This window comes from Angustibacter sp. McL0619 (assembly GCF_049994355.1).
Classification (GTDB): domain Bacteria; phylum Actinomycetota; class Actinomycetes; order Actinomycetales; family Angustibacteraceae; genus Angustibacter.
Genome location: NZ_CP188257.1, coordinates 4,533,167 through 4,645,648 on the forward strand (window position 1 = coordinate 4,533,167; position 112,482 = coordinate 4,645,648).

Consider the following 112,482-nt stretch of genomic DNA (forward strand, 5'->3'; position numbering starts at 1 on the left):
TCCGCGCTACGGCCTGACCGTGGTCGGCCCACCGATCCCAGACGACGAGCCGGCGAGCTGACCCCGGTCGACGTCGCTCAGCAGGTGAGCCCGTCCTTGGGCACCGTGCCGCGCAGCAGGTAGCCGTCGACGGCCTTGTCCACGCAGCGGCTGCCGCGCATGTAGGCCGTGTGACCGTCGCCCTTGTGCGTGATCAGGTGCCCGTCCGCCAGCTGCGCGGCCAGCCCCTGCGCCCACGGGTACGGCGTCGCCGGGTCGCGGGTGGTGCCGACGACCACGATCGGCGGGCTGCCCGCCGCGGTGATCTTGTGCGGCTTGCCGCTGCCCTTGACCGGCCAGAACGAGCAAGGCAGCGCGCTCCAGGCGAGGAAGCGCCCCCAGGTCGGCGCGGCGTTCTCGAAGGTCGACAGCTCGGACTTCACCTCGGCCACGCCGCCGTCGTCCGGCCGGTCCAGGCAGTTGACGGCGTAGATGACGGAGTTCTGGTTCGTGTCGTAGGTGCCCCGGGCGCTGCGGTCGGCGTAGACGTCGGCCAGCCTCATCAGGCCGGACCCGTCACCCCCGAACGCCTTGTCCAGTGCCTGGCGCAGCGTCGGCCAGAAACCCGGGTCGTACATGGCGAGCGCGATGCCCAGGCTGCCCCAGCCCTCGGTCAGCGGGCGGTCGGCCTCACCGGAGGGCAACGGGTGCTCGTCCAGCGACGCGAGCAGCCCCTGCAGCCGGCGCATCCCGCCGTCCACCGTCGAGCCCAACGGGCAGCCGGACGACGAGACGCAGTCCGCGACGAACGAGCGGGTCGCCTGCTCGAAGCCCTTGGCCTGCCCGAGGTCGATCTGCTCGGACGTCAGCGACGGGTCGATCGCGCCGTCCAGCACCATCCGACCGATGTTCTGCGGGAACAGGTCGGCATAGCTGGCGCCGAGGAACGTGCCGTACGACTTGCCCAGATAGGACAACCGCTTGTCGCCGAGCGCCGCGCGGAGCACGTCCATGTCGCGGGCGGCACTGACCGTGTCGACGTGGCCGACGAGTGCTGGGTCCGCCTGCTCGCAACCGTTGCCCAGCAGTTTGGCCAGCTGCACTGTTGTGGCGACCTCGGCGGCGGTGTCCGGTGTCGGGTCGGCACCGAGCATCGTGTCGGTCTGCTTGTCCGACAGGCAGTCCAGCGGGTCGGACGCCGCGACGCCGCGCGGGTCGAAGCCCACCACGTCGTAGCTGCGCCGGGTCGCGTTGCTGATCACGGACGTCGCCGACCGCGCATAGCTCACCCCGGATGCCCCCGGGCCGCCCGGGTTGATCAGCAGCGAACCGATGCGCTGCTTGGGCTTGCCCGCCGGCAGCCTGATCACCGACAGCCCGATCGTCGGGCCGTCCGGCTTGTCGTAGTCGACCGGCACGGTGAGCTCGGTGCACTCGAAGCCGTCGCGGCAGTCCTTCCAGGACAGCTTCTGGTCGTAAAAGGTCGCCAGCCGGTCCGGGACCGGAGCAGTGGTCACGGACGGCGCGTTCGGGCTGCCGGCGGCCGGCGCGTCGTCCCCACTGGTGCACGCGGAGACCAGCGACAGCGCCAGCGCGGCAGCCACGATGGCGCTAGCCATTGGGCCCCGGGACAGTCCCCTCATGCGTCGGCCCGCAGCTGCAGCGTCATCGCCTCGAGTGCCAGCAGCGGCGTGGAGTTGGTGGTGCCGATGCGCTCGCGGGTCTCGCGGATCGCGTCCATGCAACGCACTGTCTTCGCTGGCGAGAGCTGGCCCGCCAGCCGCTCCACGTCGGGACGGATCTCGGCGTTGATCAGCTCAGCCTCCGGGTCGGCGTGCAGGAGGAGCACATCGCGGTACAGGGACAGGAGATCGAGCAACGAGCGATCGACCATGTCCCCGAGGAATCGGGTCGCTCGGCGCTTCTGGTGCTTTGTCAGCGCGGTGAGCTGAGTTCGCACGTGCGGCGGCTGGGTGCGGGACGAGGGGTCGGCGCCCAGGGCGCGCAGCAGGTCGGCGCGCTCGGCCTCGTCCCGCTCGGCGGTACCCGCCTCAGCCTCCTCCTTCGCGGTTTCGAGCAGTGCCGCCGCGTGCATGACGGCCTCGCCCACGCCGTGCACCTTCAGCGGGACGGCGAGCACCTCGCGGCGCCGGATGCGCGCCTGCTCGTCCGTGGCCAGCCGGCGGGCCATCCCGATGTGGCTCTGCGCGGCCCGCGCGGCGAACGCGGCCATCTGTGGGTCGACCCCGTCGCGGCGCACCAGCAGGTCAGCGACCGCCTGCGGCGGCGGGGTGCGCAGGCCCACGTGCCGACAGCGGCTGCGGATCGTGACCAGGACGTCGTCCGCGCTCGGCGCGCACAGCAGCCAGACGGTGCGCGCGGTCGGCTCCTCGATCGCCTTGAGCATGGCGTTGCCGGAGTAGTCGTTCAATCGGTCGGCGTCCTCGACCAGGATCACCCGCCACCGCCCGACAGACGGCCGACGTTGGGCCAGCGGCAGCAGCTCGAGCGCCTGCTTGCGGCTGATGATCACGCCCTCGGTGCGCAGTGTGGTGACGTCGGCGTGGCTGCCGGTGAGCACCGTGTGGCAGGAGTGGCACGTCCCGCAGCCGGCCTCGTCCTCGTCGCAGAGCAGCGCCGCGGCGAAGGCGCGGGCGGCGACCGACCGGCCCGAACCCGGCGGCCCGGTGAACAGCCAGGCGTGGGTCATGCCGGCACCGTCACCGCGGGCGGAGCGCACCGCGCGGCGCAGCAGCTCGACCGTGGGCTGCTGACCGACCACTTCGTCCCAGACGCTCACCGCTGCTCGCGCTCGCCGAGGTCGAAGATCTCGTCCTCCAGCGCCGGGGGTTCGCCGGGTGCGACCGTCGGCTGGACCAGGGTGTCGTCCGCTCGATGGTGCCGGCCGCGATGGGTCGCCTCACGAGCCGCCTGACGGGTCGCCTCGCGCGCGGCCTCGTCCGCCTCCCGGGCGGCCCGATCCCGGGCGGCCGCGGCCGCGCGGGCCTCCAGCTCGGCCTGCTCTGCGGCGGCGCGCTCGGCGGCCGCCTTGGCCGCGGCGGCCTGCTCTGCCGCCGCCTGCACCTTCGCCTCCAGCTCGGCCTGCTCGCGGGCGGCGCGTCGCGCCTGCTCCTCGGCCCGGCGCCGCGCCTGGCGCTCGGCCAGCACCTGCTCCTCCACCTGGGCGTGGTGCTCACGCTGGCGCTGGGCAGCCTGCCGGGCCTGCTCGTCGGCGGCCTCGCGCACCTCGCGGGCGGCCCGCTCGATCGTGGACTCTGGCAGCACCGGGGCGAGGCGCTGGACCACCCGGCGGTGGATCTCTTGCGGGCCGAGGGCGGCGTCGACGACGAGGTACCGGGACGGCGCGCGCTGGGCCAGGGCGAGGAAGCGCTCGCGCACCCGGGCGTGGAAGTCGTCCGGCTCCTGCTCCAGCCGGTCGTGCTCGTCCGCCCGGCGGGATCGCCCGGTGTCCGGCTCGACGTCCAGCACGATGGTCAGGTCGGGCACCAGGCCCTCGGTGGCCCAGCGTGACAGCTGCGCCACCTCGGCAGTGCCGAGGTCTCGCCCAGTGCCCTGGTAGGCGATCGAGGAGTCCGCGAAACGGTCGGTGACCACGATCTCGCCCCGGTAGAGCGCCGGCCGCACGACGGTCTCGACGTGGTGCGCCCGGTCGGCGGCGAACAGCAGCGCCTCGGCCCGCGGCGACAGGTCACCCCCGTGCAGCAGGACGTCGCGCATCTTCGCACCGGCATCGGTCGCGCCGGGCTCGCGGGTCAGCAGCGGAGTATGGCCGTGCTCGCCCAGCCACTCGCCCAGCAAACGGACCTGGGTGGACTTGCCAGCACCGTCGCCACCCTCGAAGGCCACGAACCTCCCGGGGTACGGCGAGCGCCGGGCCGGCGGGTCGTGCAGCTGGCGCTGGCTGATCGCGAGTGCGAGGTCGGCGACCAGCGAGACGCCCTTGCGGTCGTCCATCTGCCGGTAGGACACGTAGCCGATCGCGATCGCGCCCAGCCCGGCCAGCAGGAACGTGGCCATCACGCCGGTGTAGGTCAGGGCGACGTCGTCGTTGATGTGCACGGTGGTCGGCAGGTGCAGCACCCTGGAGAGCGTGGCGGCGACGATCGGCCCCAGCGCCAGCACCGAGATCAGCACCACCCGCACCATCGACTGCACGAAGGCGAAAGTGCGCCCGCGCACGTCGTCGCCGACCTCGAGGCCTAGCAACGTGTAGCCGGTGACCCAGGCCGCGCCGGCGCAGCTGCCCAGGCCGACGGTGAAGAAGACGGCGAGCGCCATGTTCGGGATCGAGGAGAGCAGGATGAGCCAGACCCCGGCGGCTGCGATCGACAGGCCGAACAGCCGTCGCCGGGAGAACTCGGACAGCAGCCGGGGCGCGATCCACATGCCCAGCGCCATGCCGAGGAAGACCGCGGCGAACAGCGTGCCGTAGCCCGGCGAGCCTGCCCCGAGGGCGCTGACGAAGGCCGGCGCGAGACCGATCACGAAACCGCCGGCTGCGAACGCGCCCAGCATGCCCAGCACGAGACCGCGGACCAGCGGGGTGCGGCCGATGTACTGCCAGCCCTCGACCGCCGTGCGCAGGATCGACTCCTGCTTGGCGGCGCGGTTGGTGCTCTGGGGAAACTCCAGCCGCCAGATCACCAGCGCCGAGACCAGGAAGGTCAGCGCGTTGACGTAGAGCGCGAGATAGGTCGGGTTGCCCTCGAGGTGGCTCCACACGCCGTCCAGCACACCGCTGGCCAGCGTCAGGCCGGAGAACAGCAGCGCGGCCACCGGCGCCGATCCGTAGGTGACGACGAGGCTGAGCTGGTTCGCCGCCTCGAGCCGCTTGCGGGGCACCAGGTTCGGCACCGTGGCGTCCTTGGCAGGCATCCAGAACAGGCCGACGATCTCGACCAGCACGGTCGCGACGTACAGCCACCACAGCGTGCCGATCAGCGGGATCGTGCAGAACAGCACGAAGCGCAGGACGTCCCCGTAGACCAGGACCCAGCGACGCGGCAGCCGGTCGGCCACCACGCCGGCCAGCGGACCGAACAGCACGGCCGGCGCGAGCCGGAGCACGAACACCCCGGACACGGCGAGCAGCTTGCCGGACGACGTCTGCGCCAGCGTCGCCGCCAGCGCCGTGGTGGCCAGCAGCCCGAGCCAGTCGCCCAGGCTGGACAGCCCCAGCGCGAGCCACAGCCGGCGGAACGGGGTGATGGCCAGCACCGCACGGATGTCGTGGTCGGGCGCCTCGGGGACGGCTGGAGGCAGCCCGACGTCCGATGCCTCGGGCGGCCCGGGCAGGCTCGCGCTCATGTCAGCCACGCGGGAAGCCTACGTGAGTCCGGCGACAGACCCGTTCGCCCGCTCAGCTCTTCTTCGCGGTGATCTTCTTCGCGGCGGTCTTCTTGGCCGCCGTCTTCTTGGCCGTGGTCTTCTTCGCGGTGGTCTTCTTCGCCGTGCGCTTCTTGGCCGGGCCGCGGGCCCGCTTGTCGGCGAGCAGCTCGGCGGCCCGCTCCTGGGTGATGGTCTCGGGGTCGTCGTCCTTGCGCAGCGTCGCGTTGACCTCACCGTCAGTGACGTATGGCCCGAAGCGACCGTCCTTCACCAGCACCTGCTTGCCGGACACCGGGTCATCGCCCAGCTCGCGCAGCGGAGCGGACGCCGACTGGCCGCGCCCCCGCTTGGGCTGCGCGTAGACCGCGAGCGCCTCGTCCAGCGTGATGTCGAACAGCTGCGCCTCGCTGGTCAGCGAGCGCGAGTCCGCGCCCTTCTTCAGGTACGGACCGTAGCGACCGTTCTGTGCGGTGATCTCGTCGCCCGTCTCGGGGTCGTTCCCCACGATCCGCGGCAGCGACAGCAGGCGCAGCGCGTCCTCGAGCGTGACCGACTCCGGTGACATGTCCTTGAACAGGCTGGCGGTGCGGGCCTTCGCCCGAGCGGCCTTCTTCGCCGTCTTCTTGGCGGCCTTCTTCTTGGGCTTGGCGGCGGGTTCTTCGTCACCCTCGCCCTCGACCACCTCGGCGCTCACCTCGCCGGGCGGGTCGGCGGCCGGGGCGTCGTCCGGGATCAGCTCGGTGACGTATGGGCCGTAGCGGCCGGCCTTGACCACGATGTCCCGGCCGGTGGCCGGGTCCTCGCCGAGCACCCGGCCGTCGTCCCCGCTCATCGTGAGCAGCTCACGGGCCTTCTCGACGCTCAGCTCGTCCGGCGCCACGTCGTCCGGCACGGTGGCCCGCTGCGGCTCGCCGTCCGGCCCGGTCACCTCGACGTACGGGCCATAGCGCCCGACCCGAAGCACGACGCCCTCGCCCAGCGGCACGGTGCTGATCTCCCGGGCGTCGATCTCGTCGAGGTCTCCGGCCAGGTCCTTGAGGCCCTCGAGCGCGGTGTCGGCGTCCCCGAAGTAGAACCGGTGCAGCCACCGCGAGCGCTCTTCCTGACCGTCGGCGATCTTGTCCAGATCGCCTTCCATCGCTGCGGTGAAGTCGTAGTCGACGAGCCGGCCGAAGTGCTCCTCCATCAGCCGGGTAACCGCGAAGGCCACCCAGTGCGGCACCAGCGCCGAACCACGCGACCACACGTAGCCTCGGTCCAGGATCGTTGAGATCGTCGAGGCGTACGTCGAGGGCCGGCCGATGCCGCGCTCCTCGAGCGCCTTGACCAGGCTGGCCTCGGTGTACCGCGGCGGCGGGCTCGTCTCGTGGCCCGAGACCTCCAGCTCACGGGTCGAGACGCCGTCGCCGACGGCGAGCTGCGGCAGCCGGCGCTCGGCGTCCGCGCCGTCGCCGTCCCCGCGGACCTCGTCGCGGCCCTCCTCGTACGCGGCCAGGAAGCCCCGGAAGGTGATCACCGTGCCGCTCGCGCTGAACTCGGCGTCCTGCCCGTCGGACGCCGTCGCCGCCAGCCGCACCGACGCGGTCGACCCACGGGCGTCGGCCATCTGGCTCGCGACGGTGCGCTTCCAGATCAGCTCGTAGAGCCGGAAGTCGTCGCCGCGCAGTCGCCCGGAGACCTGCGCCGGCGTGCGGAAGCGGTCGCCGGCCGGGCGGATCGCCTCGTGCGCCTCCTGCGCGTTCTTCGACTTGCTGGCGTAGAGCCGAGGCTTGTCCGGCACGTACTGCGGGCCGTACAGCTCGGCGGCCTGGCTGCGGGCGGCGGACAGCGCCTCGTTCGACAGCACCGTCGAGTCGGTACGCATGTAGGTGATGAAACCGTTCTCGTACAACGACTGCGCGACGCGCATCGCGTGTCGGGACGAGAAGCGCAGCTTGCGGCTCGCCTCCTGCTGCAGCGTCGAGGTGGTGAACGGCGCGGCCGGACGTCGGGTGTACGGCTTCTCCTCGACGCTGCGCACCGAGGCGTCGGCCTCGCGCAGGCCGTGGGCCAGCTCGGTGACAGCCGTCTCGTCCAGGTGGACGACGGTGCGTCCCGTCGTGCTCTGGCGCAGCTGCCCGAGATCGTCGAAGTCCTTGCCGGTGGCCACCCGGGCGCCGTCCACCGAGGTTAGGCGTGCGGTGAACGCGGTGCCGTCGTCCGCGGCAAAGGTGCCCAGCAGGTCCCAGTACGACGCCGAACGGAACGCCATCCGCTCGCGCTCTCGCTCGACCACCATCCGGGTCGCGACGGACTGCACGCGGCCGGCCGAGAGCCCCTGGCGGATCTTGCGCCAGAGCACCGGCGAGACCTCGTAGCCGTAGAGCCGGTCGAGGATGCGGCGAGTCTCCTGCGCGTCGACGAGCCGGTCGTCGATGTCGCGGGTCGACTCGAGTGCGCGCTGCAGCGCCTCGCGGGTGATCTCGTGGAAGACCATGCGCTTGACCGGGACCTTCGGCTGCAAGGCCTCGAGCAGGTGCCAGGCGATCGCCTCGCCCTCGCGGTCCTCATCTGTGGCCAGGTAGAGCTCGTCGGCGTCCTTGAGCAGCCGCTTCAGCTCGGCGACCTTCTTGCGCTTGTCGTTGTCGACCACGTAGTAGGGCTCGAAGCCGTTCTCCAAGTCGACGGCGAACTTGCCGAACGGACCCTTCTTCATCTCCGCTGGCAGCTCGGACGGCTGGGGCAGGTCGCGGATATGACCCACGCTCGCCTCGACGTCGTACCCCTCGCCCAGGTACCCGGCGATGGTCTTGGCCTTCGCGGGGGACTCGACGATCACGAGCCGACGGCGACTGCTGGACGACGTGGCCACGCTTCTCCCTTGCTGGCGGATCGACCGGTAGGTGCGCCACCCACCGGGCACGACGGTAACGCCGCGACACCGAGAGTATGCAATCGGTGTCCACAACGGGGGCGAAGGTGATCTTGGAACCCGCCGCTGACCTGGGGTGCTTGTCCAGGCTTCGTGCCACTTCTCGAGGGTCGTACGCCTGCATAGGCAGGCGTCGGCCTACTTAACGTGATCAACTACGGGACGCGCAGCAGGAGGTCGGCGACCAGGTGCCGGACGTCGGGCAGCAGCCTGGCCCGCAGGTCGGCCTCGGGCTCGTCCAGCAACTGCGCCAGGGCCGCCACGATCTGCCCGACGGACAGCTCGCCGTCGCACGCACCGACCAGCCCGGCCAGCGCGGTGTCCGCTCGGACCACCCGCCCCAGACCGCCGCCCTGACGCAGCAGGATCACCTGGGGGTCGCCCGCCCCCGGCAGGCCGTGCCGTTCCTCGGTGAGGTCACCGGCGACGACCAGCCGGGCGCCCAGCAGCTCGGCGTCGTCGGTCCGGCGAAGCCAGCTCTCGGCGTCCAGGACGTCCCGGACGACGTCGCCCATCGGCCCGTGCACCGGTCCGCGCAGCTCCTCCAGCCGCTGCCAGCTCGGCTTGGCGCGACGCAAGGTGACCACGCCGAAGCCGATCGACTCGACCTGCCTGGCCGCGAAGTCGTCCAGCCAGCCTGTCAGCAGCGCGTCGTGCGCCGCGGTGCCGGGCAGGTGGCCGCCGTCCCGGGCCCAGGTCTGCGCGTACTCGGCCGGGTCCTGCACCTCACGCTGCACCACCCACGCCTGGACGTCGGGCGGCAGCCAGGAGGCGACGCGGTCGCGCCAGTCGATCCCGGCCACGTGCTCCCAGTTGCCCAGCAGCTGCGCGACGCCACCGGGAGCGAGCAGGTCCGCGACCCCGCTCACCAGTCGGCGCACCACCTCGTCACCGGCCAGGCCGCCGTCCCGGTACTCGTAGACCGGAAGCCCGGCCACTCGCGGGGTGATCACGAACGGCGGGTTGCTCACCACGAGGTCGTAGCGGTGCCGGTCGGCGGGCGAGGACACCGGCTCGAGCAGGCTGCCGTGGCGCAGCTCCAGCCGGCGACCGGCGAACGCCCCCGGCGCGCTCGCGTTCAGCCGCGCGTTGAAGGCGGCGAAGTCCAGCGCCCGTTGCGAGACGTCGGTCGCCACCACGGACGCCGCGTGCCGGGCTGCGTGGAACGCCTGCACGCCGCAGCCGGTGCCCAGGTCGAGGGCCGTCCGGACCCGTGTGCGGATCGTCCACTGGGCCAGGGTGAGCGAGGCACCGCCGACGCCGAGCACGTGGTCCTCCGGCAGCGGCCCACCGACCGCTGCCTCGCCGAGGTCGCACGCCAGCCACCACTGCGCGTCGTCCGCGGCGTACGGGCGCAGGTCCACGAGCGCACGGGCCATCGCGCCGGAGCCGTCGGCGGGTCCGGCGTCGTCCACCTCCACCAGCCCGGCGCGGACGGCGCCCTCGTGCGTCGTGCGAGGCAGCGCGGCGTCCAGGTCGGTGACGTCCACCGGTTCGGCGAGCAGGAACAGCCGGGTCAGCACGGCAATCGGGTCTCGCCGGCCGGCTAGCGCGCGGCGGGCCGGCAGCGGCTGCTCGCGGTGCAGCGCGGCGGCGGCCACCGGGCCGAGCGCCTCCTCGACGGCCGCCACCGTGAACGGGGCGAGGTCCGCGGCCAGGTGCGGGGCGAACGCGTCCTCGAGCCGAGGCGGCGCACTCATGCGCCGGTCTGCGCGGAGGCCTTGCAACGGGCGCGGTAGCTGCGGGTCTTCGCCTTGTTGCCGCAGCCCCACTCGCACCAGGTACGCGAACGGTTCTTGCTGGCGTCGAAGAAGGACCAGCCGCAGTCGTCCGCGCTGCACACCTTCAGCCGCCGCCAGGACCCGTCCACGACGGCGGAGTTGACCGCCACGAGCAGCTCGGACAGCGCCCCCGGGACGCCGTCCAGCACCGGCAGCAGGCCGGGGCGAGGCCCCTCGCCGGGGACGTCGGTGCCGCCGAGCCGCAGCGGCAGGCGGGCGGCGACGTCGTCCAGGGCGGTGAAGTCGCCGGTGCCGTCGTGGTTCGCGGTGAAGGCCGCCTGGAGCGCCTCGCGCAGCGTGCGGGCCACCGCCAGGTCGTCCTCGCTGGCCCGCGCCGGCTTGGGGGGCAAGCCGTGCTCGCGTAGCCACCCGACCAGCTCTTCGGGCGTGGTCAGGTCGTCGGTGACCAGCTCGAGGTCGATCGTGTTCGCGTAGGCGATCAGGAGGTCGACGTGGCGTGGCAGGGGCGCGTTCTCCATAGCGACACCATCATAAGGCTTTTGGGGGTTGCGCGTCTTGCGACACCGGCATAACCTCTTTACAGGTGTTGAGGAGGTTTGAGATGACCAGCTTCATCGCAGCGGTGGCCATGCAGCATCTGGCTGACATGCAGCAGCTCCAGCACGACCTGGGCAGGCGCAAAGACAGCACGCCCCCCGGTCGGCGAGCGACCGAGGGGCGTGCCAGGCGTGCTGCTCAGCGGGTGACCGCGGGCTCCTCGTCCGCCACGTCGTCCGCCACGTCAGGCTCGTCCGCGGCAGCGGCCTCGCCGTCCCGCGCGTCGTCGCCCTCGGCGGTCAGGCCGGCCTGACCGTCGTCGCGGTTCGCGGCGCCGTCGTCGTCCACTCCGGCCACACCCTCGTCGGAGTCGGTGGCGTCGTCACCGAAGGCGATGTCGCGGCGCTTGCTGATCGCCACCATCACGATGATGATCAGCGCGGCCGCACCGGCGATGCCGTAGCGCAGGGCGCTGTTCGCGTCCTTGCCGATGCTCAGCTGCACGATGGCCGGCGCGATCAGCACCGCGACCAGGTTCATCACCTTGATCAGCGGGTTGATCGCCGGGCCGGCGGTGTCCTTGAACGGGTCGCCGACGGTGTCGCCGATCACGACGGCCGCGTGCGGCTCGGAGCCCTTGCCGCCGTAGTGGCCGTCCTCCACGATTTTCTTGGCGTTGTCCCACGAGCCGCCGCTGTTGGCCAGCATGACGGCCATCAGGACGCCCGCGCCGATCGCACCGGCCAGGTAGCCGGCCAGCGGACCGACACCCAGGCCGAAGCCGACCGCGATCGGAGCCATCGCGGCGAGCAGACCAGGGGTCGCGAGCTCGCGCAGCGAGTCGCGGGTGCAGATGTCCACGACCCGGCCGTACTCCGGACGCTCAGTGCCGGCCATGATCCCCGGGTGCTCGCGGAACTGGCGACGCACCTCGAACACGATGGCACCGGCGGCGCGGGTGACCGCGTTGATCGCCAGGCCGGAGAACATGAAGACGACCGAGGCGCCCAGGATCAGGCCGACCAGCGTGGACGGCGTGACGATCTCGTAGTTGAACGAGGCGACGACAGCGGCCTTGATCGGGCCGGTGATGCCCACCTCGGCGGCGTCGCGGGCGACGTTCACCGCGTCGGTGTAGGAGCCGAACAGGGCCGTGGCCGCGAGCACCGCGGTGGCGATCGCGATGCCCTTGGTGATGGCCTTGGTGGTGTTGCCCACCGCGTCCAGCTCGGTGAGGATCTTCGCGCCCTCGCCGTCCACGTCGCCGGACATCTCCGCGATGCCCTGCGCGTTGTCGCTGACCGGGCCGAAGGTGTCCATTGCGACGATGACGCCGACGGTGGTGAGCAGGCCACAGCCGGCCAGGGCGATCAGGAACAGCGACAGGATCACCGTGCTGCCGCCCAGCACGAAGGCCAGGTAGACCGCGCCCGCGATGATCACCGCGGTGTAGACGGCCGACTCCAGGCCGACCCCGAACCCGGCCAGCACGACGGTCGCCGCACCAGTCAGGGAGGTGCGCGCGACGTCCTTGGTCGGACGGTCCTCGGTGCCGGTGAAGTAGCCGGTCAGCCACAGGATGATGCCGGCCAGCGCGATGCCGAGCGCGACGGCGAAGGTGGCCACCAGCCGCGGGTCGCCGCTGAGCGCGAGGACCTTCGGGTCGGCGTTGGTCAGCTCGGCGAAGCTCGACGGCAGGAAGTAGAAGGCGGCACCGGCGCAGAGCACCGCGGAGACTGCCGCCGAGATGTAGAAGCCGCGGTTGATCGCGGTCAGGCCGCTTTCGCCGCCGCGGGGCTTGACGATGAACACGCCGAGCACCGCGGTGAGCGCCCCCAGTGCGGGCACGATCAGCGGGAACACCAGGCCGAGGTCGCCGAAGGCGGCCTTGCCCAGGATCAGCGCGGCAACCAGCGTGACGGCGTACGACTCGAACAGGTCCGCCGCCATGCCGGCGCAGTCACCCACGTTGTCGCCGACGTTGTCGGCGATGGTCGCGGCGTTGCGCGGGTCGTCCTCGGGGATGCCCTGCTCGACCTTGCCGACCAGGTCGGCGCCGACGTCCGCCGCCTTGGTGAAGATGCCGCCGCCGACGCGCATGAACATCGCGAGCAGCGCCGCGCCGAAGCCGAAGCCCTCGAGCACCTTGGGTGCGTCGCCCTTGTAGATCAGGACGACGATGGAGGCGCCCAGCAGGCCGAGGCCGACTGTGGACATTCCGACGGTGCCGCCGGTGCGGAAGGCGACCCGCATGCCGCCGTCCCGGTCGCCGTGCCGGGCCGCCTCGGCGACTCGCACGTTGGCCCGCACAGCCAGCGACATGCCCAGGTAGCCGATGGACGCCGAGAACAGGGCGCCCAGGATGAAGAAGCCGGAGCGCCCGTACCGGACGCTGCTCGAGTCGGCCGGTAGGGCGAGCAGCAGGAAGAACACGATCACCACGAAGCCGGCGAGGGTCTTGAACTGGCGCGCCAGATAGGCGGACGCCCCCTCTTGCACGGCCCGGCCGATCTCCTGCATCTTCTCGGTGCCCTCACCTGCCGCCAGCACCTGCCGGCGGAACGCGACGGCCGTCACGAGTGACAGCAGTCCGATGACGGCAACGATGATGACGTAGGTCTGGTTGGCACCCGAGATCGTGGCACCGACAGCGGCCTGGCTCAGCCCGCGCATTCGCGTCCTCCTAGACGTGGCGGACGTCCCCTCGGCTGGTCCAGCAGGGCACGCGTCAGTGGCGCACCGACCGGGAGGACGTTCGTAGCGGACTGTATCTGGGCATGCCATCCCGTGGAAGCAATACCGGGTCGCGGATCTGCAACAAAGGACCGTCGAGCCGGGTCAGGGCAGCCAGGACAGCCTGAGCACCGAGACGCCGTCGTGGTCCTCGATGGCGACCTCGTCGGTCAGTCCGGCGAGGACGGCCCACGGCAGGTCCTCACCTGCGGAGCCGGCGGACGACGGGGCCGGCCACACCCGGGACACCAGCCCTGGCCCGCGGTCGTCGAGCTCGACCGTCAGCGTGCCGTCAGGGCCGGCGGCGCGCAGCGCGAGTGTGCACGCCTCACCCACGCCCTGGCGCACGGATTCGAGCAGGCTCTCCGGCCAGCCGCCCCGCCTCGCCACGGTTACCGCGACCAGCCGGGCGGTGCGGACGTGCGCCGGCAACGCCCGAAACGTCAGGCGGACCGTCCCCTGATCAGCCCCCACCGGCGAGATCAGGAGTCTGCGTCGACCGGCTTGGCCGCCAGCGCCTCGTCCACCGAGTCGTGGATGGCGAAGACCTTGGTGAGCCCGGTGATCCGGAACACCTTGAGCACCCGCTCCTGTGAGCACACCAGGTGCAGGGACCCGCCCTGGGTGCGCACTCGCTTCAGGCCCCCGACCAGCACGCCCAGCCCCGTGGAGTCCAGGAACTCGACCCCCTGCATGTCCACGACCAGGTGGTGATGCCCACCTGCGACCAGCGTGTTGAGCTGGTCCCGCAGGGCCGGGGCGCTGTAGACGTCGATCTCGCCACTGACCTCGACGATCATGCGTCCACCCTGTTCGCGGGTGCCCACCGACAGATCCACAGTTCCTCCATTGCCCCTGGTCACTGCGCGCCATCTAACCACTGCGGGGCGCTACCGAGAACCGCTGAGCGGCTGAAGGTCGCCAGGTGGACAACTCGCCACCCATCCGGCGCAGCCGCCGTCGGTGCCTAGCGGGAGCATGACGACATGGTGCGACCGACGACTCCTGCGGCGAACGCGCTGGACGTCGTGTGGGCCCGCGGCCGGCGCGACGACCGGGTGCGGCACGTGCACCGGGTCGAGCGCCGGGAGGCCGTGCCCGCCGAGTGGCCGACCTGGGCGGACCCGCTGGTCGTCGCCGCGTTCGCCCAGCACGGCGTGCACGGGCTCTGGCAGCACCAGGCCGAGGCCGCCGAGCTCGTGCACGCCGGCCGGCACACGGTGGTGGCCACCGGGACGGCGAGCGGCAAGTCCCTCGCCTACCTGGTGCCGGGCCTGACCACCGTGCTGGCAGACGCCGGACGCGGGCTCGCGGTGCGCCGCCCCACGGTGCTCTACCTGTCCCCCACCAAGGCGCTGGCGGCCGACCAGCTGGCCCGGATCGACGCACTGTCGATCCCCGGCGTGCGGGCTGCCACGTACGACGGCGACACCTCGCCGGACGAGCGGCGATGGGTGCGCGAGCACGCGTCGTTCGTGCTCAGCAACCCGGACCTGCTGCACCACTCGATGCTGCCCGGCCACGAGCGCTGGGCACGGTTCCTGCGCGGGCTCGAGCTGGTGGTCGTCGACGAATGCCACCACTACCGCGGTGTCTTCGGCTCGCACGTCGCCGCAGTGCTGCGTCGGCTGCGCCGGGTGGCCGCGAGGTACGGCGCGGAGCCGACGTTCGTGCTCGCGTCGGCGACGGTCTCGTCGCCGGCCGAGCACGCCGGCCGCCTCACCGGGCTGCCGGTTACCGGGGTGACCCGCGACGGGTCGCCGCGGGGCAGCACGGACATCGTGCTGTGGGAGCCGCCCCTGGTGCCCGGCGGCGGCGAGCACGATGCGCCGACCCGGCGCAGCGCGGCCGCGGAGGCCGCAGACCTGCTGACCGACCTGACCACCGCCGGGGTCCGCTCGCTCGCCTTCGTCCGCTCCCGTCGCGGCGTCGAGCAGGTGGCGGCGACGGCCCGACGGCTGCTCTGGGAGGTCGACCCGGAGCTCGTCGACCGGGTCGCCGCCTATCGAGGCGGGTATCTGCCGGAGGAGCGGCGAGACCTGGAGGCCGCGCTGCGGTCGGGACGGCTGCTCGGGCTCGCCGCGACCAACGCGCTCGAACTGGGGGTGGACATCGCCGGACTGGATGCGGTGGTGATCGCCGGCTGGCCAGGACGCCGGACGTCGATGTGGCAGCAAGTCGGGCGGGCCGGCCGTGAGGGCCAGGACGCGCTGGGCGTGCTGATCGCCGCCGACGACCCGCTGGACACCTACCTGGTGGAGCACCCGGACGCGGTCTTCGGGCCACCGATGGAGGCAACCGTGCTCGACCCGGACAACCCGTACGTGCTGGCGCCGCACCTGGCCGCCGCCGCGGCGGAACTGCCCGTCACCGAGGAGGACCTCGCACTGTTCGGCCCTGGAACCCGCGAGCTCCTGGACGTGCTGGTGGACCGCGGGGTGCTGCGCCGCCGTCCCACCGGGTGGTTCTGGCCGCGACAGGACCGGGCCGCGGCGCTGGCCGACCTGCGGGGCACCGGGGGTGGAACCGTCCGGGTGGTCGAGGAGGAGACGGGCCGGGTGCTGGGCACCGTCGACGTTGCCGCCGCGGATCGGACCGTGCACGCCGGCGCCGTCTACGTGCACCAGGGAGACACGTTCGTGGTGCGCCGCCTCGACCTCGACCAGCACCTCGCGCTGGTGGAACGGCTCGCACCGCCGTGGACGACGCACGCGCGGTCCGTCACGGACATCCGGCTGCTCGACACCCTGCGCTCCCGGCGGTGGGGCGAGATCGAGGTGTCGTTCGGATCGGTGCGGGTGACCACCCAGGTCGTGTCGTTCCTGCGCCGACGACAGATCAGCGGCGAGGTGCTCGGCGAGGAGCCGCTCGACCTGCCGCAGCGGGAGCTGGTGACCAAGGCGGTCTGGTGGCAGACGACACCGCAGGTGCTGGAGCGTTGGGACGTCCCCGCGGCCGACCTGCCCGGTGCTCTGCATGCGGCCGAGCACGCCGCCATCGGACTGCTCCCGCTGCTGGCCACCTGCGACCGCTGGGACGTCGGCGGAGTCTCCACCGCCCTGCACCCGGACACCGGGATGCCGACCGTGGTGGTGCACGACGGTCATCCCGGTGGTGCGGGCTTCGCTGAGCGTGGCTACGCCGTGATGCGCCAGTGGGTGCAGGCGACCCACGATGCGGTGCGCAGCTGCGGCTGTGCCTCGGGCTGCCCGTCGTGCGTGCAGTCCCCCAAGTGCGGCAACGGAAACGAACCGCTCGACAAAGCGGGGGCATTGCGGGTGCTTGCGATGCTGATCGACTCGGCGGACGACTGATCGCACGCCCGCCGCCGACAACGGGCCGACCCGCACTCGTCGCACTACCCTCGTCGAGGCAGGTCGAATGCACCGTGCCGACCACTCTCGGAGGAAACCATGCTCGCGCTCGGCATCATCCTTCTGGTCATCGCTGCTGCCATCGCGGTCGGCGTGGCGACGACCGGCACGTCCCAGGAGATCGTGTTCAACTCCACGGTCGGCGACGTCAGCACGCGGCCCGTGTGGGTGTTCTGCGCCGGGGCGCTCGCGATGCTGCTCGCGCTGTTCGGGCTCGCGTTGCTCCGCCGTGGCACCCGCCGCCGGGTGGAGCGGCGCCGCGAGATCAGGCGGCTGCGCAGGGTCGAGCAGGAGCACGTCAGCGGTCCGGTGCCAGTCACCAGCGACGCCCGCGCCGCCGAGGAACCGGACCGCCTGCTGGTGCGCGAGAGCCGCGAGTCCGTCGCCCCGGACGAACGACCGGCAGCGGACGAACGACCGGCAGCGGACGAGCGACCGACGGCGGACGAGCGGGCCACCGAGTCCGTCGGGCCGCCCGCCTCCGCCGTGGCGGACGAGTCGGCTCGTCACCGCGAGCCCTGATCAGGTGGCCCGGCCAGCGCCGTGGCTCTGGCCACCCCGAGCCGCGCGGCACCACCGGATGCTCGCACCGTCACCCAGACCTGCACCCGATCACCGGACAGGTCGCAACCCACCAGCGCTGCCCGGTTGGCCGCCGCAACCCGTTGTGCGGCAGCACATGCAGCTCGCGATCCGGTCGATGACGCCGCCCCGCTGGCCGTCAGCGCACTGAGGTCGGCGACCGCCTGCGCTCGGTGCCGGGCCAGCACCGCGGCCCCGACCGCCCCGACCGCGATCGCGAGCACCAGCGAGAGCAGGGCAGCCGCGAGGACGAGCACCGTGGCGCTACCGACCTCGCCAGGCCGCTCAGGCTCGCTCACCGCTTGCGCCCGCGCCGTGAGGCTGGGACCTACCCCGAGCAGGCGGATCGACCGGCTCACCTGCACCCGAACCTGCGCGCCCCTGCTGATCGAGACGACCGCGGACGGGGCGGCGGCAGCATCGCGAGCGATCTGCTGGACCCTCGCCTCGTCGTCGCCTCGCGCCGCGGCCCGGGCACCGCCCCGGGCCGCGTCCACGCAGGCCAGCTGCCCGAGCACGGCCTGCCCGACCGCGATCACCGACGTCATCGCCAACACCACGGCGGGCATCACGACCGCCAGCTCGGCGGTGGCGGTCCCTCGATCCGAGCTCTGCTCAGCCACCAAGGGACAGCGCCCGCTCGATGATGGCCAGCAGCATGGAACGCACCGCCGACCCGCGCAAGATCGTCACCAGCAGCGCCGCGAACCCGCAGGCGGCGAGGGTGCCGATCGCGTACTCCGCTGTGGTCATCCCGCCGTCGCGGGCTCGGGACAGCATCGGGCGAAACCTGCGGACCACAGCCATTCGCATGGAGCCTCCAGCTCGAACCATTGCGGCACAACGGTTGTGTCGCAGACGCAACTCTCCCCACTGCCCGACCTGAAACCGAGGGGCGGAGACGGACTTGTGGACGGTGTGACTTGCCGGCGCACCTGTGGACGAATCCAGCAGGCGTCGTCCACACTCCCCGCTCACCTCAGCCCCAGCGCGGCGGCCGCCAGTCCGAGCACGACCGGTGCGACACCGAGCAGCACGAACGCGGGAAGGACGGTGAGCCCCAGCGGCACGACCAGCCGGACCCCCAGCCGGCCGGCGTCCACCTGAGCCTGCCGACGCCGCCGAGCCCGCTCGTCGCGCGCGGCGCCGCGCAGCAGCACGCCGGCCGAGGCACCCGTGCGGTCGGCCAGATCGAGCGCCTGCGTCAGGGGCAGCCAGCGCTGCGGCACGGCCGGCGAACGCGACCCCACCGCCGACCGCCCTAGTGCGTGCAGCACGAGCCCGGCCTCCGAGCCCGCGCCGCCGGCCGCAGACAGCGCGGCGTGCACCGCCGATGACGTGGCCAGCCCAGCGTCCAGGGCGGCGCAGACCAGCTCGAGCACGACCGGGATCGGGAGGTCGCCATCGTCAACCTCGATCGGCGGCTCTCGCAATGCGGACGCCGCCGAAGCGCGCCCCTGACGCGGCCAAGACCGATACGCCGCGCGACCGACCTCGGGCCAGCACAGCACCCCTGCCAGCGCACACGAAGCAGCCGCGAGCAACGGCCCTGCCAGCAGGCTCACCGCCCGCGCCCGACCCGTCGGACCAGGTGCGCCATCCACCAGCGGCCCAACCCGAGCAGCAGCAGACCGGCCAACGCGCAGACCCGACCAGGGCCGGTGGTCGTCAGCACCCGCACCGGGTCCGCGCCGATCAGCTGTCCGAGCAGCACCGCCCCGACCGGCAGCACCATGAGCAGTCGGACCGTCGCCCGCGGACCGGCGAGCGCCGCCTCCACGTCGGCGGCGAGTGCACTCTCGTCCCGCAGGGCGCCGGCGACCCCGTCCAGCACGTCGGACAGCGGTGCTCCCGTGCGCTCGGCGAGACGCCAGCCGGCGGCCGCCGCACGGGCCGCCGGCAGCTGCCGCCCCGCGGCGACGAGCCAGCCGCTGGGATCCGCCACGTCCCCGGCCGGCCCGAGGCCGAGCACGTCCACGGCGGCGCGCCAGGCCGCCGTCGGCGAGGCGCCTGCGCGCACCTGCACGGACACCATCTCGACCAGGGTGAGCAGCAGGTCGGCGTCGAGAACGAGGCGAGCGCTGCTCGGCGGCGGCACGGACCGCGGGCCCGAAGGCAGCACCGGCCGCGGCCGGCCGGGCCAGCCGAGCGCCCCGGCGCCGGCCAGCAGGCTCGCCAGCGCCGTCAGGCCACCGGACGTCACGAGAGCGTCAGCCGGTCGGCCAGCGCGGCCCAGCCGGGCCCACGCGTTCCCGGGGCCCGTGCATCGGTCGGGTCTGCCAGCAGAGCGGGTAGCACCCGCACCAGCTCGCCGTCGGTGGCGACCACCCCGATCTGCACCAGCCGCCGCAGCGGACCCGTGCGCCGCAGGTGCAGGACGACCTGGATCGCGCCGGCCATCTGTGAGTGCACGGCGGCGCGGTCCAGCCCAGCCAGCGAACCCAGCGCCTCGAACCTCGCCGGCACCTCGTGGGCTGCGTTCGCGTGCACCGTGCCGCAGCCGCCTTCGTGGCCCGTGTTGAGGGCGGTGAGCAGCTCGCGGACCTCGGCGCCGCGGACCTCACCGACGACGATGCGGTCCGGCCGCATGCGCAGCGCCTGACGCACCAGGTCGGTCAGGGTGACCGCCCCGCGACCCTCCACGTTCGCCGTCCGGGCTTCGAGCCGCACGACGTGCGGATGCTCTATACGCACCTCAGCACAGTCCTCGACCAGGACGATGCGTTCGTGCGCGGGCACCAGCGCCAACAACGCGCCCAGCACGGTCGTCTTGCCTGCTCCGGTGCCACCGGACACCACGAACGCGAGACGAGCGGCGACCAGACGTTCCAGCACCTGCGCCCACCCGGATGGCACGGCGCCCAGCCGGTCCAGGTCGGCCAGGGCCAAGGCTCGGCGGCTCGGCACGCGCAGACAGATGTGCGTGCCGCCAGCCACCAGCGGCGGCAGCACCACGTGCAGCCGGACACCACCAGCGAGCCGCGCGTCCACGAACGGGGCTGCGTCATCCAGGCGGCGTCCGGCCGCTGCGGCCAGGCGCGCGGCCAGCGCGCGAAGTTCGCTCTCGCCGCCGACGTCCACCCGGACCCGCTCGACCCCTCCGCCTCGGTCCACCCACACGCTGCCCGGCCCGTTGACCAGCACGTCCGTCACCTCGGGGTCGGCCAGCAACGACTCCAGGGGGCCGGCGCCGTGCAGCTCGGCGTGCAGCGTGTCGACCGCCGCGAGCAGGCTCTCGTGCCCCAGCACCACCCCCGCCTCGCGCGCGGCCGCAGCGACCACGTCGGCGGTGACCGCGTCCGGCCCGCTCAGCCCGGCCCGCAGTCGGGCGAGCACGGCAGGGTCCACCTCCCTCATCGGCGGGTGGTCATGCCGCTGGCCGCCGGACGATCTCGGCCGGCGAGGACCGGTCCGCGGCTGCCCCGCTCGCGGCAAGGCACTGCTCGGCCGCTCTGCGCAACGGGCTGCGCCGCCGCGCACCCGGCAGGTCGCCACGATCGCTGCCGACCCGGCTGTCGTCGCGCAGGACGGTCGCGACAGGCAGGTCGAGAGCATCCGAGACCCGACGAGCGCTCAGTCGATCCGAGGGGCCACGCCGGACGACGACCGTCGCGCGGTGCGCGTACGGCCCGAGCGCGTGCCTGAGCTGGCAGGCTGCGACCAGGGCGCGCAGCCGTGCCGGCACGACCAGCACCAGCTCGTCCACGCGTTGCAGCGCGCACTCGGTGGTCGCGTCGAGCGTGCGTGGCAGGTCGATGACCACCAGCTCGTGCCCCCGGCAGGCCGCATCCAGCACACAGTCGATCGCGCTCGGCGAGACGTCCACCGGGTCACCCCGGCCCCAGGCGAGCACCGCCAGCGGGCCTGCCTGTGGCAGCGAGCCGTGCAGGCTGCCCGCTGGCAGCCGGCCGCGGGCAGCTGCCAGATCGGGCCAGCGAAGCCCGGGGACGTCGTCCAGGCCGAGCGCGAAGTCCAGCCCACCGCCGAGCGGGTCCAGGTCGACCAAGGCCGTCCCGTGCCCGCGGTCCGCTCCGACCACCGCCAGCGCGGCCGCGAACAGGGACGCCCCGGCACCACCGCACCCGCCCAGGACACCGAGCACCCGCGCCCGCGCGGGTGGCTCGGCGGTGCGCGCGAGACGTTGCACGAGCCACTCCCGAGCCATCGGCAGGACGGCGACCTGGTCCGCGCCGAGGGCCACCGCGTGCCGCCACGCGGCATCGGCTCGGCCGCCAGGCGAGTCAGGGAGCCCGGACAGGGCACTCGACCCGTGCTCGGGAGCCAGGTCGACCACGATGACATCGGGGCGGCGCCCGCCGCCCCGGCGGGCCAGTGCCCTGGCCCGGTCGGCACCGACCAGGAGCAGCTGCCCGGGCCAGCGCGCAGTCTCGACCACAGCGCGGTGCACGACCAGTTCGACCCCGGCGGCAGCGGCGAGCCGTTGCACCTCTGCGACGAGCGCGTCGTCCGCAGTCAGCAGCACCACCGAACGGTCCGCTGCCGCCGCGGTCTCCACCTGGGTCATGCCGCCTCCTGAGGCTCGTCTGGTCCTCGACGAGACTCGCGGCGCCAGCTGCCGGCCGGCGAGCGCCGGGCAGCATCTGTGGACGGTGGGACGGACGCAGGGCCTGTGGATGGGAGCACGCGCTGTGCACCGCCGCCCGGGGAGGAGGACTGTCAACCCGGACGCGGGCCAGTGGCCGCAAAAGGTGACGGCCCCCGTCGGGGGGACAACGGGGACCGTCGGGCGCTCCGGCTCGGGGGGGATGAACCGGGAACGCCGGCACGGTCCAACGGACCGGCGTTCTCAGTGTGGACCCGCCGTCGCACACACGCAATTCCCAAGTTCCGCAGCCGAACTCGCCTGTCACGCTCGCCCCACTCGTTCTCGTCGCTGCCCGAAAAGTCAAGGCTTCACATGGCCTGACGGCTGGGGTAGACAGGGGGGTAGAGCCGCCGGGAGCCTCCGGCGACCAGCACGGCCCTCCCGGTACCCACGTGCGGGCAGTCCACTGATGGACCGGTCGTGGCGGGCTTGTCCCACTGCGCCAACGCACAGCACGCTTGGTAGCCGATGACCGTGCACGACGGCGCCCCGCCCCGCGAGGCGCCGTCACCCTGTCTGGATCGCGGACCTGGCACCTGCCGAAATCCCCCGCCGTGGCGGACACTGAACCCGTGGGCTACGAGGTGTTGGACACCGACGACGGGCAGGTTCGGTTGCCGCCCGAGACGGTGCCGCCGTCACACGTCGTCGACCTGTCTGACCTGGTCGAACCTCGCCGGCCCGCAACCACCCGCCCGAAACCGCCGGGGCAGCGCCGCGCCACCGACCGCCTGCCGCCATGGGCCCGGCGACTGCTGGTCGGCTCGCTGGCCTGGCCGCTGTGCGCCGCAGGCCTGGTGGGACTCGTCGCCGGCGGTCTGTGGGCGCACCACCACACGACCGACCAGCTGGCGGCCGAACGCGCGGGCAGGCTGTCGGCGGTCGCGATCGTCACGATGGTCGATGCGACTCGCGCCCAGGGGGTCGCGGACTACACGGTCAAGGTGATCAACGCCGGACCGCTCCCGCTGGAGCTGGTCGCCTCACCTCCCGGCGCCCGTCCCGGTCCGAACCAGCCGGTCGTCCACGAGCTCGGTGGCGCCCACCAGGTGCCGGCCGGCGGTTCGCTGACCGCCACCGTCCGTCTCGCCGTGGACTGCGACCGGGTCGACGAACCGATCGGCTCGATCCGGATGCCGTTGCGCACCCTGGACGGCGTCCTGCATCAGGTACCGATCACCGACCAGAGCGGCCTGGACACGCGCGACTCCCTGGACTCACCCTGCGCCGATCCGGGAGACCCGCAGCTGGAGGCGCACCTGACCGGTACGGTCACCCACCCGCTCCTCACCCTGCGGAACCGGTCCGGCGCCGACCTCGCGGTGTCACTGGACCTCGAGCACTCCCCCTTCATCGAACATTCCGCGCACTCCTCGGTGCTGCACATGCAGCCGGCGCTGCCGCAGATCCTCGGACCACACCAGGTACTGCCGATCACGCTGCAGCTGACGCCCTCGTCGTGCCCGCGGAACCTGGCCGAAGTCGCGGACGGTGACCTGGCGCCGTACGTCGTGCTACGGGCCGGGCCACCGGACACGGAACCGCTGATCCAGGAGCCGATCGGCCTCGACCTGAGCACCCTGTGGGGTGCGGCACTGGCCCGCGACTGCTCCTGATCCGGTTCGGCCTCCGCCGCCGTAACGCGACGTCCGCACCCATACTGGACGGGTGGCCTTCGAGACCCTGGACTCGGCCGCCGGAGCCGCGGGCGACACCTCCCCGGGTGCGCCGGACTCGCAAGCCGCGCGCCGGCACCGGCGGCGTCTGCGCACCCGCTGGCTCGTGGTCGCCGCTGCGGTCTTGGGACTTGTGGCCGGCGCCGCAGCGGACCGGCACCACACCGCGCAGGTGCAGCGAGCCGAGGCCAGGCAGCGGCTCGGGGCGCTGGCCCTGCTCCAGTCGGTCAGCTCGATCATCACCGGTTACGGCACGGTCGCCGAGCTGAACGTCCAGGTCTACAACTCCGGCAAGCGGCCGTTCGACGTCCAGGTCTCCCCGGAGGGCGCGACCACTGAGAAGCTGCGCATCCAGGTGCCCGCCGGCAGCCGCACCGTGCAGCCGGGCCAAGCGCTCGGCGTCGTCGTCGCCTTGCCGATCGACTGCACGGCCTCGGCCCCGCCGACCGTGGCCATCCCGGTGCAGGTCCGCGAGGGCGGCGAGCAGCAGCTGGCCGTCCGGTACGTCAGCGGCGTACCGCTGGACCAGTCGGCCCAACAGGCGCTCTGCGAGATGATGCCCGACCTCGAGCAGCTGTCCGCGAGCCTGCTCGGCACCCTCACCCATCCCGTGCTCCAGCTGAGCAACGGCACGGACAGCCCGCTGACCGTGGGCATCGACTCCGGCTCACCGCTGACCGAGGCGTTCGGCCACCGACTCTCGTTCCGGACGGTGCCGCGTCTGCCGCTGACCCTGAGGCCGCGCGCCACCTCCAGCGTGCGCGTCGAGGTGGGGGTGCCCGGCTGCATCATCGGCAGCAACCTTCCCGACCTGTCCCGCATCGGGTACCTCGAGCTGCGCGGGGACGACACCCACGGCGTCCAGGTCACCGGGGCCGGGGTCGACGTCGGGCCGTTGATCGGCGGCGCCATCGCGCGCTCGTGCGACTGAGGGACGCAGTGCCGGCGCACGACGTGGTCATAATGCGGCATGGGCTACGAGGAGCTGGACTCCGACGGTGCCGGCCGCGCCGCCACCCCGGCCTCCAGTCAGCCCATCGACGTCATCGCCCTGGACGACCTGCCGGACCCGCGCGCCGGTCTGGACGACCGCACCAGCACCACGCGCCGTCCTCCGCCATGGCTCGAACGCGTCCTGCGACGGGCTACACGAGGTGTCGCCGCCACATCGAACAGCCACCCCTGGCGCTGGCTGGGCGGACTGACCGCGGTGACCGCGACCGCTGGCCTGGTCCTCGGGGTGCTGTGGTCCGGCCACCAGGCCGAGCGGGCACGGGTAGCCGAGGCGCGGGGCGCGGTGAGCGCGTTCGCGACGGTGGGCAACTACGACCGGGTGCAGACCAGCGAGGGTCCGGCGGCCGACTTCTCGATCCGGGTCTACAACGTGGGTTCGACGCCGCTCAGGCTGGTGACCACGGCCCGCGACCTGCGGCTGACGTACTTCACACCGCAGGTCAGCCTCAGCTCGGGAACCGACGTGATCGCGCCACAGGCGTCCGAGACGGTGATCAGCCGGCTGCTGCTGGACTGCGACAACACCGATCCCGTCTCGTTGTCCGTGCCGGTCCGGCCGCCCGACGGCAGCCTGCACCAGCTCACGGTGGCCGACTCCGACAACGGGCTGTCCTGGCCCACGCCGAAGGACCTGTGCAACCAGCTGGACAGCAACGAACAGGCCCTGGACGCCGGGCTGGGTGGCACCCTGGCCAAGCCGACCTTGCAGCTGCGCAACACCGGCAACCAGCAGCTCACGGTGGACTGGCAGTTCGACCTTGGCTCCGGTTTCGGGCCGGACCGCCGCGACGTTCAGCTGTCCAGCCGACCTGCCCTTCCCCTGACGCTGCAGCCGAGCCAGACCCGTGAGGTCGCACTGACCCTGACCGTCAGCGGTTGCGGGTCCAACCGTCCGATCGAGAACTACACGTCGCTGGGTTTCGTGAACCTGCGCGCCCACGTCGGGCCGGTCAGCCAGGATGGCGGCGACACCCCGGTGAGCGGGGTCGACCTGAGCGCGGTGGTCGGGGCGGCGCTGCAGCGATCCTGCCGTTGACCGACGTCCAGCCGTCAGCCCGGCGTCAGCCCAGCCGGCCGGCCAGGACGGCGTCCGCGACCTGGGCGCCGTGCGCGGCGCCGACCCGGACCGCGTCCGCGCAGCAGGCCAGCCAGCCGGCGACCCCCTCGGGAGTACCGGCGGCGTAGCCGCGCAGCGCGCTGACGTAGGGCGCCAGGCCGGACGCCGCGAGGGCAGTCTCCGGCGCCGCGACGCCGGTCGGGTCCAGGCCGCGTTGGACGACGACCGCCCGGAACACCGCCCGGGCCACCACGCCGTTGCCGGCCAGGAACGGTCGGATCGTGAGCAGCTCGCCGTGCGCGACGGCCGCGACCACCAGCGCGGGCACCTCGCCGGGGGCGGACAGCACGCCCGCCACCCCGGACAGCCGCGCGGTCAGCTCGGCGCCGGTCGGGGCCGGGCCCGGGCCGGGCAGGTCCAGCGGCTGCTCTTCGCCGGCCCGCGGCCGGCCAAGCGCGGAGTCGGGCACGAGTCCCGCGGCTGCCGCCGTGTGCAGCCGGGCCAGGGCCTGCAGCGGTGCGGACCGGACGACGTCCCCGATGGTCTGCGCTTGCGAGACCGCCCGCACCGCGCCGGCGACGGTGCGGCCCACGGCGTCCTCAGGCGCCGTGGTGGCGCCGCGCAGGATGTCGCGGACCAGGTCGACCGGCAGCTCGGCGCCGTCCAGTGCGGCGCTGGCCCGGGCCGCGCGCGCGGTGGTCTCGGCACGAGCCTCGTCGGTGCGCCGCCGCAGCGCCTGGTGCCAGCGCAGCTCGGTGCACGCCTGCCGGGCCGCGTCGATCGCGTCGACGACGCCGGGCAGGTCGGCGAGCTGGCGCAGGGCGGTGGCGTCGTCCACGATCGGTGACCCTACGCGGGCCTCGGCCAGTACCCTCACGTCGGTGCAGCCACTCGTGCTCGTCGCGCAGGCCGCGGCCGACTCCGGCGGCACCAACCTGGTGCCGGTCGTGGTCGTGGCCGTGGTCGCCGCACTGGTCGTGGCGCTGGCGGCGCGGGTGGTCCGGCGTCGGCGCGACTTCGGTTCGACGGCGGACCGCGCGACGTTCCAGACCCTGCACACCGCGTCGCTGGCCGCGCCGAGCCTGCGCGAGGGGCTGACCGCATCCGGCGCGGAGCGCGCCAGCAGACACCTGCGCACCCTGCTCGGCACACCGGCGGTCGCGCTGGTCGACGCCGGCGGGCGCTGCCTGGCCTGGGAGGGCGCCGGCGCCCGGCACGCGGCGGACGTCGGCCGGCACGGCGCGCAGGTGCTGGCCACCGGCCAGGCCGCAGTGGCCTCGGGCGAGAGCGTCTCGGTCGGCGAGCTGGCTCGCTGTGATGACCCGGACTGCCCGGTGCGCACGGCGGTGGTCGCGCCGATCGTCAGCGGCGACACCGTGGTGGGCGCGTTGCTCGCCTACGGCGGCCAGCCGTCGGCGGGGCTGGTGCGGGCGACGTCCGAGGTGGCGAGATACGTGTCCTCGCAAGTCGTCCTGGCTGAGGTGGACCGTGAGCGCACCCGCGCGATGGAGGCCGAGCTGCGGGCGCTGCGGGCGCAGATCAGCCCGCACTTCGTCTACAACTCCCTGGCTGCGATCGCGTCGTTCGTCCGCACCGACCCTGAGCAGGCCCGCGAGCTGCTGCTGGAGTTCGCCGACTTCACCCGGTACGCGTTCCGTCGCGGCGGCGAGTTCACCACGTTGGCGGACGAGTTGTCGAACGTCGAGCGGTACCTGCGGCTGGAGCAGGCGCGGTTCGGTGAGCGGCTGCAGATCTCGCTGCTGATTGCCCCCGAGGTGCTGTCGGTCGCGGTGCCCTTCCTGGTGGTGCAACCGTTGGTGGAGAACGCCGTCCGGCATGGGCTGGCCGATCGCAGCGGGCCGGGTCACATCGTGATCACCGCCGAGGACGCCGGGTCGGAGGCGGTGCTCGCGGTCGAGGACGACGGCGTCGGCTCGGACCCGGAGGTGGTGCGCGCCGTGCTGTCCGGGGAGTGGTCGGCGGACTCGGTGGGTCTGGGCAACGTGGACGCACGGCTACGGCAGGTCTTCGGCGACGCGCACGGACTGGTCGTGGAGACCGCCGTGGGCGCCGGCACGAAGGTGACGCTGCGCATCCCGAAGTTCGCGCCCGGCGTCACCGTCCGCTGAGCGCGATCAGGACGAGTCAGCCGGGTGCTTGAGCGCGAAGGCCTGGGCGAGCAGCTCGAAGGACCGCACCCGCTCCACCGGGTCGTGCACGTTCGTGGTCACGATCAGCTCGTCGGCCTGCGCACGGCGGGCCCGCGCGAGCAGGCCCTCGCGGACCACGTCCGGCGTACCCACGGTCACGAAACCCCTTGCAGCAGTGGCGATCTCGCGCTCGGCCGCGGACCAGGAGTGGGCCGCCGCCTCCTGCGGGCTGGGCAGCGGCCCGGGACGGTTGGACCGCAGCCTGGCGATCGACAGGTCGTTCGCCCGGGCGAGCTCGGCGGCGCGCTCCTCGGTGTCGGCGACGATTGCGGACACCGCGAGGATCACCCGTGGCTCGGACGGCGCGCCGGGCCTTCCGGAGGGCCGGAACGAGCGCAGGTAGCCGTCCACCGCCTCGGCTGGGTCGACGCTGCCGAAGTGTCCGGCGAAGGCGAAGCCGGTACCGAACGCCGCCGCGGCCTGGCCGCCGTACAGGCTGGACCCGAGGATCCACACTGGTGGCAGCGGCACGTCGTCCGGCATGGCCCGGATCGCCGCGAACGGGTGCGAGGCGTCGAAGCCGTCGACGTAGGCGACCAGCTCGGCGTACTGCTGCGGGAAGTCGTCGGCGGTCAACGCCTCGCGGCTGCGCCGCAGCGCGTACGCAGTGAGCTGGTCGGTGCCGGGCGCGCGGCCGATGCCGAGGTCGATCCGACCGGGGTAGAGGCCTTCGAGCACCCGGAACGACTCGGCGACGGTCAGCGGCGAGTGGTTCGGCAGCATGATGCCGCCCGAGCCGACCCGGATGCTGGACGTCGCCGCCGCCACCGCAGCCATCAGCACCGCCGGGGACGAGCTGGTCACGCTGGGCAGCGAGTGGTGCTCGGCCAGCCAGTACCGGGAGTAGCCGAACTGTTCGGCGGCCCGGGCCAGCTCGATGGTCCGGCGCAGGGCCTGCGAGGGCGCAGAGCCGGACGGGACCGGCGACAGGTCGAGCACGGACAACGGGAGGTCGCTCACCCTCCTGCCAGCACCACCGACCCCCCGATTGATTCCCCCGCGCCACGAGGCGGCGGAGGTCGTAGGCTCCGCGCCATGATCGACCCGCTTCACCACGGACTGTCCGTGCTGGTCGTGGACGACGAGGAGCCTGCACTCGCCGAGCTCGCCTACCTGCTCGGCCAGGACGAGCGGGTCAGCACGACGTGTACGGCAAGCGGCGGCCCCGCTGCGCTGCGGCTGCTCGAGACGGCGAGCGTGGACGTGGTGTTCTGCGACATCGCGATGCCCGGCCTGGACGGGCTCGACCTGGCCCGGGTGCTCGCCCGGTTCGCCCGACGTCCGCAGGTCGTCTTCGTCACGGCCTACGACCAGCACGCCGTCGACGCGTTCGACCTGCGAGCCACCGACTACGTGATGAAGCCGGTCCGGGCCGAACGGCTGCGCGAGGCGGTCCGCCGAGTCGTCGAGGCCCGCGACGGCGGACCGGAACCAGCGGCGGAGGACGAGACGATCGCAGTCGAGCTCGGCGGGGTCACCCGCTTCGTGCAGCGCTCGCACGTGCGCTACGTGGAGGCCCAGGGCGACTATGCGCGACTGCACACCGCGGACGAGAGCCATCTGCTGCGCATTCCGTTGGCTACCCTCGAGGAACGTTGGGGCACAGCGGGTTTCGTCCGGATCCACCGCAGCACGCTGGTCGCCTTGCAGCACGTCGACGAGGTGCGCTCGGACGGCGGCCGGTACAGCGTCCGGCTGGGCGAGGACGAGCTCGCGGTCAGCCGCCGGCACACCCGTGAGCTGCGCGACCGGCTGATCCGCTCGGCCCGACCCGGCCGGGTCTGACCGCGTGGCGGCCAGGTCGTGAGCCAGGGCACGCCGTCCGAGCCGGCGCGGCGGGTGCGGGTCACCAGCCCCCTGATGGGCGCCGCCCGTCGTGAGCCCTATCGACCCGCGACCCGGGAGATCGACGAGCAGACCGACCTCGGTGAGGTCTACATGCGCTCCCTGCTCCGCAGTCAGCTGCGGCTCGCGCTCAGCGTGCTGGCCGCGCTCAGCGTGCTGCTCGGCGGGCTACCTCTGCTGTTCGCGGTGGCTCCTTCGGTGGCCGACGCCCACCTGTTCGGGCTGCCGCTGCCCTGGCTGCTGCTCGGGGTGCTGGTCTACCCGATGCTCTGGCTGGCCGCCCGGTTCTACGTGCGGCAGGCCGAGCGCAACGAGGCCGAGTTCGCCGACGTCCTGGAACGGCGCTGACCGTGGGCGACGCCCAGCTCTACTCCGTGGTCGCGGTGCTCCTGGTCAGCGTCGCCACCGTCGTGGTCGGCGCCTTCGGTCTGCGGATGTCGCGCACCACCAGCGACTTCTACGTGGCCAGCCGGGCCGTCTCCCCACGCTGGAACGCCTCGGCCATCGGCGGCGAGTACCTGTCCGCCGCGAGCTTCCTCGGCGTCGCCGGTCTGGTGCTGGTCGCCGGGACGGACATGCTGTGGTTCCCGGTCGGCTACACCACCGGCTACCTCGTGCTGCTCGTCCTGGTGGCCGCACCGCTGCGCCGCTCCGGCGCCTACACGCTGCCCGACTTCGCCGAGGGCCGGCTGGAGTCGCGCGAGGTCCGGCGGGCGGCGTCCGTGCTGGTGGTGGGCATCGGTTGGCTCTACCTGGTTCCGCAGCTGCAAGGTGCCGGGATCGCGCTGCGGGCGGTGACCGGCGCGCCGGTCTGGATGGGCGCGGCCATCGTCGCGACCGTCGTGGTGCTGAACGTGGTGGCCGGCGGGATGCGCTCGATCACCTTCGTGCAGGCGTTCCAGTACTGGCTCAAGCTCACCGCCATCGCCCTGCCGATGTTCTTCATCCTGTTGGTCTGGCACTCCGATGGCGCGCCCTCGCCGGCGACGGCGGAGTGGCTGCGGCCGCTCGGCGGGGCATCCGGGCGCGACCACCCTCTGTACTCCACCTACTCGATCGTGTTGGCGCTGTTCTTCGGCACCATGGGCCTGCCGCACGTGCTGGTCCGCTTCTACACCAACCCGGACGGGCGGGCCGCACGACGCACGACGCTCGTGGTCATCGCGTTGCTGGGCGTCTTCTACCTGTTCCCTCCGCTGTACGGCGCCCTCGGCCGGATCTACGCGGCCGACCTGCTCGCCGTCGGGCACGCCGACACCGTCGTCCTGCTGCTGCCCGAGCGAGTGGTACCCGGCGTCGCCGGGCAGCTGCTCAGCGCCCTGACCACGGCCGGCGCGTTCGCCGCGTTCCTGTCCACCTCGTCCGGCCTGGTGATGTCGGTCTCCGGTGTGCTGCACCAGGATCTGCTCTCCCGGTGGGCACGGCCCGGGCGACGCGGGACCGGACGGCGCGCGGCCTCGCCCCGCCGTCCGGAGTCGCTGCGCGGGTTCCGGGCCGCTGCGGTGGCCTCGATCGTGGTGCCGTTCGTGCTGTCCCTGTTCGCCGGCGCGCTCAGCCTCGCCGACACGGTGGGACTGGCCTTCGCGGTGGCGGCCTCGACCTTCTGCCCGTTGCTGGTGCTCGGGATCTGGTGGCGCGGGCTGACCCGCACCGGCGCGCTGACCGGCCTGGTCGTGGGCGGTGCGCTGGCCAGTGCCGCGGTGGTGATCACCATGGTGGGCGGCACCCGCGACGGCTGGACCGGCGCGCTGCTCGCCCAGCCCGCCGCGTGGACGGTGCCGCTGGCCTTCGCGACGATGATCTCGGTCTCGCTGGCCACCCCGCGCAGCGTGCCGCCTCACGTGGCCCGGACGATGGTGCGGCTGCACGCCCCCGAGGACGTGGACGTCGACCGTTCGTCGCGCTGACCGCACCGCTCGTCGCGCCTCACCGCGCCGCCGGACGCCCGAACGCCCCATCCGGCGACACCGCTGCCGACACACCTTCCCTGCCCGATCGGGCGAGAGCACAGTGACGGCCGTCACACCGAGGTGACGGCGCGTGCCCGCGCGTCGTCCGTCTGCCGTCCGGGAGGACATGTGAGCACCACCGACCACCACGACGGGGGGACGACAAGCTACGTCGCCGTTCAGGCGACGCCAGAGTTCGCGCACCTGCGGCGCACCTTCCGGAACTTCGTGTTCCCGATGACCGCACTCTTCCTCGTCTGGTACTTCCTGTACGTCCTGCTGTCCACCTATGCGCCGGACTTCATGTCGCACAAGCTGTTCGGCAACATCACGACCGGCCTGGTCTTCGGTCTCGGGCAGTTCGTCTCGACGTTCGTGATCACGATGGTCTACCGCAGCTGGGCGGACAGGAAGTTCGACCCCGCCGCCGCCGAGCTGGCCGAGCGGGTACTCGCCCACCCCGACCACGACGGAGGCGACCGATGAGCGCCGCCGTGCTCGCCGCCGACGCCCCCGGCAGCGCGGGCGTCAACATCACCATCTTCGCGATCTTCGTGGCGATCACCCTCGGCATCGTTTTCCGAGCCTCGCGCAACAACCGCAGCGCCGCGGACTACTACGCAGCCGGTCGCTCGTTCACCGGGCCGCAGAACGGCATCGCCATCTCCGGCGACTACCTGTCCGCCGCCAGCTTCCTGGGCATCGCCGGCGCCATCGCGATCAACGGCTACGACGGCTTCCTGTACTCGATCGGCTTCCTGGTGGCGTGGCTGGTGGCACTGCTGCTGGTCGCCGAGCTGCTGCGCAACACCGGCCGGTTCACCATGGCCGACGTGCTCTCGTTCCGGTTGCGGCAGAAGCCGATCCGGATGGCGGCCGCGATCAGCACCCTGGTGGTCAGCTTCTTCTACCTGATCGCGCAGATGGCGGGGGCCGGCGGTCTCGTCGCGCTGCTGCTCGGCGTCAGCACCAAGACCGGCCAGGGCATCGTGATCGCTGTGGTCGGCGTGGTCATGGTGCTGTACGTGCTGGTCGGCGGCATGAAGGGCACCACCTGGGTACAGATCGTCAAGGCCGTGCTGCTGGTCCTCGGCGCCGGGGTCATGACGGTGTGGGTGCTGAGCAAGTACGGGTTCAACTTGTCCGACCTACTGGGTGCCGCTGTGGAGAAGAGCCCCAAGGGCGAGTCGATCCTCGGCCCGGGCCTGCAGTACGGCAAAACCGAGACGTCGAAGCTCGACTTCATCTCGCTGTCACTGGCCCTGGTGCTCGGCACCGCCGGCCTGCCGCACGTGCTGATGCGCTTCTACACGGTCCCGTCGGCCAAGGAGGCCCGGCGCAGCGTGGTCTGGGCGATCTGGGTGATCGGCATCTTCTACCTGTTCACCCTGGTGATCGGTTACGGCGCAGCCGCTCTGGTCGGCCCGAAGACGATCGCCGCCGCCCCGGGCAAGGTGAACTCCGCAGCGCCACTGCTGGCGTTCGAGCTCGGCGGCACGCTGTTCCTCGGGTTGATCTCGGCGATCGCGTTCGCCACCATCCTGGCGGTGGTGGCCGGCCTCACGATCACCGCGAGCGCCTCGTTCGCGCACGACGTCTACGCCAACGTGATCAAGGACGGCGAAGTCAACCCGGACGCCGAGGTGAAGATCGCGCGCCGGGCCGCCATGGTCATTGGCGCCTGCGCGATCGTCGGCGGGATCTTCGCGATCGGCCAGAACGTGGCGTTCCTAGTGGCGCTGGCGTTCGCGATCGCGGCCAGCGCCAACCTGCCGACGATCCTGTACTCGCTGTTCTGGAAGAGGTTCAACACCCGTGGCGCCCTCTGGTCGATGTACGGCGGCCTGATCGCGTCGGTGGGACTGATCATCTTCTCGCCGGTGGTGTCCGGGAAGCCGGCCGACCCGCTCACCGGCAAGAGCCTGTCGATGATCACCGACACCGGGATCGACTTCCACTGGTTCCCGCTGGACAACCCCGGTCTCGTCTCGATCCCGCTGGCCTTCCTGCTGGGCATCCTCGGGACGCTGTCGAGCAAGGAGAGGTCCAGCCGCGAGAAGTACGCGGAGATGGAGGTGCGTTCGCTCACCGGTGCCGGCGCCGAGAAGGCCGTCGTGCACTGACCCGGTCGCCGGGTGCCCGCTCGGCGTCCGCGCTCAGGCCGCTCCCGACGTCCGGGAGCGGCCTGAGTGGCGAAACCGGGGTCGGCTTTGTGTGAAGTTCTGTGGATGCTGAGGTCGCGAACCGGTCATATAGTCCGGCTAACCAACTTGAGGACCCTGGAGGATCCCTGATGACTCGAAGGCTTCGGATGACGGCGCTGGCCGGCGCGCTCGCGCTCGGCCTGATCGGCGGGGGCGTCGCAATCGCGGACACCCCGTCCCCCGCGATCACGACGTTCACCCCGCGCTCTGAGAACCAGATCACCAACATCGACGTGCTGCGCCAGCAGATCCGCAACTACTACGGCGACCCGCTGGGCACCGGCGTGTTCGCGGCCGACGGCAACTACGCCAAGGAGGCCGGCTATGTGGCCCGGGACGGCAAGCGGTGGCTGTCCTTCACGAAGCACGGCAGCAGCAGCCACCACGGCCAGAAGGCGATCGTGATGGATGTCGACGACACCACGCTGGCGACCTGGAACTACGAGATCTTCAGCAACTGGGCCTACAACTTCACCACGAACAACGACTACGTCACCGGGCAGAAGTTCCCGGCCGTGCCCGGCATGGTGGACATGGCGAACTACGCGGCCGCGCACGGCTACGCGATCTTCTACCTGACCGGACGGGGGACGACGCAGGAGGCCGCGACCCTGGGCAACCTGACCTCGGACGGCGTGGGCGTGGACGCCGGCTACCCCGCACCGACGACCCTGGCCGACGGGGAGGACGGGCTGTTCACCAAGCCCGACGTGACGGCCTATCCGGACTACCTGGTCGCGGCCTGCGCCGGTGACACCGGCGGCAAGTGCACGACGATCCACTACAAGTCCGCGACCCGGGCGCACATCGAGTCGCTCGGCTACGACATCGTCGCGAACTTCGGCGACCAGTTCAGCGACCTCAAGGGCGGGCACGCCGACCGCACCTTCAAGATGCCCAACCCGAACTACTTCCTGCCCTGACCCCGGGGTTGCTCCCCCCAACCCGCTTTGCTCAACCCAGACCGCTCCCGGCACTCCCGGGAGCGGTTCTGGTTGAGCAATGCGGGCGGAGGGGAGCAACCGTTGGGCGCCGCGCAGGGACCGCTGGTCAGGGCACCACTGTCGGACGTCGGGACGCCTGGCTAGGGTCGGACGCGGACGACGACGACCAGCCGCGCGGAGGATGCACCATGTCGAGCGAGACCCCGACCACCAGCCTGGAGAACCTCAGCCGCGAGGACCGCCGGTTCCCGCCCAGCGAGGAGTTCACGGCGCAGGCCGTCGCCACCCAGGACCTGTACGACCGGGCCACCGCCGACCGTGAGGGCTTCTGGGCCGACCAGGCCCGCGAGCTGATCAGCTGGAGCACCGACTTCACCCAGACCCTCGACTGGTCGAACGCGCCGTTCGCCAAGTGGTTCGTCGGCGGCGAGCTCAACGTCGCCTACAACTGCACCGACCGGCACGTCGAGGCCGGTCGCGGCGACCGGGTCGCGCTGCACTTCGAGGGCGAGCCCGGCGACACCCGTACGCTGACGTACGCCGAGCTCACGGAGCAGGTCAAGAAGGCCGCCAACGCGCTGACCGAGCTCGGCGTCGGCAAGGGCGACCGGGTCGCGATCTACCTACCGATGATCCCCGAGGCGGTCATCTCGATGTTGGCCTGCGCCCGGATCGGCGCTCCGCACAGCGTCGTGTTCGGCGGGTTCAGCGCCGAGGCCCTGCACAGCCGCATCGAGGACGCGCAGGCCAAGCTCGTCATCACCAGCGACGGCGGCTACCGGCGCGGCAAGCCGGCCGCGCTCAAGCCTGCCGTGGACGGTGCGCTGGCCAAGGGTGCAGCGAGCGTCGAGCACGTGCTGGTCGTCCGCCGCACCGGGCAGGACGTCGAGTGGACCGACGGCCGCGACGTGTGGTGGCACGACGTGGTGGAAGCCGCGAGCGCCGAACACCAGGCGCAGCCGATGGACGCCGAGCACCCGCTGTTCATCCTGTACACGTCCGGCACCACGGGTAAGCCGAAGGGCATACTGCACACCAGCGGTGGCTACCTGACCCAGGCGAGCTACACCCACAAGAACGTCTTCGACCTGCACCCCGAGACCGACGTCTACTGGTGCACCGCCGACATCGGCTGGGTCACCGGGCACAGCTACATCGTCTACGGACCGCTGAGCAACGGCGCGACCCAGGTGATCTACGAGGGGACGCCGGACACCCCCCACCAGGGCCGCTGGTGGGAGATCGTCGCGAAGTACGGGGTCACCATCCTCTACACCGCGCCCACCGCGATCCGCACCTTCATGAAGTGGGGCGAGGACATCCCGGCCAAGCACGACATGTCCAGCCTTCGGGTCCTGGGCAGCGTCGGTGAGCCGATCAACCCTGAGGCGTGGATCTGGTACCGCCGGGTGATCGGCGGCGACCGGACCCCGGTCGTGGACACCTGGTGGCAGACCGAGACCGGCGCCATCATGATCAGCCCGCTGCCCGGCGTGACCACCGCGAAACCGGGGTCGGCGCAGGTGCCCCTGCCGGGCATCAGCGCCGACGTCATGGACGACCAGGCGCACTCGGTGCCCAACGGCGGCGGCGGTTACCTGGTGCTCACCGAGCCGTGGCCGTCGATGCTGCGCGGCATCTGGGGCGACGACGAGCGGTACAAGGAGACGTACTGGTCGCGCTTCGAGCACATGTACTTCGCCGGCGACGGCGCCAAGAAGGACGACGACGGCGACATCTGGCTGCTCGGCCGCGTCGACGACGTGATGAACATCTCCGGTCACCGGCTGTCCACGACCGAGATCGAGTCCGCCCTGGTCTCGCATCCCAAGGTTGCCGAGGCCGCGGTGGTGGGCGCCAACGACGAGACGACCGGTCAGGCGGTCTGCGCGTTCGTCATCCTGCGCGGCAACGCGGAGGAGGGTGACGACATCGTCACCGAGCTGCGCAACCACGTCGCCCAGGAGATCGGCGCGATCGCCAAACCCCGCCAGATCATGGTGGTCGCCGAGCTGCCCAAGACCCGCTCGGGCAAGATCATGCGCCGGCTGCTCAAGGACGTCGCCGAGAACCGCGAGGTCGGCGACGTCACGACGCTGGCGGACAACACCGTGATGGACCTCATCAAGTCCGGGATGAGGGGCTCGTCGGAGGACTGACCGGGACCGTCCCGCGGACGCGGTCGGCCGGCCCCGCGCGGGACCGGACGCCGCCGCCGGTCGACGCTGAAGGAGGGTCACGGCGCGAGAGCCTATTCACGGATGCGGGTCGAGACGATCTCCAACGGATCGGTCATTTCGCCGTGATCGTCAGCGTCCCTGAGACTCCGGTCGCGAGCGCTCCCGAACCGTTGGCGGCCAGGCGATAGCGCAGCGTCCCCTTGCTGGTGGTCTTCACCGCGGAGCTCCACCCGCCGTTGGATGCGGTGCGCGTGGTTTTGACGGCGTGCCACGCGCCCGAGTAGTACCGCTGTAGCCGCACAGTGGTCGCGGTGGCTGGCTTGACCGCGAAGCGCAGGGTGATCGACTTGCCATGGTGCACGGAAACCGAGCTCACGACCCGACCGGAGACCAGAGTCGCAGCCACCGTGCGCACCACCGTCACGGTTCGCGTGGACGACGACTGGACCAGCGGGTAAGTCGGCGCGTGGGCCGGGACTCGCGCGACGTACACGCTGCCGCCGGTGACGGCTGGGAGGGTCCAGGAGACTACCCCCGAGGAGCTTGTCGTTCCCGTGGCGACCTTCACGTAGCTGCCACCAGTGATTGAGTGGCGCCACAGCTCCACCGGGATGCCGGCCTGGCCCACGCGTGCCGTGGCACCGGTAGCCGACCGGGTCACCGCGGCGGTCAGGACGGGGCGAGCTCCGTAGGCCACCGAAGCGGGCGCCGACAGTGTGATCGAGTCGGTACCGATGCCCCCAGCGGTGATCACGGCGGACACCCGAGAGAAGTGGGTGAAGGTCTCGTTCCAGCGGAAGACACTGACGGCGTACGGCTTGCCAACTACCGCGCCGTCGAGAGAGGCTTGCTCGGCGTTTCCGACTCCGAGACCGGCGACTGCCGACGGAGTGGTGGGCGCCTCGCTGCCCGCGACGATCTGGGCGATGTCCGCGGACCCTCGCCAGGACACCGTCAACCGACCGGTGGCATTGCTGAACGACCAGGTCAGGTCCGTGACCACGGTCGGGTCGACAGTGGACGCCGTGGCGGCCTGCCGCACGACACTCCTGGCCGCCGAGAGGTTGCCGGACGCGTCGAGGGCGAACGCGGAGAAAGCGTAGGTCTTGGCGGCCTCGAAAGGGGTGTACCAGCTGTCGAAAGTACCGTCGATCAGCTGTCCGGGATGGACCTGGTCGAAGCGGCTCTCCAGGTCGGCGACGGCGCGGCCGGACGTCGGACTGGCGGGTGGTGTCGTGCCCTCAGCGGCTCGGACCACGATGCGAGCGACGTCCCGGTCGTCCGGAGCGCGCACCTGGTAGCGCACACCCCAGGCCGAGATGGTCGACACGACAAGAACCGGCGGCGCTGCGGGTGCGGTCACGTCGGCTGTCGGCGTGACGACCTGCGTCGCCGGCGCCGAGGACCAGAGGCCGGTGTCCGAGGACCCTCCCGTGAAGACCGCGATCCGGTATCGCGCACCGGGGACGAGAACTGGACCGTCGGTGCCCGGCTCCGCCAACCGGTCGAGCGTCAGGCGGTGGTCGGTGGTCGAGCCGTCGGTGTCGAAGGTCGCCACGGTGGTCGCGGCCACCGGATACAGGGGAGCGTCCGGCAAGCGGCTGGCCACCACGGTGACATGCAGCCCGGCGACTCCCGGGGGGTGCACGGTGACCTCGATGGACGACTGTCCCGCGACAGCCGCGACGGACGCGAGCGGGGCGGACGTCGTGGGTGCGGCCAGGACGTTGGATACCTTGAGGAAGCCACCTGCCGGTGACCCGCCGACCATGACCAACGAACCGTCGGGGGCGACCCCGAAGGGTCCCGCCCCGGCGGACGCCGTGAACGTCGCGGCACCGTCCGGACCCAGCAGCTCGACGCCCCCCACGCCCGCGCCCACCAGGACGTCCCCGGGCAGGACCGCCGTCATCTCCACTCCGGTGCTGGTGCCACCAAGGCGGTCGACCGTTCCGTCGGTGGGGACCCGCAGGATCGAGACCCATGGGCCATGCACGCTCACGTATGCCGTGCCGTCACTCGGATCCACGGCGAGACTGGTCGCCGTACCGAGACCCAGGTCGAGGTCGGCCACCATGTTGATCTCCGCGTCCAACCCGGTCAGTGACCAGAGCTTTCCGCCCCACACGAACAGGATTCGCGAGCCGCTCGAGTCGGCGACGAACGGCGGTGCGTCGCCCAACCTGACGTCGTCCCCGGCCAACCCGTCGGCCACCGGTGCCGAGCCAGAACCCAGCACCGTGGTCAGCGAGCCGTCGCCCTCCAGCCGGACGATGCGGAAGGGGCTGGCTGGCGTGCCGCGTCCGATCGACGCGTACAAAGTGTCGCCCAGATAGCTCACCCCCGAACTCACCTCACTGCTCCGGGCAGTCACCGGGGCGGACGGGTCGAGGCTCGCCAGCGTGCGCACCCCGTACGCCGAGGCCACGGCCACCTGACCGGCGCGCGAGACGGCCACGCTGCTCACGGCCGGGAAGAAGGTGCGTGACAGGGGCGCGCCGTCAGCCGACAGCGCAAGCCCACCACCGCCGTCGAGCCCGGCCAGTCGCGTTCCGCTCGAGTCCGCTGCGGAACCGTCCGCCGGCCAGGAGCGCAGAACGCCGCAGCCCACGAGAACCAGCTCGGCGCCGCCGCGGGTGACGGCCGCTGGATCCGGATCACAGCCTGCGGAGTCGAACGCTGCGGGCGAGACGACGGTCCGGATGACCCCTCCCACCGTGAAGGCACGCACGTCCGCGCCGGAGGCGATGTAGACCGTGCCGCCGGGACCGACGGCCATGGTGCGAGCGCTCAGCCGGGCCCGCGCAGCAGCCGTGCCGTCGTCGGCACCCGGGTCGCTGCTGGGTGGGGCCACTCCGGTGCCGGCGACGGCGCTGATCAGACCTGTGGCCAGGTCGACCTCCCGCACGGTGCGCCCGTCCGAGACGAACAAGTCGGTGGTCGAGGCCGCCACGATCGGCGTCGCAACCAACGCCTGCGTGGCGGGCCCGCCGTCGCCGCTCGCGCCCGTCTGATCGAGCAGACCGGCGACCACGACGCCCGTCGTGTGCAGGTCGGAGCCATCACCGGCGAAGCGGCGGACCACGTGGTGGAAGTAGTTGGATGCGTAGACCCAGCCGTCCGGCGACACGGTGATCGACTGATACCCGCCGCTCGTTCCGAAGTAGGGGTCGGCGATCTCGCCGTTGTACATGACGCGTTGCCACCTGTCGGTGCCAGCTGCCAGCCGGTAGACGTCCCCGAAACCGTGGCACCGCGAGACCAGTCCGGGCCAGAGGTAGACGTTGCCGGCCAGGTCGGCCCACAACCCGCCGACCTCGGTGATCGGTACCGACCTTGCCGGCAGCTCGGTGTCGAGGGAGCAAGCATGCAGAGTCGGTGCTGGCTGACCAGTGCCGGCGATGGTCTCGATCAGTCCACCGGCATCGATGCGTCGGATGGCGGACGAGCCCCGATCCCAGATGATCGTCGTCCCGTCCGGCATGCCAGCCGAGTGGTGCGCGGAAACCAGCGCCTCGGTCGCAGGTCCGCCGTCACCGAAGTGCCGCGGCGCGACGTCCTGCCAGACGACGCCGGCTGGTGGGGTCGGGTCGGCGAGGGCGGCAGTATCGCCGAGCGGGGTGGCCGAGGCCGCAGAAAGGGCAGTGGAGACCAAGAGGACGAGCCAAATTCGACGCAACGCTGCTTTCCTGTCCCCGCAATGTAGGAACGCCAGTTGTGCGCCCACGTGTGCATCGGCGCAAGCGAGGGTCCCCTTGAGCGCGCCGGCCACACCTAGGCTGACGGCATGCTGACCGGGGACCTCGCAGAGCAGGTGCCCGTCGCCCACCACACCGACAGCGCGCTCGAGGCTGCACGGCGGATCGTCCGCTGCGGAAGCGCACGGTCGGGGACCGGCTGGACGACGCTGTGCTGGCCCTACCTGTGGTTGCGCTACTACCGCTGAGCGCTACGAGGACGTCGCGCGCTGCATCGCCTTGCGCGCGGCGGCCGTCAGCTGCTCCTGGACGAAGGGCGCCTGCTCGCGAGCCAGGTCCTTGGCGTGCGCCACCTGCTCCTGCACCGAGGGATTGTCCCAGAAGTCCTTCGCATGCTCCTTGAGCTCGTCGTAGCCCTGGCGGCCGGACCGCGAGCCGAGCACGTAGCCGACGGCGACCCCCGTCGCCAGCAACAGCTTGCCCTTCATGTCGTACTCCTCTCGTGGCGTGCACCCACCTCATCAGGTGAGCGGCCGGGCCGCACATCGAAGGCCCTCGTCAACCAATGGTTGACGGGGCCTTGGCGTCAACCTAGGGTTGACGTATGAGCGCGCCAGTACCGATGAGCAACCCCGTCCGCCTCGACGACCTGATCGAGGCCATCACCACCGCACACTCCGACGCCCTCGACCAGCTCAGCGACGCCGTCCTGGTCGCCGACCACATCGGCGAGGTCGCGGACCACCTGATCGGTCACTTCGTCGACCAGGCCCGCCGCTCCGGTGCGTCCTGGACAGAGATCGGCCGCAGCATGGGGGTCACCAAGCAGGCGGCCCAGAAGCGGTTCGTCACCAAACCGTCCGGCCAGCCCGAGCTGGATCCCGACCAAGGGTTCAGCCGGTTCACCCAGCGAGCCCGGAACGTCGTGATGGCGGCGCACAACGAGGCCGGCGCCGCCGGCAACGACCGGGTCGGCGCGGCGCACCTGAGCCTCGGGCTGCTGGCTGAGCCAGACGGGCTGGGCTGCAAAGCCCTGTTCGCCCAGGGCGTCTCCGCCGAGCAGGTGCGTGAGGCGGTGGCGGCCGTCCTGCCGCCCGCCGTGCCCGACGTCCCCGAGCTGATCCCGTACGACACCGGCGCCAAGAAGGTGCTGGAGCTGACGTTCCGCGAGGCGCTGCGGCTGGGGCACAACTATGTCGGCACCGAGCACATCGTGCTGGCTCTGCTGGAGCACGAGGACGGCGACGGCCCGCTCAGCTCGCTCGGCGTCGACAAGGCCGCGGTGGACGAGCGGGTCGCGGCGATGATCGCGCTGATCTCGATGTCGAACGGCTAGCGCCTGGACGGCTGCGAGCGAACCAGGTCCACGACCAGCTCCGGCACGGCATCGTCGTCGCCCGCGGCCCTGTCCGGGAAGTCGAAGACGGCGAGCACGAGCTGCATCGGGTACCTGGGCGGACGCCTGACGCTGCGCACCTGCTCACCGTCCACCAGGAACTGCGCGCGATCCGGCCGCCAGTCCACCGCGTAGGTGTGGAGCTCGGCCGGGTCGATCGGCAGCCGTACCGCGTCGAAGTCCTCCTCGACGTCCGGATCGCGGAAGGCGTGCAGTCCCGAACCGACGGCGCACGAGCCGTCCGCACGCACCGCGTCCCCGAAGATCTCGGCGATGCAGAGCTCGGCACAACGCTCGGGCTGGTCCTCCAGCCCGATCATCCAGGCGGCGAACATCGAGCGGGCCGTGACGACGCCTCGCATCCGGACCTCGACGAACCCTCCGGACGGCGTCCAGCCCCAGAACGGCTCCTGCTCCTCCCGGACGGTCAACCCGTCGCGGAACGGCTGCTGGCCGACCGTGCTGCCGACCGGACCGGAGAAGTTGCCCGACTGGACCGCGGACACGCGGATCGGCGGGCGGTGGTCGCGGGCGCACCACACACCCTGCTGGGGCGGGATGCTCAGGCGCAGCAACGAGTCGGCGACGACGTACGTGGCTGCCGCCTCCGCCAAGGAGCTCCAGGCGGGCAGGTAGCTCGGCAGCCACACCGACTCGTCGAGCGTATCGCCGTCGAAGTCGTCCAGGAAGGGTTCGACATCGGGGATCTCGACCATGCCGGCGTCCTCCTCAGCGGGTGGCGGTGACCTGCCGCAGGCCCGGCCGCACCTCGTGCGCCTCGCGGCGGGCGGCGTCGCTGGCCGCGTCGTCCGGCAGGTCCTGCGAACGCCGTTCTGCCGCAACGCGTTCGGCGTACCCCTCGACTTCGGCGCGCACCGTGTCGGCGTCCCAACCCAGGACGTCGGACACCAGGTCGGCCGCGTCCTGCGCCGCGTCGACGCCGCGGTGTCTGGTCGCGATCGACATCCGGGTGCGCCGGGCCAACAGGTCGTCCAGGTGCAAGGCCGCCTCGTGGGTGGCCGCGTAGCGCAGCTCGGCCCGCAGGTACTCCTGGGCGGCGGGGACCGGCTGCAGCAGGGTCGGGTCCTCGTCCGCGAGGGAGAGCACCTCGCCGAGCAGCGAGCCGTACCGGCCCAGCAGGTGCTCGATCCGCCACGGCGGCAGACCGGTCTCGCGGCCCAGCTCCGGCGCGAGGTTGACCATGGCCGCGTAGCCCTCGGCACCGACCAGCGGAACGTGCTCGGTGACCGACGGGCGCAGCGGGCCGAGGTCGACCTCGGCGGCGTCCACCGCGTCCGCGGCCATCACCCGGTACGTCGTGTACTTGCCGCCAGCGATGGAGATCAGGCCCGGCTGGGGCCGCGCGACCGCGTGCTCGCGGGACAGCTGGCTGGTGTCCTCGCTCTCCCCCGCCAGCAGCGGCCGCAGCCCGGCGTAGACCCCCAGGATGTCGTTGCGGGACAACGGAACCGCGAGCACCTCGTTCACCGTGTCCAGGATGAAGTCCAGATCGGTGGAGGTGGCCGCCGGGTGCGCGAGGTCGAACTGCCAGTCGGTGTCCGTGGTGCCGACGATCCAGTGCTGCCCCCAGGGGATGACGAACAGCACGCTGCGCTCGGTGCGCAGGATCAGGCCCACCTCGCCGGCGATGCGGTCCCGCGGCACAACCAGGTGCACCCCCTTCGACGCGCGCACCCGGAAGCGCCCGCGGCCACCCGACATCCGCTGCAGGTCGTCGGTCCACACGCCGGTCGCGTTGACGACCACCTTGGACCGAATCCGCTGTGTGGCACCGGTCTCGACGTCCCGGACGACGGCCCCCACCACCCGGTCGGCCTCACGGAGCAGCTCGACCACCTCGGTCGAGCTGCGCACCTGCGCGCCGTAGTGGAACGCGGTGCGGGCCACGGTCAGGGTGTGCCGGGCGTCGTCCGCCTGCGCGTCGTAGTACTGCACCGCCCCGACCAGGGCTTCGCGCTTCAGCCCCGGGAACCGCTTCAGCGCACCCGAGCGGGACAGGTGCTTCTGCCGAGGCACCGACCGGCCGCCGCCCATCTGGTCGTACAGCGCCAGCCCGGCGGCGACATAGGGACGCTCCCACCCGCGGTGGGCCAACGGGTAGAGGAACGGCACCGGCCGGACCAGGTGCGGCGCGATCCGGGTCAGCATCAGCTCGCGTTCGCGCAAGGCCTCCGCGACGAGCCGGAAGTTCAGCTGCTCCAGGTAGCGCAGGCCACCGTGGAACAGCTTGCTGGAACGGGACGACGTCCCGCTGGCGAAGTCGCGCGCCTCGACGAGTCCGGTGCGCAGGCCGCGGGTGGCGGCGTCCAGCGCCACCCCGGCCCCGGTGACGCCGCCGCCGACCACCAGGACGTCGAGCTCGCGCGCACCGAGCTCCGTCCAGGTCTCCCGACGCTCCTGGGGGCCGAGGCGCATGGTCGTCGTCGCGAGTGCGGGGGCCATGGCTCGATTATGGTCTGCCCATGTACGTCGCGGCGATCGACCAGGGAACCACGAGCACCCGCTGCCTCGTGATCGACCACGGTGGCCGGGTGGTGTCCTCGCACCAGCTCGAGCACCAGCAGCTCTTCCCGCGGGCCGGCTGGGTGGAACACGATGCGGTCGAGATCTGGGACAACACCCGCGAGGTGTGCGCCGGCGCGCTGGCCCGCGCCGACCTGACGGCCCGCGACATCCAGGCCGTCGGGATCACCAACCAGCGCGAGACGACGATGGTCTGGGACCGCGCCACCGGCGAGCCCGTGCACCCGGCGATCGTCTGGCAGGACACCCGCACCGACGCGATCTGCCGCCGGCTCGGCGATCTCGGCAACGGCGCAGACCGGTACCGCGACCGCACCGGGCTCCCGCTGGCCACCTACTTCGCCGGCCCGAAGGTGGCCTGGATCCTGGAGAACGTGGACGGCGCCCTGGAACGCGCGCAGGCCGGCGAGCTCGCGTTCGGCACCATGGACAGCTGGCTGGTGTGGAACCTGACCGGAGGCCCGGACGGCGGACTGCACCTGACCGACGTCACCAACGCCTCGCGCACGCTGCTGATGGACCTGCGCACGCTGCAGTGGGACGAGCAGATCGCCGACGAGCTGGGGATCCCGGTCTCGATGCTGCCCCGGATCCACTCGTCGTCCGAGGTGTACGGGACGGTCCGCGAAGGCGCCGCACTGGCCGGCGTGCCCATCGCCGGCATCCTGGGCGACCAGCAGGCGGCGACGTTCGGGCAGGTCTGCTTCGAGCCCGGCATGGCCAAGAACACTTACGGCACAGGCAACTTCGTGCTGTTGAACACCGGCGAGCAGCCGGTCGCCAGCCAGCACGGCCTGATCACCACGGTCTGCTACCGGATCGGCGAGCAGCCGCCGGTGTACGCGCTGGAGGGCTCGGTCGCGGTGACCGGCTCGCTCGTGCAGTGGCTGCGTGACAACCTGCGGCTGATCGACTCGGCCGACGACATCGAGCCGCTGGCCCGAACCGTCGAGGACAACGGTGGCGCCTACGTGGTCCCCGCGTTCAGCGGACTCTTCGCGCCGCACTGGCGCTCGGACGCCCGCGGAGCCATCGTCGGCCTGACCCGCTTCGTGAACCGGGGGCACCTCGCCCGCGCCGCGCTGGAGGCCGCCGCCTTCCAGTCGCAGGAGGTGATCGAGGCGATGGACGCCGACTCCGGCGTCGCGCTGACCGAGCTCAAGGTGGACGGCGGCATGGTGGCCAACGACCTGCTCATGCAGTTCCAGGCCGACCTGCTCGGCGTCGACGTGATCCGCCCGGTCGTCGCCGAGACCACCGCGCTGGGCGCGGCGTACGCAGCCGGGCTCGCCGTCGGCTTCTGGTCCGGCACGGACGAGCTGGTCGCCAACTGGGCCGAGGACAAGCGTTGGACGCCGGGCATGCCAGCCGACGAGCGGCGACGGCTGCTCGCGCAGTGGGCCAAGGCCGTCCAGCGCACGCTGGACTGGCTGGACTGAGCCGGCGGCGGGGCTCCCCCTAGACTCGCGGGATCACGAACCCGATCCCACCGGTCCGACGTCTGCTCAGCCGCACCCCCAGCTGGTCCGAGGCGCGCTACGTCGGCGATGCCCTACGCACCGAGACGGTCGGCGGACTCCTGTTGCTGGCCGCTGCCGTGGCAGCGCTGGTGTGGGCCAACCTGTGGCCTGCGAGCTACGAGACCGTCCAGCACGCGACGTTCGGCCCGTCGGCGCTGCACCTCGACCTGAACCTCGAGCACTGGGCAGCCGACGGGCTGCTGGCCATCTTCTTCCTGGTCGCCGGGCTGGAGCTCAAGCGCGAGCTGGTGGTCGGCGACCTGCGGGACCGCCAGCGCGCCGCCCTGCCCGTCGTCGCCGCAGTGGCCGGGGTCGTCGTCCCGGCGGTCCTCTACCTGGTGGTCGTCGCCGGGGTGCCCGGCGCCGCGGGCGGCTGGGCCGTCCCGACCGCCACCGACATCGCCTTCGCGCTCGGCGCCCTGGCGGTCGTGGGTTCGCACCTGCCGTCGGCGTTGCGCTCGTTCCTGCTCACCCTCGCGGTGGTGGACGACCTCATCGCGATCACGATCATCGCGGTCTTCTACACCGACGACCTGAAGCCGGTGCTGCTGGTCGGCTCACTCGTGCCGCTCGCCGCGTTCGCGCTGCTTGTGCGTCGGCGGCGGGCGCCGTGGTGGTTGCTGGTGCCGCTCGGGTTGGCGACCTGGACCATGGTGCACGCGTCCGGGGTGCACGCGACGGTGGCCGGCATGGCTCTGGCGTTCACCGTGCCGGTCGGCCACAAGGAGGGCGACGCGAGCTCACGGGCCGAACGGCTCGAGCACACCATCCGGCCGCTGTCAGCAGGCGTCGCGGTACCCGTGTTCGCCTTGCTGGCGGCCGGTGTCACGCTGACCGGCGGAGGGTTCGGGGACGCCGTGAGCGACCGGGTGACCTGGGGGATCGTGGTGGCACTCGTCGTCGGCAAGCTGCTCGGTGTCTTCGGCGGGACCTACCTGACCGCCCGGTTCACCCGCGCGCAGCTGGACGAAGACGTCGCCTGGGGCGACGTCTTCGGTATCGCTCTGCTCGGCGGCATCGGGTTCACCGTGAGCCTGCTGGTCGGGGAGCTGGCCTTCGGAGAGACCTCGGTACGGGACGATCACGTGAAGCTCGGCGTGCTCGTCGGCTCGTTGCTCGCCGCAGTGCTCGCCGCAATCGTGCTGCGCCGCCGCGAGCTGGTGTACCGACGTATTGCCCAGGACGAGGCCCGCGACGACGACGGCGACGGCATCCCGGACGTGTACGAGCAGGGAACCGGCTGACACCGTAGGCTCGCGACAGTGCTCGACAGCAGCAGGAGGAGCCATGACTGACAGCGCGCCCACTCAGCCGTCCGCCACGTCCAACGGCTCGGCGGCGGGCCTGCCGGCCGAGCCGCCGAGCGAGCGCACCCTCGGCCAACTCGTCGCCGACGCCTCGCACGACCTGTCGAGCATCCTGCGTTCGGAGGTCGCGCTGGCCAAGGCTGAGATCAAGGCCGACGTGACCGCCGCCGCCACGGGTGCCGGCATGTTCGCCGGCGCGGCCGTGCTGGCGTTCCTCGCCCTGATCCTGCTGCTCATCTCCGCCGCCTTCGGACTGGTCGCCGCCGGGCTGGACCCGTGGCTGGCCTTCCTGATCGTGGCCGCCGTGCTGCTGCTGATCACCCTGGTGCTGGTCTTCGTCGGCCGCGCCAAGGTGCGCCAGGTCGGGCCGCCGGAGCGCACGATCCGCACCTCGCGCGAGACGGTACAGGCGCTCAAGGGCGCCCCGCCGCCTGTGCAGTGACCAGCGTCGACGCCACCCACGTTCTGCACGACGGGCCGTGGCGGCACCGCTTCGTCTCGGCCAACGGCGCCCGCTTCCACGTCGCCGAGGCGGGTGCGGGTCCGCTCGTCGTTCTGTTGCACGGCTTCCCGCAGATGTGGTGGTGCTGGCGTTACCAGCTGCCGGCCTTGGCCGCGGCCGGGTACCGGGTGGCGGCGATGGACCTGCGCGGCTACGGCGCCTCGGACAAGCCGCCTCGCGGCTACGACACCCCTACTCTGGCAGCCGATGTCGCGGCCGTGATCCGTTCGCTGGGCGAGTCCGACGCGGTGGTGGTCGGGCACGACTGGGGGGGCTGGATCAGCTGGTCCATGCCTTCCCTGGAGCCCGGCGTGACCCGGGCGGTCGGCGCGGTCTCGATGGCGCACCCTCTCGCGATGCGGCGCAGCGTGCGGCGCTACCGCAACCAGGCGGCGGCCAGCCGGTACGTCTGGGCGTTCCAGCTGCCGTTCCGCCCCGAGCGGCGGCTGGTCCACCCCGGGACCGTGGAAGGCTTGCTGCGCAACGGGTCCGGCACCGACTGGCCTGGCGACGACGAGGACGGCGCGACCGTCGTCCAGGCGTACACGGACGCGATGCGGGTGCCGTTCGTGGCGCACTCGTCGATGGAGTACTACCGCTGGGCGGTTCGGTCGACCTGGCGGGCGGACGGGCGGTCGTTCGTCGAGCGGGTGGACCGGCCGATCGACGTCCCGGTGCTGCACCTTCAGGGCGTGCACGACCCGGCGGTGCTGGCGCAGACCGCACGACGATCGGGCGACTGGGCGCGCGGGGGGTACGAGTACCTGGAGGTACCGGATGCCGGGCACTTCCTGCCCGAGGAGCGGCCGGACGTCGTCAACGCCGCGTTGCTGACCTGGCTCGGCTCGCTCGACACCGCCTGAGCCACCCGCCGTCTGCCGAGACCAGAGAAGAGGGGCATCGACGGTCGCGCGGGTCCCCCAGTTCTCTGATCTCGGCGCGGGTCAGGTCAGCGAGGGGGCACGGGCGTCGCGGTCAGCCGGCGGCACAGGGCCCGGTGGACACCCGTCGGGTGGCGACCAGCCCCTTGGCCAGGACCGACCGCGACTCCTGCATCGTCAGCGCGTAGCCAGTGCTGTTGTCGTCCAGGCTCTTGGCGAAGACGGTGCCGACGACCCGGCCGCGAGGGTCCAGCAACGGGCCACCGGAGTTGCCCGGCCGCACCCGGGCATACAGCGAGTAGACGAGGCGCACCGACGACTTCTCGCCGTAGATGTCCTCACCGCGCGCGGTGATCACATCGCGCACGCGCGCCGCCTCGACCCGGTAGCCGCCGTTCAGCGGGAAGCCGGCCACCACCGCCGCGTCCCCACGGGACAGGTCCAGCGCCCGCTCGAGGGCCGGCGCCTCGAGGCCGTCGACGTCGAGCACGGCGAGGTCCGTGACCGGGTCGAAGACCACCACGGTCGCGTCCAGACGTGGCCCGCGCCCGGCGACCTGGACCCTCGGGTGGCGCACCCCGGCGACCACATGGGCGTTGGTCACCACCACCCCACTCGCGAGCACCCAGCCACTGCCCTCCTGCGAACGGGAGCAGGACTCGGCGTCCCCGTTGATCTTGACGACGCTGCCAGCCGCCTTGCGCACCCCGGTGGTCTGCCCGCTCGACGCGTCCGGAGGCTCGACCGGCCGGATCAGCTCCGGGCCGAAGCCCTCGAAGACCCGCGGGAAGCCCTCGGCGTCCAGCAGGGAACGGAAGCCCGCGAACACCCGACCGGTCTGCGACGGCATCACCCGATCGATGGCGGCCACGATGTGCGACTGCCCGACCGCCCGGGACAACGTCTGCGAGGGACCGCCGCGCACCGCACCCGCGATCAGCGAGACCAGCACCGCCACCGCCAGCAGGCTGGCGACGGCGCCGACGGCCGAGTCGACCCTGCGGGCACCACCGGACCTGACCCGGCTGCGCAGGCGGCTGCCGATCGTGGAACCGACCGCTTGGCCGAGCACCGCGGCGAGCAGCACGCCGACGACCAGGAAGATCACGTGCCGGGTCTGCGCCGCCGTCGTCACCGACGCGGTGAACACCTTGGGCAGCAGCCACATGGCCAGCACGCCGCCGCCGACGAAGCCGGCCAGCGAGAAGAAGCCGACGACGGCGCCGTTGCGGTAGCCGCCGATCGCGTAGCCGATCAGCAGCACGGCCAGGATGAGGTCGATCACTGCAGCCTCGCCAGCACGTCCGGCGGCAGGTCAGCCACCCGCTCGGTCGGCCACGGGACCTCCAACCCGGCCAGCGCGAGCACCCGGGAGAGCAGTCCGGCGGTGAATCCCCAGACGAACAGGCCCCGCACGGTGAACGCCGGACCGACGAAGCCGCTGGGGTGCCGGGTGGTGATCCGGTTGTCGGGGTCGAGCAGCTCGTCGAGCGGCACCCGGACGACGCGGGCGACCTCGGCCGGGTCGACCGCCGACACCGGGGACTGCACCCGCCACCAGCCGAGCACCGGGGTCACCACGAAGCCACTCGGCGGCAGGTACAGCGCGGGCAGCTCGCCGAGCACGTCGACGCCGTCGCCGTCGAGGCCGGTCTCTTCCACCGCCTCGCGGATCGCGCAGGCCGCCGGGCCGTCGTCCACCTCGTCCAGCGAGCCACCGGGGAAGGAGACCTGGCCGGGGTGCGAGCGCATCGTGTCCGCGCGTTGGGTGAGCAGCACGTCGGGACGTCCGTCGTCGTCGACACCGAACAGCATCAACACCGCCGAGGGACGCCCGCCCTCCTCCGGCGGCAGAAACCGGGACAGGTCCTCCGGCTTGGCGGACTGCGGGACGCGCGCGAGGCGCTCGAGCCAGTCCCCGGGCAGCGAGACGTCGCTCACGCGGTCGCTTCCTGGGCGCGCTCGTACTTCAGCAGCTTGCGCGCCTTGACCGGGTCGGTCTCGCCGTCGCCGTACGCCGGGCACAGCCGCGCGATCGGGCAGGCACCGCACGCCGGCTTCTTGGCGTGGCAGGTGCGGCGGCCGTGGAAGATCAGGACGTGGGACAGCATCGTCCAGTCCTTGCGCGCGAAGAGAGCGCCCACCTCGTGCTCGACCTTGACCGGGTCCAGCTCGGTCGTCCAGCCGAAACGCCGCACCAACCGGCCGAAGTGCGTGTCGACCGTGATGCCGGGAATGCCGAAGGCGTTGCCCAGCACCACGTTTGCGGTCTTTCGCCCGACCCCGGGCAGGGTAACCAGGTCGGCCAGCCGTGGCGGCACCTCGCCGTCGAACCGCTCCACCAGCGCCACGCCGAGCTTCATCACGGAGTCGGTCTTGGCCCGGAAGAAGCCCGTCGGCTTGAGCAGCGCCTCCATCTCGGTGCGGTCGGCACCGGCCAGCGCCGCCGCGTCGGGGTACCTCGCGAAGAGGGTCGGTGTGACCTTGTTCACCATCACGTCGGTCGTCTGCGCGGAGAGCACCGTCGCCACCAGCAGCTGCAGCGGGGACTCGAAGTCCAGCTCGCAGTGCGCGTAGGGGTACAGGTCGTGCAGCTCGCGGTACATCTTGCGAGCACGCCGGGTCAGCGCGACCGCAGGCGCCGGCACTGCCGGGCGAGCCGAGACAGGGGCACGCCGACCGGCGGCACGAGAGGGGGTTGCGGGCACCGCCCCAGGGTACGTGGCCGCGCTGACAGCGCATCACGATGATCCGGAAGGGTGAGGCGCAACGGCCGTCGCTCAAGCGGTCCGCCCGACAGACGACAACCTTGCTGTGAACGACAACAGCGAATGCAGCCTGGACGACCTCCGCGACGAACGCCGCCGGCTGGTCGAGACGGTCGCGAACCTGTCGTGGCTGCGCCGTCTCGTGGTGGCCCGCTCCGACCTGGAGGTGGCCCGGCTCACCGGCCTGGCCAGCGGGGTCCAGCAGCTCGAGCCGGTCGTCCGGGACGCCCTGGCGCTCGGCTCGTCGTCCGGCCCGGAGCTGCTACATGCACTGTCTCGCTCGTGCCGGACGCTGCACGAGCAGGCCGACCAGGCCCGCTCCGACCTGGACGCGGTGACCGGTGCGTTGGTGTCCGCGCTGGCAGTCGACCCGGGTCGCTGCCTGGCCGGCTGACGACTGTCAGACCGCTCGCATAGCCTCGGGTATTCGGCAGTTCGATAGCGCCGCGTTTTCGACCATGTCTGCCCTAGCATGATCAACGCGAAAGGGAGGTTGGAGCATGAGCAAAGTTGTCGTTGAACGATTGACCGTTGACGAGGCGTGGCGTCGTCGGATTGCAATCATTGCCGCCGTGGGCGGAGATGAGTCCGGCTTCCGCAACCGCGCACTTGCGTTCGTGCTGGATGCACGCGAACTGGCGCTCTACGACGAGCTGATGGAACTGGACTACCTGCTCGCCTCATGACCCTGGCGACGCTGGAGCAACAAGCTCAACAATTTGCGGCGGACCTGACCGACACGGTCAAGCAGCTGGTTCCGGATTGCAGCCCATTTCACGCACGCACCTTGACCGATTCCGCCGCCGTGAAGATGGCAGTTCGCCAGGAACCGGACACAGGAATTCCACTTATGGTGAGCGGCGAACCGCTACTGACCCTCAAGGTCTCCTACTCCTGCTGCCTCGACGGTCATCAGCGCTACCTCGCGGTCGACGAGTCGAAAGTCGCCGTATACGCCGGGGCAAAGGCTCAGCGCGAGCCATTGTTTCGGTACGAGTACGTACGTCGGACCGCACCGGACCTCCCCTCGGCGCATCTCCAACTGCACGCACACCGCGACGCCTTCACACGCGTCATGGGCCGTGCTGGGGAGTCGACCCCCCGAGGACGGCGGCGAGCCCGAGCGGACGCCGTGCCACAACTCAACGAACTTCACTTCCCCCTGGGAGGACACCGATTTCGGCCCTGTCTCGAAGATGTCATGGAGATGCTCGTCACCGAATTCGGCGTAGATTCCACCGCCGGCCAGCTTCGTCAGCTCGCAGTGGGGCGTGAACGGTGGAGACGTAAGCAGCTTCGGAGTGTCGTCAGAGACGCGCCGCGAGAAGCTGTCGAGGTCCTACGGTCACTCGGATACTCGGTGGATTGGAATCTCGATGACGCCGAGCCCGAGGAGAACGTCACGCGGCTAAGGGACTTTTGACCCCCACAGCCATCAATCCAGAACTGCAGGCGCCCTCTGGGCCGCGGGGAGCAACCCATGAGCCCTGGGTTTCGTGTCGTACGTCACAGTAGGGCAGACTGCCCACGTTACGTGCCGTGCGAAGGAGAGACCGTGGACGACGACATCGTGCGCAGCGCCCCGCTGTTCGCGGCGCTGGACGAGGGCGCAGCGGTCTCGCTGCGGCGGTCGATGGTCGAGGTCAACCTCGCCCGCTCGGACACGCTCTTCGACGAGGGTGACCAGGGCGACCAGCTCTACGTGATCGTCGAGGGAAAGATCAAGCTCGGCCGCACCAGCAATGACGGGCGCGAGAACCTGCTGGCGATCCTCGGACCGGGCGAGATGTTCGGCGAGCTCAGCCTGTTCGACCCGGGGCCGCGGACGGCGACCGCCACCTCTGTCGGCGACAGCCGGCTGATCGGATTGGGCAAGCTCGCCTTCGAGCCCTGGCTGATGGAGCACCCCGAGGTGGCCCAGACCCTGCTGCAGGCTCTGGCCCGCCGGCTGCGCCGCACCAACGAGACGCTGGCCGACCTGGTGTTCACCGACGTCCCCGGGCGGGTGGCCAAGGCGCTGCTCGACCTGTCCACCCGGTTCGGGCGGCCTGCCGACGACGGCATCCTGGTCGCGCACGAGCTGACCCAGGAAGAGCTGGCCCAGCTGGTCGGCGCTTCCCGCGAGACGGTCAACAAGGCGCTGGCCGACTTCGCGACCCGCGGCTGGCTGCGGCTGGAAGCCCGCGCCGTGGTCCTGCTGGACGTCGAGCGGTTGCGTCGCCGGGCCCGCTGAGCCGTTGGTGGATCGTGTCCAACGATCGTTCATGTCCCTCAGGGCCCTGCCGATAGGCAGGTCATGCAGATGGGAAGGCGTCTCCGGGCTGGTTCGCGCCTCTTCGTCGTCTACGCAGTCGCCAGTCTCGTGCCGGTCGCCGTGCTCGGCGCCGTCCTGCTGCACGGGTACCAGGACCAGGGCAACGCCCGCGGCCGTGCCCAGGGCCAGGCCCAGGCAGCGGTCATCGAGGAGATGGCCATCGCCCCGGCGCTGAGCGGCGCCGACCTGTCCAAGGGCCTGAACGACGCCGAGCGGGCCCGGCTGCGGGCGGCCACCGACCTCGCGATCTTCAACGGCTCGGTCGCCCGGCTGCGGCTGCGCAGCTTCTCCGGCGCGGTGTCCTTCTCCGACGACGGCAGCCTGGACGGCGGTGTCCCGGTCGATGACCGCGCCTTCCAGCGCGCGGCGAGCGGACACACCGACGTCCGCCTGGTCGAGGACTCACGGCAGGCAGCCGGCGTCACCGTGCGCGTGCTGCAGCCGATCGTCGCCGCAGCGAGCGGGCAGGCGACCGGCGTCCTGGAGGTCTACCTGCCCTACGAGCAGATCGCGAAGAGCGTTCAGGCGGACACCCGCCGCACGATCTGGCGGGTCGGCGCCGGCCTGGTCGTGCTGTACGGCGTGCTCGCCCTGATCTCCTGGTGGACGACCCGCGCGCTGCGCCGCAACGCTGCCGCGCACGAGCACCAGGCACTGCACGACACCCTGACCGGGCTGCCGAACCGCGAGTTCTTCCGGCGCAGCGCCGAGTCCGCGCTGGCCAAGGGTCGCCGCGGCGACGGGGGCGCGCTCGTGCTGATGGACCTGGACCACTTCAAGGAAGTCAACGACACCCTCGGCCACCACGCCGGCGACGAGCTGCTGAGGGTCGTCGCCGAGCGGCTGCGCGACCTGCTGCGCACCGACGACACCGTCGCCCGCCTCGGCGGTGACGAGTTCGGCCTGGTGCTGCCGGGCAACGTGGACCGCGAGCAGACCGTCGCGCTGCTCGGCCGGCTCCGCGAGCAGCTCGCCCGCGAGATCGTGCTCGGCTCGGTGTCCCTGCACGTCGTGGCCAGCTTCGGCGTCTGCTTCTACCCCGACGACGCCGACAACCTCGAGGCGCTGCTGCAGCACGCCGACTCGGCGATGTACCAGGGCAAGCACGGCCCCACGGGCGTCGTCGTCTACGAGCCGGACGCCGGGTCCCACCCGACCCACTCGCTCGTCGTCCAGGCCGAGCTGCGGCAGGCGCTGGAGCGCGACGAGCTGGTTCTCTACTACCAGCCGAAGTACGAGCTGGAGTCCGGCGAGGTGCACGGCGTCGAGGCGCTGGTCCGCTGGCAGCACCCCGAGCGCGGGCTGCTGCCGCCGTCGGAGTTCCTCCCGGTGGCCGAGCGCTCGGAGCTGATCGAGCCGCTCACCAACTGGGTGCTGCGCCGCGCGCTGAAGGACCTCAGCGAGTGGACGGCCCGTGGCTTCGACTGGACCGTCGCGGTCAACGTCTCGGCCCGCAACCTGAGCTCGCTGGACTTCGCCCGCACGGTCGCGAGCCTGGTCGCCGAGGCTGGTGCGCCGACCGACCGCCTGCACCTGGAGGTCACCGAGACCGCGCTGGCCTTCGATGCCGACGCGGCCGCAGAGGTCGTCGAGGCGCTCGCCTGGCAGGGGCTGTCGATCTCGGTCGACGACTTCGGCATCGGGTACACCAGCCTGTCCCAGCTTCGCAGCCTCGCCGTTTCCGAGGTGAAGATCGACCGCACGTTCGTGGCCGGTCTGTCCGACAGCGCGCAGGACCGCGCGATCGTCGGCTCGGTGATCGGGCTCGGGCACAGCCTCGGCTTCAAGGTGACCGCCGAGGGCGTCGAGACGCAGGACGTCGCCGACTGGCTGGCAGATGCCGGCTGCGACCGCGCCCAGGGCTACCTGTGGATGCGGCCGGCGCCGTGGACGGACGTCGCCGACGCGCTCACCCCCCGCAACCCAGAGGATCTTGCGGCGGTCTCCCCCGCCGGCACGGAGCAGAGGACCGGCAGATGAAGAACCCCGTGAGGTCGCGCCTGAGGGCGGCCGTCGCGCTGACCGTCGGCGCCACCCTGGTTGCGCTCGGCGCCAGCGCCTGCGGCACCGTCGAGCGCACCGACGCAGCCAGAGCCCCGGCCGCAAGCCCGACCCTCGACAAAACCTTGCGCGGGCTGCTGCCGGAGCGGGTGCTACAGACCGGCGTGCTGCGCGTCGGCACCGACGCGGCCTACCCGCCGATGTCGTCGTTCGGGCCGGACGGTCGCACCATCGTGGGCATGGAGCCCGACCTCGGTGCGGCGCTGGGCCGGGTGCTGGGCATCAAGCTCGAGTTCGTGCACATGGAGTTCAGCTCGATCCTGCCTCAGGTCCGCGACGGGGTGATCGACGTCGGGATCGCGGCCATGACGGACACGGCCGAGCGCGAGAAGCAGGTCGACTTCGTGAACTACCTCAGCGCGGGCACCTCGATCCTGGTGCAGCGCGGCAACCCCTCGGCGATCTCCGACCTGGCCGACCTGTGCGGCAAGACGGTCGCGCTCGAGCAAGGCACCATCCAGGTGGACCTCGTGCGCCGAGCGCAGCCGAACTGCGGCACCAACCCGATCAAGCTGGCCACGTACCCGACGAACTCGGACGCCCTGGTGCAGCTGCGAACCGGCCGCGCTAACGCGGTGCTCAACGACTTCGCTCCCGCGGCCTTCCTCACCACGGACGCGCGCACCAAGGCGCACTACCAGCTCGCCTCGACCACCCAGTACGAGCCGGGCCAGTACGGCGTGGCCGTCAACAAGTCGCAACCGGCCATCCGGGACGCACTCGCCGGCGCGCTTTCGGCACTGGACCACGACGGCACCTACAAGCGGATCCTCGACCACTGGGGCGTCTCAGCCGGTGCGGTGGACGACGTGACGGTCAACTCCGGCTCCTGAGGTACTCCAGCTGCGCCCGCACGGACAGCTCAGCGGCGGGCCAGACGGCACGGTCGACGTCCGCGTAGACCCGCTCGACCACCTGCCGGGGCGTCGTGTCACCCGCCTCGACGGCGGCGCGCACCTGGTCGAGCCGCGTACGCCGGTGGGCCAGGTAGGCCTGGACGACGGACGCCGCGTCCGTCAGTACCGGACCGTGGCCGGGCAGGACGGTGTCGAACGCCCCGCCATCGGCCAGGGATCCCAGTCGCTGCAACGACTCCAGGTAGTCGGCCAGCCGTCCGTCCGGGTGCGCGACGACCGTCGTGCCACGACCGAGCACGGTGTCACCGGTCAGCACGGCGCCGTCCGCGGGCAGCACGAACGAGAGCGAGTCGCTGGTGTGCCCGGGCGTTGCGACCACCTGGAGCACGAGGCTGTCGGCTCGGACGATGTCGCCTTCGGCCAGCCCCTCGGAACCCAGACGCTGCAACGGATCCAGCGCGAGCACCGGCGCACCGGTGAGCTCGGCCAGCCGGCCGGCACCTTCGCTGTGGTCCAGGTGGCCGTGCGTCAGCAGGATCCGCTCGACCCGCGCCCCGAGCGACTCGACCGCGTCGACGACCGCGGCCAGGTGACCCTCGTCGGCCGGCCCGGGATCGATCACGAGCGCAGCGCTGGCGCCCGGTTCGTGCAGCACCCAGGTGTTCGTGCCGTCCAGGGTCATCGGCGAGGGATTGGGGGCCAGCACGCAACGGGCGGTCCTGGTGGACTGCCCGCCGTGCCAGTCGCCCACCGGCGTGCCGGCCAGGCCACTCACCGCAGGTCCTCCAGGCCGGACGGCGGGCCGGGCTGCCCGCCGCCGTCGCCGTCGATGTCCACCTGGATGCTGAGACTGTCCGGCGCACGGACCAGCCACGGCATCACCTGACGCACGGATCGCCTGCAGCGCAACAGGGACGCGACGTCCGGGTGGTCGGCGACCTCCTCCAGAGTCACGATCGTGGGCGGCATCATGGCCAGCGAGCCATCGGCGCCGCCGATCGCCGCGGCGCTCGCATCCAGCCACTCGGCGTGGTCGGCCTCACCGCCCACCTCGCGGGCCAGCTGCCCGGTCGGCAGCGCAGCCACGAAGAACCAGGTGTCATACCGGCGCGGCTCGAAGACCGGTGTGCACCAACGGCTCCAGGCGGTCAGCAGGTCGGTTCGCAAGATGAGCCCGCGGCGCTGCAGAAGCTCGGACAGGGCCAGGCTGCGATCCAGCAGTGCGAGCCGGTCGACCTCCCAGCTCTGGTCGCTCAGGTCGGCGACGACGTCCTGCGGGCCAGCGCCGGCAAGCAGCACGCCACACTCCTCGAACAGCTCGCGCACGGCGGCGCAGACCAGCCCCGCGGCGCCGGGCTCCTCGACCCCGAGCCGCTCGGCCCAGGTGGGCAGCGGCGGGCCACCCCAGGGGACGTCGGGGTCGCAGTCGCGCAGGTCGACGCCGCCGCCGGGGAAGACGTGCTGGCGGGCGGCGAACGCCATCGTCGCCTGGCGGCGCATCACGAACGCCTGTGGGCCGCTGTCGCCGTCGCGCACCAGCACCACGGTGGAGGCCTGGCGCGGTACGGCCGGCTCACCACTGCCGCTGTCGCTGCCCCTGCCGCCGGAAGCGCCCAGGGGGTTACCGCCGTCCACGAAGGCGACCGCGTGGTCGGCGATCCGCGAGGTCAGCGCGAAGGTGCGCCGCATCGGGTCAGCGCACCCGGACGGTGATCTCCACCTCGACCGGGGCGTCGAGCGGCAGCACGGAAACACCGACCGCGCTGCGGGCGTGCACCCCGGCATCGCCGAAGGCCTGCCCGAGCAGCTCGCTGGCCCCGTTGACGACACCGGGCTGGCCGGTGAAGGCGGGGTCGCTGGCTACGAAGCCGACGACCTTGACAACCCGTTCGACCTGGTCGAGGTCACCGATCGCGGACTTCACCGCCGCCAGCGCGTTCAGCGCGCAGGTGCGGGCGAGGTCCTTGGCCTGCTCCGGCGAGACCAGCCCATCGCCCTCGCCGACCTTGCCGGTGGCGACGAGCTGGCCACCCACCATCGGCAGCTGACCCGACGTCCAGACCAGGGCGCCGTCACGGACCGCGGGGACGTACACCGCGACGGGCGGCGCGACGTCCGGGACCGTCAGCCCGAGCTCGGCGAGCCGAGTCTCGACCGCACCCCTGCCCTCGCTCATCGTGCTGTCTCCCGCTTCAGGTAGGCGACCAGGTTGCCCTGTTCGCCGGTGACAACCTGCACGAGCTCCCAGCCGTCCTCACCCCACTGGTCGAGGATCTGCTTGGTCGCGTGCACGATGAGCGGAACGGTCGCGTACTCCCACTTGGCCATGGCCCGCAGTCTCCACCATCGCGCCTCCGCACGCCCACTCCCCTGCCACTCGTGATGGGTTATCGGGGTCTCAGGACCGCGTGAGACCCCCAGAGCGCGTCACAAGTGCCGGGTCGAGAGGGCGCGTCAGGACGACGGGCGGACCAGGCCGGACTCGTAGGCCAGCACGACGGCCTGCGCGCGGTCGCGCAGGTCGAGCTTGGTCAGGATCCGCCCCACGTGCGTCTTGACGGTCTGTTCGGCGAGCACCAACCTGCTGGCGATCTCGCCGTTGGACAGCCCCCCTGCGATGAGCTCGAGCACCTCCGTCTCCCGCGGGGTCAGCACGTTCAACCGGGCCGGACGTGCCGAGCTGCTCGCCGGCCGGCGGGCGAACTCCTCGATGAGCCGGCGGGTCACGGTCGGCGCGAGCAGCCCGTCGCCGGCCGCCACCACCCGCACCGCCTGGACCAGCTCGTCGGCCCGGGCGTCCTTGAGCAGGAACCCGCTGGCGCCGGCCCGCAACGCCTCGAACACGTAGTCGTCCAGGTCGAAGGTCGTCAGCACCAGCACCTTCGGGTGCCGATCGCCCGGCATGGCCATGATCCGCCGGGTCGCCTCGATGCCGTCCAGCACCGGCATCCGGATGTCCATCAGCACGACGTCCGGGTCGTGCGTGCGCACCGCCCGCACCGCCTGCTCGCCGTCTGCGGCGTCCCCAGCCACCGTGATGCCGTCCTGGGCGTCCAGCAGCGCCGCGAACCCCTGACGCACCATCGCCTGGTCGTCGACCACGACCACCCGGATCGCGTCGCTCACGAAGCCCCCAACGGCAGAACGGCCCGGACGGCGAACCCGCCGTCCGTCTCGGGCGCGGCCTCCAGCGAACCGCCCTCGGCGACCGCGCGCTCGCGCATCCCGATGATGCCGTGTCCGGGGACGTCGCCCTCCGCCTCGGTCAGCACGGCTGTCGGCGCCCCGTCCGACGGGGCCGCGTTGAGCACGGCGACCCGCAACGCCTCGCCGTCCTGCTCGACGACCAGCCGGACCGTCGCGCCCGGGGCGTGCCGGGCGGCGTTGGCGAGCGACTCCTGGACGATCCGGTAAGCAGCCAGCGACGTGCCCGGCCGCAGCTCGTCCCCATCCAGCCGGACGTCGACCATCACCCGCTGGCCGGCCCGGCGGGCGCCCTCGACCAGCTCGGTGAGCTGACCCAGACCCGGTTGCGGAGCGTGCTCGGCCTCGTCGTCCTCGTTGCGCAGCACGGCGAGCAGGGCCCGGGTCTCGGCGAGCGCCGCCCGCGCCGACGAGCTGATCGACTCCAGCTCGGTCCGCGCGCTGTCGTTCAGGTCCGGGTGCCGGTAGCCCGCGGTCTCGGCCTGCACCACGACCAGCGACATGTGGTGCGCCACGATGTCGTGCAGGTCGCGGGCGATCCGGGCGCGCTCCTCGAGCACCAGCCGCCGCTCCATCTCGGCCGAGCTCACCTCGGTCTGCCGGGACAGCGCCCGGTTGGTCTTGGCCAGCCGCCCGATCAGCAGGCCGACCACCACGATGATCGAGACGCCGACCATCCAGCCGGTCCGGATGTCCGGCGTCGAGCCCCACGCGAACAGCACGACCGTGGCCGCCCACGCCCCGACCACCCGGCGCATCGGCTCGCGCAGGCTGACCGCGAACAGCAGCGCGAAGATCACCAACGACTGCACCGTGAGCCACATCCACGGGTCGGAGTCGCTGATCGGCAGGAAGATCGCCAGCGCGAAGGCCGACACCTCGCTGACCAGCAGCCCCAGCGTGGGCCGGGTCAGGATGAGCGCGAACGGCAGCCCGGCCAGCGCCCCGACGAACGGCATCAGCCCGTACCCGAGCTGGTCGACGTCGTACACCTCACCGCTGGAACCGAACGCGATGAACGACAGCACGACCGCGATGGTCCAGACCGCCAGGGTGAGCCGCAGCCGGCGACGCGGGTCCAGGCTCACGGTGTTCGGCTCGCTCCACCGCAGCAAGGTCGACTCCACCTGTCGCCACCCCTCCGCCGTGGCGGCGGGCAGCCGACGAACCCGTCGCAGCGGGTGGATGCTCCGCAGGCGGCGCCACGGATGCGGTCTGTGCAGTCTCACCCAGTCACCGTATTGGCTGCTCGCCCGCCGGTCGTCATACCTGAGGGGTATCTCCCACCCGGTACCGCAGGGTGACCCCGGAGACGACCCGAAACCGCAGCAGCACACCGGATCTGGCTCTTCAGCACGACGCCCCCACGCACACCTCGCTCCTAGCGTCCCGCCGGACGCGGGCCACCCGGCTCGCCACGGACGAGGGGACGACGGTGATGGGCGTTCGCAGCTCTCACGGACCGGGTCGGCGGCTGGGGCACTCGGTGCTCGCCCTGCTGGGCGCGGTGCTGGTGTTCTTCGCGGTCAGCGGGGCACCGGCCTGGGCCGGCCCGCGCTCGACCGGCCGGACGACCGGCTCGAGCGACGTCGCCCCGGCACTGCGCGCGCTCACCTCGGACGCCGAACCGCAGCTGGTGGATGCGTTGCTGCCCAACGACTTCGCCCGCGTGATGGGCTACCGCCCCGTGGTCGTCCTCGATGGTGGGCGCGACGTGCTGGAGCGCCGCAGTGGCAGCTGCTCGTCGCCGTTCGGTGCGACCAGGTACGACTTCGCGGCGGCGTGCCGCCAGCACGACCTGGGCTACGACCTGCTGCGGTACGCGGACCGCATCGGACACCCGCTGGGCGGTTGGGCGCGGGCGGCGGTGGACGGCGCGTTCCTGCGCCACCTGCACGGACGGTGCAGCTCGGCCGGGTGCGACGCCGCGGCCGATGTCTACGCGGGTGCCGTCGCGGTGAACTCGGTGCGCCAGCTCTACCGGGTCCCCGCGATCGAGACGTCGACGAGCTGGTCGCTGGCAGCCGTCGCCGGGGCCGTGGTGCTGGCCGTGGCGTGGTGGCGGCGGCTTCGTCGCGTCGCCGCGCAGGCGGTCGTTCGTGCTGCCAGCGCCGTGCGCGACCGGGTCGACGCCCCCGTGGTGGCTGGCTGCATCGGTCTGGGCCTTTCGCTGGTCCCCACCATCCTGCCGCGGCCGCTACTGGTGCAGGCACTGGTGTCGGCCGTCGTCGTCCTCCAGCTGGCCGCCGCCGCCGGCATCGGCCGCCGCCTGCTCAGGCGTCCGCTCCACGTCGTGGCCCGGCGTCTGCCGCGGCCGGACTGGGCCACGGCTGGGCGGCTGCGCACGGCATTGGCCGGCGGGTGCCTGGCCGCCGTAGCGGCCGGCGTGGCGGCTGGGCAGCTGCGTAGCACCGCCCTGCTGACAGCCATGGGCGAGCCCGCGCCGCCGCCGTTGGCCACCGCGTCGGCGGCCGGGCTCGCGGTCGCCGTCCTCGCCGCCCTGGTCATCGGTTACCGCGCGGCCCGCCGGCTGGTGGTGTCGCTGCGCCGTTCCCGCCGGCTGCGGACGGCACTCGTCGCTCCGGCGTTCGCGGTGGCCGCGTCGCTGGCCGGAGCGGGGACCGCGTCCGCGGCGCCTGCGCAGACCTTGACGCCCAACTTGGGCGTCAAGGGGCTGCAGTTCGTCCGGCACGCTCTTACCGCGAGCGAGATCGGTGTGGTGACCGGTCGCCCTGCGCTGCAACCGATCCGGCGCTACGTCGGCCTGAGTGGGGCCGGACCACAGCGGCAGGCAGCGCTCGCCGTCCATGCCCTCGAAGTGGCCGGCGGGTTCGACCGCGCGGCGGTGCTGCTCGTCGTCCCGACCGGTTCGGGATGGGTCGACCCGGCCGCCGTGGGGTCGGCGGAGTACCTGTACGGCGGCGACATCGCGACCGTCGCCGTGCAGTACGACGACGTGCCGAGCTGGGTGGCGTATCTGCGCGGCACCGGGAACGGGCAGCGCAGCGCGTCCGCCCTGGTCGAGGCGGTCCGCGCGCAGATCGACGCCCGGCCGGCCGGACACCGCCCGCAGCTGCTGGTCTTCGGCGAGTCGCTCGGCGCCTTGGCCGGGCTGCACGCACCGGTTCAGCAGACCGACGGCGGGCTCTGGGTGGGCGTCCCCGGCCCGGCCCGGGCGCGGGCGCAGCGGGTGGCGGCCGGCTCCGCGACGCAGCAGGTGCTGTTGCACCGCGACGACCCGGTGGCTGCCTGGTCACCTGGCCTGGCCGTGCACGACACGGCGGCCTGGCACCGCCCCTGGGTGCCCGGCGTCAGCGTCTGGCAAGGCGTCGCCGACCTGGTCTCCGCGTACTGGACGCCGGACGGCTACGGCCACCGGTACAGCCGGGAGATGGTCGACGGCTGGCAGGCCGCCGCACACCCCGCGGCCCCCGGCAGCCCACCGACGGACCGCCTGGACGAGGTCCGCGACGCGGTCGGCGCGGTGGCAACCGTCGGCTGATCGTGCGTCAGGATGGGCCGGTGAGCACACACCCGGGCGGCGACGACCGCGACGTGCTGGACCGTCCGGCGCCACCGCCTGACCTGCAGGTCCGCTACGGCCCGCTCGCCGAGCACCTCGCCGACGTCCGCTGGCCGGTGGGTGACACGCCCGCGGCGGCGCTGGTCGTCGTGGTGCACGGCGGCTTCTGGCGCAGCGAGTACGACCGCAGCCACACCGGACCGCAGTGCGCTGGCCTGGCCGCGGCCGGGTTCGCCGTTTCCGCCATCGAGTACCGCAGGACCGGCCAGGAGGGCGGCGGCTGGCCCGGCACGTTCGAGGACGTCGACGCCGCGCTACGCACGGTGCCCGGCCTGGTCGCGGCCGCCGCCCAGCAGGAGCGCCGAGCCGTCGACGTCACGCGCACCGTGCTGCTCGGCCACAGCGCCGGCGGCCAGTTGGCAGCGTGGGCCGCGACCCGCAGCTATCCCGGGGTGGTTGGCGCCGTGAGCCTGTCCGGCGTGCTCGACCTCGCGCTGGCCGACGCACTCCGGCTGGACGACGGGCCGGACGGTCCTGCCGTGCACGCCCTGCTCGGCGGCAGCCGCGACCAGGCGCCCGAGCGGTACGCGGCCAGCGACCCGACCCGACTCGGCGCACCCGCGATCCCGGTCGTGGCCGTGCACGGCGACCGGGACGGCATCGTCCCGCTCGAGCTCAGCCGGTCGTACTGCGCGGCCACCGGGCAGCGGCTCGTCGTGCTACCCGGTGTGGGGCACTTCGCGCCGATCGACCCCTTCTCCGGCGCCTGGCCGCAGGTGTTGGACGCGGTGCGCACGCTCGCGTCCTGACCGGCAGGGCGCAGCGATCGGGCGAACTCGGTGAGCCGGACCCCGCTACCGCTGGGTAGCCTGCCGTGGTGCCACCCGTCCCCGCCGCGACCCCCGCTCCCGTGGCGGACGACGTCCGCGAGCGCGACTGGGACGGCGTCCGGCTGCACGTGGTGACCGGCAAGGGCGGCACCGGCAAGACCACGGTCGCGGCGGCGCTGGCGCTCGCACTGGCCGACCACGGCAAGCGGGTGCTGCTGGCCGAGGTCGAGGAACGGCAGGGCATCTCGCAGCTGTTCGACGTGCCGCAGCCCGGGTACGCCGAGGCGCGGATCGCCGCCGGGCTGGACGGCGGCGACGTCTACTCGCTGGCCGTCGATCCCAAGGCCGCGCTGATGGAGTACCTGCAGATGTTCTACAAGCTGGGCCGGGCCGGCGGACTGCTGGAACGGTTCGGGGCCATCGACTTCGCCACCACGATCGCGCCGGGCGTGCGGGACGTGCTGCTCACCGGCAAGGTCTACGAGGCAGTCCGGCGGCGCAGCGGTGGCCGCCCCCAGTACGACGCCGTGGTGCTGGACGCGCCGGCGACCGGGCGGATCACCCGTTTCCTGGACGTGAACTCGGAGGTCGCCGGGCTGGCCCGGGTCGGCCCGATCCGCAAGCAGGCGGACTCGATCACCACGCTGCTCCGCTCGCCGCAGACTGCTGTGCACCTGGTGACCCTGCTGGAGGAGATGCCGGTCCAGGAGACGCTGGACGGGGTCGCCTCGCTGCACGAGGTGGGTCTGCCGGTCGGCGGCATCGTGCTGAACCAGGTGCGCGAGCCGATCCTGCCCGCCGGGCGGCTGGCTACCGCCGCCAAGGGCAGGCTGAGCCGGGCCGAGGTCGTGCGCGGCCTGAAGGCGGCCCGGCTGCCGCACGGCACCGCCGACGCCGTGACCCTCCTTCACGAGGCCACCGAGCACGCCCAGCGCGTCCTGCTGGAGCAGCGCGAGCGCGCCGAGATCGACGCGCTGGACCGTCCGGTCTACGAGCTTCCCGCGCGCAGCGAGCTGATCGACGTCGGGTCGCTCTACCGGCTGGCCGAGCAGCTGCGCGAGCAGGGGATGGCATGACCCCCCGGGAGCGGGTCGGCGCTGTCCTGGACGTTGACGCCCTGCTCGCCGACCCCGGCACCCGGATCGTGGTGTGCTGCGGCTCGGGCGGCGTCGGCAAGACCACCACGGCCGCCGCGCTCGGCCTGCGCGCCGCCGAGCAGGGGCGTCGGGTGGTCGTGCTGACCATCGACCCGGCACGGCGGCTGGCGCAGTCGATGGGGCTGGTCGAGCTGGACAACACCCCGCGGGAGGTGGCCGGCGTCGACCTCTCGGCCGGCGGGCGGCTCGACGCGATGATGCTCGATATGAAGCGCACCTTCGACGAAATCGTCGTGGCGCACTCCACTCCGGACAAGGCCGAGCAGATCCTGGCGAACCCCTTCTACCAGGCGCTGTCCAGCTCGTTCGCGGGCACTCAGGAGTACATGGCGATGGAGAAGCTGGGCCAGCTGCGTGCCCAGGCCGACCGGGACGGCAGCTGGGACCTGGTCGTGGTGGACACACCCCCGTCCCGCTCGGCGCTGGACTTCCTGGACGCACCGGCGCGACTGGGCTCGTTCCTGGACGGCCGGTTCATCCGCCTGCTGTCCGCACCGGCCAAGGCCGGGGGGCGGGCGTACCTGAGGGCCTTCTCGGCCGGCATGACCGCCGTGACCGGTGCGCTGACCAAGGTGATCGGCGCCCAGGTGCTCAAAGACGTACAGACCTTCGTCGTCGCGCTGGACTCCATGTTCGGTGGCTTCCGAGAGCGAGCGGACGCGACGTACAAGCTGTTGCAGGACGACGGCACGGCGTTCCTGGTGGTCGCGGCCCCCGAGCGCGATGCCTTGCGCGAGGCCGCCTACTTCGTGGAGCGGCTGGCCCGCGACGACATGCCCCTGGCCGGACTGGTGCTCAACCGGGTGCACGACCTGGACCCGTCGGCGCCGTCCGCCGAACGCGCGCTGGCCGCGGCCGAGACGCTGGCCGAGCAGACCGGCAACCCGCTGACCGAGCAGCTGCTGCGGCTGCACGCCGAGCGCGTCCGGGTGGCCGAGCGCGAGGTGCTGATCACCGAGCGGTTCACCGGCGCGCACCGGCTCGTGCCAGTCCGCCGGGTGCGAGCCAGGGCGCAGGACGTGCACGACCTGCCCGGGCTGCGCGAGATCGGCGCCGACCTGGCCGGCTGAGCGTGCATGCGCCGGCGGCTGCCCCCAAACAAGAGAAATGGGGGCATCCGAGTCCGTCAGTTGCCCCAGTGCTCTGGTCTCGGTGGTGCGCTCAGACGGCGAGCACGTCCACGTCCGCCCCGCCGCTGCTCAGGTGCTCGGCGCGGGCGGTCTCGAGCAGCCGCCGCCAGGACTGGACGTTCGGGCGCTTCTTGAGCAGGGCCCGGCGCTCGCGCTCGGTCATTCCGCCCCAGACGCCGAACTCGGTGCGGTTGTCCAGCGCGTCGGCGAGGCACTCGGTGCGCACGACGCACCCCATGCACACGGCCTTGGCCCGGTTCTGCTCCGCCCCTTGCACGAAGAGGTCGTCCGGGTTGACCTGGCTGCACGAACCGCGCATTGCCCAGTCGCGCTCCCAGACCTGACTGCTGATCGTCTCGCTCATCCCCGCACTCACCTCTGTCGTGTCACCCAGCGGCATCTCGGCTGCTGCGGTGATGCCCCATCCCCGGTGCTTCGACGGTATGAGTACGGGCCCGTTGCGGGCTATGACCCTTTCCGGCCATTCCTGTGCTCAGGATGACTAGTCATTTCCTCGACAACCAGCCAAGATCTTCACCGCACTACCACGCAGGAATCGGAGGTTGCGCACCGGTTCGGTTAGGCTGGATCGGCCGTGAGCACGCGGGCATGAGCAGACGAGGAGCACGGATGACGATGCGGACCGACGACCGCGGAAGCGGCTTTGCCGGGATCATCGCCCTGCTCGCAGCCTTCATCGGCACCTCGGTGGTGGCCGGCCTGATCGGCGCGGGTCTGTTCATGCCCTCCGTCGGGGCTGCTGGCGCGACCGCCCGCTCCGGGGTCGACTTCTTCGACGCGCTGCCCGACGAGTTCGAGCAGAGCCCGCTGGCCCAGCAGTCCAGGATCCTGGACGCCGACGGCCACGTGATCGCCACGTTCTACAACGAGAACCGCATCGTCGTCCCGCTGTCCAAGGTCGCCAAGATCATGCAGGACGCGCAGATCGCCATCGAGGACACCCGCTTCCGCGAGCACGGCGGCATCGACCCCAAGGGCGTTCTTCGTGCAGCGGTCAGCAACGCCTCCAGCGGTGAGTCCGCCCAGGGCGCCTCGACGCTGACCCAGCAGTTCGTCAAGCTCACCCTGCAAGAGAATGCGCTCTCGGCCGGCGACGAGGAGGGCGCGCTCGCGGCGGTGGACAAGAACTTCGGGCGCAAGATCCAGGAGATGAAGTACGCGATCACGCTCGAGAAGAAGATGAGCAAGGACCAGATCCTTCAGGGCTACCTGAACATCGCGTACTACGGCGACGGCGCGTACGGCGTCGAGACGGCGGCTCGGCACTACTTCTCGACCACCGCAGCCAAGCTCACCCTGCCGCAGGCGGCGCTGCTCTCCGGGCTCGTGCAGCAGCCGGGGCGCTTTGACCCGCGCAACCACCCGAAGGCCGCTCTGGACCGCCGCAACGTCGTGCTGAACCGCATGCTGCAGACCGGTGTGATCACCCAGAAGCAGCACGACGCCGCCCTCAAGACCAAGATCGGGCTGAAGATCAGCCCCGCCGGCAACGGCTGTGACACCTCGCCGTACCCGTACTTCTGCGACTACATCTACAACCAGGTGCTGGAGAGCAAGACCTTCGGCGCGACCACGCCAGCGCGCCGCGCGTTGATGATGCGCGGTGGTCTGACGATCAAGACGACCCTCGACCCGTCCGCCCAGAAGAAGGCCCAGAAGGCGGTCTCGGACCGGGTCGCACCCACCAACAAGAGCCACGTCGCGGCCGCGCTGTCCGTCGTCCAGCCGGGCACCGGCAAGGTGCTGGCCATGGCACAGAGCACGAAGTACGGGCGCACCAAGGGCAAGACGACGGTCAACTACAACGTGGACAAGACCTACAGCGGCGGCAACGGCTTCCAGACCGGCTCCACGTTCAAGGCGTTCACGCTGGCGGCCGCCCTGGACGACGGCCAGTCGCTCAACTCGATCGTCGACGCACCGCCGGGGCAGTACAAGTTCCAGCGCAGTGAGTTCAAGACGGGCAGCTGCCAGGACCTGCGGCCGAGCAGCTGGGACCCCGGCAACAGCGAGGGCCACGAGCGTGGCCCGATGACCTTGGCGGACGCCACGGCGCACTCGGTGAACACCGCCTTCGTCCGGCTCGAGGCCGAGGTCGGGATCTGCAAGGTCGCCGACATCGCCTCCAGCGTCGGGGTGCACCTGGCCGAGCCGTCGGCGACCAACCAGCCGGACGAAAAGCTGAGTACCAACATCCGGCCCTACGCCTCACTGACCCTCGGCATCGAGTCCATCGCGCCGCTGACCATGGCGAGTGCCTACGCGTCCTTCGCCGCCGACGGCCAGTACTGCCCGCCGGTCTCGATCACGTCGGCGACCACCCTGGGTGGCAAGAAGATCACGTTGCCCAAGTCGGAGTGCGACCAGGCGATCAAGCAGGACGTCGCGCGGGGTGTGACCACCGCGCTCCAGGGGGTGCTCACCCACGGCACCGCGGCAGGCCGCGGCATCGGCCGACCGGCGGCCGGCAAGACGGGCACGACGAACAACTCCACGGACCTGTGGTTCATCGGCTACACCCCCCAGCTGAGCGCGGCCGTCTGGTTCGGGCACCCCAATCAGAGCCTGAAGATGTTCAACATCGACACCGGTCACGGCAAGATCGGAGGTCAGCTGTACGGCGCCACCCTCTCCGCGCCGATCTGGCAGGCCTTCATGTCGGCGGCCAGCTCCGGACTGCCGGTGGAGAACTTCGGCAGGGCCAGCGACAAGATGATCTTCGGCGAGAAGCTCACCGTGCCGTCCGTGACAGGTCAGTCGATCGACGCCGCCACGCAGGCGCTCAAGGGTGCCGGCTTCTCGGTCACCGTGGGCGACCCGAAGGCGAGCGCCATTCCGGCCGGTCAGGTCGCGGAGACCAACCCGGGCGCCGGATCGCGGGTCACCGCCGGGACGACGGTCACGATCTTCCCGAGCACGGGGGTCCCCCCGCCCGGTGGCCCCGGCCCCGGCGGCCCGGGCGGCCCCGGCGGCCCGGGCACGGGTACGCCGACCTCGAACCCGACGTTCACGTTCCCCAGCCCCACCAGGACCCACAAGCCGCACTGAGCGGGGGAGTCCGAGCCGCCGTCAGCCGGCCGAGGTCAGTTGTCGCTTGACCTCGGCGGCGACGCGGCCACCCTCGGCCCGTCCGGCCACGGCGGCCTGCGCGGCCTTCATCACCTGACCCATGCCCTGGGGGCCCGTCACGCCGGACTGCGCGATCGCCGCGCGGACCAGCTCGGCCAGCGAGTCGTCGTCCAGTTGCGCGGGCAGGTAGTCCTCCAGCACGGCGAGCTCGGCGCGCTCGCGCTCGGCCCGTTCGGTGCGCCCGCCCTCGGCGAAGGCGTGCGCGGCCTCGCGACGCTTCTTGCCCTCCCGACGCAGCACGGCCTGCACGTCCTCGTCGCTGAGCTCGCGGGCGACGTCCCCGGCGACCTCTTCGTTGGTCACCGCCGTCAACACCATGCGCAAGGTGGCGACGCGCACCTCGTCCCGCTGGCGCATCGCCGCAGTCAGATCCGCGCGGAGGGTGTCCTTCAAAGCGCTCATGGTCAGCGAGTCTGTCAGCCGGTGGCAGGATGAACCACTGTGCGTCCCTCGCCTGCCCGCGCCGCTCTGGGCCTCGTCGGACTCGGCGCCGCGTCGGTCGCGGGAGCCGTGGTGGAGAGCCGCGCCTACGTACTACGTCGAATCGAGCTGCCGGTGCTGGCGCCGGGTGCCCGGTCGGTCCGGGTGCTGCACCTGTCCGACCTGCACCTGACGCCGTGGCAGCGTCGCGAACGTGAGTGGGTCCGCGGCCTGGCCGCGCTCGAACCTGACCTGGTGGTGGACACCGGCGACAACCTGGCGCACCTCGAGGCCGTCCCGGCCGTGCTGGACGCCCTGGCGCCCCTGCTGGAGCTGCCCGGCGTCTTCGTGCTGGGCTCGAACGACTACTACGCCCCGAAGCCCAAGAACCCCGCGCGGTACCTGCAGCGTGAAGGCGGCCGCAAGCGGATCAAGGGCACCCGGCTGCCGACCCAGGATCTGGTCGACGGGCTGACCGCGGCGGGCTGGCTGGACCTGGACAACCGTCGCGACCGGCTGGGCGTCGCCGGGCTGGCGATGTCGTTCGTCGGCGTGGACGACCCGCATCTCCGCTTGGACCGTTTTCCCGAGCCCGAGCCGAAGCCCGACCCCAAGTCACAGGTCGCACCGGTGGACCTCGCCGTGGGCGTGCTGCATGCGCCGTACGAGCGGGTGCTGGACGCCATGGCCGGCGAAGGAGCGCGGCTGATCCTGGCCGGGCACACGCACGGCGGCCAGCTGCGGCTGCCAGGCGTGGGCGCCCTGGTGACGAACTGCGACCTGGACCGCCGCCGGGCCCGCGGGGTCACCCGCTGGTGGACCGGTGCGGGTCGAGTCGCGGCAGACCACGCACCGCCGCCGGACGCGTCATGGCTGCACGTCAGCGCCGGGCTGGGCACCTCGCCGTACACGCCGGTGCGGTTCTGCTGCCGTCCGGAGGCCTCGCTGCTCACCCTCACTGCGCCCTGACCCCCTCCGGTTTCAGGGATGGGCCCGGGCTCGGCTACGATGACGTGGCTCCGGTCGACCAGCACGTTGGACGTTGGGGCGCAGCCACGGGGTGTGGCGCAGCTTGGTAGCGCGCGTCGTTCGGGACGACGAGGCCGCAGGTTCAAATCCTGTCACCCCGACCCGGTGATCTCGCGGCCACGCGAGAGCAGAGAAGTGGGGCACTGCGGGCAACCGCGGAGCCCCACTCCTCTTGTTTGGAGGCGAAGCGCGTAGCGTCGCAGCCATGACAAGTCCGGACGCAACCGCTCAGATCGGCGTCACCGGCCTGGCCGTGATGGGACGCAACCTCGCTCGCAACCTGGCCCGGCACGGCTACGTGGTGGCACTGCACAACCGCACCCATGCGCGCACCGAGAGCCTGGTCGCCGAGCACGGCGACGACGGCACCTTCGTGCCCAGCGAGCACCTGGCGGACTTCGTGGCCAGCTTGCAGCGGCCGCGTGCGGTCATCGTGATGGTCAAGGCCGGCGACCCGACCGACGCGGTGGTCGACGAGCTCGTCCCGCTGCTCGACGAGGGCGACATCGTCATCGACTGCGGTAACGCGCACTTCGCCGACACCCGCCGTCGCGAGCGGGCGCTGGCCGAGCGCGGTCTGCACTTCGTCGGTGCCGGAGTCTCCGGCGGCGAGGAGGGCGCGCTGAACGGACCATCGATCATGCCCGGTGGCTCGGCGCAGTCTTACCGCACGCTCGGCCCGATCTTCGAGTCGATCGCCGCGAAGGTCGACGGCACGCCGTGCTGCGTACATGTCGGGCCGGACGGTGCCGGGCACTTCGTGAAGATGGTGCACAACGGCATCGAGTACGCCGACATGCAGCTCATCGCGGAGGCATACGACCTGTTGCGGGCCGGTCTCGGCGCCACCCCTGGCCAGCTGGCGGAGGTATTCCGCGAGTGGAACTCCGGCGATCTCGAGTCGTTCCTGATCGAGATCACGGCGGACGTCCTGGCGCACACCGACGCCGAGACCGGCGCGCCGTTCGTGGACGTCGTGCTGGACCAGGCCGAGCAGAAGGGCACCGGCCGCTGGACCGTCCAGGACGCGCTCGAGCTCGGCGTGCCGATCACCGGCATCGCCGAAGCCACGTTCGCCCGCTCGTTGTCCGGTCATGCGGAGCAGCGATCCGCTGCGGCCCAGGCGTTCTCGACGCCGTCCGCCGAAGGCTTCGCCGGCGACCAGCAGGCGTTCACGGACGACGTCCGCCGAGCCCTGTACGCGAGCAAGGTCGTCGCCTACGCGCAGGGCTTCGACCACATCGCGGCCGGCAGCCAGCAGTACGACTGGGACGTCGACCGCGGCGCGATGGCCACGATCTGGCGCGGCGGCTGCATCATCCGGGCCAAGTTCCTGGACCGGATCCGCGAAGCGTACGACGAGGACCCGAACCTGCCCACGCTCCTGGTCGCCCCGTACTTCGCCGGTGCCGTCCAGGACGGTGTCGACAGCTGGCGCCGGGTGGTCGCGGCGGCCTCCCAGGCCGGCATTCCGACCCCTGCGTTCTCGTCGTCGCTGGCGTACTTCGACGCGCTGCGCCGTCCCCGACTGCCCGCCGCACTCATCCAGGGGCTGCGCGACAACTTCGGTGCGCACACCTACCGGCGCACCGACCGCGACGGCGCCTTCCACACGCTGTGGGCGCAGGACCTCAGCGAGAACGAGGTCTGACCCGGTCGGGCGTCAGGCTCGACGTCAGCACTTCTGCGAGCGCGCGACGTTGGTCGCGTGCGGCGACTCGTCGCCGTTCGCGGGCGTGTAGGTCACGGTGATGCACTCGCCTGCGTGCAGGTCGCTCTCCTTGACCCCGTCGGCGCTGGTCGTGATGAAGCACGTGCCCTTCGTGTCGTCGTCCGCACCGACGCAGAACGCCGGGATGGTGCTCTGGATGCGAGCCGTCAGCGACTGCGTGCCATCGTCACCGGAGCACGCTGGCAGCACAGCTACCGCGGCCGCGCACAGGAGGGCCAACAGACCGGCCCCATTGCTTCTCATGGCACCGTCTGTCGGACGACACCCGGCCGAGGTTGAGCCGGTGGGGCGCTGCCCACCCGAATGGAGGGCGTGGCAGGCTCGGGCCATGACGCAGCTGCCTGACTGGGAGGCCCGGTTCCGCGCCCGCCGGGTAGGTATGCCCGACTTCGCCCGCGACGCCGAGGACCGGACCGTCGTCGCGGCCACCACGTCCGGCGGCACGATCGAGCTGCACTGGTGGTCGGTCGGGGACGACGAGCCCGCTCCGGCGACCGACCGGCCCGAGGGCACCGCGCACGGCACGCTGGACCCCAGCGGTGACCACCTGTGGTGGTTCGACGACCGCAAGGGCGACGAGCGGGGGGTCTGGCGCCGCCAGCCGTACGGCTCAGCGCCCGGCCAGGCGACGGACGCGACCGGCCTGCCGGCGGCCTACAGTGCCGGGCTGGCGCTCGGCCGCGGGGTCGCTGTGGTGGCCAGCACGGACGAGGAGTACGGCGTCCGGGTGCACGCGATCGGCACCGACGGGTCGCCCCGGCTGCTGTACGAGCACGTCGAGGAGGCCTACGTCGGCGACCTGTCGCGGGACGAGTCGCTCGTCGTCCTGGCGCACAGCGAGCACGGCGACTCCCGGCACCCGGCGCTGCGGGTGCTCCGGGTCGCGGACGCCACCGTCGTGGCCGACCTGTGGGACGGTCCAGGCAAGGGTCTGGACGCCATCGCCTTCTCGCCGGTCGCCGGGGACCCGCGGCTGGTGGTGACGCACGAGCGGGACGGCGTCCCGGCGTTGCTGGTCTGGGACCCCACGACGGGCACTGAGCAGCGCGTCGACGTCGCCCTGCCCGGCGAGGTCGAGGACGCCGACTGGTGGCCGGACGCCCGCAGCGTGGTCGTCGCGATGTCCCATCAGGCCCGCACGACGCTGGCTCGGGTCGAGCTGGATTCGCTTGCCGTGCAGCGGTTCGGGCCGACCGCGGGGACGGTCCGGTCGATGGCGGTGCGGGCCGACGGCGAGGTCTGGGCGAGCTGGTCGTCAGCCGCGACGCCGACCAGCGTCCGGCGGCTCAACGTGGCCCGACAGGACGAGGGCGAGGTCGTGCTGGCCGCCCCAGGCCCGGCCGCGCCCGGGTCGGTCGCGGTGGAGGACGTGTGGGTCGACGGCGCGGGCGGCCGGGTGCACGCCTTGCTGCGACGGCCGGTCCCCTCCTTGGGTCCGCAGCCGGACGGTCCGTTGCCGCTGGTGGTCGAGGTGCACGGCGGCCCGACCCACCACGACGTGGACGCGTTCGGCCCCTACCCGAGCGCCTGGGTGGACCACGGGTTCGCCGTGGTCCAGGTGAACTACCGCGGTTCCACCGGTTACGGGTCCGCCTGGCGCGATGCCTTGGAGGAGCGGGTCGGTCACGTCGAGCTCGAGGACGTGCTCGCCGTCCGGGACCACCTGGTGGCCACCGGGATCGCCGACCCGACCCGCGTCGTCCTGGCCGGGGCCTCGTGGGGTGGCTTCCTGACCCTGCTCGGGCTTGGCACCCAGCCCGGTTCCTGGGCACTTGGGCTGGCCGGGGTGCCGGTCGCCGACTACGTCGCCGCCTACGAGGACGAGATGGAGGGCCTGAAGGCCTTCGACCGTTCGCTGTTCGGTGGTTCGCCGGAGCAGGTCCCGCAGCGCTACGCCGACTCCAGCCCGATCAGCTACGTCGACGCGGTGGACGTGCCGGTGCTCGTGCTGGCCGGTGAGAACGACCCGCGCTGCCCGATCCGGCAGATCGAGAACTACCTCGTCAGGCTGGCCGAACGCGGTGTGCCGCACCAGGTCTACCGGTACGACGCGGGGCACGGCTCGATGGTGGACGACGAGCGGGTGCGGCAGATGCGGGTCGAGCTGGACTTCGCCCTCGAGCACCTGCAGGTATGAGGTGAGCGAGCGATGAGCACCGCGTCCGGCACCCCGCTGCTGATGGCCATCGACGGCAACAGCCTGCTGCACCGCGCGCACCACGCCCACGAGCACAGCGGCCAGCGAGACCTTGGCGGTCGTCCCACCTGGGGGCTGCGCGGCATGGTGGCAGCGATCGGCGGCGCCGCAGCCCGGCTCGGCCCGGACGCGGTGATCGTCGGCTTCGACTGCGCGATCGCCTCGCGCCGCCGCGAGGAGTACCCGGAGTACAAGGCGGGGCGCGCAGAGAAGGCGGATGAGCTCGTCGACCAGCTCACCGGAGCCGCAGAGCTGTTGCGCGCGTGCGGTTTCGCCGTCGTCCAGCACGAAGGCTGGGAGGCGGACGACGTCCTGTCCTCCGCGGCCGCACTGGCCCGGGACCGCAGCTGGCGGTGCACCGTGGTCACCAGCGACCGGGACTCGTTCGCCTTGATCGACCAGACCACGTCTGTGCTGCGGATCATCGCCGGCGGTGTGGACGCCTCGCCGCTGCTCACCCCCGCGCGGCTGCCGCTGCTGTGCGGGGTGCAGGCGGGACAGTACCGGGACTACGCGGCCATCCGCGGGGACGTGTCCGACAACCTGCCCGGTGTGAACGGGATCGGCGCCAAGACCGCGGCGAAGCTGCTGACCGCCTTCTGGAGCGTGGCCGACGTCTACGCGGCCCTCGACGGTGGACGGGTGGACGAGGTCGTGGCCGTCGTCGGTCCTGCGGCCGCCCGACGGCTGGTCGACCCGGTGGCGCGGACGAACGTTGCTCGCAACCTGCACCTGATGTCGATGCGCCAGGACCTGCCGATGCCGAGCCTGGAGGCGATGCGGGTGCCGATGGACCTGGTGCGGCTGCAAGCCGGGCTGCTCGAGCGGGACATCCGGCTCGGGCCGTCGTTGTGGGCCCTGACCGGCAGCCCGCCGCCCGGCCAGGACACCTGGGCCCGGATCGCCGAGCAGGAGGACCTGCCGGCGGCCCCCGCAGCCGAAGTGCCGGCTGCGCCGGTGCCCGTCGCCAGCGTCGCCGAGGACGACCAGCTCAGCCTCTTCTAACCGCGCCCCGCCGCCGCCCGTTTGTTGACCACGTTATGTGGGTGACGTGCCACCTCTCGAGGGTTGTGCGCCACGTTAGGCAGGCTTAGAACTACTTAACGTGGTCAAAATCGGCGGCCGGCGGAGGGGTCAGCGGCCGGTGCCGCCGTAGACCACGGCCTCGACCTCGGTGGCGTCCAGCCCGAACGCCGTGTGCACGGCGCGGACGGCGGAGTCGACGTCGTCCGCGCGGGTGACCACCGAGATCCGAATCTCGGACGTCGAGATCATCTCGATGTTGACGCCGGCCTCGGCGAGCGCCTGGAAGAAGGTGGCTGAGACGCCGGGGTGGGTCCGCATGCCGGCGCCGACCAGCGACACCTTGCCGATCTGGTCGTCGTACTGCAGGGACCCGAAACCGACCTCGCCCTGGATGCCCTCGAGGGTCGACATCGCGATGACCCCGTCCGTCTTCGGCAGGGTGAACGAGACGTCGGTCAGCCCGGTGGCTGCGGCCGAGACGTTCTGCACGATCATGTCGATGTTGATCTCGGCGCGAGCCACGGCCTGGAAGATCGCGGCGGCCTTGCCGGGCTGGTCGGGCACGCCGACGACGGTGATCTTGGCCTCGCTGCGGTCGTGCGAGACGCCCGAGATGATCGCCTGCTCCATTTCCTGACCTTCCGTGTCCGTGTCGATGACCCAGGTGCCCTCGCGCTGGCTGAACGAGGAGCGAACGTGCACCGGCATCCGGTAGCGCCGGGCGTACTCGACGCAGCGCAGGTGCAGCACCTTGGTGCCGCAGGCCGCCATCTCGAGCATCTCCTCGCTGGTGATCCTGGCGATCCGTCGCGCGTTCGGCACGATCCGCGGGTCGGCGGTGAACACGCCGTCCACGTCGGTGTAGATCTCGCAGACGTCCGCACCGAGGGCGGCCGCGAGCGCCACCGCGGTCGTGTCCGAGGCGCCACGTCCGAGGGTGGTGATCTCCTTGGTGTCCTGGCTGACGCCCTGGAAGCCGGCCACGATCGCGATGTGCCCCTCGTCGATGGCCTGCCGGATCCGGCCGGGGGTGATGTCGATGATCCGGGCCTTGCCGTGCGCGGAGTCGGTGATCACGCCGGCCTGGCTGCCGGTGTAGGAGCGGGCCTGGTGGCCGAGGTCGTGGATGGCCATCGCGACCAGCGCCATCGACATCCGCTCGCCCGCGGTGAGCAGCATGTCCAGCTCGCGGGCGGGGGGCAACGGCGAGACCTGCTGGGCGAGGTCGCGCAGGTCGTCCGTGGTGTCCCCCATCGCGGAGACCACCACGACGACCTGGTTGCCGGCCTGGGCGGTGTCCACGATGCGCCGGGCGACGCGCTTGATGCTCTCGGCGTCGGCGACGGACGAGCCCCCGTACTTCTGCACGACCAAGCCCACGGTGCCCTCCGAATCTGATGCGACGACTGCGCGGACGAGTCTATCGAGGGACGCGACGTGACTTCGGGGCGCCCGCACTGCGAGACCGCTGTCTCACCGGATGGCGTCGGCGCAGATCTGTCCACTGTCGGCGGTGCCCGCTAGCGTCGCCGGCATGACTCTTCGTCCCGCCGTCATCGAGCTCGTCGTCACCGACATGGCCGCCTCGGTCGCCTTCTACCGCCGGCTCGGACTCGAGCTGCCCGAGGACGCCGGATCCGCGCCGCACGTCGAGATCGACCTGGGCGGTCTGCGGCTGGCGCTCGACACGGTCGAGACGATCAAGAGCTTCGACCCGGGCTGGACGCCGCCGTCCGGCGGTCACCGGGCGGCGCTGGCCTTCGAGTGCGACAGCCCGGCGGACGTCGACGTCAGCTACCGCCGGCTCACCGACGCCGGCGCGGTCGGCCACCTGAAACCGTTCGACGCCTTCTGGGGCCAGCGCTACGCGACCGTGCACGATCCGGACGGCACGCCGATCGACCTGTTCGCCGCCCAGGCCACCAGCGGCTGAGCCCAGCCTTGGACGGCCTGTGACCGCCGCGATCCCTACCGCTCGGACGAGCGACGCGCGCGATAGGCCGCGACGGCGTTGCGGTTGCCGCAGGCGGTGCTGCAGAACCGTCGCGACCGGTTGCGCGAGAGGTCGAGGACGACGCCGCCGCACTCCTGGTCGGCGCACACGCCGAGCCGGGACAGCTCGTCGGCGCGGATCACGTCCACCATCGCCATCGCAGTCTCCACGGTGACCCGGGTGACCAGCGACGCCTGCGGCGGGACGGCGTGCACGTGCCAGTCGAAGGGGTCGTGACGCACCAGCTGGGGGACCGCCCGCGCATCGGCGAGCATCGCGTTGACCAGCTGCACTGCATCGTCCCGGTCCGCCGTCAGCACCCGGCGGAGCACCGGACGCAAGGCTCGCAAAGCGTCGAGCTCGGCCAGGTCACCGTCTCGCCGTCCGGTGTACGAGAACTCCTCGTACCACTCGTCCAGCTCCTCGACGGTGGTCATCGTGTCGGGCGACTCACCGGTGTTGACCAACACGACGGCAGCCTGCAGCGACGCTTCGGTGTCATGGGTGAAAAGCACGTTGACAGATTACACCCGCGAGCCCTAGCGTCATGATCTATGGCCACCATTGCTCATGACATCGCGGGGACCGGGCCCGTCGCCCCAGCCGACCGGCTGGCCGCCGCGTCTGGCTCTCGGCTGGCGGCGGGTCTCGCCTTCGCGGTGGTGTCGGCCACGACCTTCGGCATGTCCGGGGCACTCGCCACGGGATTGCTGGGCACCGGCTGGAGCGCCGGGGCCGTCGTCCTGGTCCGGGTCGGCATCGCCGCCCTGGTCGTCGCGCCGTTCGGCGCCCTGGCGCTGCGCGACCGCTGGCACCTGCTGCGCCGCAACGCCGGCCTGATCACGATGTACGGCGTCCTCGCGGTGGCCGGGTCGCAGTTCTGCTACTTCTCCGCCGTCGCCCGGATGCCGGTCGGGCCGGCGCTGCTCATCGAGTACACGGCGCCGGCCACCGTGGTGGTCTGGCTGTGGCTGCGCCACGGTCAGCGTCCCGGCCCGGTCACCCTGATCGGGGCGGCTTTGGCCGCGGTCGGGCTGGTGCTGGTGCTCGACGTGCTGTCCGGTGCGCACCTGAACACCGCAGGCGTCCTCTGGGCGCTCGGCGCCATGATCGGTGCAGCGTCCTACTTCGTGATCTCGGCCGACACGAGCAACGGGCTGCCACCGCTCGCGCTGGCCGCCAGTGGGCTGGTGGTCGGCGCCGCCGTCCTCGGCCTCCTAGGTCTGGTCGGACTGCTGTCGATGGACACCTCGACCGCTTCGACCAGCTACTCGGGCCACGTGTTCGCGTGGTGGGTGCCGCTCGTCGTCCTCGGCCTGGTGACCGCCGCCGTCTCGTACACCACCGGCATCGCGGCGGGGCGCCGCCTCGGCTCGCGGTTGGCCTCGTTCGTCGCACTGCTCGAGGTGGTCGCCGGCGTCGGCTTCGCGTGGCTGCTGCTAAACCAGCTGCCGCGCAGCGTGCAGCTGCTCGGCGGCCTGCTGATCCTGGCCGGGGTGGTCGGCGTCAAGCTCGGTGAGCGGGACGCCGTCGCGGGTTCGAGCGCCGCGACGACGGCCCGCGCCACCTCACGGTGACCGCAGTCCCCCCACCGCCAACGCCGGAGCCAGATCCGCGACCCGCGCGTCGCGCTCACTGACCGGCCGCAGGCCGAGCCGGCGCTCGATGCTGGCCATGATGGACGTCGTGTCGTAGACCGTGTGGTCGACGCCGGAGCGGGTGAACGCGGCCGAGAGCACCAGGGCCGGAATCCGGGTGCTCGGTCCGAACGCATCGTGCACGCCGACGGTGCTGCCCATGCCGGGGGGCGAGACGTGGTCCCACTGGCCACCGAACTCGTCGTACGTCACCACGACCAACGTGTGCTTGGCCTGGGGACCCTTCTCGACTGCGCGCAGCAGGTCGACCAGGTGGTCGCTGCCGTTCGGCTCACTGGCGTAGCCGGGGTGCTCGTTCTCGGCACCGTACGGCTTGACGAAGCTCACCGTCGGCAGGGTGCCGCGCTTGGCCGCCTTGATGAACTGCGTCTCGTCCTTCAGGTGCGCGCGTCCGGGCTGGCCGGGCGCGTAGGCGGCGAAGTAGTTGAAGGGCTGGTGGTGGAACTGGAACAGCGGTCCGGGATGGCCCGCCTCCGCGTCAGCCCAGCCGCCCGAGTACCACGCCCAGCTGATGTGGGCGGCGGACATCCGGTCACCGATGTTTGGGTACTGCGTGTCATCGATCAGCGGGATCTTGGCACCGTTGCCGAACGGTGGGCTCGCCGGCTGCACCGTGTTGACCGCGTAGTTCCCGCACGCCTGCGAGAAGTCCGTAGGTGCGCCGTTGTCGCAGACCTGGGTCAGCTGGCCGTCGACCACGCCGGGTCCGGCCGTGTAGAGCGGGAGGTAGCTCGTCGGCATCCCATTGGAGTCGATGACGGAGTGCGCCGCACCGCCGAAGGCGCCGCCACTGGTGTCGACCGGCGCCCGGGCGGCGATCAGGTACTGGTGGTTGAGGAACGACCCACCGAACGCGCCCTGGAAGAACCGGTCGGCGACCACGTAGTTCGGAGCTGCCTTGGAGTGCAGGTACCGGTAGATGGGCAGCGACGTGGTGTCGTAGTGGCCCATGGTGAGGCCGAAGGAGTCGCTGGCCGTCACGTAGCGGTTCTGCATGCCGCCGTTGATCTGGTACTGCTCCTGATAGAAGCGGTGCACCAGGTCACGGGTGCAGCCCCCAGGCAGTCCCGTCCCCTTGAGAACACCGTTCGGGGCGAAGACACCGGGCGCCGGGCAGGTGGTGTCGGCGGGGCCGATGAAGTCGTCGATGCTGAACGGACCGTTGGCGAAGCTGCTGCTGGGCACGCTGTGCGCCGGGTCGTGGCACCAGCCATCAAGCGGCGGGGACGTCAGGTTGACGTCGTCCTGCAGCAGGCAGCCGTAGGCGGTGCCGTCCTGCGCGACCTGGGTGGCGTGCTGGGCGGTGGCCGAGGCCAGGCCGTCGACCTGCTGACCGCCGACCTTGCCCCAGCTGCCGAAGAGGTTGTCGAAGCTGTGGTTCTCCTGGTAGATCACCACGAGGTTGGTGATCTGCGGGGGCTTGCCGTGCTTGGCCGCCGCTTGGTGCCCCGGTGGACTGCCGGCGGCGGCCTGCACACCGGCCGCACTCACCAGGAGAGCCAGAACCGCTGAGAACGCGAGTTGACGACGCACGAGATCCTCCTCGTCGAGGACGTGCCCGCGACCAGCCGGCGGCCGGTCGTCTCGGCCGGTCCCGAGGCTAGACCCGGCACGCGAGGTCGGAAAGCCGAGAACTCCCCGACCGTGAACCGGCTGCCCTACCGAAGGCGGCCGTGCTCACGCTGGCCGCTCGCTAGGCGTTGTCCCGCAACCACTCCAGCGCGCCGACCGCGTGGTCCAGCACCGAGATGTGACCGTCGCCGGGCAACAGCCGCAGCTCGGCGCCAGGGATCCGGGTGGCCAGCCACTCGCTGTGCGCGCTCGGGACGATCCCGTCCTGGCCGCCGTGCAGGAGCAGCGTCGGTGTGGCGATGTCGGCGGGGTCGCACCGCCAGGAGCTCACGTACGCGAGGTCGTCGTCCACCAGACCCCACGGACCGCTTTCAACCGCCGGCCCGACCACGCTGCCCAGCCACGACCACTCCCCCTCGAGGCTCGCCAGGTCAGCGGCGGTGAACTCGGGGTCGTAGTCGACCCCGGAGGTCTCGTAGGCCTCCTTCGACTCGCGCCCGGCAGCCGCGGCGCCGAGCGATGCCTTCCCCGACGCGATCATGCCGGCGAACCAGTCGAGCCCGTCGGCGTCGAACGGCGCCAGCCCGGCCATGCTGACCGCGCCAACTACGCGGTCGCCGAGCGACGCGGCGCACGCCAGGGCGTGCGAGCTGCCGCCGGAGTGGCCCACCACGGCGAACCGGTCGACGCCGAGGGCGTCGGCGACGCGTCCGACGTCCGCCGCCGCGGTGGCCATGTCCCGCCCCGGACGTCGGGTCGACCCGCCGTACCCGGGCCGGTCGTAGGACACCCAGCGCAGCCCCAGCCGGTCGGCCGCGGCGAACAGTGGTCGAGGTGGCGCGCCGATGTTCGGGGTGCCGTGGTGCCAGAACACGGCGAGCCGGTCGTCGCCGGGATCACCGGTGTCGTAGGCGTGCAGCGTGCGAGCGTCGTCCAGTCGGACGTCGTGCTCGCTGGTCATCGAGGAGCTCAGGGGTGCAGTGCGTCGAACTCGGCGTCGGCGACGAGCTCCTCGTCGGCGTCCAGCCTCAGGTGCGCCAGGATCGACTGGACGACGCGCAGCGCGCTCGCCGCGCGGGTGCCCCAGCTCGACAGGTACGAGAACTGCCACCACCACAGCGCCTCATCGACCCGGCCGGCCTCGAAGTGACGCAGGCCGTGGGACAGGTCCGAGGCGATCGTGGCCAGGTCGCCGGACAGCGAACCGTGCACGACCTCGCCGGACACGATCGGGTCGACGACGTCGGCGTAGTCGTCCAGCCCGGTCAGCACGTTGGACAGCGCGCCGTGCAGCGGGTCTACGTCCGGCTCGGGGCCTGAGTCGGGCTCGAACCGCTCGGTCGGGACCACGTCGCCGATCGCGCCCAGGCGGGCGCCGGCAACCAGGACCTGGCTGACGGCGAGGAGCACGATCGGCAGCGCGACGTCCGGGCTGGTGCCGCTGGCGACCGTGGTCGTGGCCTCGAGGAAGGCGCGGACGTCGATCGCCGTGTCGGCCGCCAGCCGGGTCAGCTCGCCACGCTCGTTCTCCACGTGCTCGCTCGCGGCGTAGGCGCCGCCCACGGGTGTGTCAGACATCGAGCAGTCTCCGTCCCTCGAAAGCTCGTCCCAGTGTGACCTCATCGGCATACTCCAGGTCACCGCCGACCGGCAACCCCGACGCGATCCGGGTCACCCGCAGCCCCATCGGGCGCAGCAGCCGGGCCAGGTAGGTCGCGGTGGCCTCGCCCTCGAGGTTCGGGTCGGTCGCGATGATCACCTCGGTGACCTCGCCGTCGGCCAGTCGCGTCATGAGCTCTTTTGTGCGCAGGTCGTCCGGCCCGATGCCGTCGATCGGGCTGATCGCGCCACCCAGGACGTGGTACCGCCCGCGGAACTCGCGGGTCTTCTCGATCGCGACGACGTCCTTGGGCTCCTCGACCACGCACAGCACGGTCGGGTCGCGGCGCGTGTCGCGGCAGATCCTGCACAACTCGGCCTCAGAGACGTTTCCGCAGGTCAGGCAGAAGCGGACCTTGTCCTTGACCTCGGTCAGCGCGTGCACCAGCCGACGGACGTCGACCGGGTCGGCCGCGAGCAGGTGGAACGCGATGCGCTGGGCGCTCTTCGGCCCGACCCCGGGCAACCGCCCGAGCTCGTCGATCAGATCCTGGACGGCGCCCTCATACACAACCGAGAGCCTACGTCCTCCCGCTGACGCTCTGCCCGGCCGCCGCGCCAGCCAGCACAGCGGACCTGGTGACCACCCAAATGATCACCTCGGTCTGGCTGCCATCACCAACAGAACGCGGTGATCACACGGGTGGTCAGGCCTCAGGCGTCCGTCTCGTCGATCACGGTGCCACCGAGCAGCCGCTCGACGACCGGGCGGCCGACCAGGTCGCTGTCGGCAGCGTCCTCGTCGTCCTCGCTGGGGACGTCGTCGGCGAGCGTGACCGTTGAGCGCTCAGGACGGCGGTACTGCGCCGCCGCCTGAGTGGCCGCCTCACGACGTGAGATCGCCCGCGCAGATTCGGGCGCTGGCGCTGGTGCAGGCGCCGGTTCGGGCGCCAGTTCGGGCGCTGGTTCGGGCGCTGGTTCGGGCGCTGGTTCGGGCGCTGGTTCAGGCTCCGGTTCGGGCTCGCGGTCGGCCGCCGCAGGGGCGTCCCAGCCGTCCGATCCGGACGTCGATCCGGACGTCGCGCTTGACCCCGAGCCGGAAGACGTCGTCGCGGCCGGTGGCGGTGCGGAAGTCGTCGGGGGCGACGCGGCCGGGGTGGACGCCGGCGGGCCGGCCGAGCCGGCGAACCCACCGCGAGCGCCCGGCGTGCTCGGCACCGAGTCGCCGTGCACCGCGTCGACCTGTGCGTCCAGGGCAAGAACCTCGATCAGCGCCTGCCGGACGAAGTCGCCGTGGGCACCGGCCCGGAAGTTCGCGGCAGCCCCCTCGGACGCGATCCCCAGGGTCACCTTGCGCCCGTCGAACGCCAGCACCTGCGCGTCCTTGACCAGCATGAACGTGACCTTCTTCATGCCGAAGAGCCGGGTGGCGACGTCTGGCCAGGCGTGTCGGATCGCCTCGACGTCCAGCGAACCGGACGCCGCAGGCTCCCCTTGCACCGGCGCCGCCGGGGCCGCTGCGGCGGGCTGCTCGGCGGGAGCCGGCCGCGGCGTCCGCTCAACCACCGGCTCTGGCTCTGGCGGGCTCTGCGCCACGGCGGACTCGGTAACCGTCGCGGACTCGGTCTCGGACTCGGGCGGGGCCGCTGGCCCGGCAGCAGATGCGGCAGCAGCAGGCGCAGCCACCGAGAGTCGCCGCTCGATCCGGTCCAGCCGGGCGCCGTACCCGGCCTCACCGTCCGCGGCCGGTAGCAGCACCCGCGCGCACAGCAGTTCGAGCTGCAGCCGCGGGGCGGTCGCGCCGGTGAGCTCGGTCAGCCCGTTGTTCACGACGTCGGCGGCGCGGGAGAGCTGCGAGCTGCCGAACCGGACGGCCTGGTCGCGCATCCGGTCGAGCTGGTCCTGGGGCAGCCCGCGCAGGATCGAGCCGGCACCCTCGGGCACAGCGCTGACCACGAGCAGGTCGCGCAGCCGCTCGAGCACGTCCTCGACGAACCGGCGCGGCTCGTGGCCGGACTCCACCACGCGGTCGACCACCTTGAACACCGTCGCCGCGTCACCGGCGGCGAAGGCGTCCACCACGGCGTCCAGCAGCGTCGCGTCGGTGTAGCCGAGCAGCGAGATCGCCCGCTCGTAGGTCACACCCTCGTCGCTGGACCCCGCGATGAGCTGGTCCAGCACCGAAAGCGAGTCGCGCACCGACCCACCGCCGGCCCGGACGACGAGCGGCAGTACACCCTTGGCCACCTCGACGCCCTCGCGCCCGCAGAGCTCGGCGAGGTAGTCCTGCAGCCTGGCCGGCGGCACCAGCCGGAACGGGTAGTGGTGGGTGCGCGAGCGGATGGTGCCGATGACCTTCTCCGGCTCGGTCGTGGCGAAGATGAACTTCACGTGCGGCGGTGGCTCCTCGACCACCTTGAGCAGCGCGTTGAAGCCCGCCGAGGTCACCATGTGCGCCTCGTCGATGATGTAGATCTTGAACCGGCTGACCGCGGGGCCGAAGGCTGCCTTCTCACGCAGCTCGCGGGCGTCGTCGACGCCGCCGTGGCTGGCCGCGTCGATCTCGATCACGTCCACCGTGCCGGCACCGCCACGGGCCAGCCCGACGCACGAGTCGCACTCACCGCAGGGGACGTCGGTCGGGCCCTGCTCGCAGTTCAGGCAGCGCGCAAGGATCCGCGCGGACGTCGTCTTGCCGCACCCACGCGGGCCGCTGAACAGGTACGCGTGGTTGACCCGGCCCGTCCGCAGCGCCTGGCTCAGTGGCTCGGTGACGTGGTCCTGGCCGATGACGTCGGCGAACGTCTCAGGGCGGTAGCGGCGGTAGAGGGCGGTCGACACGAGATGACCCTAGCCCGCCGTCCCGACAGGCCCGCTGCGGTTGCCGGCTTCAGTGCTCTGGGCCAGGTTGGTCGTGACCACCCCACCCGATGACCCAGCCGAGCCGAGGAGCCCCCATGGATGCGACGAACCCGCCGCTGGCGGTCGTGATGGGCGTGTCCGGCACCGGCAAAACCACCATCGGGGAAGCGCTCGCCGCGCGCCTCGGGCTGGACTACCGGGACGCCGACTCGTTCCACCCGCAGGCCAACATCGACAAGATGGCCGCCGGCCACCCGCTGGACGACGACGACCGGGCACCGTGGCTGGCCGCCATCGGGCGGTGGCTGGCCGAGCACGACTCCACCGGCGGGGTGGTGAGCTGCTCGGCGCTGCACCGCGCCTACCGGGACGTGCTGCGCGCCGCCGCCCCGCGGGTCCGGTTCCTGCACCTCGCCGGAGACCCCGACGTCATCGCCACCCGCATGCGCGAGCGGCCCGAGCACTTCTTCAAGGTCGAGATGCTCGCCTCCCAGCTCGCGACCCTCGAACCCCTCGAGGACGACGAGCCCGGCGTCACCGCCGACCTGTCCGACCCGGTCGACCAGATCGTCGACCAGTTCCTCGCCGCACTCACGCCCTCTGGAGGCCCCTCGTGAGCACCGCGTTCTGGACCGCGGACCCGATCAGCGACGCCAGTTCCGGCCAGCTGTTCGCCGCCGCGCTGATCGGCATCGCCGTCATCGTCGTGCTGATCACCTGGCTGAAGGTGCACCCGTTCCTCGCGCTGACCATCGGGTCCCTGCTGACCGCGGCGCTCGCCGGTGCCGAGGTGGCAAAGGGGGTCACCAGCTTCTCGGCCGGCGTGGGAGCAACCGTCGCGTCGGTGGGCGTCCTGATCGCCTTGGGCGCCATGTTCGGCAAGCTGCTCGCCGACTCCGGCGGCGCCGCGGAGATCGTGGACACGATCGTCGACCGGTCCAGCGCTCGCACGCTGCCGTGGGCGATGGCGCTCGTCGGCGCCCTGATCGGTCTGCCGATGTTCTTCGAGATCGGGCTCGTGCTGCTGGTGCCGATCATCCTGCTGGTGGCCCAACGCTCAGGTCAGCCGCTGATGAAGATCGCCATCCCGACGCTGGCCGGCCTCTCGGTGCTGCACGGCTTCGTCCCGCCGCACCCCGGCCCGCTCGCCGCGATCGGCGTGCTCAAGGCCGACCTCGGCGTCACCCTGGCGCTCGGCCTGCTGATCGCCATCCCGACCGTGATCATCGCGGGACCGCTCTTCGCGCCGATCGCCGCCCGCTGGGCGCCGGTGATGGCCGCCGGCCCGGCCATCGAGGAGACGGTCGGCGCGCAGGGCGCCGGTGACCCGACGCGGGCCAGCTCGATGCATCCGACCGGTTCGACTGGTTCCACGGACTCGACCGACTCGACCCACTCGACGGACTCGATGAAGTCGACGGGGTCGACCGACGCCGCGCCCACGCGTCAGCAGAGCGTCACCGGACGACGTCCCAGCTTCCCGGTCACCCTGGCCACCGTGCTGCTGCCCGTGGTGCTGATGCTCGGCAAGGCGGTCTCGGACATCTGGCTCGACGAGAACTCGCTCGCCTACAAGACGCTGGACTTCCTCGGTACCCCTCTGGTTGCCCTCCTGCTCGCGGTGGTCGTCGCGATCTTCACCCTCGGCGTCGGCACCGGCATGGACAAGAACCAGCTCTCCAAGTCGTTCGAGACATCGCTGCCCCCGATCGCCGGTCCGCTGCTCATCGTGGCCGCCGGCGGCGGTTTCAAGCAGGTGCTGGTGGACACCGGCATCGGCGGGGCCATCGGGGACGCGATCGGCGGCAGCAGCATCTCGCCGCTGCTGCTGGCGTGGGTGGTCGCCGTGCTGATCCGCCTCGCCACCGGCTCGGCCACCGTCGCGACCATCACCGCGGCCGGCATCATGGCGCCGCTGGCCGGGTCGATGTCGACCGGCGAGACGTCCCTGCTGGTCCTCGCGATCGGTAGCGGCTCGCTGTTCTTCAGCCACGTGAACGACGCCGGGTTCTGGCTGGTCAAGGAGTACTTCGGCCTCACTGTCGGGCAGACCATCAAGAGCTGGTCGGTGATGGAGACAATCATCTCGGTGACCGGCATCATCCTGGTCATGCTGATGTCGCTGGTCGTGTAGTCCGTGACCGACACCCGCGAGCTGTTCGACCTCACCGGCGAGACGGCCCTCGTCACCGGCTCGAGCCGCGGGATCGGCGCCGTGCTGGCCCGCGGCCTGGCCGAGGCCGGCGCGAGCGTGCTACTCACGGCCCGGGACGACGCCCGCCTGCAGGCTGCGGCCGACGAACTGAGGGACGTCGCGCGCACCCCCGTGCACGCGGTGGCCTTCGACGTGACCGACGAGGCGGACGTCGCGCGCGGGCTCCGCGAGCTGCGTGAGCTGGCCGGCGATCCGACGATCCTGGTCAACAACGCGGGAGTGCAGCACCGGCAGCCGATCACCGAGCTGGCGCCTGCGGACTGGCAGCGCGTGCTGGACACCAACCTGACCAGCGCCTACCTGGTGGCCCGCGAGGTCGCGCCGGCGATGGTCCGGGCCAGCCGGGGCAAGATCCTCAACGTCTGCTCGGTGCAGACCACGTTGGCCCGGCCAGGACTGTCCGCCTACGCGGCGAGCAAGGCCGGGCTGGCCATGCTCACCCAGGTGATGTGCGCGGAGTGGGCGGCGTCCGGCGTCCAGGCCAACGCGCTGGCGCCCGGTTACGTCGAGACCGAGCTGACGGCTCCCCTGGTCGGCGACCCGGAGTTCGACGCGTGGATCCGCGGGCGGACGCCGGCCGGGCGGTGGGGCCAGCCGGGTGACCTCGTCGGGGCCGCCGTCTTCCTGGTCAGCCGCGCGTCCGACTTCGTCAACGGCCAGGTGCTGACGGTCGACGGCGGCCTCACCGCGGTGGTCTGAGACGCGAGCGACCCCTCGCGCACCCGACAGAGCCTGCCTGCCCTTGCTGCCTTCCGGCCCTGGGGGAGTTGAGCGGGGTGACGCCGCACGAGGGGTCGCCGACAACTGTACAAGGTGGTTGGCGTGGTCCGAGCCACCCCTTCGGCTCCGGTATCCTCTCCGACGGAGGATTCGCATAGTGGCCTAGTGCGCACGATTGGAAATCGTGTTGGGTTAATCACCCTCAGGGGTTCAAATCCCCTATCCTCCGCCATCCGAAGGGCCCGTGCCGCGAGCACGGGCCCTTCGCGCGTTCCGGCGGCGCGCCGGGTGGCCTTTCACACGATCGACAAGCTCCATAGACAACCTGGCCCCTAGGATCAGAGCGTGATATTCAAGGCCGTCGGCGACTCGCGACCGTACCCGGACCACGGGCTGACCACGCCCAAGGACTGGTCGGACGTCCCGCCGCGGCAGGTGCGGCTGGACGAGCTGGTCACGACCAAGCGCACCCTCGACCTGGACGCCCTGCTGTCCGAGGACTCGACCTTCTACGGCGACCTGTTCGCGCACGTCGTGGACTACGAGGGTGTGCTGTACCTCGAGGACGGCCTGCACCGCGCCCTGCGCGCGGCCCTCCAGCAGCGCCCTGTTCTACACGCCCGCGTCCTGGTGATAGACGGCTAGCCGGGGGCCGGATGGGGTACATCGAGGAAGCCCCTTCGTGGCGGTTGCGCAAGCGGCACCGTCAGCAGATCACCCTGGGTCTCATCCTGCTGCTGCTGGTGGCGGCCGGCGGGGTCGGGTACGCCGTGTACTCCGGCGCGATCGGCGGTCCGGAGACAGTGGACGTGGCCAAGCTGCCCCCTTGCCCGGTCACCAAGCCGCCGTTGAAGCCCGAGCAGGTGGTGGTCAACGTCTACAACGCCACCCAGCGCAACGGCCTGGCGGCCAAGACGGCGACGTCGCTGAGCCTTCGACACTTCGCGATCCGCACCTACTCCAACGACCCCGCAGTGGAGACGATCAAGGGCACCGCGGTGATCCGGTTCGGCCCGAAAGGCGCCGAGGGCGCCCGCCTGGTCGCGACGCACGTGGCCGGCGTGAAGCTGATCAACGACAAGCGCAAGAGCGCGATGGTGGACCTCGTGCTCGGTGCGAAGTACGCCGGGCTCAAGCCCCTCAGCGCGACCACGGTCGCCCCGAACCCGACACCGACCTGCCGCACGGTGGCGCCCACCGTCACACCGAGTGGGACGGCCACCCCCACGAGCACCGCCAAAGCGACCCGAACCGCCAAGGCGAAGGCGACCGCCAGGTAGCTCTGCCTGCCCGCATGGTCGGCTCGACGAAGTCCGGCAGGATGGTCCGATGAACTCCGACCCCCGAGCCATCTGGGACGCCGAAGCGGCGACCTTCGACGACGAACCCGACCATGGGCTGCGCGACGCGGACACCCGCGCCGCCTGGGACGGGCTGCTGGTCGAGCTGCTTGGCGTGCCGGACGGGCCGTCCAGAGCGGCCGACCTGGGCTGCGGCACCGGGTCGCTCGCCCTGCTGCTGGCCGGCCATGGACACCACGTCCAGGGAGTCGACGTGTCGCCGGCGATGCTGGAGCGAGCCGTGGCCAAGAGCCTCGCGGCGGGACTGCCTACACCGGGTGGGTCAGTGAGCGTCCCGGCCCGGCCGACAGGACCGGATGCACTTTCGCGCCCGCCAGGGCACTTGAACCCCATCCGATCATGTCCGGAGAACCGCCGCCGCGTTGCTCCCGTGCAGTTCGACGTCGGTGACGTGAGCGCCCCCGCACTGCCGACGGACGCCTTCGACGTCGTGCTCGCCCGCCATGTCGTGTGGGCGCTGCCGGACGCACGGGCCAGCCTCGGCCGGTGGACCGACCTGCTGGTGCCCGGCGGTCGCATGCTGCTGGTCGAGGGCTTCTGGTCCACCCAGGCCGGCCTGCACCAGGCGGAGCTCATCGACCTGCTCGACCCGCGGCTGAGCATCCTGGAGACCCGATGCCTGGACGACCCGCACCTGTGGGGCAAGCCGGTCGACGACGAGCGGTATGCGGTGCTCGCCGAACGACGGTGAACGCCCCCGGTGGTGGCACGTCGACGCTGCTACCGCACCTGCGCCGGGCCCGCGACCACATCGACCGGCACTTCGCCGAACCCCTGGACGTCGACCGACTGGCTCGGGTGGCCGGCATCTCGCCGTCCCACTTCGTGCGGCGGTTCTCGGCGGCGTTCGGCGAGACGCCGATCCGGTACCTGACCCGGCGACGGATCGAGCGCGCGCAGGACCTGCTGCGGCACGCCAACCTCACGGTCACCGAGGTGTGCACCGCCGTCGGGTTCGCCAGCCTCGGCTCGTTCTCGGCCAGGTTCCGCGAGCTGGTCGGGCAGACGCCGACCGCCTACCGCGACCAGTGGGCCGCCCACGGCGGTCCGCACGTGCCCGGGTGCTATCTGTTCATGCGCGGTGTGCTGGACCTCGCCGGAACCGCGCAACCTGGGAGAAGCGCCGACGCCGGTGGGGCGTCTAGCGTGCAGGAATGATCACCAACGTCTCCCTCGCCACCGTGTACTGCCTGGACCAGGACGCCGCCCGCGACTTCTACGTCGACGTCCTGGGGTTCGTCGCCAACACCGACGTCAGCATGGGCGGCTTCCGCTGGGTCACCATCAACCACCCCAACCAGCCGGAGCTCGAGCTCACCCTGATGACGCCCGGCCCGCCGCTGGACGACGAGGCCGCTGCGTTCGTGCGCGGCCAGCTGGAGAAGGGCTCGCAGGGCGGCGTCGGCTTGCGTGTGGACGACTGCCAGAAGACGTTCGAGGAGCTCAGCGCCAAGGGGGTCACGTTCCTGCAGGAGCCGTCGGAGCGGCCGTACGGCGTCGAGGCCGTGATGCGCGACGTGTCCGGCAACTGGCTCGTACTGGTCGAGCCGCGCGAGTTCACGCCGGAGGACTTCGACTGATCCGCCGTACGCTCGGGGGATGGCCCGCTACTTCGACGTCCACCCGCGTAACCCGCAGCCGCGGGCCATCTCCCAGGTCACCGAGCTGCTGCGCCAGGACGCGCTGATCGCCTACCCGACCGACTCCTCGTACGCCCTGGGCTGCCGGATCGACTCGCCGGACGGCGCCGAGCGGATCCGGCGGATCCGGAACCTGGACGACAAGCACCACTTCACGCTGGTGTGCGCCGACTTCTCGCAGTTCGGCCACCTGGTGCAGTTGAGCAACGCGGCGTTCCGCGCGATCAAGGCGGCCACCCCCGGGCCGTACACGTTCATCCTGCCGGCGACCAACGAGGTGCCGCGACGGCTGGCGCACTCGAAGAAGAAGACGGTGGGCGCGCGCATCCCGGACAACGTCGTGGTGCGCGCGCTGCTCGCCGAGCTGGGCGAGCCGTTGCTGTCCAGCACGCTGCTGATGCCGGACGCCGAGGAGCCGATGACCGACGGCTGGCAGATCAAGGAGGCGCTGGACCACGTCGTCGACGCGGTGGTGGACGCCGGCGACTGCGGGATGGAGCCGACCACCGTCGTCGACTGGTCGGCCGGTTACCCCGAGGTGGTTCGGGTCGGCGCTGGGGATCCCTCCCGGTTCGAGTGACCGACGTCGTCCCGGGACGCACGAAGGCCCCCACCGCGTGGTGGGGGCCTTCGTTCGAGTGACTCGATCAGGCGACGGTGACGTTCTCCGCCTGCGGGCCCTTGGGGCCCTGGGTGATGTCGAACTCGACGCGCTGGTTCTCGTCCAGCGAGCGGTAACCGTCGCTCTGGATGGCCGAGTAGTGCACGAAGACGTCGGCGCCGCCGCCGTCCTGAGCAATGAAGCCGAAGCCCTTCTCAGCGTTGAACCACTTCACGGAACCCTGTGCCATGTCGTCTCCTTTAGGGGACGTCCTGCGGCCGGCACTGTGCCGACCTGGTGCTGGTCATGCATCCAGACGTTGGAGGCAGACCCGCTACATGGGGGTGCCTGTGAACATCGGTGATGAGGGCAGATACGCCGCCCACACCATCGATCAACGAAAGAGATCGAAACTGCAGCCCAACCAGCCTCCCACGACACGGGGCCGAAAGGGAAACGGACGGTTGTCCGATGTTCGGAATTTTTGGTGTCGGCGGCCGGTGGGCCACTCACTGGCCGTGCAGCAGCCGGACGACCGGGGCGAGCCGCTCGGCGTTGTCTGAGCCCGCACAGATGTAGGAGACCCCGGTGGCCTCGCGGCGACGCACCAGCGTCTGGGCCATCTTGTCCGCAGAACCGGTCAGCAGGCCCGCCGCGTTCGCCGACCGCAGGGCCTCGATCGTCAGCCCCATCCGCTGCGCCAGCCACGGCGGCAGCTCGTCCCCGACGCAGGTCAGGTTCATGTTGAGCACGACCTGGTCGGCGCGGTCGCCCGCGGCCCCCCGCACCACGTCGGCCATCCGCGCGTACTCGTCCTGGTCGGCCAGCGGCGAAGCCCCCAACGCCACGACATCCGCAGCGCGTCCGGCCAACGCGAGCATCCGCGGTCCGGACGCCGCCACGGTGACCCGGGCGGACGGCACCCGGTCCCGGACGGCGGCGATGGTGCGGTCGAGGACGTCGATCCGCTCGCCCGGGCTGCCGAACGGAAGGCCCAGCCGGGCCGCCTCGGCCGCCGAGTCGGGACGTCCGGCGCCGAGTCCCACCTCGACCCGTCCCCCGGCGAGCAGATCGAGTGCGGCGGCCTCGGCGGCGACCAGGCCCGGCGTCCTCAGCGGAGTCGCGAGCACGTAGGGTCCGACCGTCAGCCGCGTCGTCACGGACGCGGCGGCGGTGCAGGCCAGCATCGGCGCGACCCCGTCCAGGTTGTCGGGGACCAGCAGCGAGTCGAAGCCGAGGCCCTCGACCCGTCGGGCGAGGTCGAGCCACTGATCGCGGCTGCGCGCGACGCCGACGAGACCGAAGCGGAACGGTGTGCTCATGGTGTCCTCCGGGGGCAGGTGCTGCTCACGCCCCACCCTCGCACCGGCCGGCGATCGGGTCGTCCCCCAGCGGGAGGCATCTGCCGTGGTCCACGGGGCGTAGCGCTGGAGGCCCTGGACCCTCACTGCGGCGGGTCGGATCGCGAACGACCAGCCCACCCCAACCGCCAGCCGGGCATCCGCAGCAGGAGCGCCAGCAGCAGCACGACGAACGTGAGGATCGCCGCGCTCGTCACGGACGCCGCAGCAGCAGTGCCGGTCGTCGAGGTCAGGCCCACCAGATCAACGTCGCCTTGCGCTGCGACCTGGCCACCGCAGGTGGCGGTGACGACGTACCGACCGACCGGCAGATCCGGCGTCTGGACGACGGCCTTGAACGTCCCGTCCGGCGCAGCCTTGGTCTCGCCGACCTTCTGTCCACCCACCTCGAGCGTCACCTGGGACCCGGCCGGGCAGCTGGTACCGGCCAGCGTGGTCGTCCCGCCGGGCGGGGTCGCGACCGCGGCGATCCGGCCGGCCGGGCTGGACGTCGGCGACGGTGTTGCCGGGCCGGGGGGGATGAGGACGCCGGGCGAGGGGGTCACCGGCGTCGGCGTCTCACCGGAGCCTGCGCCCTCGACCCAACGATGCGGCATGCTCGCGGTGACCGTCTGCCCCGAGACGATCGCCGTCGCGGTCACCGTCTCGTCCCCGGGAGTGGGGCGGCTGTAGCTGAAGTCGGCTGCTCCCGTCGAGCCGGTCCCCGACGTCCCGGTCCGGTTCGGGCTGCCCGCCTGGCTCGCCGAGAACGACACCGCCGCACCGTTCACCGGCGCGCCGTCCAGCTCGACCACGGCCGTCGCGGTGAACGCGTCGTCGACCGTGGTGGAGACGCCGGGTGGGCCTAGGGTCAGGGTCAGGTGGCTGGTGCGTGGACGCGCCACCCAGACCCGGGTCGCCGACGCGGTCAGGGTCTGGCCGAGGTAGACGGCCCTGGCCGTGATCCGGTCCGACCCCGGCAGCAGTCTGGACCACTGGAGGGTGGCCTCGCCGGACGCGGTGGTCCTCGTCTCGTTCAGGGTCCCGTTGGGCGCACCGGCCACTCGGAAGGTGACCGGGACGCCGTTGACCTTGACGCCGTTCCTGGTCACCGAGGCCATCTCAGCGGCACTGTCGCCCACGGTGCTGGTGGCCTGCCCCGGGGTCAGAGTCAGGGCCAGCGGAGGGAGTCGCCAGTTGTGGGTGATGGTGCCCGACTCGACCGCGCCCTGCCCGCCAGCTGGAGCGATGCTGGCGGTGATCGTGTCGGTGCCCGGCTGCGACCTGGAGTAGGTGAACGTGGCCACGCCGTTCTCGGCGAACGTCTGCGGAGGGCTGTCCAGCGTCAGCGGTTGCATGCCGGCCGACCCGGCCACGTGGAAGACGACGGCCGCGTCGTCCACCGCAGGGCCTACCTCGCCGGGGTCGTACGTCGCGGTCACGGTGAACTGCTGCTCGATCTCGGAGCTCAGCGCGTCCGGAGTCAGGACCAGGGCTGCCGGCTGCAGCCACTCGTACTGAAATGGGTTGGCCATCGCCCCGGTGTCCGTGGGCGGGTTGAAGCAGTCCCCGCCTAGGACGTCGACCCGGGCTCCGACCGTGTCCTCACCGGTGGAGGTAGCCGTGTAGCGCCAGGTCGTGCTCTGACCAGCCGGAACGCTTGTCGCCACGGAGGACGCGTTGACCGAGTCGACGCCGCCGACAACACGATGCGCCGAGAACGTGATGTCACCGACGTCCGTGGCCGCCGCCGCCGCCTGCGCTTCGCGCCCAATTCCGACGCAGTTCCAGGTGGCACCCACGTCGAGCGGCGTGTCCAGCGCACCCTGGGTCGGATCCGGTACCGCCAACGTCAGGTCGGCCGAGAAGCCCGGGGTTGCGATGGCGCCGGTCATCGCCGGCAGCCAGATGAAGGCCGTCGCGAACGCGATCAGCCCGACGAACGCCGTGCGCCAACGAATGCGAACGACCTTCGGGGCCCCTGCGCGATCCGCCCCCAGGGGCGGACGCCCCTTCCCCATGTCCACGACGGTACGCCCGATCTGCCCACCCCGATACGGGCATAAGGGGCAGAAAACTCAGGCGCGAGGGACCTGGATGACGCGGGTGTGGCCGGGCTGGTCCGGGTCGTCCACGATCTCCCGACCGTCGAGCCAGGCCGAGATGACGCCGGCGAGCTCGCCGGCGTGGCTGAAGTTGATCGCGTGCGCGGCACCCTCGATGCGGACGATGGTGACGTGGTCCGGGGCCAGCCGGCCGACCTCGCGCACCCGCGTGGGCGACGGCATCAACGGGTCACGGTCGCCGAGGACGGCGAGGGTCGGGACGGATACGGCCAGGAGCCGCTCTTGCGACGGGTAGAGGGTGAGCTCGCCGAACAGTCGCAGGGCGTTCAGGGGCCCGAAGCGGACGTAGTCGGGGACGGCCACCGGCATCATCCGCGGGGTCTCGCGGACGCCGTCGACGGCGAGCTGCCCGAGCGCCCGTCGCAGCGGCCGGTTCTGGTACCCACCGGCCGGCGAGACGAGCACCAGGCCCTGCACCCGTTCCGGTGCCTCGTAGGCGACCTCCAGGCCTATCGGGCAGCCCATCGAGTTGCCGACCAGCACCACTCGCTCGAAACCCAGCCGGTCGACGATCTCCAACACCACGCCCGCCAGGTCCGGGATGGACATCGTCCTCGCGGGGCGCGCGCTGCGGCCGTAGCCCGGCAGATCGGGCACGACGTTGGTGCCGTGCCCGGCGAGCAGCCGTGCCGTCGGCATCAGGTACGAGCCGGAGATGGCGAACCCGTGCACGTGCAGGATCGGCACGCCCGCTGGGTCGCCCCCGACACTGCGGCGGTAGAAGAGGCTGCGACCGCCGATGGTCATGCGGCCTTGCAGCCACGCCGTTCTGGCTCCGTCCACGTTGGTGATCATGGCATTGCGACGTCGGTCCGTCAGCCTCCGAGATCGGCGAAGCCCGCTTCGATCTCGGCGCGGGTGGCGCCGGATGCGACCAGCAGCCGCAGCAACACCCGCGCCTTGAACGGGTGCAGGAAGCCGCCACCGATCAGGCCACGCTCACGCAGGTCGCGTTCCGAGCCGACCGCGCCGTACGTGTCCGCGAGCACCGGGCCCGCGCCGGTCCGCGACGCCAGGACGACGGGAATCGTTGCCGCCAGCTCACCCAGCCGCGGCGCCAGTGCGCTCGGCACGTGCCCGACGCCGAACCCCGCGACCACCAGGCCCTGGCAGGTCCCGGCGACGGCCTCCAGGACAGCCGGGTCGTCGGCGAACGTCGCGGTGTAGAGCGCGATCCGGGTCTCCTGGAGTGCCTTCCGGGTGAACCCGGTCAGCGGTTGGCGGCGGCGCGTACGGCCCAAGAACTGCACTGTCCCCTCGACGACCCGACCGAGCGGCCCGGTGTCCGGCGAGACGAAGGCCCCGGTACTCGTGCTGTGCGCCTTGCGCACGTGTGCGGCGGCATGGATCTCGTCGTCCAGCACGACCAGCGCACCCCTGTCACGAGCGGACGACGAGCGAGCGACCTGAACGGCGCTCAGCACGTTCGCCGTGCCGTCGGCGCCGGGCAGCGTCGGGTTGCGCATCGCGCCCGTCACCACGAACGGGGCGTCGTGCGGCCACACCGAGTCGACCAGGAAGGCCGTCTCCTCCAAGGTGTCCGTGCCCTGGGTCATCACGATGCCTTGGGCACCGGCCCGCACCGCTTCGTCCGCGAGGTCGACCACGTCGAGCAGCTGGCTGAACGACAGGTCCGCGCTCGGCACGGCTCGCAGGTCGCGTACCTGGAGGCCGTCGTCCTGGGCGAGCTCGTTGGCAAGGAGCTCGCGTCCGCTGAGGCGGGCGACGACGCCACCGGAGCTGCCGGCCATCGAGATCGTCCCGCCGAGGGTGTACAGCACGACGCCCGAGAAACTCACCGTCTGACCCTAGCTGGGGCTTGTGATCTATCCCTTGTCCGCCGGCTCCGTCAGTCCTGACTCGAAGGCGAAGATCACGGCCTGCACGCGGTCCCGGAGGCCGAGCTTCGCAAGCACGTGACCGACGTGCGTCTTGACGGTCGCCTCGGTGACCACGAGACGGGCAGCGATCTCGGCGTTCGACAGCCCGGTGGCGATGAGTTGGAGCGTTGTCACCTCGCGAGCTGTCAGCGATGCGACCGCTCGGCTCTGCCGTCGCTGGGTCGGTGAGCTCTTGACGAACTCCGAGACGACAGACCTGGTGACGGCCGGGTCCAGCAAGGCGTCCCCGCGGGCCACGACCCGGACGGCGGCCAGCAGGTCCTCGGGAGGTGCGTCTTTGAGAAGGAATCCGCTGGCTCCGGCCCGCAGCGAATCGAACACGTACTCGTCGTCCGCGAAGGTGGTGAGAACCAGCACGCGCACCCGCGCACCACAGCTCGCCACGATCCGTCGCGTGGCGGTGATGCCGTCCAGACGTGGCATCCGGATGTCCATGAGCACCACGTCGGGGAGATGGTGCTGGGCCTTCCTGACCGACTCCAGGCCGTCGGCTGCCTCGTCGACCACTTCGAGGTCGGGATCTGCCTCAAGAAGCTTCCGAAAGCCCGCGCGGACCAGCGACTGGTCGTCGGCAACGAGCAGTCGGATGGTCATACGTCGCCGCTCACCAGCGGTAGGTTCGCGCGGATCACGAATCCACCGGCGGTCGTTCGTTCGGTCGTCACCTTCCCGCCGTACAGGGCTGCGCGCTCGCGCATGCCTGTCATCCCGTGCCCGCCCGTCTGAGCTTGCGCCGTCGATCGGCCGTCATCGGTGACCTCGACCTGGACCGCGCCAGGGAGGTAGCGGATAGTGACCGTCGCGTGTTGGCCATGGGAGTGACGAATGGCGTTGGTCACCGCCTCCTGCACGATGCGGTAAGCGGCAAGCTCGACCCCGGCTGCGAGCCGCGCCGGCACGCCCTCGACGTGGAGCTCTGTGCTCCAACCGGCCAGCCGAGCCGCGTCGAGAATGGCGTCGACCTCGGCGAGGGTCGGCTGCGGGGGTGGGGGATCCCCGAGCGGATCGCTTCCACGCATCATCGAAACAAGCCGCCGCATCTCCACCAGGGCTTCCCGAGTGGTCGTCTCGATGGTGAGCAGGGTCTGTCTCGTGGACTCGGCCGCGTCGTCAGGCAGGGTCGCTCGCTCGGCACTCGCCTGGACGGCGATGACGCCGAGCGACTGTCCCACGATGTCGTGAAGCTCGCGGGCGATGCGGATTCGTTCGTCGCCGACGGCGGCGGCCGCCAGTTCGAGGCTCTGCAGCTCTCGGCGGCGCAGCAGGCAGCCCACCGTCCACGGCCCGGCGACCATGAGCAGGGCGATGAACGCGTAGTTCAGCAGCCACTCGCCGATCGACGAGCTGGCCTCTCCTCGCACTGTCGTGGCGTCTCCGACCAGCCCCACCGCAAGCAGCGCGACCGCCGGCAGCGTCGAGGCGTACCTGGCTGCGGAGTACATCACGATGATCAGCACGGCGATCGGCCAGACGCCCTCGGTCGCGGTGCGCGCGTCCACAACCTCGATCGCGGCCAGGGCGACGACGGCCGAGGTGATCGGGAGGACCCTTCGCCAGATCAGTGCGATCCCTGCGACCACTGCGCAGATGGCTGCGACGACGCGCACGGACGATGGTGCCGAGCTCCACACCTCGACCTGTGCGAGCACCAGGACCAGCAGTCCGAGTGCGACGTCTCGCATCGCGGGACGCCTTCCCATCCCCATACCGTACTGCGCGAAAACCGCTCTCTAATCCCCCTCAGGTCGCGGTCTCGGCACTGCTCCTCCACCCCTCGGTGGAGCACGAAGACCAGTCTCGAGGGCGATCCGGAGCGGGGTGCGCGGCCCCTAGCGTCGGGGTCGGTTGCCCACCGGGGCGGCCTGAGGCAAGGAGAGCCGGCATGCGCGTATCAACTCGTCTCGTAGGCGTCGGACTGGCCGCCGCCTCAGTACTCGCCACCACTGCCGCGGCCGCGGGCTCCCCCGAGGGGGACGGTCCTGCGCCTGCCGAGACCGTGGTGTTCACGACGCCCTGGGTCGGCGGCGAACAGAGCTATGTCGACGTGGGAACCACTGGCATCGGACCGGGCGACCTCTTCCTCCTCACCGGTCTCCCCATGCACGCGCAGGGCAAGCGCATCGGCACGATGGACGCGGTCGAGACGATCCTGTCCGGAACGCACGACGGAGTCGTCAGCCAGCAGATCACGCTGCGCCTGCACGACGGCCGGATCATGATCGACGGCATCGCTAGGCATGACGACCAGCCGTTCCAGCTCGCCGTCGTCGGAGGCACCGGAAAGTACGACACCGTCCGTGGCCGGTTCGTCGTCCTCCGCGAAGACGAGCACCGAAGTGTGACGGTCCAAGAGCTCGTCCTCTACCGCTGACGCGGGACGGCGACGGCTCGCAAATCGACGAGAGACACCCCGCTGGGGGGTGTCTCTCGGTCGATCGACGGGCTTCGATTCTGGCGAAGCCACTTGGCGGTGGCGGTGGGATTTGAACCCACGGTGGAGTTGCCCCCACACACGCTTTCGAGGCGTGCTCCTTAGGCCGCTCGGACACGCCACCGCCGAGAAGGGTACTAGAAGGCTCAGCCTCGGCCGAAATCCCGCACGCTGCGCTGAACGGGTGGGCCCGGCGGGCGCCGGCCAAAGTTTCCATCTAGGGTGCGGGCGGCCAGGTTTCCGCGGTGTCAGCAGACGAGCGCCTGGTCGACGGAAGGTCCTGGTAACGCGTTGATTCGTCTGCACGAAGGCTTCGTCCTCGGCGAGCGCTACCAGCTGGACAGCCGCATCGCCTCCGGTGGGATGGCGGACGTCTGGGCAGGTCACGACCTGGTGCTGGAGCGCAAGGTCGCCGTCAAGATCATGCGCCCGGATGCCGGACACGAGGAGATGTTCGCGCGCCGCTTCCGGGACGAGGCGCTGAACTCCGCGCGCCTGCTGCACGCCAACATCGCCACCGTGTTCGACTACGGTGAGGATGACGGGCTGGCCTTCCTGATCATGGAGCTCGTCGAGGGCGAGCCACTGTCGGCGGTGGTGCGCGAGCGCGGCCCGCTGTCGCACGTCGAGACGCGCTCGATCATGGGCCAGGCCGCGCTCGCTCTCGGAGTGGCGCACGAGGCCCGGGTCGTGCACCGGGACGTCAAGCCGCCCAACATCCTGATCCGGGGCGACGGCCTGGTGAAGCTCACCGACTTCGGCATCGCCCGGGCCCTGGACGCCTCCAGCCACACTCGGCACGGCGAGATGCTCGGAACGCCCAACTACATCAGCCCCGAACAGGCCATGGGCAAGGCGGCGACCGGTGCCAGCGACCTCTACTCGCTGGGCGTGGTCGCGCACGAGATGCTCAGCGGCCGTCGCCCGTTCGACCGTGGGACGCCCCTGGCCACGGCCCTCAGCCATGTGCAGGAGCCGCCGCCCGAGCTGCCGGACGACGTCCCCGAGGACCTCCGACACGTGATCGACGACTGCCTGGCCAAAGACCCGGAACTGCGCCCGCCGAACGCGCGCGCCGTCGCCTTGCGCCTGGGGCTCGGCGACCACGAGATCATCGGCCTCGCGCTCGGGCTGGCCTGGTCGGTCGGACAGGACGTCGAAGGTGTCGGCGACGACGGGGCCGACGTCCCCACCCAGGCCATCGACCTGCCCTAGCTGTACTGCCGCTCGCGGTCAGGTCCGGTGCTCGGCGAAGAAATCGAGCAGCAGCCGCGAGCACTCGTCCTCGCGCACCCCGCCCACCACCTCCACCCGGTGGTTGACCCGTCGGTCGCGGACCAGGTCCCACACCGACCCGGCCGCGCCGGCCTTGGGGTCCCACGCGCCCAGGACGAGCCGGGACACCCGGGACAGCACGACCGCTCCCGCACACATCGCGCACGGTTCGAGGGTGACCACGAGCGTGCAGCCCTCCAGGCGCCACTCGCCGATCGCAGCGGCCGCCGCGCGCAGCGCGAGGATCTCGGCGTGGGCCGTCGGGTCGCCGTCCGCCTCTCGGCGGTTCACGCCGAGGCCGAGCACCCCGCCGGCGGCATCCAGGACGACGGCGCCGACCGGGACGTCACCGCTCGCCTTCGCGGTGGCGGCCTCGTCTAGCGCCAGGCCCATCCACGCCTCGAGCACTGGGTCCACCGACCAGCCGCTCACCTCAGAGCTTCGAGCAGCTCGTCGAAGCCGCACCGCTCACCGAGGTCGGCCACCACCGAACCCGGGTCGTTCGGGGACTCCAGGACCAGGTCGACCAGCTCGACGGCCTCGACGCCCCAGTCCTCCAGCACACCGGGGTCACCCACCCACGGCGGCGGCGGCTCGACCTCGATGGCAGCCGCGGCGAGGTCGGCGTCGGCCTCGGCCATCAACGGGTCCTCGTCCACCTCGGGAGCGTCCTGGTCGGCGCCGTCCTCGTTCTGGTCGTCACCAAGGTCCGAGGCCGAAGTCGTTGCGGCAGAGGGGTTGCGCAGCTCGAGATACTCCTCCAGCTCGATGTCCCCCACCGGCGCGAGGACCATCGCGTAGTGACCGCGCTGGCTGGCCTCGAAGTCGCTGACGAAGGCCCGCGGGTCGTCGTCCCCGTCGGTGCGGATCAGCGCGAACCACTCCTCCTCGTGCTCGATCACGGCCAGCACCGGTCCCGGGTGGCCGCTTGCGCGAACGTGCTCGGCGACCTCGTCGAGCGACTCCAGGTCGTCCAGCCCGACGTCCAGTGCGCGCCATCGTGATCCGGTGCGGCCGATCACTGCGCAGAAGTAGGACACCCGCACATCGTGGCACGACAGCACGGCGCGAGGCAGGGGTCACGAAGGCCTGCGTTACGGGTACGTTCTGCGTATGCGCGTCCACGTCGCCGACCATCCGCTGATCGCCCACAAGCTCACCGCCTTGCGCGACGAGAACACCGACTCACCCACCTTCCGGCGACTAGCTGACGAGCTGGTGACCCTGCTCGCCTATGAGGCGACCCGCGACGTCCGGGTGCAGCCCGTCGAGATCAAGACCCCGGTGGCCGCCACGACCGGCATCCGACTGAGCCAGCCGAAGCCGCTCGTGGTGCCGATCCTTCGTGCGGGTCTGGGCATGCTCGACGGCATGGTCCGGCTCCTGCCGACGGCCGAGGTCGGCTTCCTCGGCATGGTGCGCGACGAGGAGACCCTCAAGGCCACCACCTACGCGAACCGGCTGCCGGACGACCTGTCCGGACGGCAGTGCTACCTGCTCGACCCGATGCTCGCCACCGGCGGCACCCTCGCCGCGGCCATCCACTTCCTGGTCGATCGCGGCGCCGACGACATCACCGCGATCTGCCTGCTCAGCGCCCCCGAGGGGGTCGCACGGCTGGAGAGCGAGCTGGCCGGGTTGGACGTCCCGATCTCGGTGGTCACCGGCGCGATGGACGAGCGGCTCAACGAGCAGGGGTACATCGTGCCCGGCCTGGGGGACGCCGGGGATCGGCTGTACGGGGTCGTCTGAGGCCCGCCGTCACTCTGCGTTCATCACAGACGGGACGATTCGGACACTGCAGACCGGCGCGCCTCACCCCATCGGGCGATCCCGTCAGCCAGGATGCTCTGTGGCGGCGCCGACCGGCGCTGTTGCTGTGCGCTAGCAACGAGGTGATTGGGATCGGCAAGCTCAAGAAGCCCCTGCTCTGGCTGGCCATCGCCTTCGTCGCCTATGCGGTCTTCAAGTCGCCGGATCAGGCGGCGTCCATCGTGAAGTCCGCGTGGCAGGGCCTGCTCGACGGCCTCGCCGCGATCGGCCACTTCTTCGACGCGCTGCTGTCCAAGTAGGCCCGCTCGTGGGCATCGTCCAACCCGTCGGCCCCCGCCGTACGCGGACGCCGCAGCCGGCGCTCAACCCGATCGGCCTGCGGCGGGTGCACCGCTACCTGCTGCCCAGTGAGCGCGCGGTGATCGTCACCCGTAGGCACTGGGCCGTGGTCGCCGAGCCGGCGCTGGTGGCCGTGCTCGGCATCATCCTGTCGGGGGTCGTCATCGGCTGGATCGGAGACGCCGCACCGTTCCTGGTGAACGTCGTCGCGCTCGGTGCGCTGGCCCTGTGCCTGCGGGCGGTCTGGCGGATCGGCGAGTACTGGTGGGACTGGTTCGTCGTCACCGACGCGCGGCTGCTGCTGACCCAGGGCCTGCTCACCCGGCGGGTCGCAGTCATGCCGCTGACGAAGGTCACGGACATGTCGTACAACGTCTCGATGGTGGGGCGCGTGCTCGGCTACGGCGAGTTCGTGTTCGAGTCCGCAGGCCAGGAGCAGGCGCTGCACAAGGTGACCTACCTCGGGCGCTCGAACGTGCTGTTCGCCGTCCTGTCCGAGCAGCTGTTCGGCGAGGGCGGCATCGTGCCGCGCACCCGGCGCCGCTGGGACGACTGACCCCTCCCCGCAAGCCCGCGAGTGACTAGGCGCGGGCCTCCCGGTCGGCCGCGTCCATCGCGGCCGCCTGCTCCGGCGTCGGCGCCGAACCCCCGAGGTGCGCCGGGTGCCACCAGGCGTCCTCGCCGTGCTTCGGCTGCTCCGGTGTGCGGCGCTGGAGGTCCTCCAGCAGCTCTTGAAGGCGGCTGCGCAGCGTGTCGGTCAGCTCGTCGCCGTCCGCGCCCTTCGGGGCAGGGATGGGTTCACCGACCGCGATCAGGATGTGCCGACCGCGCGAGGTCAGGTTCTTCGGGTGGCCCTTGGTGAACATGCGCTGCCCGCCCCAGAGCGCGACCGGCACCAGCGGCGTCCGGGAGGCCTGAGCCAACCGGACCGCGCCAGACTTCAGCTCCTTCACGGTGAAGGAGCGGCTGATGGTGGCCTCGGGGAAGATGCCGACGACCTCGCCGCCCTTGAGCGCCGTCATCGCCGTGCGGAAGGATGCCGTGCCGGCGTCCCGGTCGACCGGGATGTGGTGCATCCCGCGCATCAGCGGGCCGCCGATCCGGTCCTTGAACACGCCGTCCTTGGCCATGAACCGGACGAGCCGCTTGGAAGGCTGGGCGGCCAGCCCGGCGAAGATGAAGTCCAGGTAGCTCACGTGGTTGATCGCCAGCACCGCGGGGCCCTCACGCGGGATGTGCTCCGCCCCGGTCACGCTGAACTTCATGCCGAGCGCGAAGAAGGCGGTGCGGCACAGCCCGATCACCGGCGGGTACACGAGGTCGGCCATCCGCTGACCCTACTGCGCCGGCTTGCCCGCGGTGACGGCGCTGGCCGCCGCCCACGGCCCGCCGTACCAGTACTGCGCTCCGAGACCGGTGACCCGAACGTCCCGTGCGCCGAGCTCGCTCAGCCGCGCCGCGATGTCAGCCACGTGCCGAAAGTCCACCAGGAGCAGCCTCCCGTCCGCTCGGACTACCCGGAACGCCTCGTCCACCGCGGCCCGCCGCCCGTCGGCGTCCGCGATGTTGTGGATCGCGAGAGCGCTGGTGACCAAGTCGAACGAGCAGTCCTCGAACGGCAGGTCGGTGATGTCGGCGGTGTGCAGCTCGATGCGTTCGGCAGGCGTCGTGCGGCGGCGATGAGGACGGCGCCGCGACCGCAGCCGAGATCCAGCACCTGCTCAGTTCCGGTGAGGTGTTCGGCGGCGAGCAACCGCTCCCAGACTCGCAGCTTTCCCCGAGCGGTGGTGTGCAGGAAGACCATCGCTTGCGCGAACCAGACGACCGCCGGCACCAACCACCAGGGCGTGAGCGCGACGAGGGCCAGACAGACCAGGCCGGCGGCGATCATCAGCGACGGCACGTAGGGAGCATCCACGCCGTAACGGAACAGCGACGCCCGACGCTCGGGTTCAGCCTGCATGGGCAGACTGTGCCACCGACCGCCACCGGCTGGGGTCGGTACGCTCGCCCCGTGCGTCGATTCCCGCTGGTGCCAGCCACGACCGGCGACCTCGAGCTGGGCGACCTGTTCGCCGTCCCGCTGAAGGGCGGTGATCTGTCGGTGTTCCAAGTGCGCGGGCTCAAGGGGTCCGGAGCGGGCGCCTACACGCACTTCGTGGCCGGGATCGTCGACTGGCGCGCGCCGGCACTGCCGGTCGGCTTCGACCTGCGCGGACGACGTGCGCTGGCCGAGGGGGTCGTCCGGTTCGAGGTCTTCGCGGCCGGCCGCGCCGAAGTGTTCGGCAACAGCGACGAGGTGGTCCCGCCCGTCGCGTGGTCGGAGCTGGCGAAGGACTTCACGGCCGGCACCAGCACCGAGGTGTGGGCCTGGAAGAGCCTGCGCCGCCGGGCCGAGCTGGCGCTCAAGAAGAGCAAGCCCGGCTGAGGGTCAGAGGGCCTTGACGGCGGAGACCACCTTGGTCAGCGAGTCCTTGGCGTCGCCGAACAACAGGGTGGTCTTCGGGTCGTAGAGCAGCTCGTTCTCGATGCCCGCGAAGCCCGGCCGCATGGACCGCTTGAGGAACACCACCTGCTGCGCCTGGTCGACCTCCAGGATCGGCATGCCGTAGATCGGCGCTCCCGGCGTCGTCTTGGCGGCCGGGTTCACCACGTCGTTGGCCCCGACGACGAGGGCGACGTCCGCGGTGCGCAGCTCTGGGTTGATCAGCTCCATCTCCTTCAGCGCCTCGTAGGGCACGTTGGCCTCGGCCAGCAGCACGTTCATGTGCCCTGGCATCCGCCCCGCAACCGGGTGGATGCCGTACAGCACCTCGATGTCGCGGGCTTCCAGCAGCTCGGCGAGCTCGCGGATCGTGTGCTGCGCCTGTGCGACGGCCAGCCCGTAGCCGGGCACGATGACCACCTTGCGCGCGTAGCCGAGCAGGATTGCGACGTCGTCCGCGCTGCCCGAGCGCACCGGCCGCTCCGGACCCGTGCCGGCCATGACGGCCGTCGACGGGCGGAAGGCACCGAACAGGATCGAGGTCACCGACCGCCCCATCGCGGCCGCCATCAGCCGAGTCAGGATCGTGCCGCTCGCACCGACCAGCGTTCCCGCGACCAGCAGCAGGGTGTTGTTCAGCACGTAGCCGCTGGCCGCGACGGTCAGGCCGGTGAACGCGTTGAGCAGCGAGATGACGATCGGGACGTCGGCCCCGCCCACCGGCAGGACGAACAGCACGCCGACCAGCAGCGAGACCAACGCCAGCAGGGCCAGCGTCCACGCCTCGGGCTGACCGTCCGAGCCTTGGACGACGACCGTGACCGCGAGCGCGACGGCGACGGCCAGCGACCCGCCGAACAGGTACTGGCCGCCCTTGATGGTGACCGGTCGGGTGGTCATCAGCTCCTGCAGCTTGGCGAACGTCACGCAGGAGCCGCTGAACGAGACGCAGCCGACCAGCACGGTGAAAGCCCCTGCGGCAGCGGCGATCCCGCCCGCGTCCGCCTCCAGCGTCAGCTCGAGCCCGGCGACCAGCGCAGCGGCAGCGCCGCCGACGCCGTTGAACAGCGCGACCAGTTGCGGCATCTGGGTCATGGCGACCCGTCGCGCCGCCGGCACCCCGACCGCGCAGCCGACTGCGATGGCGACCAGGATCGGCACGACGTGGTCCATGTCCTCGGACAGGAACGCGGTCACGACGGCCAGCACCGCGCCCCCGGCGCCGATCAGGTTGCCGCGTCGCGCCGTCCCGGGCGACGAGAGTCCCTTGAGAGCCAGGACGAAGCAGGCCGCGGCGATCAGGTAGAACAACGCCGTCCAGTTCGCGGAGAGCAGGCTCATCGAGAACCCCCGCCCGACGAGCGGCCCTTGAACATCTCGAGCATCCGGTCGGTCACCACGAAGCCGCCGACCATGTTCACGGTGGCCAGCACGACCGCCAGCAGCCCGAGCGCCAGCCCGAGCCCGGACGACGTCCGTCCGGTGACCAGGATCGCGCCGACCAGGATCACACCGTGGATCGCGTTGGCCCCGCTCATCAACGGCGTGTGCAGGGTCGTCGACACCTTCGAGACGACCTCGAAGCCCACGAAGACCGACAGCACGAAGAGCGTCAGCATGGTCATGCCGTCCATCAGGATCCCTCCTCCAGCAGCAGGCGGGTGGGTTCGTGCAGCACGTCGCCCGCATGCGTCACGCACGCGCCGGCGAGCACCTCGTCGTCCAGGTCGACCACCAGCTCGCCGTCGCCGGACACCATGAGCGCCAACAGGTTCGTCAGGTTCTTGGCGTACAACCGGCTGGCGTCCACCGGCATCGCCGAGGCGGCGTCGGCCATCCCGACCTGGATGACCCGACCGACCTGGATCGCCTCTCCCGCAATGGATCCCTCGACGTTGCCGCCGCTCTCCGCGGCCAGGTCGACGACCACCGAACCCGGCTTCATCGCCGCGACCATCTCCCGGGTGACCAGCAGCGGCGCGGGTCGCCCGGGGACGGCGGCGGTGGTGATCAGCGCGTCGGACCTGGCCACGAACGGCGCGAGCAGCTCGCGCTGGCGGGCCGCCCGATCCTCGCCCATCTCGCGCGCGTAGCCGCCGGCGCCCTCGATCGACTCCAGGTCGAGCTGGACGAAGGTCGCGCCCATCGAGCGCACCTCGTCCGCGGACGCCGGGCGCACGTCGTACGCCTCGACCACCGCACCCAGCCGCTTGGCCGTCGCGATGGCCTGCAGTCCGGCCACGCCGGCGCCCAGCACCAGGACCCTGGCCGGCGGCACCGTGCCTGCCGCGGTCATGAACAACGGGAAGAACCGCGGCAGCCGCATAGCCGCCTCGAGCGCGCAGCGGTAGCCGCCCACCAGCGCCTGCGAGGTCAGTGCGTCCATCGACTGGGCGCGCGAGATGCGCGGCACCAGCTCGACCGAGAACGCAGTGACCTGCGCGTCGCGCAACGCACGCACGCCGTCCGGTTCAGCGGACGGCGAGAGGAACCCGACGGTCACGGCGCCGGGTTTGAGCCGGGCGATGTCGGCGGGCAGCAGCGGGCGAACGTGCAGGACGACGTCCGCCCCGGCCAGCACGTCGCCGTCCACGACCTGGGCGCCCACCGCACGGTAGGACTCGTCGTCGGAAAGGGCCTGTGCGCCGGCTCCGGACTGCACCACGACGACATGCCCGGCCTGGACGAGCGGCGCCACCGTGTCGGGCACGGCCGCGACGCGTCTTTCCCCCGGGCGGGTCTCGGCGGGTACGGCGATCCTCATACCCAGGCAACCTAGGGGTTCAAGCGCTTCCAGCACGACATGCGGTACGTCACACGCCCAAGGAGTGGGCACCGGGCGCCGTCCGAGGGCCTAGAGCTGCGGTGCGACTGCGGCCGCGATCAGCTCGATGTGGGCCAGGTCGGCCAGGTCGAGCACCTGCAGGTAGAACCGGGTGGCGCCGAGCTCGGCGTAGTGACCGATCCGGTCGACGACCTCCGACGGGGTGCCGGCGAGGGCCGTGGCCCGGAGGTCATCGAGGTCCCGGCCGATCGCCGCCGCGCGCCTGGTCAGCTCGGCCTCGTCGCGACCGACGCAGATCGGGTGGGCCACGGACAGCACGAGCTCACGGCCGGTCAGCTCGCACGCTGCACGCACCCGGTCGAACGCCTCGGCGGTGTCCGCCACGGAGGAGAACCCCCGGTTGAACTCGTGCGCGTAGGTGGCCGCCAGGCGCGGCGTCCGGTTGGCGCCCCCACCTCCGATGATGATCGGTAACGGCGACTGGACCGGGCGCGTCAGGGCCGGGTTGTCGCTGAGCCGGTAGTGCTCGCCGTCGAAGTCGAACGGACCCTCGCTCGTCCACAGACCCTGCAGGATCTGCAGCTGCTCCTCGAAGCGGTCGAAGCGCTCGCCGAACGTGCCGAACGGCAGGCCGAACGCGCTGTGCTCGGCCTCGTACCAGCCCGTGCCCAGGCCCAGCTCCACGCGACCGCCGCTCATCTGGTCGACCTGCGCGACGCTGACTGCGAGCGGGCCGGGCTGGCGGAAGGTGGCCGAGCTGACCAGTGTGCCGAGCCGGATCCGGCTGGTCTCGCGGGCGAGCCCGGCCAGGGTGACCCACGAGTCCGTCGGGCCGGGGTGCCCGTCGACCCCCATAGCCAGGTAGTGGTCGCTGCGGAAGAAGCCGTCGAAACCCGCGTCCTCGGCGCACTTGGCGACCGCGAGCTGGTTGTCGTAGGTCGCGCCCTGCTGGGGCTCGATGAAGATGCGCAGGTCCATGCCGCTCAGGCTAGTTGTGCAGGTACATGTAGCCGAGCATCAGGACCGCGACCACGAGGGCGCCGAGCAGCAGGGCCGCCCCGGCATCCCGCTGGTGCTCGCGCTCGTTCTGCGGCTGGTGGTTGTTGCTCATGCGGACTCCCGAGATCGTCGGACCGTCCACCCCCTCTGACCTACGGAACCGTAACCTACTCCGAGTAAGGTCGTCAAGGTGCCACCATGCCCTCATGACCGACGACCAGCACGACGACAGCACGGCTGACCTCGACCCTCCTTCGCCGTTGGACCTGCTGGTCTGGGACGCGCCGAACATCGACATGACGCTGTCCAACGTCATCGGCGCCAAGCCGTCGCCCTCCTCGCGGCCCCGCTTCGACGCCATCGCGCGCTGGTTCGTGGACACGGCGCAGGACCGGGAGGTCGAGGGCAGCGTCTTCGCGAACATCCCGCCGGCCGCGGCCACCGGCATGCGCGGCTGGATCGAAGCCATCCGGTCGTTCGGCTACGCGGTGTTCGCCAAACCCAAGCTGCACCCGGACGACGACGTCGACCTCGACATGCTCGCGCACATCGCGGACCGGGCCGCTCAGCGACGGCTGGTCCGGCTGATCGTGGCCAGCGGGGACGGCCGGAACTTCCTCGAACCACTGGAGGGGCTGGCCCGCGACGGCGTGCAGGTCATCGTCCTGTCGTTCAGCGAGGTCGCCGGTTACGCGCTGGACTCCGACCTGCTGACCTTCATCGACCTGGAGGACGTGCCGGGCGCGTTCATCACTCCGCTGGACCGGGTACGACTGGACGCACTGCCACCCGAGGGCGCCTGGCTGCGGCCGAGCCGGTCGATGCGGGAGGTCGCAGCTGGGTGAGCCGGTGCGGCGGCGCGCGCGTCGCCTCGATGCCGGCCGCGCCTGCCTGGCCTACTCTGGACGGACCCGACTGCGGACCACCGGAAAGGCCCTGCACATCACCGAGACGACCCGACGCGCCGCTCGTCCCGTGGCGCGGGCCCCGCAGTCCCGGCCGTCGCACCGACGCCCGGGGCCGTCGGCGCGTGTGCGCCGACGGCGCAGCCTGCTGGTGCTGCTGCTGGTCGTCGTCACGATCCTCGGCGTCACCAGGCTGCTCGGCCGCGACTCCAGCGACGCCCACCCGAGCCGGGACGCGGCTGCGCAGCTGCCGGACGGCGGTTCGGCCGGCGGCGGTGGCCAGGTGACGGCGTCCTCCGGGCCGACCGCGTCCGGTGCGCCGGCCGCCCGCACCCCCAGGCTGCTCGGCGAGGTCGCCCTGCTCGGCCCGCACACCCTCGCCACCGTGCCGGCCGGCACCACCAAGGCGGTCGTCGTGCGCGGCGACGGCCGGACGACCGCGACGGCGACCATCGAGCTCTACGAGCTGGTCAAGGGCGCGTGGACGAAGCAGTCCTCATGGCGCGGGCACCTGGGGGCCAAGGGCTGGACTGGCGACCACCGCGAGGGCGACCTGCGCACACCCGCCGGTACCTACACGCTCTCGGACGCCGGCGGGCGGTTGGCCAACCCGGGCACGAAGCTGCCGTACCACCGCTCACCCCACTTCGTACCCACCGGTTCCAGCGTCTTCGGCGACTCACTGGCCGGCAGCTTCGACTACGTGATCGCGATCGACTTCAACCGCCGGACCGGCGTCTCGCCGCTGGACGGCACGCACCCGCAGGGCGATGCGCGGGGCGGCGGCATCTGGCTGCACGTCGACCACGACGGGCCGACCCACGGCTGCGTCTCGGTCCCGCGGGAGGGGATGAAGGCCCTGCTGCGGGCTCTCACCCCCCAGGACCACCCGGTCGTGATCATGGGCGACAAGTCCTTGCTCGCCACCTAAGGCTTGCTCCCCTCCGCCCGCCTTGCTCCACCCAACCCGCCTTTTGCTCGCTGAGAAGCGGTTCTGCGGGAGCAAAGCGGGTTGGGGGGAGCAACCTAGGTGGGCCTACGGCCGGTACGGTCGGACGGTGAGCGGGAGGGCGCAGGTGAGCTTTGGACGGCGCGACGTCCTCGCCGCGGCGGAGCGCATCCACGGGCACGTGCGACGCACCCCAGTGGCCCAGGTGGCGGGGAGCGTGCTGGGCGTCCGCGGCAGCGCCGAACCGGTCTGGCTCAAGCTCGAGATGCTGCAGCACTCCGGGTCGTTCAAGGCACGCGGAGCCTTCAACCGGGTACTGGCCGCCCGCCACGCAGGGCAGCTGCCGACTGCCGGGGTGATCGCAGCGTCCGGCGGCAACGCCGGACTCGCCGTGGCGCACGTCGCCCGACAGCTGGGCGTGCCCGCCGAGATCCACGTCCCGATCACCGCACCGGCCGTGAAGGTCGCCCGCCTCGCGGCCCTGGGCGCCGTCGTCGTCCAGCAGGGCACCGAGTACGCGCAGGCCTACGAGTCGGCGCTGGCCGCGGCGGAAGAATCCGGCGCGCTGTTCTGCCACGCCTACGACCAGCCCGAAATCTGCGCGGGACAGGGCACCCTCGGCCTGGAGCTTCTCGAGCAGCTACCGGACGTCGACACCGTCCTCCTCGCCGTCGGCGGCGGAGGGTTGATGGCGGGCGTCGCCACCGCGCTGCGCAGCCGGGCGCGGGTGATCGGAGTCGAGCCGGAGGCGATCCCGACGCTCAATGCCGCACTGATGGTGGGTTGCGTCGTGGACGTCGACGTCAGCGGCATCG

Annotated in this window: 111 protein-coding genes, 3 tRNA genes and 1 other RNA gene (2 of these 115 only partly in view); 57 read left to right on the forward strand and 58 right to left on the reverse strand. The window is 71.7% G+C overall.

The genetic code is table 11. The annotated features are described in order from the left end of the window. Positions 1-61: the 3' portion of a cupin domain-containing protein gene (locus ACPPVT_RS21300; protein WP_426563858.1), read on the forward strand. Its footprint begins 458 nt before the window's first position; only the last 61 of its 519 coding nucleotides appear in the window; its start codon lies off the left edge, out of view; its stop codon occupies positions 59-61. A gap of 16 nt (positions 62-77) precedes the next feature. Here ACPPVT_RS21300 and ACPPVT_RS21305 read toward each other — a convergent pair whose 3' ends face one another. The 9 genes from ACPPVT_RS21305 to ACPPVT_RS21345 form a co-directional block, all read right to left on the reverse strand. Beyond that, positions 78-1,598, reverse strand: coding sequence for an alpha/beta hydrolase (locus ACPPVT_RS21305; protein WP_426563860.1), 1,521 nt, complete (start codon positions 1,596-1,598; stop codon positions 78-80). A gap of 20 nt (positions 1,599-1,618) precedes the next feature. Then, a complete protein-coding gene (locus ACPPVT_RS21310; protein ID WP_426563862.1) occupies positions 1,619-2,779 on the reverse strand; it encodes a DNA polymerase III subunit delta' in 1,161 nt (386 codons plus the stop codon). Next, positions 2,776-5,307, reverse strand: a complete 2,532-nt coding sequence (gene tmk, locus ACPPVT_RS21315; RefSeq protein ID WP_426567226.1) for a dTMP kinase — start codon at positions 5,305-5,307, stop codon at positions 2,776-2,778. Before tmk ends, ACPPVT_RS21310 begins: the two co-directional genes overlap by 4 nt. A gap of 52 nt (positions 5,308-5,359) precedes the next feature. Beyond that, positions 5,360-8,179 carry a type I DNA topoisomerase gene (gene topA / locus ACPPVT_RS21320; RefSeq protein ID WP_426563864.1) on the reverse strand — a complete coding sequence of 940 codons (2,820 nt, stop codon included), beginning with the start codon at positions 8,177-8,179 and terminating at the stop codon, positions 5,360-5,362. A 215-nt stretch (positions 8,180-8,394) separates the two neighbouring features. Then, complete coding sequence (locus tag ACPPVT_RS21325; protein WP_426563866.1) at positions 8,395-9,939, reverse strand: DUF7059 domain-containing protein; 1,545 nt, start codon at positions 9,937-9,939, stop codon at positions 8,395-8,397. Further along, entirely contained in the window at positions 9,936-10,499 is a 564-nt protein-coding gene (locus ACPPVT_RS21330) for a CGNR zinc finger domain-containing protein (RefSeq protein ID WP_426563868.1), read from the reverse strand. Before ACPPVT_RS21330 ends, ACPPVT_RS21325 begins: the two co-directional genes overlap by 4 nt. A gap of 217 nt (positions 10,500-10,716) precedes the next feature. Beyond that, the gene (locus tag ACPPVT_RS21335) at positions 10,717-13,191 is read right to left on the reverse strand and encodes a sodium-translocating pyrophosphatase (RefSeq protein ID WP_426563870.1); all 2,475 of its coding nucleotides are present in this window, start codon (positions 13,189-13,191) and stop codon (positions 10,717-10,719) included. Positions 13,192-13,356: 165 nt separating this feature from the next. After that, positions 13,357-13,683: an ATP-binding protein gene (locus ACPPVT_RS21340; protein ID WP_426563872.1), complete on the reverse strand. Its 327-nt coding sequence runs from the start codon at positions 13,681-13,683 to the stop codon at positions 13,357-13,359. A 50-nt stretch (positions 13,684-13,733) separates the two neighbouring features. Then, on the reverse strand, positions 13,734-14,090 hold the full coding sequence (locus ACPPVT_RS21345) for an STAS domain-containing protein (RefSeq protein WP_426563874.1): 357 nt from the start codon (positions 14,088-14,090) through the stop codon (positions 13,734-13,736). A 147-nt stretch (positions 14,091-14,237) separates the two neighbouring features. On the opposite strand from ACPPVT_RS21345, the gene ACPPVT_RS21350 reads away from it, so the two are divergent. Together ACPPVT_RS21350 and ACPPVT_RS21355 are read left to right on the forward strand one after the other, a co-directional pair. Next, positions 14,238-16,565: a DEAD/DEAH box helicase gene (locus tag ACPPVT_RS21350; RefSeq protein ID WP_426563876.1), complete on the forward strand. Its 2,328-nt coding sequence runs from the start codon at positions 14,238-14,240 to the stop codon at positions 16,563-16,565. A gap of 99 nt (positions 16,566-16,664) precedes the next feature. Next, complete coding sequence (locus ACPPVT_RS21355) at positions 16,665-17,147, forward strand: hypothetical protein (protein ID WP_426563878.1); 483 nt, start codon at positions 16,665-16,667, stop codon at positions 17,145-17,147. On the opposite strand, the gene ACPPVT_RS21360 is transcribed toward ACPPVT_RS21355, so the two are convergent. The 6 genes from ACPPVT_RS21360 to ssd form a co-directional block, all read right to left on the reverse strand. After that, complete coding sequence (locus tag ACPPVT_RS21360) at positions 17,132-17,830, reverse strand: Rv3654c family TadE-like protein (protein ID WP_426563880.1); 699 nt, start codon at positions 17,828-17,830, stop codon at positions 17,132-17,134. The two genes, ACPPVT_RS21355 and ACPPVT_RS21360, sit on opposite strands and share 16 nt — an antisense overlap. Next, positions 17,823-18,020, reverse strand: a complete 198-nt coding sequence (locus tag ACPPVT_RS21365) for a DUF4244 domain-containing protein (RefSeq protein WP_426563882.1) — start codon at positions 18,018-18,020, stop codon at positions 17,823-17,825. The genes ACPPVT_RS21360 and ACPPVT_RS21365 overlap by 8 nt, the downstream gene beginning before the upstream one ends. Positions 18,021-18,181: 161 nt before the next feature. Next, positions 18,182-18,589 carry a type II secretion system F family protein gene (locus tag ACPPVT_RS21370; protein ID WP_426563884.1) on the reverse strand — a complete coding sequence of 136 codons (408 nt, stop codon included), beginning with the start codon at positions 18,587-18,589 and terminating at the stop codon, positions 18,182-18,184. A gap of 179 nt (positions 18,590-18,768) precedes the next feature. Beyond that, entirely contained in the window at positions 18,769-19,410 is a 642-nt protein-coding gene (locus ACPPVT_RS21375; RefSeq protein ID WP_426563886.1) for a type II secretion system F family protein, read from the reverse strand. Then, positions 19,407-20,564 (reverse strand): TadA family conjugal transfer-associated ATPase, encoded by a 1,158-nt coding sequence (locus tag ACPPVT_RS21380; RefSeq protein WP_426563888.1) that lies wholly within the window; start codon positions 20,562-20,564, stop codon positions 19,407-19,409. The genes ACPPVT_RS21375 and ACPPVT_RS21380 overlap by 4 nt, the downstream gene beginning before the upstream one ends. A 10-nt stretch (positions 20,565-20,574) precedes the next feature. Then, positions 20,575-21,732, reverse strand: coding sequence for a septum site-determining protein Ssd (ssd, locus tag ACPPVT_RS21385; protein WP_426563890.1), 1,158 nt, complete (start codon positions 21,730-21,732; stop codon positions 20,575-20,577). A gap of 653 nt (positions 21,733-22,385) precedes the next feature. On the opposite strand from ssd, the gene ACPPVT_RS21390 reads away from it, so the two are divergent. From ACPPVT_RS21390 to ACPPVT_RS21400, 3 genes are read left to right on the forward strand one after another with little or no spacing between them, the layout of a single operon-like run. Then, positions 22,386-23,429, forward strand: coding sequence for a hypothetical protein (locus ACPPVT_RS21390; protein ID WP_426563892.1), 1,044 nt, complete (start codon positions 22,386-22,388; stop codon positions 23,427-23,429). 52 nt (positions 23,430-23,481) lie between these two features. Then, positions 23,482-24,420, forward strand: a complete 939-nt coding sequence (locus tag ACPPVT_RS21395; RefSeq protein ID WP_426563894.1) for a hypothetical protein — start codon at positions 23,482-23,484, stop codon at positions 24,418-24,420. A 39-nt stretch (positions 24,421-24,459) separates the two neighbouring features. Continuing rightward, positions 24,460-25,539 (forward strand): hypothetical protein, encoded by a 1,080-nt coding sequence (locus ACPPVT_RS21400; RefSeq protein ID WP_426563896.1) that lies wholly within the window; start codon positions 24,460-24,462, stop codon positions 25,537-25,539. 25 nt (positions 25,540-25,564) lie between these two features. On the opposite strand, the gene ACPPVT_RS21405 is transcribed toward ACPPVT_RS21400, so the two are convergent. Continuing rightward, entirely contained in the window at positions 25,565-26,398 is an 834-nt protein-coding gene (locus ACPPVT_RS21405) for a hypothetical protein (RefSeq protein ID WP_426563898.1), read from the reverse strand. A 43-nt stretch (positions 26,399-26,441) separates the two neighbouring features. On the opposite strand from ACPPVT_RS21405, the gene ACPPVT_RS21410 reads away from it, so the two are divergent. Continuing rightward, entirely contained in the window at positions 26,442-27,689 is a 1,248-nt protein-coding gene (locus ACPPVT_RS21410) for a sensor histidine kinase (protein ID WP_426563900.1), read from the forward strand. Positions 27,690-27,695: 6 nt separating this feature from the next. Here ACPPVT_RS21410 and ACPPVT_RS21415 read toward each other — a convergent pair whose 3' ends face one another. Then, positions 27,696-28,730 (reverse strand): LLM class flavin-dependent oxidoreductase, encoded by a 1,035-nt coding sequence (locus ACPPVT_RS21415; protein WP_426563902.1) that lies wholly within the window; start codon positions 28,728-28,730, stop codon positions 27,696-27,698. A 75-nt stretch (positions 28,731-28,805) separates the two neighbouring features. On the opposite strand from ACPPVT_RS21415, the gene ACPPVT_RS21420 reads away from it, so the two are divergent. The 7 genes from ACPPVT_RS21420 (at position 28,806) to acs (ending at position 36,871) form a co-directional block, all read left to right on the forward strand. Continuing rightward, complete coding sequence (locus tag ACPPVT_RS21420) at positions 28,806-29,555, forward strand: LytR/AlgR family response regulator transcription factor (RefSeq protein ID WP_426563904.1); 750 nt, start codon at positions 28,806-28,808, stop codon at positions 29,553-29,555. Positions 29,556-29,573: 18 nt separating this feature from the next. Next, a complete protein-coding gene (locus tag ACPPVT_RS21425) occupies positions 29,574-29,963 on the forward strand; it encodes a hypothetical protein (RefSeq protein ID WP_426563906.1) in 390 nt (129 codons plus the stop codon). A gap of 2 nt (positions 29,964-29,965) precedes the next feature. Beyond that, positions 29,966-31,522, forward strand: a complete 1,557-nt coding sequence (locus ACPPVT_RS21430) for a cation acetate symporter (RefSeq protein WP_426563908.1) — start codon at positions 29,966-29,968, stop codon at positions 31,520-31,522. Between the two features lie 171 nt (positions 31,523-31,693). Further along, on the forward strand, positions 31,694-32,050 hold the full coding sequence (locus ACPPVT_RS21435) for a DUF485 domain-containing protein (protein ID WP_426563910.1): 357 nt from the start codon (positions 31,694-31,696) through the stop codon (positions 32,048-32,050). Beyond that, positions 32,047-33,687: a solute symporter family protein gene (locus ACPPVT_RS21440; RefSeq protein WP_426563912.1), complete on the forward strand. Its 1,641-nt coding sequence runs from the start codon at positions 32,047-32,049 to the stop codon at positions 33,685-33,687. Before ACPPVT_RS21435 ends, ACPPVT_RS21440 begins: the two co-directional genes overlap by 4 nt. Before the next feature lie 170 nt (positions 33,688-33,857). Then, the gene (locus tag ACPPVT_RS21445; RefSeq protein ID WP_426563914.1) at positions 33,858-34,691 is read left to right on the forward strand and encodes an HAD family acid phosphatase; all 834 of its coding nucleotides are present in this window, start codon (positions 33,858-33,860) and stop codon (positions 34,689-34,691) included. Positions 34,692-34,900: 209 nt separating this feature from the next. Then, entirely contained in the window at positions 34,901-36,871 is a 1,971-nt protein-coding gene (gene acs / locus ACPPVT_RS21450; protein ID WP_426563916.1) for an acetate--CoA ligase, read from the forward strand. A 133-nt stretch (positions 36,872-37,004) separates the two neighbouring features. Here acs and ACPPVT_RS21455 read toward each other — a convergent pair whose 3' ends face one another. Beyond that, on the reverse strand, positions 37,005-40,619 hold the full coding sequence (locus ACPPVT_RS21455; protein ID WP_426563918.1) for a hypothetical protein: 3,615 nt from the start codon (positions 40,617-40,619) through the stop codon (positions 37,005-37,007). Between the two features lie 60 nt (positions 40,620-40,679). Between ACPPVT_RS21455 and ACPPVT_RS21460 the strand changes: the two genes are divergently transcribed. Beyond that, a complete protein-coding gene (locus ACPPVT_RS21460) occupies positions 40,680-40,838 on the forward strand; it encodes a hypothetical protein (protein WP_426563920.1) in 159 nt (52 codons plus the stop codon). A gap of 3 nt (positions 40,839-40,841) precedes the next feature. Here ACPPVT_RS21460 and ACPPVT_RS21465 read toward each other — a convergent pair whose 3' ends face one another. Continuing rightward, positions 40,842-41,078: a hypothetical protein gene (locus ACPPVT_RS21465; RefSeq protein ID WP_426563922.1), complete on the reverse strand. Its 237-nt coding sequence runs from the start codon at positions 41,076-41,078 to the stop codon at positions 40,842-40,844. A 116-nt stretch (positions 41,079-41,194) separates the two neighbouring features. Here ACPPVT_RS21465 and ACPPVT_RS21470 point away from each other — a divergent pair, with 116 nt between their 5' ends. Next, positions 41,195-41,926: a Clp protease N-terminal domain-containing protein gene (locus ACPPVT_RS21470; RefSeq protein ID WP_426563924.1), complete on the forward strand. Its 732-nt coding sequence runs from the start codon at positions 41,195-41,197 to the stop codon at positions 41,924-41,926. Here ACPPVT_RS21470 and ACPPVT_RS21475 read toward each other — a convergent pair. Both ACPPVT_RS21475 and ACPPVT_RS21480 read right to left on the reverse strand, forming a co-directional pair. Beyond that, a complete protein-coding gene (locus tag ACPPVT_RS21475; RefSeq protein ID WP_426563926.1) occupies positions 41,923-42,702 on the reverse strand; it encodes a glycoside hydrolase family 16 protein in 780 nt (259 codons plus the stop codon). The genes ACPPVT_RS21470 and ACPPVT_RS21475 overlap by 4 nt on opposite strands. A gap of 13 nt (positions 42,703-42,715) precedes the next feature. Further along, positions 42,716-44,449: a glycerol-3-phosphate dehydrogenase/oxidase gene (locus tag ACPPVT_RS21480; RefSeq protein ID WP_426563928.1), complete on the reverse strand. Its 1,734-nt coding sequence runs from the start codon at positions 44,447-44,449 to the stop codon at positions 42,716-42,718. Positions 44,450-44,463: 14 nt separating this feature from the next. Here ACPPVT_RS21480 and glpK point away from each other — a divergent pair, with 14 nt between their 5' ends. The 4 genes from glpK to ACPPVT_RS21500 are packed head-to-tail and all read left to right on the forward strand — an operon-like array spanning position 44,464 to position 48,722. Continuing rightward, positions 44,464-45,969, forward strand: coding sequence for a glycerol kinase GlpK (gene glpK / locus ACPPVT_RS21485; protein ID WP_426567227.1), 1,506 nt, complete (start codon positions 44,464-44,466; stop codon positions 45,967-45,969). A 32-nt stretch (positions 45,970-46,001) separates the two neighbouring features. Then, a complete protein-coding gene (gene nhaA, locus ACPPVT_RS21490; RefSeq protein ID WP_426567228.1) occupies positions 46,002-47,294 on the forward strand; it encodes a Na+/H+ antiporter NhaA in 1,293 nt (430 codons plus the stop codon). Positions 47,295-47,337: 43 nt separating this feature from the next. After that, positions 47,338-47,799 carry a phage holin family protein gene (locus tag ACPPVT_RS21495; protein ID WP_426563930.1) on the forward strand — a complete coding sequence of 154 codons (462 nt, stop codon included), beginning with the start codon at positions 47,338-47,340 and terminating at the stop codon, positions 47,797-47,799. Continuing rightward, positions 47,796-48,722 (forward strand): alpha/beta fold hydrolase, encoded by a 927-nt coding sequence (locus ACPPVT_RS21500; protein ID WP_426563933.1) that lies wholly within the window; start codon positions 47,796-47,798, stop codon positions 48,720-48,722. The genes ACPPVT_RS21495 and ACPPVT_RS21500 overlap by 4 nt, the downstream gene beginning before the upstream one ends. 112 nt (positions 48,723-48,834) lie before the next feature. Here ACPPVT_RS21500 and ACPPVT_RS21505 read toward each other — a convergent pair whose 3' ends face one another. Genes ACPPVT_RS21505 through nth form a run of 3 tightly spaced genes read right to left on the reverse strand, consistent with a single transcriptional unit; the run spans position 48,835 to position 51,346 of the window. Continuing rightward, complete coding sequence (locus ACPPVT_RS21505; RefSeq protein WP_426563935.1) at positions 48,835-50,025, reverse strand: MarP family serine protease; 1,191 nt, start codon at positions 50,023-50,025, stop codon at positions 48,835-48,837. Next, on the reverse strand, positions 50,022-50,681 hold the full coding sequence (locus ACPPVT_RS21510) for an NUDIX hydrolase (RefSeq protein WP_426563937.1): 660 nt from the start codon (positions 50,679-50,681) through the stop codon (positions 50,022-50,024). The genes ACPPVT_RS21505 and ACPPVT_RS21510 overlap by 4 nt, the downstream gene beginning before the upstream one ends. Beyond that, the gene (gene nth / locus ACPPVT_RS21515; protein ID WP_426567229.1) at positions 50,678-51,346 is read right to left on the reverse strand and encodes an endonuclease III; all 669 of its coding nucleotides are present in this window, start codon (positions 51,344-51,346) and stop codon (positions 50,678-50,680) included. The genes ACPPVT_RS21510 and nth overlap by 4 nt, the downstream gene beginning before the upstream one ends. A gap of 208 nt (positions 51,347-51,554) precedes the next feature. Here nth and ACPPVT_RS21520 point away from each other — a divergent pair, with 208 nt between their 5' ends. The 6 genes from ACPPVT_RS21520 (at position 51,555) to ACPPVT_RS21545 (ending at position 56,716) form a co-directional block, all read left to right on the forward strand. Then, on the forward strand, positions 51,555-51,902 hold the full coding sequence (locus tag ACPPVT_RS21520; RefSeq protein ID WP_426563939.1) for a hypothetical protein: 348 nt from the start codon (positions 51,555-51,557) through the stop codon (positions 51,900-51,902). A 106-nt stretch (positions 51,903-52,008) separates the two neighbouring features. Further along, complete coding sequence (locus tag ACPPVT_RS21525; RefSeq protein ID WP_426563941.1) at positions 52,009-52,194, forward strand: hypothetical protein; 186 nt, start codon at positions 52,009-52,011, stop codon at positions 52,192-52,194. Beyond that, positions 52,191-52,931: a hypothetical protein gene (locus ACPPVT_RS21530; protein ID WP_426563943.1), complete on the forward strand. Its 741-nt coding sequence runs from the start codon at positions 52,191-52,193 to the stop codon at positions 52,929-52,931. Before ACPPVT_RS21525 ends, ACPPVT_RS21530 begins: the two co-directional genes overlap by 4 nt. Positions 52,932-53,063: 132 nt before the next feature. Next, positions 53,064-53,741 carry a Crp/Fnr family transcriptional regulator gene (locus tag ACPPVT_RS21535; RefSeq protein WP_426563945.1) on the forward strand — a complete coding sequence of 226 codons (678 nt, stop codon included), beginning with the start codon at positions 53,064-53,066 and terminating at the stop codon, positions 53,739-53,741. A 69-nt stretch (positions 53,742-53,810) separates the two neighbouring features. Further along, a complete protein-coding gene (locus ACPPVT_RS21540; RefSeq protein WP_426563947.1) occupies positions 53,811-55,802 on the forward strand; it encodes a putative bifunctional diguanylate cyclase/phosphodiesterase in 1,992 nt (663 codons plus the stop codon). Next, complete coding sequence (locus ACPPVT_RS21545) at positions 55,799-56,716, forward strand: ABC transporter substrate-binding protein (protein ID WP_426563949.1); 918 nt, start codon at positions 55,799-55,801, stop codon at positions 56,714-56,716. The genes ACPPVT_RS21540 and ACPPVT_RS21545 overlap by 4 nt, the downstream gene beginning before the upstream one ends. Here ACPPVT_RS21545 and ACPPVT_RS21550 read toward each other — a convergent pair. The 6 genes from ACPPVT_RS21550 to ACPPVT_RS21575 all read right to left on the reverse strand — a co-directional run bounded on the left by ACPPVT_RS21550 (position 56,700) and on the right by ACPPVT_RS21575 (position 61,173). Beyond that, positions 56,700-57,515, reverse strand: a complete 816-nt coding sequence (locus ACPPVT_RS21550; RefSeq protein WP_426563951.1) for an MBL fold metallo-hydrolase — start codon at positions 57,513-57,515, stop codon at positions 56,700-56,702. The two genes, ACPPVT_RS21545 and ACPPVT_RS21550, sit on opposite strands and share 17 nt — an antisense overlap. Continuing rightward, positions 57,512-58,429, reverse strand: a complete 918-nt coding sequence (locus tag ACPPVT_RS21555) for an NUDIX hydrolase (RefSeq protein WP_426563954.1) — start codon at positions 58,427-58,429, stop codon at positions 57,512-57,514. The genes ACPPVT_RS21550 and ACPPVT_RS21555 overlap by 4 nt, the downstream gene beginning before the upstream one ends. Before the next feature lie 4 nt (positions 58,430-58,433). Beyond that, positions 58,434-58,916 carry a RidA family protein gene (locus tag ACPPVT_RS21560; protein WP_426563956.1) on the reverse strand — a complete coding sequence of 161 codons (483 nt, stop codon included), beginning with the start codon at positions 58,914-58,916 and terminating at the stop codon, positions 58,434-58,436. After that, positions 58,913-59,068, reverse strand: coding sequence for a DUF4177 domain-containing protein (locus ACPPVT_RS21565; RefSeq protein WP_426563958.1), 156 nt, complete (start codon positions 59,066-59,068; stop codon positions 58,913-58,915). The genes ACPPVT_RS21560 and ACPPVT_RS21565 overlap by 4 nt, the downstream gene beginning before the upstream one ends. Before the next feature lie 126 nt (positions 59,069-59,194). Continuing rightward, positions 59,195-59,824 (reverse strand): response regulator, encoded by a 630-nt coding sequence (locus tag ACPPVT_RS21570; RefSeq protein ID WP_426567230.1) that lies wholly within the window; start codon positions 59,822-59,824, stop codon positions 59,195-59,197. A 38-nt stretch (positions 59,825-59,862) separates the two neighbouring features. Next, positions 59,863-61,173: a sensor histidine kinase gene (locus ACPPVT_RS21575; RefSeq protein WP_426563960.1), complete on the reverse strand. Its 1,311-nt coding sequence runs from the start codon at positions 61,171-61,173 to the stop codon at positions 59,863-59,865. Positions 61,174-61,244: 71 nt separating this feature from the next. Here ACPPVT_RS21575 and ACPPVT_RS21580 point away from each other — a divergent pair, with 71 nt between their 5' ends. The 4 genes from ACPPVT_RS21580 (at position 61,245) to ACPPVT_RS21595 (ending at position 66,524) form a co-directional block, all read left to right on the forward strand. Continuing rightward, a complete protein-coding gene (locus ACPPVT_RS21580) occupies positions 61,245-63,446 on the forward strand; it encodes an alpha/beta-hydrolase family protein (protein ID WP_426563962.1) in 2,202 nt (733 codons plus the stop codon). 20 nt (positions 63,447-63,466) lie between these two features. After that, positions 63,467-64,276 (forward strand): alpha/beta hydrolase family protein, encoded by an 810-nt coding sequence (locus ACPPVT_RS21585; RefSeq protein WP_426563964.1) that lies wholly within the window; start codon positions 63,467-63,469, stop codon positions 64,274-64,276. Positions 64,277-64,341: 65 nt separating this feature from the next. Next, a complete protein-coding gene (locus ACPPVT_RS21590) occupies positions 64,342-65,373 on the forward strand; it encodes an ArsA-related P-loop ATPase (RefSeq protein WP_426563966.1) in 1,032 nt (343 codons plus the stop codon). Beyond that, a complete protein-coding gene (locus ACPPVT_RS21595; RefSeq protein WP_426563968.1) occupies positions 65,370-66,524 on the forward strand; it encodes an ArsA family ATPase in 1,155 nt (384 codons plus the stop codon). Before ACPPVT_RS21590 ends, ACPPVT_RS21595 begins: the two co-directional genes overlap by 4 nt. Positions 66,525-66,615: 91 nt before the next feature. On the opposite strand, the gene ACPPVT_RS21600 is transcribed toward ACPPVT_RS21595, so the two are convergent. After that, the gene (locus ACPPVT_RS21600; protein WP_426567231.1) at positions 66,616-66,903 is read right to left on the reverse strand and encodes a WhiB family transcriptional regulator; all 288 of its coding nucleotides are present in this window, start codon (positions 66,901-66,903) and stop codon (positions 66,616-66,618) included. A gap of 311 nt (positions 66,904-67,214) precedes the next feature. Between ACPPVT_RS21600 and ACPPVT_RS21605 the strand changes: the two genes are divergently transcribed. Further along, positions 67,215-69,653, forward strand: a complete 2,439-nt coding sequence (locus tag ACPPVT_RS21605) for a penicillin-binding protein (protein WP_426563970.1) — start codon at positions 67,215-67,217, stop codon at positions 69,651-69,653. Positions 69,654-69,674: 21 nt separating this feature from the next. Here ACPPVT_RS21605 and ACPPVT_RS21610 read toward each other — a convergent pair whose 3' ends face one another. Continuing rightward, positions 69,675-70,136: a GatB/YqeY domain-containing protein gene (locus ACPPVT_RS21610; RefSeq protein WP_426563972.1), complete on the reverse strand. Its 462-nt coding sequence runs from the start codon at positions 70,134-70,136 to the stop codon at positions 69,675-69,677. Positions 70,137-70,175: 39 nt separating this feature from the next. Between ACPPVT_RS21610 and ACPPVT_RS21615 the strand changes: the two genes are divergently transcribed. The 3 genes from ACPPVT_RS21615 (at position 70,176) to gndA (ending at position 72,834) form a co-directional block, all read left to right on the forward strand. After that, positions 70,176-71,123 carry a metallophosphoesterase gene (locus tag ACPPVT_RS21615; protein ID WP_426563974.1) on the forward strand — a complete coding sequence of 316 codons (948 nt, stop codon included), beginning with the start codon at positions 70,176-70,178 and terminating at the stop codon, positions 71,121-71,123. An 87-nt stretch (positions 71,124-71,210) separates the two neighbouring features. Then, positions 71,211-71,284, forward strand: a tRNA-Pro gene (locus ACPPVT_RS21620). 104 nt (positions 71,285-71,388) lie between these two features. Continuing rightward, positions 71,389-72,834 carry an NADP-dependent phosphogluconate dehydrogenase gene (gene gndA / locus ACPPVT_RS21625; protein ID WP_426563976.1) on the forward strand — a complete coding sequence of 482 codons (1,446 nt, stop codon included), beginning with the start codon at positions 71,389-71,391 and terminating at the stop codon, positions 72,832-72,834. A gap of 24 nt (positions 72,835-72,858) precedes the next feature. On the opposite strand, the gene ACPPVT_RS21630 is transcribed toward gndA, so the two are convergent. After that, positions 72,859-73,158, reverse strand: a complete 300-nt coding sequence (locus tag ACPPVT_RS21630) for a hypothetical protein (protein ID WP_426563977.1) — start codon at positions 73,156-73,158, stop codon at positions 72,859-72,861. An 85-nt stretch (positions 73,159-73,243) separates the two neighbouring features. Between ACPPVT_RS21630 and ACPPVT_RS21635 the strand changes: the two genes are divergently transcribed. Further along, entirely contained in the window at positions 73,244-75,052 is a 1,809-nt protein-coding gene (locus tag ACPPVT_RS21635) for a prolyl oligopeptidase family serine peptidase (RefSeq protein WP_426563979.1), read from the forward strand. Between the two features lie 12 nt (positions 75,053-75,064). After that, positions 75,065-76,117, forward strand: coding sequence for a 5'-3' exonuclease (locus ACPPVT_RS21640; protein WP_426563981.1), 1,053 nt, complete (start codon positions 75,065-75,067; stop codon positions 76,115-76,117). A 129-nt stretch (positions 76,118-76,246) separates the two neighbouring features. On the opposite strand, the gene ACPPVT_RS21645 is transcribed toward ACPPVT_RS21640, so the two are convergent. Then, positions 76,247-77,518: an aspartate kinase gene (locus tag ACPPVT_RS21645; protein WP_426563983.1), complete on the reverse strand. Its 1,272-nt coding sequence runs from the start codon at positions 77,516-77,518 to the stop codon at positions 76,247-76,249. Between the two features lie 154 nt (positions 77,519-77,672). Here ACPPVT_RS21645 and ACPPVT_RS21650 point away from each other — a divergent pair, with 154 nt between their 5' ends. Continuing rightward, entirely contained in the window at positions 77,673-78,071 is a 399-nt protein-coding gene (locus tag ACPPVT_RS21650; RefSeq protein ID WP_426563985.1) for a VOC family protein, read from the forward strand. A gap of 35 nt (positions 78,072-78,106) precedes the next feature. On the opposite strand, the gene ACPPVT_RS21655 is transcribed toward ACPPVT_RS21650, so the two are convergent. Further along, positions 78,107-78,646: a CGNR zinc finger domain-containing protein gene (locus tag ACPPVT_RS21655; protein WP_426563987.1), complete on the reverse strand. Its 540-nt coding sequence runs from the start codon at positions 78,644-78,646 to the stop codon at positions 78,107-78,109. A gap of 39 nt (positions 78,647-78,685) precedes the next feature. Between ACPPVT_RS21655 and ACPPVT_RS21660 the strand changes: the two genes are divergently transcribed. Then, positions 78,686-79,708 (forward strand): EamA family transporter, encoded by a 1,023-nt coding sequence (locus tag ACPPVT_RS21660; RefSeq protein WP_426563989.1) that lies wholly within the window; start codon positions 78,686-78,688, stop codon positions 79,706-79,708. Here the strand turns inward: ACPPVT_RS21660 and ACPPVT_RS21665 are convergent. The 5 genes from ACPPVT_RS21665 to ACPPVT_RS21685 form a co-directional block, all read right to left on the reverse strand. Continuing rightward, complete coding sequence (locus ACPPVT_RS21665) at positions 79,700-81,322, reverse strand: alkaline phosphatase family protein (RefSeq protein WP_426563991.1); 1,623 nt, start codon at positions 81,320-81,322, stop codon at positions 79,700-79,702. The two genes, ACPPVT_RS21660 and ACPPVT_RS21665, sit on opposite strands and share 9 nt — an antisense overlap. A 160-nt stretch (positions 81,323-81,482) precedes the next feature. Further along, positions 81,483-82,322, reverse strand: a complete 840-nt coding sequence (locus ACPPVT_RS21670; RefSeq protein WP_426563993.1) for an alpha/beta fold hydrolase — start codon at positions 82,320-82,322, stop codon at positions 81,483-81,485. An 8-nt stretch (positions 82,323-82,330) separates the two neighbouring features. Continuing rightward, positions 82,331-82,939 (reverse strand): DUF5063 domain-containing protein, encoded by a 609-nt coding sequence (locus tag ACPPVT_RS21675; RefSeq protein WP_426563995.1) that lies wholly within the window; start codon positions 82,937-82,939, stop codon positions 82,331-82,333. After that, a complete protein-coding gene (gene recR, locus ACPPVT_RS21680) occupies positions 82,932-83,531 on the reverse strand; it encodes a recombination mediator RecR (RefSeq protein WP_426563996.1) in 600 nt (199 codons plus the stop codon). Before recR ends, ACPPVT_RS21675 begins: the two co-directional genes overlap by 8 nt. 143 nt (positions 83,532-83,674) lie before the next feature. Next, the gene (locus ACPPVT_RS21685) at positions 83,675-85,801 is read right to left on the reverse strand and encodes a DNA polymerase III subunit gamma and tau (RefSeq protein ID WP_426563998.1); all 2,127 of its coding nucleotides are present in this window, start codon (positions 85,799-85,801) and stop codon (positions 83,675-83,677) included. A 116-nt stretch (positions 85,802-85,917) separates the two neighbouring features. Between ACPPVT_RS21685 and ACPPVT_RS21690 the strand changes: the two genes are divergently transcribed. The 3 genes from ACPPVT_RS21690 to ACPPVT_RS21700 are packed head-to-tail and all read left to right on the forward strand — an operon-like array spanning position 85,918 to position 88,736. Further along, positions 85,918-86,439: a gluconokinase gene (locus ACPPVT_RS21690; RefSeq protein ID WP_426564000.1), complete on the forward strand. Its 522-nt coding sequence runs from the start codon at positions 85,918-85,920 to the stop codon at positions 86,437-86,439. Continuing rightward, positions 86,436-87,956 carry a GntP family permease gene (locus ACPPVT_RS21695; protein ID WP_426564002.1) on the forward strand — a complete coding sequence of 507 codons (1,521 nt, stop codon included), beginning with the start codon at positions 86,436-86,438 and terminating at the stop codon, positions 87,954-87,956. The genes ACPPVT_RS21690 and ACPPVT_RS21695 overlap by 4 nt, the downstream gene beginning before the upstream one ends. A gap of 3 nt (positions 87,957-87,959) precedes the next feature. Beyond that, a complete protein-coding gene (locus ACPPVT_RS21700) occupies positions 87,960-88,736 on the forward strand; it encodes a glucose 1-dehydrogenase (protein ID WP_426564004.1) in 777 nt (258 codons plus the stop codon). A gap of 3 nt (positions 88,737-88,739) precedes the next feature. Here the strand turns inward: ACPPVT_RS21700 and ffs are convergent. Further along, an RNA gene (gene ffs, locus ACPPVT_RS21705) (signal recognition particle sRNA small type) lies at positions 88,740-88,836 on the reverse strand. A gap of 64 nt (positions 88,837-88,900) precedes the next feature. Between ffs and ACPPVT_RS21710 the strand changes: the two genes are divergently transcribed. From ACPPVT_RS21710 to ACPPVT_RS21740, 7 genes are all read left to right on the forward strand, one after another. After that, positions 88,901-88,989 (forward strand) — tRNA-Ser (locus ACPPVT_RS21710). Positions 88,990-89,102: 113 nt separating this feature from the next. Then, complete coding sequence (locus tag ACPPVT_RS21715; protein ID WP_426564006.1) at positions 89,103-89,402, forward strand: type II toxin-antitoxin system VapB family antitoxin; 300 nt, start codon at positions 89,103-89,105, stop codon at positions 89,400-89,402. Positions 89,403-89,413: 11 nt separating this feature from the next. Next, a complete protein-coding gene (locus tag ACPPVT_RS21720) occupies positions 89,414-90,037 on the forward strand; it encodes a LytR C-terminal domain-containing protein (RefSeq protein ID WP_426564008.1) in 624 nt (207 codons plus the stop codon). Between the two features lie 49 nt (positions 90,038-90,086). Next, the gene (locus ACPPVT_RS21725) at positions 90,087-90,809 is read left to right on the forward strand and encodes a class I SAM-dependent methyltransferase (RefSeq protein WP_426564010.1); all 723 of its coding nucleotides are present in this window, start codon (positions 90,087-90,089) and stop codon (positions 90,807-90,809) included. After that, complete coding sequence (locus tag ACPPVT_RS21730) at positions 90,806-91,276, forward strand: helix-turn-helix domain-containing protein (protein ID WP_426564012.1); 471 nt, start codon at positions 90,806-90,808, stop codon at positions 91,274-91,276. The genes ACPPVT_RS21725 and ACPPVT_RS21730 overlap by 4 nt, the downstream gene beginning before the upstream one ends. Next, entirely contained in the window at positions 91,273-91,698 is a 426-nt protein-coding gene (locus ACPPVT_RS21735; protein WP_426564014.1) for a VOC family protein, read from the forward strand. Before ACPPVT_RS21730 ends, ACPPVT_RS21735 begins: the two co-directional genes overlap by 4 nt. Positions 91,699-91,717: 19 nt before the next feature. After that, positions 91,718-92,338, forward strand: a complete 621-nt coding sequence (locus ACPPVT_RS21740) for an L-threonylcarbamoyladenylate synthase (protein WP_426564016.1) — start codon at positions 91,718-91,720, stop codon at positions 92,336-92,338. 67 nt (positions 92,339-92,405) lie between these two features. Here the strand turns inward: ACPPVT_RS21740 and ACPPVT_RS21745 are convergent, their stop codons facing one another. The 7 genes from ACPPVT_RS21745 to ACPPVT_RS21775 all read right to left on the reverse strand — a co-directional run bounded on the left by ACPPVT_RS21745 (position 92,406) and on the right by ACPPVT_RS21775 (position 99,426). Continuing rightward, positions 92,406-92,609: a cold-shock protein gene (locus tag ACPPVT_RS21745; protein ID WP_345715926.1), complete on the reverse strand. Its 204-nt coding sequence runs from the start codon at positions 92,607-92,609 to the stop codon at positions 92,406-92,408. 259 nt (positions 92,610-92,868) lie between these two features. After that, positions 92,869-93,681 (reverse strand): LLM class flavin-dependent oxidoreductase, encoded by an 813-nt coding sequence (locus tag ACPPVT_RS21750; RefSeq protein ID WP_426564019.1) that lies wholly within the window; start codon positions 93,679-93,681, stop codon positions 92,869-92,871. A 122-nt stretch (positions 93,682-93,803) separates the two neighbouring features. After that, positions 93,804-95,720 carry a hypothetical protein gene (locus tag ACPPVT_RS21755; protein ID WP_426564020.1) on the reverse strand — a complete coding sequence of 639 codons (1,917 nt, stop codon included), beginning with the start codon at positions 95,718-95,720 and terminating at the stop codon, positions 93,804-93,806. A 57-nt stretch (positions 95,721-95,777) separates the two neighbouring features. Further along, positions 95,778-96,608 carry an alpha/beta fold hydrolase gene (locus ACPPVT_RS21760; RefSeq protein ID WP_426564022.1) on the reverse strand — a complete coding sequence of 277 codons (831 nt, stop codon included), beginning with the start codon at positions 96,606-96,608 and terminating at the stop codon, positions 95,778-95,780. 32 nt (positions 96,609-96,640) lie between these two features. Continuing rightward, the gene (locus tag ACPPVT_RS21765; protein WP_426567232.1) at positions 96,641-97,576 is read right to left on the reverse strand and encodes an asparaginase; all 936 of its coding nucleotides are present in this window, start codon (positions 97,574-97,576) and stop codon (positions 96,641-96,643) included. A gap of 75 nt (positions 97,577-97,651) precedes the next feature. Then, positions 97,652-98,320: a response regulator gene (locus tag ACPPVT_RS21770; RefSeq protein ID WP_426564024.1), complete on the reverse strand. Its 669-nt coding sequence runs from the start codon at positions 98,318-98,320 to the stop codon at positions 97,652-97,654. After that, positions 98,317-99,426 (reverse strand): sensor histidine kinase, encoded by a 1,110-nt coding sequence (locus ACPPVT_RS21775; protein ID WP_426564026.1) that lies wholly within the window; start codon positions 99,424-99,426, stop codon positions 98,317-98,319. Before ACPPVT_RS21775 ends, ACPPVT_RS21770 begins: the two co-directional genes overlap by 4 nt. Positions 99,427-99,608: 182 nt before the next feature. Between ACPPVT_RS21775 and ACPPVT_RS21780 the strand changes: the two genes are divergently transcribed. Beyond that, positions 99,609-100,097: a hypothetical protein gene (locus ACPPVT_RS21780; RefSeq protein WP_426564028.1), complete on the forward strand. Its 489-nt coding sequence runs from the start codon at positions 99,609-99,611 to the stop codon at positions 100,095-100,097. A 94-nt stretch (positions 100,098-100,191) separates the two neighbouring features. Here the strand turns inward: ACPPVT_RS21780 and ACPPVT_RS21785 are convergent. Next, positions 100,192-100,281 (reverse strand) — tRNA-Ser (locus ACPPVT_RS21785). Positions 100,282-100,448: 167 nt separating this feature from the next. Between ACPPVT_RS21785 and ACPPVT_RS21790 the strand changes: the two genes are divergently transcribed. Continuing rightward, positions 100,449-101,372 (forward strand): serine/threonine-protein kinase, encoded by a 924-nt coding sequence (locus ACPPVT_RS21790; RefSeq protein WP_426564030.1) that lies wholly within the window; start codon positions 100,449-100,451, stop codon positions 101,370-101,372. 18 nt (positions 101,373-101,390) lie between these two features. On the opposite strand, the gene ACPPVT_RS21795 is transcribed toward ACPPVT_RS21790, so the two are convergent. Continuing rightward, a complete protein-coding gene (locus tag ACPPVT_RS21795; protein ID WP_426567233.1) occupies positions 101,391-101,825 on the reverse strand; it encodes a nucleoside deaminase in 435 nt (144 codons plus the stop codon). A 35-nt stretch (positions 101,826-101,860) separates the two neighbouring features. Next, complete coding sequence (locus ACPPVT_RS21800; protein WP_426564032.1) at positions 101,861-102,472, reverse strand: tRNA adenosine deaminase-associated protein; 612 nt, start codon at positions 102,470-102,472, stop codon at positions 101,861-101,863. Between the two features lie 73 nt (positions 102,473-102,545). On the opposite strand from ACPPVT_RS21800, the gene upp reads away from it, so the two are divergent. The 3 genes from upp to ACPPVT_RS21815 all read left to right on the forward strand — a co-directional run bounded on the left by upp (position 102,546) and on the right by ACPPVT_RS21815 (position 104,100). Continuing rightward, positions 102,546-103,184: a uracil phosphoribosyltransferase gene (gene upp / locus ACPPVT_RS21805; RefSeq protein WP_426564034.1), complete on the forward strand. Its 639-nt coding sequence runs from the start codon at positions 102,546-102,548 to the stop codon at positions 103,182-103,184. Positions 103,185-103,327: 143 nt separating this feature from the next. Continuing rightward, positions 103,328-103,504 (forward strand): hypothetical protein, encoded by a 177-nt coding sequence (locus tag ACPPVT_RS21810; RefSeq protein WP_426564036.1) that lies wholly within the window; start codon positions 103,328-103,330, stop codon positions 103,502-103,504. Between the two features lie 8 nt (positions 103,505-103,512). Further along, complete coding sequence (locus ACPPVT_RS21815) at positions 103,513-104,100, forward strand: PH domain-containing protein (protein ID WP_426564038.1); 588 nt, start codon at positions 103,513-103,515, stop codon at positions 104,098-104,100. A 25-nt stretch (positions 104,101-104,125) separates the two neighbouring features. Here ACPPVT_RS21815 and ACPPVT_RS21820 read toward each other — a convergent pair whose 3' ends face one another. Then, entirely contained in the window at positions 104,126-104,872 is a 747-nt protein-coding gene (locus tag ACPPVT_RS21820) for a lysophospholipid acyltransferase family protein (protein WP_426564040.1), read from the reverse strand. A gap of 9 nt (positions 104,873-104,881) precedes the next feature. Further along, a complete protein-coding gene (locus tag ACPPVT_RS21825; RefSeq protein ID WP_426567234.1) occupies positions 104,882-105,247 on the reverse strand; it encodes a class I SAM-dependent methyltransferase in 366 nt (121 codons plus the stop codon). Between the two features lie 311 nt (positions 105,248-105,558). Here ACPPVT_RS21825 and ACPPVT_RS21830 point away from each other — a divergent pair, with 311 nt between their 5' ends. Further along, the gene (locus ACPPVT_RS21830; RefSeq protein ID WP_426564042.1) at positions 105,559-105,972 is read left to right on the forward strand and encodes a hypothetical protein; all 414 of its coding nucleotides are present in this window, start codon (positions 105,559-105,561) and stop codon (positions 105,970-105,972) included. Between the two features lie 3 nt (positions 105,973-105,975). Here the strand turns inward: ACPPVT_RS21830 and ACPPVT_RS21835 are convergent, their stop codons facing one another. The 5 genes from ACPPVT_RS21835 to ACPPVT_RS21855 all read right to left on the reverse strand — a co-directional run bounded on the left by ACPPVT_RS21835 (position 105,976) and on the right by ACPPVT_RS21855 (position 109,925). After that, positions 105,976-107,370 carry an NAD(P)(+) transhydrogenase (Re/Si-specific) subunit beta gene (locus ACPPVT_RS21835; protein ID WP_426564044.1) on the reverse strand — a complete coding sequence of 465 codons (1,395 nt, stop codon included), beginning with the start codon at positions 107,368-107,370 and terminating at the stop codon, positions 105,976-105,978. Next, positions 107,367-107,663, reverse strand: a complete 297-nt coding sequence (locus tag ACPPVT_RS21840; protein ID WP_426564046.1) for an NAD(P) transhydrogenase subunit alpha — start codon at positions 107,661-107,663, stop codon at positions 107,367-107,369. Before ACPPVT_RS21840 ends, ACPPVT_RS21835 begins: the two co-directional genes overlap by 4 nt. Beyond that, on the reverse strand, positions 107,663-108,793 hold the full coding sequence (locus ACPPVT_RS21845) for a Re/Si-specific NAD(P)(+) transhydrogenase subunit alpha (protein ID WP_426564048.1): 1,131 nt from the start codon (positions 108,791-108,793) through the stop codon (positions 107,663-107,665). The genes ACPPVT_RS21840 and ACPPVT_RS21845 overlap by 1 nt, the downstream gene beginning before the upstream one ends. 90 nt (positions 108,794-108,883) lie before the next feature. Then, positions 108,884-109,792: an LLM class F420-dependent oxidoreductase gene (locus tag ACPPVT_RS21850; RefSeq protein ID WP_426564050.1), complete on the reverse strand. Its 909-nt coding sequence runs from the start codon at positions 109,790-109,792 to the stop codon at positions 108,884-108,886. A 10-nt stretch (positions 109,793-109,802) separates the two neighbouring features. Continuing rightward, positions 109,803-109,925, reverse strand: a complete 123-nt coding sequence (locus ACPPVT_RS21855) for a hypothetical protein (protein WP_426564052.1) — start codon at positions 109,923-109,925, stop codon at positions 109,803-109,805. Positions 109,926-110,019: 94 nt separating this feature from the next. Between ACPPVT_RS21855 and ACPPVT_RS21860 the strand changes: the two genes are divergently transcribed. The 3 genes from ACPPVT_RS21860 to ACPPVT_RS21870 all read left to right on the forward strand — a co-directional run. Beyond that, positions 110,020-110,658, forward strand: coding sequence for an NYN domain-containing protein (locus tag ACPPVT_RS21860; RefSeq protein WP_426564054.1), 639 nt, complete (start codon positions 110,020-110,022; stop codon positions 110,656-110,658). A 4-nt stretch (positions 110,659-110,662) separates the two neighbouring features. Then, a complete protein-coding gene (locus ACPPVT_RS21865; protein WP_426564056.1) occupies positions 110,663-111,649 on the forward strand; it encodes a L,D-transpeptidase family protein in 987 nt (328 codons plus the stop codon). Between the two features lie 127 nt (positions 111,650-111,776). Beyond that, positions 111,777-112,482, forward strand: partial view of a threonine/serine dehydratase gene (locus ACPPVT_RS21870; RefSeq protein WP_426564058.1) — the 5' portion only. The gene runs 263 nt beyond the window's last position; the window shows 706 of its 969 coding nt (coding positions 1-706); its start codon is at positions 111,777-111,779; the stop codon falls past the right edge of the window.

Bases quoted from the DNA above. Each gene is read 5' to 3' on its own strand.
- ACPPVT_RS21305 (WP_426563860.1), bottom strand. From the start codon at position 1,598: ATGGCTAGCGCCATCGTGGCTGCCGCGCTGGCGCTGTCGCTGGTCTCC.
- tmk (WP_426567226.1), bottom strand. From the start codon at position 5,307: ATGAGCGCGAGCCTGCCCGGGCCGCCCGAGGCATCGGACGTCGGGCTG.
- ACPPVT_RS21325 (WP_426563866.1), bottom strand. From the start codon at position 9,939: ATGAGTGCGCCGCCTCGGCTCGAGGACGCGTTCGCCCCGCACCTGGCC.
- ACPPVT_RS21330 (WP_426563868.1), bottom strand. From the start codon at position 10,499: ATGGAGAACGCGCCCCTGCCACGCCACGTCGACCTCCTGATCGCCTAC.
- ACPPVT_RS21335 (WP_426563870.1), bottom strand. From the start codon at position 13,191: ATGCGCGGGCTGAGCCAGGCCGCTGTCGGTGCCACGATCTCGGGTGCC.
- ACPPVT_RS21350 (WP_426563876.1), top strand. From the start codon at position 14,238: ATGGTGCGACCGACGACTCCTGCGGCGAACGCGCTGGACGTCGTGTGG.
- ACPPVT_RS21355 (WP_426563878.1), top strand. From the start codon at position 16,665: ATGCTCGCGCTCGGCATCATCCTTCTGGTCATCGCTGCTGCCATCGCG.
- ACPPVT_RS21365 (WP_426563882.1), bottom strand. From the start codon at position 18,020: ATGCGAATGGCTGTGGTCCGCAGGTTTCGCCCGATGCTGTCCCGAGCC.
- ACPPVT_RS21380 (WP_426563888.1), bottom strand. From the start codon at position 20,564: ATGAGGGAGGTGGACCCTGCCGTGCTCGCCCGACTGCGGGCCGGGCTG.
- ssd (WP_426563890.1), bottom strand. From the start codon at position 21,732: ATGACCCAGGTGGAGACCGCGGCGGCAGCGGACCGTTCGGTGGTGCTG.
- ACPPVT_RS21400 (WP_426563896.1), top strand. From the start codon at position 24,460: ATGGGCTACGAGGAGCTGGACTCCGACGGTGCCGGCCGCGCCGCCACC.
- ACPPVT_RS21420 (WP_426563904.1), top strand. From the start codon at position 28,806: ATGATCGACCCGCTTCACCACGGACTGTCCGTGCTGGTCGTGGACGAC.
- ACPPVT_RS21440 (WP_426563912.1), top strand. From the start codon at position 32,047: ATGAGCGCCGCCGTGCTCGCCGCCGACGCCCCCGGCAGCGCGGGCGTC.
- ACPPVT_RS21445 (WP_426563914.1), top strand. From the start codon at position 33,858: ATGACTCGAAGGCTTCGGATGACGGCGCTGGCCGGCGCGCTCGCGCTC.
- acs (WP_426563916.1), top strand. From the start codon at position 34,901: ATGTCGAGCGAGACCCCGACCACCAGCCTGGAGAACCTCAGCCGCGAG.
- ACPPVT_RS21460 (WP_426563920.1), top strand. From the start codon at position 40,680: ATGCTGACCGGGGACCTCGCAGAGCAGGTGCCCGTCGCCCACCACACC.
- ACPPVT_RS21465 (WP_426563922.1), bottom strand. From the start codon at position 41,078: ATGAAGGGCAAGCTGTTGCTGGCGACGGGGGTCGCCGTCGGCTACGTG.
- ACPPVT_RS21470 (WP_426563924.1), top strand. From the start codon at position 41,195: ATGAGCGCGCCAGTACCGATGAGCAACCCCGTCCGCCTCGACGACCTG.
- ACPPVT_RS21475 (WP_426563926.1), bottom strand. From the start codon at position 42,702: ATGGTCGAGATCCCCGATGTCGAACCCTTCCTGGACGACTTCGACGGC.
- ACPPVT_RS21480 (WP_426563928.1), bottom strand. From the start codon at position 44,449: ATGGCCCCCGCACTCGCGACGACGACCATGCGCCTCGGCCCCCAGGAG.
- ACPPVT_RS21495 (WP_426563930.1), top strand. From the start codon at position 47,338: ATGACTGACAGCGCGCCCACTCAGCCGTCCGCCACGTCCAACGGCTCG.
- nth (WP_426567229.1), bottom strand. From the start codon at position 51,346: ATGTACCGCGAGCTGCACGACCTGTACCCCTACGCGCACTGCGAGCTG.
- ACPPVT_RS21525 (WP_426563941.1), top strand. From the start codon at position 52,009: ATGAGCAAAGTTGTCGTTGAACGATTGACCGTTGACGAGGCGTGGCGT.
- ACPPVT_RS21530 (WP_426563943.1), top strand. From the start codon at position 52,191: ATGACCCTGGCGACGCTGGAGCAACAAGCTCAACAATTTGCGGCGGAC.
- ACPPVT_RS21540 (WP_426563947.1), top strand. From the start codon at position 53,811: ATGGGAAGGCGTCTCCGGGCTGGTTCGCGCCTCTTCGTCGTCTACGCA.
- ACPPVT_RS21545 (WP_426563949.1), top strand. From the start codon at position 55,799: ATGAAGAACCCCGTGAGGTCGCGCCTGAGGGCGGCCGTCGCGCTGACC.
- ACPPVT_RS21555 (WP_426563954.1), bottom strand. From the start codon at position 58,429: ATGCGGCGCACCTTCGCGCTGACCTCGCGGATCGCCGACCACGCGGTC.
- ACPPVT_RS21560 (WP_426563956.1), bottom strand. From the start codon at position 58,916: ATGAGCGAGGGCAGGGGTGCGGTCGAGACTCGGCTCGCCGAGCTCGGG.
- ACPPVT_RS21565 (WP_426563958.1), bottom strand. From the start codon at position 59,068: ATGGCCAAGTGGGAGTACGCGACCGTTCCGCTCATCGTGCACGCGACC.
- ACPPVT_RS21570 (WP_426567230.1), bottom strand. From the start codon at position 59,824: ATGGTGCGTCAGGGGTTCGCGGCGCTGCTGGACGCCCAGGACGGCATC.
- ACPPVT_RS21595 (WP_426563968.1), top strand. From the start codon at position 65,370: ATGACCCCCCGGGAGCGGGTCGGCGCTGTCCTGGACGTTGACGCCCTG.
- ACPPVT_RS21600 (WP_426567231.1), bottom strand. From the start codon at position 66,903: ATGCGCGGTTCGTGCAGCCAGGTCAACCCGGACGACCTCTTCGTGCAA.
- ACPPVT_RS21605 (WP_426563970.1), top strand. From the start codon at position 67,215: ATGACGATGCGGACCGACGACCGCGGAAGCGGCTTTGCCGGGATCATC.
- ACPPVT_RS21610 (WP_426563972.1), bottom strand. From the start codon at position 70,136: ATGAGCGCTTTGAAGGACACCCTCCGCGCGGATCTGACTGCGGCGATG.
- gndA (WP_426563976.1), top strand. From the start codon at position 71,389: ATGACAAGTCCGGACGCAACCGCTCAGATCGGCGTCACCGGCCTGGCC.
- ACPPVT_RS21630 (WP_426563977.1), bottom strand. From the start codon at position 73,158: ATGAGAAGCAATGGGGCCGGTCTGTTGGCCCTCCTGTGCGCGGCCGCG.
- ACPPVT_RS21635 (WP_426563979.1), top strand. From the start codon at position 73,244: ATGACGCAGCTGCCTGACTGGGAGGCCCGGTTCCGCGCCCGCCGGGTA.
- ACPPVT_RS21640 (WP_426563981.1), top strand. From the start codon at position 75,065: ATGAGCACCGCGTCCGGCACCCCGCTGCTGATGGCCATCGACGGCAAC.
- ACPPVT_RS21650 (WP_426563985.1), top strand. From the start codon at position 77,673: ATGACTCTTCGTCCCGCCGTCATCGAGCTCGTCGTCACCGACATGGCC.
- ACPPVT_RS21660 (WP_426563989.1), top strand. From the start codon at position 78,686: ATGGCCACCATTGCTCATGACATCGCGGGGACCGGGCCCGTCGCCCCA.
- ACPPVT_RS21670 (WP_426563993.1), bottom strand. From the start codon at position 82,322: ATGACCAGCGAGCACGACGTCCGACTGGACGACGCTCGCACGCTGCAC.
- ACPPVT_RS21675 (WP_426563995.1), bottom strand. From the start codon at position 82,939: ATGTCTGACACACCCGTGGGCGGCGCCTACGCCGCGAGCGAGCACGTG.
- ACPPVT_RS21690 (WP_426564000.1), top strand. From the start codon at position 85,918: ATGGATGCGACGAACCCGCCGCTGGCGGTCGTGATGGGCGTGTCCGGC.
- ACPPVT_RS21720 (WP_426564008.1), top strand. From the start codon at position 89,414: ATGGGGTACATCGAGGAAGCCCCTTCGTGGCGGTTGCGCAAGCGGCAC.
- ACPPVT_RS21725 (WP_426564010.1), top strand. From the start codon at position 90,087: ATGAACTCCGACCCCCGAGCCATCTGGGACGCCGAAGCGGCGACCTTC.
- ACPPVT_RS21735 (WP_426564014.1), top strand. From the start codon at position 91,273: ATGATCACCAACGTCTCCCTCGCCACCGTGTACTGCCTGGACCAGGAC.
- ACPPVT_RS21740 (WP_426564016.1), top strand. From the start codon at position 91,718: ATGGCCCGCTACTTCGACGTCCACCCGCGTAACCCGCAGCCGCGGGCC.
- ACPPVT_RS21745 (WP_345715926.1), bottom strand. From the start codon at position 92,609: ATGGCACAGGGTTCCGTGAAGTGGTTCAACGCTGAGAAGGGCTTCGGC.
- ACPPVT_RS21750 (WP_426564019.1), bottom strand. From the start codon at position 93,681: ATGAGCACACCGTTCCGCTTCGGTCTCGTCGGCGTCGCGCGCAGCCGC.
- ACPPVT_RS21755 (WP_426564020.1), bottom strand. From the start codon at position 95,720: ATGGGGAAGGGGCGTCCGCCCCTGGGGGCGGATCGCGCAGGGGCCCCG.
- ACPPVT_RS21765 (WP_426567232.1), bottom strand. From the start codon at position 97,576: ATGGCCGGCAGCTCCGGTGGCGTCGTCGCCCGCCTCAGCGGACGCGAG.
- ACPPVT_RS21770 (WP_426564024.1), bottom strand. From the start codon at position 98,320: ATGACCATCCGACTGCTCGTTGCCGACGACCAGTCGCTGGTCCGCGCG.
- ACPPVT_RS21775 (WP_426564026.1), bottom strand. From the start codon at position 99,426: ATGGGAAGGCGTCCCGCGATGCGAGACGTCGCACTCGGACTGCTGGTC.
- ACPPVT_RS21780 (WP_426564028.1), top strand. From the start codon at position 99,609: ATGCGCGTATCAACTCGTCTCGTAGGCGTCGGACTGGCCGCCGCCTCA.
- ACPPVT_RS21795 (WP_426567233.1), bottom strand. From the start codon at position 101,825: ATGGGCCTGGCGCTAGACGAGGCCGCCACCGCGAAGGCGAGCGGTGAC.
- upp (WP_426564034.1), top strand. From the start codon at position 102,546: ATGCGCGTCCACGTCGCCGACCATCCGCTGATCGCCCACAAGCTCACC.
- ACPPVT_RS21820 (WP_426564040.1), bottom strand. From the start codon at position 104,872: ATGGCCGACCTCGTGTACCCGCCGGTGATCGGGCTGTGCCGCACCGCC.
- ACPPVT_RS21835 (WP_426564044.1), bottom strand. From the start codon at position 107,370: ATGAGCCTGCTCTCCGCGAACTGGACGGCGTTGTTCTACCTGATCGCC.
- ACPPVT_RS21840 (WP_426564046.1), bottom strand. From the start codon at position 107,663: ATGGACGGCATGACCATGCTGACGCTCTTCGTGCTGTCGGTCTTCGTG.
- ACPPVT_RS21845 (WP_426564048.1), bottom strand. From the start codon at position 108,793: ATGAGGATCGCCGTACCCGCCGAGACCCGCCCGGGGGAAAGACGCGTC.
- ACPPVT_RS21850 (WP_426564050.1), bottom strand. From the start codon at position 109,792: ATGGACCTGCGCATCTTCATCGAGCCCCAGCAGGGCGCGACCTACGAC.
- ACPPVT_RS21855 (WP_426564052.1), bottom strand. From the start codon at position 109,925: ATGAGCAACAACCACCAGCCGCAGAACGAGCGCGAGCACCAGCGGGAT.
- ACPPVT_RS21860 (WP_426564054.1), top strand. From the start codon at position 110,020: ATGACCGACGACCAGCACGACGACAGCACGGCTGACCTCGACCCTCCT.